The sequence below is a fragment of the Nonomuraea sp. NPDC026600 genome, assembly GCF_040638335.1.
Classification (GTDB): Bacteria; Actinomycetota; Actinomycetes; order Streptosporangiales; family Streptosporangiaceae; genus Nonomuraea.
In genome coordinates this window covers 57172-156637 of record NZ_JBEZYD010000030.1, presented here as the reverse complement: position 1 = coordinate 156637, position 99466 = coordinate 57172, and the positions used below count along the sequence as shown (strand labels likewise).

Below are 99466 nucleotides of genomic sequence, written 5' to 3'. Positions count from 1 at the left end.
CCGACCGACCGCTCACTGACCCGTAACTCCCGCGCGATGTCCCGGGTGGACTCCCCGTCCTCGAACCGCTCGGCTGTCTGCAGCCGTAACCGCTCCCGGCGCTCCTGCTCGGCGGGGGTGTACCCGCCCCTCTGCCCGTACCTCACGACTCCGGCATACACCAGAGACAGCAGGCAGTCACGACTCTACGACTCTACGAATTCATTCTGTGTACCCGGGCTGAGCGCGGCGGCGATCAGCTCCAACTGGTCAAGCTGCGTGTCGATGGTGGGGGCGGCGATACGGCAGACGACATGCCGCGCGCCCGCCTCCGCGTAGCGGGCGAGCGTCTCGGCCACCTGTCCGGCCGGTCCCGCGACCATCGCCTGGATCGTCCGTACGGTCTCGGACGGCAGCCCGTACGTAGCCCGGCAGTAGGCATCGAGCTCCCGCTCCCCCTGTTCCGCGTCGCCGCTGATCAGCACGGTGACGAACAGCGCCGGAGTGATCGCCTCGGCGAGCCGGCCCGCGGACTCCGCGGCCCGGCTCACGGCCTTGAGGCCCGCCCGGTAGCCGGCGACGTCCGGCGGGTAAGGCAGCCACCCGTCGTAGAGCCAGCCGGTGCGCTCGAGCGCCGACGAACTCCCTCCCGCGAGCCAGATCGGCGGGCCGCCCGGCCGGTAGGACGGCGTGGACTCCGGCAGGTCGTCGTGGCGCAACACCTCGCCATGGAACGCCCGCTCCCCCGCCCACAGCGCCCGCCACAGCGAGACCGTGTCGTCCAGCCGCCGGAACCGGCGCTCCCACGGCACCTCCGACACCGCGTACTCGATCTCGGACCGGCCGGGGAATCCCGCGCCCACGGCCACGACGAGCCGTCCGGCTGACAGGTGGTCGATGGAGGCCAGCTCCTGCGCGGCCGTGACCGGGCGGCGGAAGGCGGGCAGCAGTGCCGCGGTGCCGAGCGTGAGGCGTTCGGTGGCGGGAGCGAGGGCGGCGAGCATGGCCAGCGGCTCGATCCGCGCGCCGAGAAGGGTGTCGTTGGCCCAGACGGAGTCGTACCCGAGCCGCTCGGCCCGGACGGCGAAGTCGACCAGTTTCCGGGCGTCGTTCCATTGGGTGTGGTTGGTGGGGAGCAGGACTCCCAGTCGTGTGCTCATCTCAGACGCTGCTTCTCCTTGGTACGACATCGTCGTTGAGAAGCTTGGGAGCAGGGCCGCGACCCGGCAATTCCCCGGACGGTATGCCGGGGTTCGTGGTGATCGTCTTTCGCGAACCACTTGCCGGGATTTCTTGTGCTATGTACGGTCCTTTTATTGATACTTAACAACTTGTTCAGTGCGGCTGATCGAGAGGTTCGATGACAGAGTCGGAGACCGCTGACCTGGGTGTACGAATCCGGGCCTACCGGACCATGCGCCAGATGACCTTGCGTGGTCTCGCCGCTCAGGCCCAGGCGAGCGCCAGCTTCATCAGCCAGTTGGAGCGGGGACAGACCAGCGCGAGCATCGGGATGCTCCGGCGGATCGCCGAGGCTCTCGGGATCACGGTGGCCGACCTGTTCAGCGAACAGGACGAGGTCGGACACCGAGTGGTACGCCGCGCCGAACGTCCGGAACTGCCGACAAAACCCGGCACCCGCAAGTACCTGATCTCCCAACGCCCCCTGCAGAACCTGGAGATGTACGCCGGGGCGTTAGACCCGGGCGCGTCCACCGGGGACGAGCCGTACAGCCACGGCGACTCCCAGGAGATCTTCCTCATCCTGCGCGGCCAGGTCACGCTCTGGCTCGGGCCCGCCGATTCGGCCGCCTCGCATGTCCTCGGGCCGGGCGACAGCGTGGAATACCGCACGTCGATGCCCCACCGCGTCGTCAACGACGGCGACGAGACGGCCGAGGTGCTCTGGACGATCAGCCCGCCCACGCCCGCTTGACTTACCCCCACCCTTGTCAAAGAGGTTCAACTCCAGCCGCAAGCTGGAGCTGAGACTGCCGGACGGCTCGCCCGCGCTGGTCCGCGAACAGGCGGGCAGCCTCAGCGATGCCCGTCGCGGCGACGAGGTTACGCTTACCTGGCGCGTGGCCGACTCCGTACTCCTTGCTGATGAAAGTGATGTGGAGGCAGAGCTCACATGAAAGGCATCCCACTGACCGGAGACTTCGCCAACGGCGGCGTCTCGTTCTGGTACCGGCAGATCGGCGAGCCGGACCGCCGGACCGCGCTGCCCGGGAATCGCTCGTACGACGTGGTGATCGTTGGCGGTGGATACACGGGCCTGTGGACCGCGTACTACCTCAAGAAGGCGCAGCCGGATCTGCGGATCGCGATCCTGGAGCGGGAGTTCGCCGGGTTCGGCGCCTCCGGGCGCAACGGCGGGTGGCTGTCGGCCGAGTTCGCGGGGTCGCGGAAGCGGTACGCGGCGGCGCGGGGGCGTGAGGCGATGATCTCCCTGCAGCATGCCATGTTCCGGTCCGTCGACGAGGTCATCGGCGTGACCCGCGAGGAGGGCATCGAGGCCGACGTCCACAAGGGTGGCCTGATCCACGTCGCGACCAACCCCGCCCAGCGCCGCCGCCTGCGCGAGGAGCTGTCCGAGCTGCGTACCTGGGGGTACGGCGAGGACGACCTCAGGCTGATGTCCCGAGACGAGCAGCGGGAACGCGTGCAGGTGGCGGGGACCTTGGAGGCCACGTACTCGCCGCACTGCGCGCGCATTCAGCCCGCGAAACTGGCCGTCGGGCTCGCGTCAGTGGTCGCCTCGCTGGACGTGGACATCTTCGAGAACACCACCGTGACCGAGATCCGCCCCCGCTCGGGTGGCTCCGATGGCAAGGCCTCGGCGGTCACCTCGCGCGGCGTCGTCTCGGCCGAGTACGTCATCCGCGCCACCGAGGGCTTCACCGCCAGCCTCGCCGGGCAGCACCGGCAGTGGCTGCCGATGAACAGCTCCATGATCGTCACCGAGCCGCTGCCCGCCGAGGTGTGGAAGCACATCGGCTGGTCGGGCAACGAACTGCTCGGCGACGAGGCGCACGCCTACATCTACGCCCAGCGCACCGCGGACGACCGGATCGCGATCGGCGGACGCGGTGTGCCGTACCGGTACGGCTCGCGGACCGACGACCGGGGCGCCACACAGGCGCAGACTGTGGCGCTGCTCTGGCGGATGCTGGTCAAGCTGTTCCCCGCAGCGGCCGACTCCCATGTCCAGCACTCGTGGTGCGGAGTGCTCGGCGTGCCGCGCGACTGGTGCTCGACCGTGCACCTCGATCACACGACCGGGCTCGGCTGGGCGGGGGGTTACGTGGGCAGCGGCGTCACCACCACGAACCTGGCCGGCCGCACACTGCGCGACCTGGTGCTGCGCCGCGACACCGAGCTGACGGCGCTGCCCTGGGTGGGCCGCCAGGTGAGGCAGTGGGAGCCGGAGCCGCTGCGGTGGACCGGGGTGCAGCTCATCTACGCGCTCTTCAGGGCCGCCGACCGGCACGAGAACGACCGGGGCACCACCACCTCGGCCTACGCCCGCCTCGCCAACCTCATCTCAGGCCGCTGAATCTCGTTTACTCCCGTTGCTCCCGTTACTCCCGTTACTCCCGTTAGGACGACTCTTGATCTACCTTTCCCACCTGGCGCACGCCCCGTCCGTTTCCCTGCCCGCCGCCGAGCCCAAGCCGACCAGCCTGACCGGACAGTCGGAGTCCACGCTGGAGGTGTGGGCCGACTCTCTCGCGGAGGCCGGTATCTGGGAGTGCGGGCCCGGCTCGTTCACGGCGGTCAGGGACGGCTTTCACGAGATCTGCCAGATTCTGGCGGGGCGGGCGACGTTGACGGGTGAGGACGGGCAGACCGTTGAGCTGGCGCCGGGCTCGACGGTCGTGCTGCCGGACGGCTGGCGGGGGACCTGGGACGTGCACGAGACGATCCGCAAGACGTACGTGAGCGTCCGCACCAGTCAATAGCGTTGCACCGATATACGAAATGCCCTCCGGGATAATCTCTTGATTCCCACTATGGGCGCATTTCTTTAGACATGATCGGAATATGAACGCAGCGGCGCGGGCGGCGCTTGTCGGGGCGGTGGTAGGACTGGCCCAGTTCGTCATCCTCTACTGGCGGGGAGACGACATAGGGTCACTCGACGCCTTGGCGCTGATCGCCCTGCCGTACGGGCTGGGGTTCTTCCTGTCCTGGTGGGGCAGGTTACCGCGCTGGTGGGGGGTGGCCACTGCGGGTCCAGCCGTCACCGCGGCGTTTCTCCTCGCCAACATCTTCGTCCTGCGCATACCCGAGATCAGGGATTTGGGCGACTGGCAAACGGCCCTGTGCCTCATGGCCCTGGGTGCGACCGCCTACCTGGCCGCAGGCGGCATATTCATGCCGGTGCACCGAGGACTTCGCGGCCTGCTGATCGCGGGCGTCGCCGTGGCGTACGTGGCCGTGTGGTCGGCACCGGACGTCATCGCCGACGCGGCGCGGGCCAACCGGCTGGCCCGCGCCGAGGTTTCGCTCATCACACCCACCCTGCCGGATCACCGGCTCGGGTACCTGGAGTACGTGCATGGGTGGCTCGAGCTCTCGTACGAGGGCCTGAATGATCACTCGCGCATCGACGTCGCCGTCGGGCCAGGGAGCACGGCAACCCCCAAGGCCGCCTGCGCGAATCCCGTTCCGTGGGACGACATCCAGGAGCACGCGAAGTGCCGGCAGGTGTCACCGGGCATATGGCTCCGTAGCGGTGAATCCCAGAAGCTCATCTTCGCAACGCATGGCGACGCCTTGGTGCGGGTCGAGAGCCCGACGATGTCCGAGAAAGAGCTGATCGCCGTGCTGGGCACATTCCACCCCGTCGAAGCCGAGGAACTGGCAAGACTCTACGAGGAGTGACCGCACGACGCTCCGCTCAGGATGACCCGTCCTTCCGAGGGATCTCCGATCAAAGCCGCTCGCGTAAACGCAGGTACTTGCGGCCGGCCTCGGTAATCGCACCGCGAAGGGCGGCAAGTTCCTCATCCCGCGATGCAACAGTTCGCCACGCAAGTCCATCTGGGAGGTGACACGGACGACGAAAGGCGAAGGCTGTTGGAAGCAGATCCCCGGTTCGCCGGGTTCGCCGCCGAACGTGGCGACGCGCTGTTGCGTTACGGCTACGTCCTGGCTGGGAACCCGCACGACGCGGCCGACCTGGTGCAGGAGGCACCTCTGAAGTTACGCGCCTCCTGGCCGAGACTGCGCGCCAAGGACAATCCGGAAAGTTATGTGCGTACCACCATGGCCAGGCTGCACACGGCGGCCTGGCGGTTGCGGCGGCGCGAACTGCTCGCCTGGGACCCACCAGAGCACGGCTACCACGACGCACTGCCCAGCGAAGACGAGCAGGCGATGTGGGAGGCGCTGGCCGGGTTGCCCCGCAAGCAGCGGGTGGTACTGGTGTTGCGCTACTACGAGGGGCTGAGCGACGAGGAGATCGCGGTGACCCTGGGGATCTCTCGTGGAACCGTGCGGAGTCAGGCGTCACGGGCGCTCGGCAAGCTCCGTTCCGCCGTGGGCGAGCACATCGAGTCAGGCGTCGGGTCGGATCGCGGGGAGCGGCGATGAGCGATATCGAAGAGCGGTTGAGCAGGACTCTGGGACACGCGGCCGAACGGGCGCCGCGGCTGGCCGCCCCGGCGGCGGAACGGCTGGAGACGGGCTACCGACGGCGCAGGCAGAGGTCCCAGGCGCTGCTCGCGGCGGCGTCTGTGGTGGTGCTCGCCGGTGGGGTCGTCGTGGGCCTGCAGGCGGTCGGCGACGGAAAGGCGCTGCCCGCGGCCGACCCGTCGGAAGTACCCTCCGCGATGATCAGCGCTGCCACCACCGCGGAACCCATCGAGAAGCTGTGGCCGCAGGCTGTGTGGAAGATGCCCGTCAAGGACTCTCAGGGCAGGGAACTACGCCCCGTCGCACTGACCGACGACGGGACACTGCTGGTCAAGGCATGGCACAAGGTCGAGGAGCCCGAGGCGCTCTACCTCTACGACCTGGCCGGAGGGGATCTGCGAAAGATCGCGGACATACCCGCGTCGAAAAAGACCGGGATCGCCGCGAACTTCAGCATGGGTGAGGGCGTGGTGGCGTGGTGGACCTCGACGAAGACCTCCGTACGCCTCTGGGCCGCACCGCTGACCGGCGGCGAGGCCAGACAGGTGGCCGAGCACAAGACCAGAGACGACATGATCGACAGCCTCGCCGTGGCGAAGGGCGCGATCGTGTTCTCCGTGATGAAGGGCGGGGTGTTCAGCGTTCCTGTGGAGGGGGGTCAGGTGACGCCGATCGACCGCGGGACCAGTTTGCACCTGCTGTCCTGGCCATGGGCGGGCTCACCGGGCACGTGGAGCCCCAAGGACGGAGCCCCGTTCACGCACCTGGTCAACCTGGAGACCGGGCAGACCAGCGACGCGGCCCCTGCCCGCCAGGGAGAGAAGTTGCTCGCCTGCGGTGTGCGGTCTTGTCTCTCGACGATGGGCAACGGCGGCAGGGCGTTCACCCGGGCGCGTGATGGCTCGGAAGAGCAGGAGGTGCCGACCGGCTACCAGATCCCGGAGCCGCCCAGCCAGAGTCGCTTCTACGTGCGCAACCTCAGAAGCGACGCCCCGGGTCTAGGGCTCTACGACCTGAAGACCGGGACGTTGGCGGACCTGGGCATCAGGAATGAAGCCAGTCAGGGCGAGGTGCCGGTCGCCGACCGGGCCGGACGGATGATGACGTACCGGATCGAAAGCGGCAGGTACGTGATCGACCTGTCCAGGATTCCCTGACAGGGGCGGGCGCGCCCGACGGCGCCAGGGGTCATTTCAGTAGTTCCCGGGCCAGCGTCTCGGCCCACCACTGCTCAACCTGACCGGGCGACCAGCCTCGTTCGTCGGTGAGCGTGCGGTACACGTCGACGCTGCACAGGCCCGCATAGACGTCGACGGCCGTGGGCACGTCCAATCCCTCGCGCAACACACCGGCCGGCCACGAGGAGAACACCGTGACGCGGGTCTGGTCGGCCCTGCCGCGGCCGTCGCGGTAGACCGCCGCCAGCTCGGGCTCGGCCCGTCCGGCCTCACGCAGCAGCGTGATGACGTCTCCGGCGCGCTCATACAGGCGCCGGTCGAAACCGGCCATCGCGCCCAGTTGCCGCTGGGGGTCGCCCTTGGCGGCCTCCAGCTCCGCGAGCTGCTGGGCCGGGTCGGCCGACAGGTCGGCGGCATCGGCCAGCGCCTGGGTCAGCCCGGCCTTGTTGCCGTACACGGCATAGACCGTCGGCACCGAGACCCCGGCCTCCCGCGCCACGTCGCGCACGGTGGTGGCGGCCCAGCCACGTCTGACGAAGAGCCGGCGCGCGGCGTCGGCAATCTCGGCCCGCGTCTCCAGCGCTTGTGCCGTACGGCGTATCGAATCGTAACGACGTCGCTCCACCTGTACTCCCATCCTGTGCACCATAGCCGCATCGCCGCCATCGCCTTCGCCATCTTGTTGATCATGACAGCGCCCGATATGTGGCTGACTCCGGCCCACCTTCATGGCGCTGGAGGCGGCGGGGCCCACCTACTTTCCGGCGCGGCTTCCCACGTCGTCGCCGGTCTCGGATCCCGCGCTCGCCCCCGCGCGGCCTCCATCGTCCCCCGCCGGCAAGTTTTCGGTTTACGCTACTTATAATGAATAGTATGTGCGTCATGACGTTCAGCCCAAAAGGCTCGTGAAAGGCAGGCATGTGAAGCTCGTGATCTTCGGGGCCAATGGCCCGACAGGGCGGCTCGCCACCGCCCAGGCACTCGCCGAGAGCCACACCGTCACCGCAGTCACCCGGCGTCCGGAGGCGTTCCCTTTCAGCGATCCCGCGCTGGACGTCGTTAAGGCGGACGCCCTGGACCCCGAGGCGGTAAATCGGGCGGTGGCCGGGCACAACGCCGTCATCTCGACGCTCGGCGTCCCCTACGGTTCCGAGGCGCCCACCACGTTCTCCGAGTCCGCCAAGAACATCGTCGCGGCCATGGCCGCGCATGACATCCGGCGTCTGGTGTGCGTGACCTCGACTGGCGTGCCGATGACACCCCCTCCCGGGGAGACGCTCGTCTACCGCAAGGTGGTCGTGCCGTTGCTTCTCAGGATGGGGCGTCCGCTGTACGAGGATGCCGGCCGCATGGAGGAGATCGTGGCCGGCAGCGACCTGGACTGGACCATCATCCGCCCCTCGGGACTGTTCGACGGCGGCAGGGTCACCCATTACACCGTCGGCCCGCCGCAGATGGTGGGCCGGTTCACCTCCCGGCACGATCTGGCGGACGCGCTCGTCCGGGAAGCCGTCGAGGGCCGCCACGTCCGCTCCATCGTGGAGGTCATCACCACCGAGGGCACGCCGAGTGTCTACCGCGTGTTCCTGAAGGAAGCGCTCCGCATCGGCAACGGCAGCGCATGAGAAGGCGCGGCCGGGTCCCCTCGGGGACCAGCCGCTCGCCGAGTCACCGATCCTGAATCCTGTGCCGGACGACGGCAGGACACCCTGACTCTTGGGCTTAGCGTTCCGCGCTGCAGCACCACGGGACGAACCCCTGCCACGTCCGCGGTCACCAGTCCGTCGTGCCGAACCGATGACACAGCACCAGCACGTTTCGGCCGCTCAATGAAGGTGAACCAGGCCCGCCGACAAATCCACCACTATCTGGCGAGGAGCGAGTCTCTGATCGCCTGTGCACCGGACGCGCCTGCCTCCGCCAGTTCGTGCGCGGCATGTCGGAGCTCGGCCACGGCGTAGGCGTTGACCGCCGCAGCATCCGAAGCCACGTTCAAGGCGATGGCGGTTGCGGCTTCGGCATCGCCCTGCATGATGTGGGCTCGCGCCAGGCAGGCCCCGAACCATGCTCGATCGCGCCGGTAAGACTCGGGCAGGGTCGACAGCCCTCGTTCGATGTAGTCGGTGGCGCGGCGGCCGTCGCCGAGTTCCAGTTCGGCCATGCCTCGCTGCATGAGGAACCAGCCCTCGCCGTAGAAGTACATCCAGGGCGGCTCGTCGGCGGGGTGTTCGGCCGCGGTTCTGATGAGTTCTTCGGCTTCCCCAAGTCTGGTACGTGCCTGGTTGGCCTCGCCCATCTGGGCGTGCCCCCGGCCGGCCATCTGGGCGGCCATGCCTCGCACGCCGTGTGTTGTCCGGCCGTCCTGCCAGCGGGAGGCCTCGGCGAGGCGTACGCATCGGTGTGCGTCGCCGAGGCTCCATGCCTGGTGGGCGCGCATGTTCAGGGTGGTTGAAGCGAGGCAGGCGTCTCCGGCTTCGAGGGCCCAGGCGTGGGAGCGGTCGTACCAGGCCAGCGCGGCCGGATGGTCATGGGAGTCCTGGCACATCCATGCGATGAACTGGGCGTACTGGGCGAGGACGGCGATCGCGCGGTCAGCCAGCGGCCCCGTGGCACCCCTTGCGAGATCTGCCACGGTGGACAGTTGAGCATGGACGAGTGGCAGCAATGGACGGCTACCGATGGTGTCTTCGACGCGGCGGTGCTCGGCCAGGCAATGTTCCAGCCATTGCACGGTTTCCAGATCGACCCGGGGCGGGTTCTTGATGGCGCGGGTGATGCGCTCGTACAGGTCAGGGTCGGGCGCCAGCGACGGAAGGGCGAGGGCGGGGACCGGCTTGATGACGGTGCCGAACAACTGATCTTCTGTGGCGCCGAACGCAGCGCAGTAGAGCTTGGTGTAGAAGGCGTCCGGCCGGTGCTCGCCGGTTTCGTGGCCGCGTATGCGCCGGATCAGGTTCGCCGGCTCAGGGAGCGGCTTGGCAGAGGCTTTGATCAGCTGCTGGGCCAACTCGCGCTGCGACCAACCTCGGGTGGTACGGGCGGCCAGCAGCCGGGTGGCCCAGACAGGAACCGCTGGGACGTGGTCGGTCATCCAGCGCACCTCCAGAGACGGGCGGACATGAAGGCGGACATCCGGCTGCGCCTCCTAGTGTCCTCTTCTGACGTGCTGCCGCGCACGGCTCTGATGTATTCATGCACCGCGACACCGATGCCTTCTTCTCGTGGGCGGCCACCGACTGCTCCGGCCGGGGAGCGTGCGGCATCACCGCTGAGCCGTTTCGGGCTGCCGCACTCCTGACCGAAGCGCTCGGCTTGTTGGCTCCTGGTGCCACCGGGACGGTCCGGCTGGTGCGTCTCGACCGCAACCCTCCTACATCTACGGGAGGACCCTGCTGCGTCTGCGCCGCATCAAGGCCAACTCACCGACCGTGATCGTCACCGGCGATTAGGGCGGGACGGAGCCAGATCGCGATGTCCGAATGGGTACCGCACAGTCCCTACGGCCCTCTGCGGGGTCCAGCCCGCCAGGGGTCGGTTCGGCGCGGCGCTGGAAGCAAGAACCGGAGTCTCGGTGGTTGGAGAGGCAACCGACTCAGCAAACTTCGTGGGCCGCCCCAATGGACTGCCCGCTCTCGCGAAGCGCCAGTCGTGGGGGTTGCGCGCCTAAGGCGCGCCTGAGGAAGGCAGTCCGAGCGAAGCGAGGTCCTACAGGGGTCGAGCCGTTGGCTCGGCTGGAAGAAGCGTCTGAGCCCCGAAAGCGCGAAGCGTACCCCTACGAAGCCCTTTGTGGCAGAGCATGCGAAAAGGCCCTCCAGGATGATCCTGGAGGGCCTTTTCGGCTTGGTAGCGGGGGCAGGATTTGAACCTGCGACCTCTGGGTTATGAGCCCAGCGAGCTACCGAACTGCTCCACCCCGCGTCGGTGTGTGTCTAAAGACTATAGGTGGCGCGGGGTGGACGCAAATCGAGGAACTACGGGCTGGCCGTCGGTGTCGCCGTCGGGGTGCCGGACGCCGACGGCGACACCGAGGGTGACGACGACGGTGCCGACGACGGAGAGGCCGTTGGTGACGGCGTCGGAGTGGTGGTGGTGCTCGGCAGAGCGCCCAGCCCTTCCAGAGCCTTCAGTGCCGCTTCCAGCTGCTTCTGAGCCTTGCCGTAGGCCTCCCAGTTGGGCGGGTTGGCCTGCAGGGCCTTCTGGGCCTCGCTGTAGGCGTTCTGGGCGTTGTCGATCGCCGCCTTCAGAGCCGTGGTGTTCTGGTTGGGTTTCACCTGCTCGTTGTTGGGTGGCGTCTGCTGCTGTTGTCCGTCGCCGAAGACCTGTTTCAGAGCTTCAGGAAGGGTCCGGGCGACGCCGATCTTGCTGCCGAACGACACCAGGACGCGCTGCAGGATCGGGTACGGCTCCTGCCCGCCACCTGCGGCGACCTGGATGTACACCGGCTCGATGTACACCAGCCCGCCCGCATAGGGCAGAGTCAGCAGATTTCCGTAGCGGACCGAGGAGGCGCCGACGCCCAGCAGGTTCAGTTCGCCGGCGAATCGGCTCTGGAAGGCGTTCTGTGCCTGGCCGGGGCCCGGGATGGGGGTGTTGGACGGCATTCGCAGGATGCGTAGCTTGCCGTAGTCGGGACCGGCCACCGAGTTGACCGCCATGAAGGCCGCCAGGTTGGGTCCCTGTTTCGGGACGAACGTCGTCGTCAGCGAGAACGTCGGCGCCTGGTTCTGAACGGGCATCGTGGTCGTCACGTAGTAGGGCGGCTGCTTGGTGTTCTCGCCCTGTGACGGGTCGCTCGGGATGTTCCAGAAGTCCTGGCCGCTGTAGAAGGCGGCGGGGTTGGTGATGTGGTAGCGCGACAGGGTGTAGCGCTGCACCTTGAACAGGTCTTCCGGGTAACGCACGTGCGCCTGGAGGTCGGCGCTCATCTTCGACTTCGGCTGGATGATGCCGGGGAAGGCCTTGGTCCACGTCTTGAGCACCGGGTCGTTCTCGTCCCAGCCGTACAGGGTGACCGTGCCGTCGTAGGCGTCGACGGTGGCCTTTACCGAGTTGCGGATGTAGTTGATCTTGTCTTGCGGCTGCTGGGCGACCACGCGGCGGTTGGTCGTCGTGTCGCTGGTCATGTCGCCCAGGCTCTCGCTCTGCGCGTACGGGTATTCGTTGGAGGTCGTGTAACCGTCGATGATCCAGGTGATCCGCCCGTCGACGATCGACGGGTAGGGGTTGCCGTCGAGGGTCAGGAACGGTGCGACCTTCTCGACCCGTTCGCGCGGGTTGCGCACGTACAGGATCTTGGAGTTGTCGTTGATGTCACCCGAGAGCAGGATGTTCTTCTCGCCGTACTTGGCCGCGTAGACGAGCCGGTTGAGGAACGAGCCGACCGGGACGCCGCCCTTGCCGGTGTATGTGGTGTTCTTCTGGCCGGTGCCGCCCGTTTCCGGGTAGTCGAGCTCCTGCGGGTTGTTCGGGTTGCCGCCGGCGATGACGTATTCGGAGGACGCCGGGCTCTCGCCGAAGTAGACCCGCGACTCCTTCAGCTTGGTCGTGTTGACCAGCGGGCCCATGACCGGCATGTCCTTGGCGTCGTAGTCGGGCAGGCCGCCCGGGTCGACCTCGTTGCCGGGCGCCGCCACGATGCCGTAACCGTGGGTGTAGACGAGGGCGTTGTTGATCCAGTTGTTCTGGCCCTCGGGCACCCCGAGCAGCTCGCGTACGCCGACGACGTGGTCGACCTGCTTGCCGTTGGCGTCGGGGTAGCGGTCGACGTCGAGCTGGTCGGAGAAGCCGTAGAAGCCGCGGATGCGCTGGGTCTGCTCGTACGTCGCGGAGACCAGCGCCGGGTCGAGCAGCCGGACGCCGGACACCGAGGCGTCGCCGTTGCTCTCGACCTTGGTCGGGTCGGCCTCCGCGGTGTAGGGCAGTATCTCCGTCTGGTCGACGTTGTACGAGGCTCGTGTCGCGTCGATGTTGCGCTGGATGTAGGCCGTCTCCTTGAGCTGCTGGTTCGGCTTGACCTGGAACTGCTCGACCAGCGCCGGGTAGACGCCGCCGATCAGGATGGCCGAGAGCACGAGCAGGCCGAAGGACACGCCGGGCAGCATGCCGCCGGGCCGTATGACACCCGCGAAGAACAGCGCGGCGCAGATCAGCGCGATGATCGCCAGGATGGTCTTCGCCGGGAGCACCGCGTTGACGTCCGTGTAGGAGGCGCCGTGCACGAAGCCGCGGTCCGAGAAGACCAGCCCGAACCGGTCGATCCAGTAGGCGATGGCCTTGAGCAGCACGAACACGCCGAGCAGCACCGACAGGTGGGCACGCGCCGCGCGCGAGGCGTGCACGCCCGGTGACTGCAGCCGGAAGCCGCCGTAGAGGTAGTGCGTGATCCCCGCCAGGATGATCGAAATGATCACAGCGGTGAACAGGAAGTTCAGGACCATCCGAATGAACGGGTAGTCGAACATGAAGAACGAGATGTCCATCCCGAACAGGGGCTCCGTCTTACCGAAGGGCACCCCGTTGATGAACTCCATCCAGGTCTTCCACTGCCCGGCGAACGACGAGCCCGCGAAGAGCGCGAGCAGGCCCATGCCGACGATGAAGATCAGCTTACGGTGGGGGTCGAGCGCCATCCGGTAACGGTCCGCGCCGCTGCCGCCGCCGAACATCGCGGGGCCGAACATCGGCCGCATCCGGAAGGCCAGCAGCATGTTGCCGCCGGCGATGCCGACCATCAGCACCGCTCCGACCAGGAACAGCACGATCTCGGTCAGCAGGACGCCCGAAAAGACGGACGTGTAGTCGATGGAAAGATCGACCGTGTCGAACCACAAAAAATCGGTATAAATACCGGAAAATAGGAAAAATAGCGCCACAATCGCCACGAGTGCGATCGCGACCGGAAGAAGCAGTCGCGGTCGGCGGGGCAAACGCATTGCCCTGCCGCCGGCTCCTGGGGTCCGGAAGCTCAAGGCCAACCCCTCGTCGTGATGAACAAACGGTCCGTGTCTGGCAACCTACACCGCTGTGCCAGCCCTACGGCTAACGCATGGCGATCGCCAGAAGTTTCATCCGGCAGCGCAAGCGGGCACATCGCCTTTACCCGTGCGCAACGCGTCGAGCGCGCTGACCGCCGCGTGCAACGTCTCGGCCTTGACCAGGCGGAGCCCGTCGGGGATGGCCTTCATGGCCTCGGCGCAGTTGCCGGCCGGGGTCAGGAACACGGTCGCGCCGGACTTGCGGGCGCCGACCATCTTCTGGGCGATGCCGCCGATGGGCCCGACCTCGCCCGATGCCTGGATCGTGCCGGTGCCGGCGATGTCCTTGCCGCCGGTGATCTCGCCGGGGGTCAGCTTGTCGAGGATGCCGAGCGAGAACATCAGCCCGGCGCTCGGCCCGCCGACGTCACCCACGTTGATGTCGACCTTGAACGGGAACTTGTAGCTCTCCTGCATGTCCACGCCCACGAGGGCCTGGCCCGAGGGACCCACCACGGTCGACAGGCTGATGTCGGTCTTGTCCTTGCCCCTGATGACGGTGAAGGCAACGCTGTCGCCAGGTTTGTGCGCCTTGACCGTGTCGCTGATGGTCTTGACGTCCGCGACCGGTTTGCCGTCGACGGCGCTGATCTCGTCGCCCTTGCGCAGCTTGCCGTCGGCCGGCTTGCCCTTCACCGTGGACGCGACCGTGACGATCATGCCGAAGGGGATCTTGAGCTCGGTCAGCGCGGCCGCGGTGGCGAAGTCCTGGGAGTTGGTCATCTCGACCGTGTTCTCCTCCTCGACCTCTTTGGGCGAGCGGGACTTGGGGAAGATGGTCTCCTCGGGGACGACCGCGACCGTCGGATCGACCCAGCCGCGCAACGCGGTCAGCAGATCGATCCGGCTGCTCGGCCCGCCCTGGTAAGCCACCGTGACCAGCCTCAGCGCACCGGTCGTCGGATAGGTCTGGTGCCCGCTGATCGTGATCACGGGTTTCTTCTCGACCTCGCCGATGGTGTTCTCGGTCGGTCCAGGACTCAGTACGACGTACGGGACGGGCAGGAAAGCCCCTGCGACACCGAGCGCCAGCACGAGGAAGCCCGCAACCAGGAGGGTCAAGGCGCGTCGCGACATGAGGACGAGCTTATTGGCAGGCACCGACCCACTCGGCCGACCCGTCGGCGAAGATCTGGTGTTTCCAGATCGGGACCTGCGACTTGAGGTCGTCGATCAGCCTGCGTGACGCCTCGAAAGCCTCGCCCCGGTGGGGGCAGGCGACTGCGACGATCACGGCGATGTCGCCGAGCTCCAGATCGCCGATCCTGTGGACGGCGGCGAGCGCGGTGACCGGGAAGTCGGCGGCCACCTTCTCCGCCACCTGGCGCAGCGCGTCGAGGGCCGAGGGGTGCGCCGAGTAGGAGAGCCTGGTCACGGGCTTGCCGTGGTCCTGCTCTCGCACGGTACCGACGAAGAGCGTGGTGCCTCCTGCCGCGTGGTCCCCCACGGCGGCCAGCACCTCGTCGACGGAGAGCGAGGTCTCGCGAATCCCGAGCAACCGGATGACATCCACGAAAAGAGCCTACATATTCACAGCCGGCGCTTCTTGCGTACCTGGCGGACGATGGCGGCGGTGCCGATGACCGCGACCGTGGCGCCGGCGGCCGTGAGCGTGGCCTCCTTGACCGGCAGCCGCCTGCCGACCACGGTGGTCCTGTTCTCGCGCAGCTCAAGGAGCTGCTCGAACGCGGCCTCGTTGGTCCAGACGGGCTTCCAGCCCGCCTCACGCAGCGCCGTGCAGTCGACGACCCACGGGTAGACGACATAGTGCAGGTCCGTCGCGGGGGCCGGGGTGATGCCCAGCCGGTGCAGGCGCTGCGCCGTACCGAAGGTGAGGCCCGCGGGCAGCTCGAAGCGTCGCAGTCCGGACAGCTCCTCGACCTGCTCCTGCTCCAGCCAGCCGTCGGAGCCGACGGCGGCCACGCCGGTCACCACACCGCGCGCGGCCAGTTCGAGCGCCGAGACCAGGTCGTCGACGTGGCAGAACTGCCAGCGCGGCGAGCAGCCCTTGACCGTGAGCAGCCTGGGCGACTCGAAATGGCGGGTGATGACCGTGTCGATGCCGGGACCGACCACGGCCGCGGGCCTCAGCACGGTCACCTCCAGGCCGGGGTGGCTCCGCGACGACCTGCGTACGAGCGCCTCGATCTCCAGATAGTCGCCCACGACCCCCGTGTCGGGCTCGGCCGCGACCGGGGACACCTCGGGCAGGGGCACGTCGTTGTCGGGCGCTGCGCCGTACACCATCGCGCTCGTGACGAGCACGACGCGCCGGACGCGTGCGGCGGCGCTCGCGGTGAGCACCGTTTGCGCAGCTCGCAGATTGTACGCGCGCCGCTCGGCGGGGTTCGCGTCGACGGCGTAGTCACCGGCCAGGTGGACCAGGACGTCGATGTCGGAGATGCGGTTCGCCAAGAGCGGATCCCGCACGTCGATCACTCTCCAGGTGGCCTCCTGGACGTCACCGCGCTCCTCGTCAATGGCCACCACCCTGCGGAAATCCGCGGAGGACACGAGCTTTGCGAGCAGCTCCCGGCCTATGCCTGAAGCGGCCCCGGTGACGGCGACGACGGGGTGGCGCGGGCGTTTCGAGGTAGGCACCAGGTCCTCACTTTGCACTGATCCGCCGTAGGACGACTAACGTGGCGGATGTGGACTCCTCCATCCTGCACGAGGTAGAGCGGTGACTGACCTGCCAGGTCGCGAAAACGACCCCAACGAGAACCCGTTCGCCATGTTCGGCAACCCTGAGCAGATGGCTCAGGCGATGCGCCAGTTCGCCGACATGCTGTCGGCGCCCCAGGGCTCCGGCCCTGTCAACTGGGACATGGCCAAGAACATCGCCCGCCACGCCGTGGTCGCCGAGAGTGATCCGAGCGTCATGGAAGGCGAGCGCCGCCAGATCGTGGAGGCGCTGCGCCTGGCCGACCTGTGGCTGAACGAGGCGACGACCCTCCCCAGCGGCGTGTCCAACCCGCAGGCGTGGAGCCGGTCCGAGTGGATCGAGAACACCGTGCCCGTGTGGCGCACGCTCTGCGAGCCGATCGCCGCACGCATGGTCGAGACCATGGGCGGCGCGCTCGGCGGCGGGGGCCTGCCTCTGGAGGCCCAGCAGATGGCCGGGCCGCTGATGGGCATGCTCAAGCAGATGGGCGGCATGATGGTCGGCCAGCAGATCGGCCAGGCTCTCGGCTCGCTCGCCCGCGAGGTGATCGGCACCACCGACATCGGCCTGCCGCTGTCCGACACCGCCGCGCTGCTGCCCGGTGGCATCGCGTCGTTCAGCGAGGGCCTGGAGCACCCCGCCGACGAGATCAGGCTCTATCTGGCGCTGCGCGAGGCCGCGCACCACCGGTTGTTCCAGCACGTGCCGTGGCTGCGCGCCAACCTGCTCGGCGCCGTCGAGGAGTACGCCAGGGGCATCACGGTCGACACCTCGGCGCTCGAAGAGCAGATCCGCGGGCTCGACATCAACAACCCCGAGGCCATCCAGGAGGCGTTGAGCGGCGGCGCGCTGCTCAAGCCCGAGGAGACCGAACGGCAGAAGGCCGCGCTGGCCCGCCTGGAGACCATGCTCGCCCTGGTCGAGGGCTGGGTGGCCACCGTGGTGGACGACGCCGCGGACGGCAAGCTGCCCTCGGCCGTCGCCCTGGCCGAGACCGTACGACGGCGCCGCGCGACCGGAGGCCCGGCCGAGTTGACCTTCGGTACGCTCGTCGGGCTGGAGCTGCGGCCCAGGCGGCTGCGCGAGGCGGCGACGCTGTGGCGGGCGCTGAAGGAGGCGCGCGGCATCGACGGGCGCGACGCGCTGTGGGGCCACCCCGACCTGCTGCCGCACGCCGACGACCTCGACGACCCCGACGCGTTCGTCCGCGGCGAGGCCGCCTGGGACATCTCCCAGTTGGACGTCAAGCCCAACGAGGACGACCAGAGTTGAGCCTGCGCCACAACGCGGTGGCCGTGCTCTCCGGCTGGGCCGCGCCCACGCCCGGCGAGGAGTCACTGCGCGCCGAGTTCCTCGATCACCTGCGCACGCACGACGACGCGATGCTGCGCGAGTGCGTGCCGGGGCATCTCACCGCTACGACCGCGGTGCTGTCGCACGACGGCGCGCGGGTACTGCTGACACTCCACCCCAAGGCAGGCATGTGGCTGCCGATGGGCGGTCACTGTGAAATTTCCGACACCTCCCTTGCGGCTGCCGCGTTGCGCGAGGCGGTGGAGGAGTCGGGCATTTCCGGCCTGGAGCTGCTGCCCGGCCCGCTGGCCGTCGACAAGCACCAGGTCTGGTGCCACCCCCCGCACAGCTGGCATCTCGACGTGGAGTACGCGGCCGTGGCGCCCGCGGACGCCGAGGCGGTGATCAGCGAGGAGTCCCTCGACCTGCGCTGGTTCCCGCTCGACGAGATCCCGGAGCTCTCCGATGAGGCGACCCGCCGGCTGGCGGCACGTGGCCGCGTGGCGCTTACCGCAAATACACGCGCGCTCGGTTAGAGTCCGCCTGGGCTTGTACCGTTCCAAGGGGGCAATGTGCACACCTCAGCCGAAAACTCGGTCGGCGGTACGATCGTTACGCCCCCTCGGAAACGGCGCAAATTCCCCGGCACCACGCTGACCTGGCTGGCCGTGACTCCGTTCGCTGCCTGGGCGGCGACCAGGGTGGCGGGGCTCGAACGCGGCTCGCTGGCCACCCAGCTCATGACCGCGACGCCGTACGCCGCGGCGGGCTCGGTGGTCCCCCTGATGATCGCCGCGCTCACCCGCAAGCGCGCCGCGGCCGCGGTGGCGCTGCTCACGACGACCGCTCTCGGCTTCGCGGTCCTCCCCCGGGCCCTGGGTACGGCGGACGCCACGGCGGGCCGGCCGTTCCGGGTGCTCACCATCAACATGCTCTTCGGCAGGGCCGACCCGGAGACGATCATCGGCCTGGTGCGCCGGTTCGACCCGGACGTGCTGAGCACTCAGGAGCTCACGCCCCCAGGCGTCGAGGCGCTCGACGCGGCCGGGCTGTCCGCTCTGATGCCGCACCGGGTGCTCCAGGATGAATGGTCCGCGAGCGGCAGCGGGCTCTACTCCAAGCATCCGCTCAAGCCGATCTACCACCTGATACCGCCGGTCGGGCACAACATGCCCGCGGCGATGGTCTCGCTGCCCGGTGGCAAGCCGATCGAGTTCGTGGACGTGCATCCCTTTCCGCCGCTCGGTCCCCAGGTGACGAACTGGGTCGAAGCCCTGGACGACCTCCCCGCCGCTTCGAGTGACACGGTGCGGATCCTGGCGGGCGACTTCAACGCCACGCTCGACCACACGCCCATGCGCCGGCTGCTGTCGCGCGGCTACAAGGACGCCGCCGATCAGGTCGGGGCCGGGCTCATCCCGACCTGGCCGGCCAACAAGCGGGTGCCACCGATCATCACGATCGACCATGTGCTGGTGGACCAGCGGGTGGGCGTGAAGCAGGTCAGCGTGCACACCGTGCCCGACACCGACCATCGGGCGGTGTTCGCGGAGCTCAGCGTGCCTTGAGCAGTGCCCTGAGGTTGTCCCAGCCCTCCAGCCCGGGGTCGAGGCGGGTGACGTCTTCGGGGGTGCGCAGGCGGTGCCAGCCGGGGCCGGTGGCCACCATGCGACGGCCGGGCGCCTGGGCGCGCAGAGTCGTCACCGGGTCGGGGTCGTCGAGATCGGGATCGGCCCATCCGGGCATGGGCAGACCGCAGGCCAGGGCCACGGCTCCGCCGTCCTCGGCTGGACAGAGCGTGATCTGGGCCCGGCCGAGCTCGCGGAAGAGCTTGCCGACCAGCAGGGGCGGCAGGTCGGGCGCGTCGGCGCCGATCACCACGGCCTGGTCGCCGGCGAACCGGCCCATGATGACCTTGAGCGGCTCGTCCTCGTCGATCATGATCACTTCGGTGCCGGGCCAGACGATCGCGTCGAGGCCGGGGACGCTGGTGACCAGGACCGGCGTGACGAGTTCGAGGCCGGCGACCATCTCGTAGGTGTCCTCGGCCATGGCCTCCAGGAACTCGTCCGGGTCCATGCCCTCGGGGGCCGCCCGCGCCATGCTCTGCCGTACGAGAACCGCGGCGATGCGCGTCAACACTCCTCCGGTGCCGTATGGGCGGCGGCGGAGAATCCTTCGAGGAACCCGCGCGCCCGTTCTGCTTTGGGATACTGTTCGACCAGCGCCCAGAACCTGGCGCCGTGGCTGGGAACGAGCAGATGTACGAGCTCGTGGATGATCACGTAGTTGATGACCCACTCAGGGAGACCCTTGAGGCGGGTCGAGATCCGGATCGTGCCGTTCTCCGGGGTGCATGATCCCCATCGATGCTGCTGATTGTCCACCCAGCGCACGCTGTCCGGCATGGCCCTGCCGTTGAGATACTTCGCCGACAGCTCCTTGGCCCGCTCCAGGAGGGCTTCGTCGGTCGGTCTTCGCCGGCTCTCCTTGGCCGCGAGCCGATCGAGCATCCGGCTCACCCATTCATCAGCGTCTTCGCCGCTCAGCCAGGCAGGCAGGAGCACGATCGTCTTGTCGCCGTCGCGGTAGGCGGAGACCGTACGCCGGCGACGAGAACTGCGACGGACCTCGACTGTCTCGGGGGGCACATATGCACGGTAGCCGAGACTGGCGAAATTCCACAGAGGGGGAGTCGTTGTTTCTGCTGGTCAGATGATTAAGACCCGGTGAATTTGGGCATGCGCCTTTCCCGATGCGCGACCAGTCCCTCGATCATGTCGGCGGATGCCATGGTCACCGGCTGGGCGAGGGACTCCCAGCGCAGCGCGGCTTCCAGGTGTGGATGGTCCTGGTTCAGGGCGACCTTGGTGAGTCTTGTGGCAATCGGGGCGTTCTGCGCGATGGCCTGGGCGAGGGCCTCTACTTCCGCCATAAGGTCATTTCCCGGGAAAGATTGATTTACCAGACCTTTAACTGCGGCTTCCTGTCCCGTGACCGTGCGGCCAGTCAGCAGCATCTCCCTGCCGAGGGCGCCCGCCCTCTTCGGCAGCAGGTACGTGGCCGCCATCCCGGGATGCAGACCGAGCTTCGTGAACGGGACCAGCAGCTTGGCGTCGTCGGCGGCGTACACGAGATCGCAGGCCAGCGCCACGCACAGGCCCGCCCCCACCGCCGGGCCGTTGACGGCGGCGATGGTCGGCACCTCCAATCCGGTGATGGCCAGCCAGGTGCGGTAGAAGGCGAGCATCCGGTCGCGCAGCTTCGGCACGGTCTCCGTGCCGCGTTCGCCCAGCCAGGACAGGTCGCCGCCGGAGGAGAACGCGGTGCCGGCGCCCGTGACGATCACGCAGCGGACGCCGGTGTCGGTGGCCAGTGCGGCCATGGTCTCGCGCCACTCGCCGGTCATGCCGTCCGTCATGGCGTTGCGTATGTCGGGGCGGTTGAGGGTGATCAGTACGGTCCCGTCGTCTCTGCGGTCCACCAGGAGTTCGCTCATGGGGGGAGCGTAACGGCGGAGGGTTATCCACAGGCGGCTCGTAAGGCACTCGGGATCTTGGATCGAGGTGGCAGTCTTGCGCGCCATGAGGCCACGTGTGAAACCCGCGCTCCGGCGGATCGTCCGTGACGAGCAGACCTTGCAGTTGGGGGCACACCCCCTGCGTTCCGTCCTGGTGACGGGCTCGGAGCACCAATGGGTGGCGGGGCTCGACGGCACCCGCGACCTGGGGCAGGTTCTGCGTGACGGCGCCGCCGCGGGACTGGGCGAGGCGGACTGCCGGGCGCTGCTGGATCGGCTCGCCGCGCAGGGGGTGCTGGATGACGCGGCGATCCCGCCCCTTCGGCTTTCTCTCGGTGAGCGTGATCGTCTGGCTCCCGATCTGGATGTCCTCGATCTGGCCGGTGACGGGGCGGCGGTGTTCGCGCGGCGGCGGCGGGCACGGGTGCGGGTCTACGGGGCCGGGCGGGTGGGGGCGCAGGTGGTGGGGCTGCTGGCGGCGTGCGGGATCGGGGCGGTCCGGGTCTTCGACGAAGGTCCGGTACGACCGTGTGACCTCGCGCCTGGCGGGCTGACGTGGTCGGAGCTGGGGATGAGCCGCCAGGACGGGGCGGTGGCACTCGCCCGGCGCCTCACCTCCGGCGGCCCGGAAGTGATGGCTCCGGCCGGCGACTCCGCGATTCCCGGGACGCCCTCGATGCCGGCGACGAACGCGCAGGCCGGTGGCCCCTACCTGGGCGACGGCTACGACCGTCCCGATCTGGTGGTCCTGGCACCGGTCGCCCCGCTGGACGGCGTGCTGGTCAACGAGTTGACCGCTCTCGGCATCCCCCACCTGCTCGTGTCCGCCTTCGAGGGCCACGGGTCCGTGGGGCCGCTCGTCCTTCCGGGCGAGACGGCCTGCCTGCACTGCCTCGACCTGGCCCGGCGCGATGCCGACCCCGCGTGGCCCATCGTCACCGCGCGACTGGGCGGCTATCCGCCCGGCGAGATCGCCTGCGACACGACCATGGCGACGCTGGTGGCGGCCTCTGCCACGGGCCACGCGCTCGCTCACATCGACGGGCGCGACCCCGTTGTGACCAACGGCACATTGGACATCATGCCTGATTGGCGATGGAAAACCAGGTCATGGACACAGCAACCGCAATGTCGTTGTATGCGAAACCATCCCTATCGCCCAGAATGGTCATGTCAGTCACCAGCGATGGGCTGACGATGGGTCCGGGGAACCTCGAAGGGGGGAAGCGGTGTCTCAGCCAGGATGCCGCGCATCAGTGTGAGCGATCTGCCGCGCCGCGCCGTTACGCGTTCCGCCAAGCTTGCCACCCTTCCACTCGGCTTCGCCGGCCGTGCCGCTCTGGGGCTCGGCAAGCGGATCGGCGGCAAGTCCGCCGAGATCGTCGCCCAGGAGATCCAGCAGCGCACCGCCGAACAGATCTTCAAGGTTCTCGGCGAGCTCAAGGGCGGCGCGATGAAGGTCGGGCAGGCGCTGTCCATCTTCGAGGCGGCCCTTCCTCAGGAGATCGTCGGGCCCTATCGCGCCACGCTCACCAAGCTGCAGGAATCGGCCCCGCCGCTGCCGGTCGCCACGGTCCACAAGGTGCTCACCGAGCAGCTCGGTGACGGCTGGCGGGACTACTTCGAGTCGTTCGACGACCGGCCGACTGCCGCCGCCTCGATTGGACAGGTGCACCGGGCGGTCTGGCACGACGGCCGCGACGTGGCGGTGAAGATCCAATACCCGGGTGCGGGCAAGGCCCTGCTCGGTGACTTCACCCAGTTGGCGCGGCTGGGCAAGCTCTTCGGCGTGGTGCTGCCCGGCCTCGACATCAAGGCGGTGCTGGCCGAGCTCCGTGAGCGCATCGCCGAGGAGCTCGACTACCTGCGCGAGGCCGAGGCCCAGCACGCCTTCGCGCTCGGTTTCAAGGACGACCCCGACTTCCACGTCCCCGACGTGGTCGCCGCCAACGAGATGGTGCTGGTCACGGAGTGGATGGACGGCACTCCCCTGTCCCGCGTCATCACCGACGGCACCAAGGAGCAGCGCGACCACGCGGGCCTGCTCTTCGTCCGCTTCCTGTTCTGCTCACCGGCCCGGGTCGGCATGTTGCACGCCGACCCGCACCCCGGCAACTTCCGCCTGCTCGACAACGGCAAGCTGGGCGTCCTCGACTTCGGCGCCGTCAACCGCCTGCCTGACGGCTATCCCAGGTCCTTCGGCCAGCTGACCCGCATCTTCAACCAAGGCGACATGGACAACGTGGTCGCGGGCCTGCGCGCCGAGGGCTTCATCCGCCCCGACATCGAGGTGGACGGCGACGCCCTGCGCTCGTTCCTCTCCCCCTACGTCGAGCCGACGGCGGTCGAGGAGTTCACCTTCAGCCGCGAATGGTTCCAGGCCCAGGCGGCCAGCGTCACCGACCTTCGCCCCACGAACGTGATCCGCCAGCTCAACCTGCCGGTCTCATACGTGCTCATCCACCGCGTACACGCGGCGGGGGTCGGCGTCCTCTGCCAGTTGGGCACCACGGCCCGCTTCCGCGACGAGGCGATCCGCTGGGTTCCGGGCTTCGCCGACGACCCCGAGGACGAGGCACTGCCGGTCAGCTGAGCTGAGAGCGGGACCCGCCGTCGTGATCCACGTCCACGACGGCGGTCGACACCGCCCTGATGGAATCGGTCTACGACCTGCGCCTCCTGCTGGAGCCGGAGGCGCTCTCGCGTACGGTCCAGCACGGAACGGATCTCACCCCCGCCGCCAAGGCGTTGCGCCGCGCCGACGAGGCCGCCGACCGGGCCGATCGCAGCCTGGCCAACCGCGATTTCCACCGCGCGTTGTACGCGGGCTGCGGCAACCCCCTGCTCGTCAGCACCCTGGACGCCCTCCGCGACCAGACCGCCCTGATCTCCGCGGCGGCCTGGGTCCGGGTGCCGACCTGGGAGTCGGAGGCCGAGGAACACCGTCAGATCCTCCAGGCCGCCCAGTCCGACTCCGCCCCTGAAGCCGCCGCCCTGCTGCGCAACCACATGAGCTGCTTCGTCGACCGCGTCAAGGACAGCGGCGGCCTGGAGGCATAGGAGGCTTGTCCAGCAGAGACCGGTCAGAACCTCCCAGGCGTCGGGTCGGGTCCATCACGATCGGCCGGGCACGGGCACTCCCGCTCAGCCGATCACGACCGGTCAGGCACAGGCGCTCCTGCGGAGGCCGATCACGTCCGATCGGACAGCGGCAGATCCCCGTCCGGTTGGCGCATCCCTCTGAGGAGAGTGCTCACCCCGTCGGCGAGCACGCGGCCGCCCTCCTCCCGCGAGTCGACGAACCAACCGGGCAGCGGGCTACGCCCCGAGCAGGTGAGCTCGATGCTGACGAGGCCGTGGATCGTGGTCCACACCAGATAGGCCATCCGCGTGGGATCCTCCGATCCCGTCGCCCCGATGGCCTCCGTCAGCAGGCTGAACGTCCGCCCGAGCGCGTCCTGCCGCAGCTCGGGCGAGGGATCGAAGTCGGGCAGCGGCCGCTCGAACATCAACGCGTAGAGCGCCGGATCGGCCAGCGCGAACTCCCGGTATCCGCAGGCCACCGCCATGATCCGATCACGCGGCTCCGCGTGACCGTCGAGCGAGCCCAGCAGCATCTCTTGCAGCACGTCGAACCCGTACCGATATACCGCCTCCAGCAGCCCCGCCCGGCCGCCGAAGCACGTGTAGATGCCCATCGTGGACGTCCGCGCCTGCTCGGCGACGCGCCGGAGCGTCAGGTGCGGCGCCCCTTGCTCGCGGAGGACGCGAACAGCCGCCTCCAGCAGGTCGCCACGCAGCTCGCCGACTTCTTTCGAGGTGCTTACGTCTCTCGGCACCCTCTCACCCTAACGGCCCATAACGCGCATGATAACGAGCGTTATCACCTTCGAGAAGGGGACTCCGATATGCGTCCATCGGCTCTCTACCGGGCCAGCGCCACGGCCGGGTTCGCCTCCGCCGTGCTGCTGGTGATCAACGTCTTCCGCCGCGCGGGCCTGTTGCCGGAAACCACGCTCACCCACGCCATCGCCCCCTTCGGGGCGTTGACCGGTTTACTCGCGATCACCGGCCTCTACCTGCTCATTCGCGGTACGGCCGGCACCCTCGGCCTGATCGGCTACCTGCTCAACGCCGCCGGGCTGGCCGGGGCCTACGCGATCGAGTACATCCTGCACTACGTCTTCCCGCTCCTGGACGGCGCCAAGGTGACCGAGCTGCTGGCCGGAGGCACCGGGCGGGCGTTCCTCGTCACCTCGGTCGTGCTGCTGGCGGGGGTTGTGACCTTCAGCGCGGCGGCCCTGCGTGCGGGCACCCTGCCGCCCCTTGGAGTCATCCTCTACGCGGTCGGCATGATCCCCGGCGCGCTGCGGAACATGGTCCCGCTCCCCGTCTACCTGATCGGCCTGGCAGTGGCGGCGGCGGGGATCGCCTGGATGTCGGCCCGCCTCTGGTCGGCCCAGGAGGAAGCCGCGCCCCTCCCCTCCCAACGGCGAGTGACCGCTTAGCTCGCCAGTACCGGCTTCACTGTCGACGCGATTCCCGAGGCGCCGTTCGGGCACCTCGGGAGCTTCGCGGTGTACGGCCGCCGCGGAATAGGAACGCGCCGGACCGGCCCTGCCGTAGGCCGGAGATCGATCAGGCTCTCCCGTTTCACCACGAACCTGTCTGGAACCAGTCACTTGACGGCCGGTGGCTCGCAGACGGTCCCCTTTGCCGGCAGGCGGAGGAACATGAGGTACCGGTTGGCGTATGAGATGGCGCACTGGTTGCCGGTGAGGTAGAGGCCGTGTCCAGATCCGTTGTAACGGACCGTGGACGAGCCGGGCACTCGGCTCACGGTGTCGGCGACGTCCGCGTGGTCGGTCCAGGTGCCGGCCCCGAGGAATGGCGGTAGCCGGTCGGCGGGCAGCGGCTTGGCGGGATTGGTGACCGGGGCCGGCCAGCCCACGCAGCCGAGCGGATGCCAGAGCTCGTTTCCGGCGAAGTTCGGTGAGAGCTGCTGATCGAGCGCCTTCACCTGCTGGAACTCCTCGTAACTGGCGAAGCCCAGTCCATCCGTGCAGTGAGTCGCGTCCATACTCCTGAACGAGGGGACCTTCTTGCTCTTCGTGGCCTGCTCAACGTAGTCGGCGAAGCCCGAGGCGTCTCCCTTCACGGCTTGGTCGACGACCCTGGCGAACCGTTGCCAGTTGGGGAAGTCGGGCGCGGGGCCGGGGGTGATCACGTCGGGAGCGGCGGCGACCTTGAAGTCGAACCCGCTGTAGGCGACCTGTGTCCCCTCCACCGGCACAGGCGAACGGTCCGCGGCCGCGGTGAGGCCACGCCAGACGGCGCCTACGTCACGCCCCCGCAGAGCGCAGGCATCGCTGGACTCGCACCAGGCGCTGAGCCGGGTGAACTGGCCCTCGATCGCCGCGTACCTCATCCACAGGTCCGTGGCATGGTCGGCGAGGTGGTCGACGCCGCCGTCGACGTAAAGCGCGCGGACGGCGCCGGGGAACAGCCGAGCATAGGTCGTGGCGACGACCCCGCCATAGGAGGTGGCCAAGAAGCTCAGTTTCGCTTCGCCCAGCGCCACCCGGATCGCCTCGATGTCTCTGGCGACGGAGCCCGAGTCGAGGTTGTCGAAGTATTCAGGGTCGGCCTTGCGGCACTGCTCAGCGTATTTCCGGTTCTTCGCGGCAAGCCTGTCGTATTCGGCACGATTGTCGGGCACGGTGATCCAGGCACCGGTGGCGAGGCAGTCGAACGGGATGACGCCCAGGTCGGTGGTATTGCGAGGCTCGAGGGTGACCACGTCGAAACGGTCACGCAGCTGGGTGAAGTTGCCGCCTTTCTTCTTCAAGTCCTCGATGCCCGAACCGCCGGGCCCGCCGGGGACGGCGAACACCGCGCCGATCCTGCGGTGCGTCCCGGTGACCGGCAGGCGGGCGATCCGGATGGAGATCTTCCGGCCCGACGGTTTCGACCAGTTCACCGGAACCTGGACCGAGGCGCACTCCAGGTCGCCGCCACACGCTGTCCATGACAGCGCGGACGCCGCGGCGCTGGACGGAATCGCCGTCACCGCGGCCAGCAGGGCGGCCAGCAGCCCGCCCACGACCAGCGGCCGGATTCCGCGCCCTCGGACGGCGATCGCTACCGCCCCTGCGGTGAGCGCCACGACCGGGTAGGCGAGTAGCAGGGCGAAGGCCGCGAGCGGAGGGAGGATGCCCGGTCCGTCCCCGGCGACGATCTGATTCGGCAGGTTCTCCACCATGAAGGAGCCGATCCGCGACCTCCACGGCGACGGCAGCGTCTGCGCCACCACCGGCAGCACGAAAAGGATCATGATCAGCGCGACCAGCGAACCCGCCGTGGAGCGGATCACCGCGCCCAGGCCGAGCCCGACCATGGCGACCAGCGGCATGACCGCCCCGGCTATCAGCAGCTCGGCCGCCACTCCCGGATCCGTCAGGGAGACGCCCAGCGTCCGGCCGTCGAGCAGGACCTGCCCCGCGCGATCTCCCAGCACGGCCTGCGCGGCCACGTGCATGGCGAACACCAGCACCTCGCCCGCGACCAGCGTGACGGCCGCCAGCGCCGGGATCTTGGCGAACAGGAACAGCTGCCGCCTCGGCACAGCCACCAGACTCGTGCGGATCAGGCCGGTGGCATGCTCGGAAGTGATCGACAGGGCGCCGAGCGCGGCCATCACGAAGTAGGCGACCGGCAGCCCGGTGCCCACCCCCGCGCCGATGCTGGTGAAGACCAGCCTGTCGTCGCCTGCCTGATTGTCGAAGCTACGGGAGACTATGAACGCCACCCCGGCGCAGAGCAGCACGGACAACACTGAGAAGGCCAGCAGGTACAGATTGGATCTCAGCGAGCGCAACTTCAGCCACTCGGAGACGACGGTGTCGAGCATCAGGCGTCCCTCCCCGCGCCGAACTGCACGCTTTCCTCGGTCAGCTCCATGAACGCCTCCTCCAGCGAGGCGCTGCGCGGGGTCAGCTCGCTCAGCGCGATCCCACGCGACAGGGCCAGCTCGCCGATCCGCGTGGCGGAAAGGCCGCTCACCGACAGCCCACCGTCCTCCTCGTACACGCTCGCGCCGTCCGCCCGCAGCACACCGGCCAGTGTCCGCTGGGCGGCCGCGCGGACCAGCACGCCGCGCTGGAACCGTTCGAGCATCTCGGACATGGTGGTGTCGGCGATCAACCGGCCGCGTCCGATGACCACGACGTGGTCGGCGGTGAGCGCCATCTCGCCCATCAGGTGGCTGGAGACCAAGACGGTGCGGCCCTCGCCCGCCAGCAGGCGCATCAGCTCGCGGATCCAGCGGATGCCCTCGGGATCCAGCCCGTTGACCGGCTCGTCGAACATCAGCACCCCGGGATCGCCCAGCAGCGCGGCGGCGATGCCGAGCCGCTGGCGCATGCCCAGCGAGAACCCGGCGATCCGCCGTCCGGCGACCTCGGCCAGCCCCACCTGCTCCAGCACCTCACCGACCCGGCTGCGGCCGATGCCGTTACTGCGGGCCAGACACCACAGGTGCGCGGCGGCGGTCCGCCCGCCGTGCACCGCGCCCGCATCCAGCAACGCGCCCACCTCCCGCATCGGCTCCTTCAACGAGCCATACGGCCGGCCGCCCACGAGCGCGGTCCCGCTGTCGGGCGCCTCCAGCCCGAGGATCACCCGCATCGTGGTGGACTTGCCCGCGCCGTTGACTCCGAGAAAGCCGGTCACCAAGCCCGGTTTCACCGCGAAGGTCAGGTCATCGACCGCCGGCGCTTCGCCGTACCGCATCGTCAGGCCAGTTACTTCGATCATGAGATTCCCCTCGTCGTCGGGTGCCGGCATCCAGCTTCGAGGCGCGGCGTGCACTCCTCCATCGGCCTGCGCCCACCCTCGAAGGTGGGATTTCACCCCCGCCGTGGTAGGGCTGGACCTACCGTCCTCGCGCCGCCGAACAGGCAGAATGCTGGCGTGACCAGGCTTCGCCACCTCCTCCAACCAGCCGCCGGGCTGCTGCTGAACGCCGCCACGGGCGTGGCGGCCTGGCTGCTGCTCGCCCTGCTGGCAGGCTGTGCGGCGCTGATCCCAGTGGGCGGCCTCGGTTTTCCTCTGCTGACCCGGGCGCTGACCCCGGTCCAGGCCATGACCCGCTATCAGCGCGCCTGGGCGGCGCGCGTGCTCGGCCACGAGATCCCCGAACCGCACCGGCGCGGCCGGACCGGGCGCGACCTGATCTGGCTGGCCGTCCACGCCCTCGTCGGGCCGTCCTGCGTGATCACCATCGGGACGTTGCTGTCCTTCGTCGGCGTGATCCTCAATCTGCGCCCGCTGGAGAACAGCCCGTGGCAGACGATCACTCTCTCGCTGGCGATCCTGACCTTCTTGGCGATCGCGGTGGCGGCGATCCCGCTGCTGCACACGCTGCAGGCCCGCCTGGCAGCGCTCCTGCTACGACCGGCACCCTCCCTGGCCCGGCGGGTCAAGGAGCTGACCGAGTCCAGGGCGGCGGCCATCGACGCGCAGGCCGCCGAGATACGCCGGATCGAGCGTGACCTGCACGACGGCGCGCAGGCCAGGCTGATCGCGGTACGGATCAACCTCGGGCTGGCCAAGAGCGCAAGCGACCCCGATCAAGTCCGCGAGCTGGTGGGAGAGGCGTGGGAATCCGTCGGGCAAGCCCTCATCGACCTGCGCGACCTGGTGCGCGGCATCCACCCGCCAGTCCTCGCCGACCGAGGGCTCGCCGGCGCGATCCAGGCCGCCGCACTGCTCTGCCCGATCCCGGTGCAGATCGACATCGACCTGGTCGCCCGCCCGCAAGCCCCCGTCGAGTCCGCGGTCTACTTCGCGGCCGCCGAAGCCCTGACCAACGTGGCCAAGCACAGCCGCGCCACCAGGGCGTGGGTACGGCTATGCCACCAAGCAGGCGTCCTGCGGCTGACCGTGGGCGATGATGGACGCGGCGGCGCCCACCCAGCGGCCGGCACCGGCCTCGACGGCATCCGGCGCCGCTTGTCAGCCTTCGACGGAACACTCGCCATATCCAGTCCCCCCGGCGGCCCGAGCCAACTCATCATGGAGTTACCGTGCGTGTTGTCATCGCCGGAGATCTCGTACTCCTGAGAGACGGCTTGGTCCGCTTGCTGTCGGCACACGGCTTCGAGGTGGTCGAGGCCGTCGACAACGCGCCGATGCTGCTCGACGCGCTGATCCGGCACCAGCCGGACGTGGCGGTGATCGACGTACGGCTGCCGCCGACGCTGACGGACGAGGGGCTGCGGGTCGCTCTTGAGGCTCGCAAGAGACTGCCGGGATTGCCGGTTCTGATCCTTTCGCAGTACGTCGAGCAGCTCTACGCCCGTGAGCTGCTGTCCGACCACTCCGGCGGGGTGGGCTACCTGCTGAAGGACCGGATCGGCGACGTGGAGCAGTTCGTCGAGTCGGTGCGCCGGGTGGCGGCCGGCGGCACCGCGATGGACGCTGAGGTGATCTCTCAGCTCCTCGTCCGCCGGGAGCGGGACGAGCCGCTCGGCGAGCTGACCCCGAAAGAGCGCGAAGTGCTCGCGATGATGGCCGAGGGCATGTCCAACGCCGCGATCGCGGCCCGCCTGTTCGTCACCGACAAGGCGATCGGCAAACACACCAACAACATCTTCGCCAAGCTGGGGCTGCCCCCTTCCGACGACCACAACCGCCGGGTGATGGCGGTCCTGGCCTACCTCGAAGCCGAGCCCGGCTAGAGACCGTGTTTTGAAAGATCGCCACCCTTCGTGATGATCTTCGCGTGGGGCGGGGAGATCTGTCAGATGATCAATAGGCCGTGCTGGAGCCGCTTCTGCCGGCCGCAGCGACGACGGGCAGGCTGTCCAGGTCGAAGCGGATGCTGATCGACGGAATCCGATGGCGAGCGCGAACCGGGGCTCCGTGGCGGGACCTCCCGCCCTGCTATAGGCCCTGGCAGACGGTCAACGGACTGTTCCGCCGCTGGCAGCGCCTGGGAGTGTGGGCAGGGCTGCTCACCAAGCTCCAGGCGCGAGCCAACGCGCGCGGTCGCATCGGGTGGACGGTGAACGTCGACTCCACGATCTGCCGGACTCACCAGCACGCCGCCGGGGCACACCGGGACGGCCAGGCCCACAAGGAACCGCCTTGGCTCAGGGGATTACGCGAGCCGCGATGAGTTCTGCGGCGTCCTGCGGTCGTACTGTCGAACCCGTCACCGAGGAGGACTTCTGATGCGCAGCGTGACCTATTCGATGAGCGTCTCACTTGACGGCTACATCGTCGGGCCGGACGGCGGCTTCGACTGGACGGCGCCCGACGAGGAGGTCTTTCGCTTCGCCATCGACGAGATACGAGAGGTCGGCGTCCACCTGTTGGGACGACGGCTGTACGAGACGATGCTGTACTGGGAGACCGCCGACCAGGATCCATCGCTCGACGACTCCATGCTCGAGTGGACCGCGCTCTGGAAGCCGCTCCCCAAGGTGGTGTTCTCCACCACGCTGTCAGCTGTGCAGGGCCATGCCCGCCTGGCCTCCGGCGGCCTGGCGGAGGAGATCGAGCGGTTGCGCGCCGAACCGGGAGAGGGTGACATCGCGATCGGCGGCGCGACTCTCGCCGCCGAGGCGGCCGCGTTGGGCCTGATCGACGAGTACCGGGCCAGGGTCTACCCGGTGCTGGTCGGCGGTGGCATTCCGTTCTTTCCCCAGCGCGAGCGCCGGGTGGATCTCGAACTCGTCGAGACCCGCACCTTCAGCTCGAGAGTCGTCTACCTCCGCTACCGCGTGGCGCGCCAGGCCGTGTCTTAGAACGCTGCCGCCTCAGCTTGTTGGGCTGGGCGGCTCCGACCCTGGAGCCACGAGACGATCTCGTGCGCGATGTCGCTGATTTCGTCGCCGGTGGTGACATCGCGCTCGCGGCTACGGGTGTCACGGCGGACTACTTCGTAGCCCTCGCCTGGTGTTGAGGACGGCCACTGAGACCTACCAAGCGGGGTCGTTCTCGTCGGGCTGGATGACGACGAACGTGTTGTCGCTGTCGTTCAGGCCGTCGATCAGCATGTAGATGGCGGCATCGGACGGGTCGTCGATGTGGTCACCGTTCTCGCTGTCGGCGCGGTGGTAGGTGGCGGCGCGGTGGTAGGTGGCGGCCGCGAAACCTCCGAGGGACACGGATTGCTGTCGCGGGACAGGACGGCATGCCGGGGCGACAGGACGGCGGCCCCTCACAGCCACTCGCCGATTCGCGGCGACGAGCACGGTCGTCTGGAATCGGACGGCGAGCTTGTCGAAGCGGCAGGCGAAGGCATCCGCTTCGACCTTGACTCGACCTGGACGGCCTGCCCGTCGTCGCTGCGGCGGGCAGAAGCAGTTCCAGCACGGCCCATCGCGGACTACCTCCGTCTTGAGCACCAAAAGAGCGGCCGGGCGCTGGATGCGCCCGGCCGCTCACTTACTCAGACCGTAACTCACGCGGTGCGAATCAACGGGAGATCCTGCGCCGGCGGCAGGATCTTCCGTCTCAGACCTCCTGGCTCAGAGCCCGGATGAGGCGCTCATTCGCCCGCTCGACGCTGCGGCGCGCACGCTGCACACGACGGATGCGCGCGACGAGACGTTGCTCCTCGGCCTCGCGGTGGAGCGTTTGTATTCGGTCGTTTACCAGTTCATGGGAAAGATACGGCACTTTAAGACTCCCTGCGGAGAACGGATTCATCTGTCTGTCTGCTTTCTGCTCGTAGCGGTTGGGGGGGTTGGGGGGATTAGGGGTCAGGCAGCGACCGGGTGCTTCCGCGGACGACCGCGGGGCCGCTTGCGGGGAACGACGGTCCCCCGGAGGATCAGTTCGCCGCCCCAGACGCCCCATGGCTCCTCGCGCTCGAGCGCGCGAGCCAAGCAGGCCCTCTGGATCGGGCAGCCGCCGCAGAGCGCCTTCGCGAACTCCACGTCCTCCGGCGACTCTGCGAACCACAGGTCAGGGTCGGTACGACAGGGGATCTTGGCTTCGTCGATCAGGTCCATGATCGTCTTCGCCCCCATCACGTTCTCCTTTTGGTCGATCTTTTTGATCTTGGTCGGGCACCTCGTGGGTGGTTGGGGGATCACGGACAAACAAAGAGGCCGCGGATCCTGTTTGCGGATCCGCGGCCTGGAGGTTATGTACCGGTCAGGTTGTGACCGGTATATCCCTCCAGGGATGCGGACCGCGCAGTCCACCCTTGGGGTTCTGCTGGGTCGGCAATTCACTGCCTGCGACGTAGACGGGAGCGCTCGGGGCGGCCACGCCATAGTGGGCGTGCGTGAACGCGGCGGGCTCCTGGCGACGGGCAGACTTCTGGTGCCGTAGCTTGGCCGGCTCATCAACGAGCCTCACCAGGTCACGGCATGCGAAGGCGAGCCACTGCGTGGCCGACATCTTGATGCTGATCACTGGGACTCACCTCCACTCATGAGATCGTCGGACAGGACCTGTCCGACTCGCTTGACCATGACCCTAAACCGGGAACCGGAGAACCGGCAACATATTTTCTACCTGCGATGTTGTTACTTTTTCACACGGATCATGGCCTCCTGAACGACCGACACGACGAGGTCACCGGACGCAGTGAACATCTCACCCCGCGCGAGCCCCCTCGCTCCTCCAGACCAGGGTGACTCATGTGCATAGAGCAACCAGTCGTCCGCCCTGAACGGCCGGTGGAACCACATCGCGTGATCCAGCGAGGCTCCCACGACATCGGACGCGCCCCACGCCATGCCGTGCGCGAGCAGGATCGTGTCGACCAGCGTGAAGTCGGACGCGTAGGCGGCCAGCACCACGTGCAGCAGCGGATCGTCGCCGAGCTCCGCGTCGTACCGGAACCACACGTTGGTCTCGGCGCTGCGCAGCTCGGGGTTCTGGAACGCCTCCCACGTCAGGGGCGAGGCATAACGCGCGTCGATCGGCCGCGGCCGGCTCAGCCACTCCTTGTACTCGGCGTTGACACCGGCGATCTCCGTCATCCGCTCCTGAAAGGTCGGAAGCGTCTCGGGATCGGGTACGGCCGGCTTCACGGACGCCTGGTGCTCGACGCCCTCCTCGAAGATGTGGAACGACGCGGACATGGTGAAAATGGCCTTGCCATGCTGGATCGCCTGGACCCTGCGCGTGGTGAACGACCGCCCGTCACGCAGCCGCTCGACGTTGTAGACGATCGGGATGGACGGGTCGCCGGGGCGGATGAAGTAGGCGTGCAGCGAGTGCACGTGCCGGTCGGACGGCACGGTACGGCCGGCGGCGACGAGCGCCTGCGCGGCCACCTGACCACCGAAGACACGCTGGATACGCTCCTCCGGGCTACGCCCGCGAAAGATGTCGAGCTCGATCTGCTCCAGGTCCAGCAGGTCGAGCAGCTCCTTCAACGCCTCGTTCACAGTCCCCCCAAACAACAACCATTGGCCCCAAGTCTGGCGTGCCCCCCAACCTCCCACCAACCCGGCACCTCACCACCGCTCCGGCTCCCTGGGGAGAGGCACGCCGGGACAGCGGACCTCCCCGGGGGCCGGGGTCCGCATCTGACGGGAAGGGGCAACCGGCTGAGGGGACGAAGCGACCGGGCAGAGAACCCACGGACATGGCCCATCGACGCGACGTGACGGCGGCCGGCCGGGGAAGCTGGTAACCGTATCCCTGGAAGGCCCTCGGCCACGCACGGCGGTTGGCGCCCTCCCGTGCCTGCCGTACAAGAAAGAGCGGAGACCGGCACCGGGTCGAGCAGCCGGACACCGGACACCGACGCGTCGCCGTTGGTCTCGACCTTGGTCAGGTCGGCCTCCACGGTGCAGGACGGTATCTCCATATCTCCATCTGGTCGACGTTGTACGAGGCCCAGGTGGCGTCGATGTCGCGCTGGATGAAGGGTTTCAGGAGCGGCACAGCGCGAGGACGGCATCCCCATAGCGGTCGAGTTTGACGCGGCCGATTCCCGTAATGGACAGGAGGTCCTGCTCGGTGACCGGCGCGCGCTCGGCGATGGCCTGCAGTGTCACGTCGGTGAACACCACGTACGACGGCAACTTCGCCTCCTTGGCCGTCGCGGCGCGCCACGCCTTGAGCCGCTCCAGCAGCCCCTCGTCATAGTCGGCCGGACAGGTGGCGCACCGCCCCAGCTTCTGTTCCGTGGCCGCCACCAGCGTCTTGGCGCAGACCCGGCAACTGACCGGAACGGCGACCGGGCGACGCTCCCGTGAAGGAGAGCCGGAAACAGTGCCGGAAACAGTGCCGGAGACGGCGCCGGCCCGCGCGGGACGGCCGGTGAGGCCGTCGAGGAAGCGCGACGGGCGGCGCCCCTTGCGTCCGCCTGGCGCGCGCGCCAGGGCCCACGAGATCGACAGGTGCTCGCGCGCCCGCGTCACCCCCACATAGAGCAGCCGCCGTTCCTCCTCGATCTGTTCCGGCGTCTCCGCGTACACGATGGGCAGCATCCCGTCCGTGACCCCGACGAGGAAGACCGCGTCCCACTCCAGCCCCTTGGCGGCGTGCAGGGAGGCCAGGGTCACGCCTTCGACGGGCGGGGCGTGCTGCTCGGAGGCGCGCCGCTCCAGCTCCGCGACGTAGGCGGCGAGGTCGGCGCCGTCGGCGGCCATGTCCTCGGCGAGGTCGGCCAGCGCCTTGAGGGACTCCCACTTCTCGCGTGCCTTGCCGCCGCCCGGCACCGTGGGCGTCAGGCCGATGCCCGCCAGGATGTGGTGGACCTCCGTGGCCAGGGGCTCTTCGGAGGCGGACCTGGCCGCGCCGCGCATCAGCACGACCGCGTGCCGTACTTCGGGACGTTCGAAGAAGCGCTCGGCGCCGCGCAGGACGTAAGGGATCTCGGCCTTGGACAGGGCCTCCTCGTAGGCCGCCGACTGGGAGTTGACGCGGAACAGCACGGCGATCTCGCGGGACTGGACGCCCTGGTCGAGCAGCTTCCTGATCGCCCTGGCGACGCCGGCGGCCTCGGCGGGCTCGTCGTCGTAGTCGACGAAGGCCGGTCGGGGGCCGTCGGGCCGCTGGGCGACGAGGTCGAGGCGGTGCGCGGAGCGGCCTTTGGCGATGACCAGGTTCGCCAGGTTGACCACCTGAGGAGTGGAACGGTAGTCGCGGACCAGCTTGATGACGGCGGCCTTGGGGTGTTCGACGGCGAAGCCCGTGAGGTAGCGCGGCGAGGCGCCGGTGAAGGAGTAGATGGTCTGGTTGGGGTCGCCGACCACGCACAGGTCGTCGCGTCCGCCGAGCCAGGTGTCGAGCAGGAGCTTCTGCAGCGGGTTGACGTCCTGGTATTCGTCGACGACGAAGTAGCGGTATTGCTGGCGGATCTGCGCGGCGACCTCCTGGTGCTCGGTCATCACCGCGGCCGTCAGCTCCAGGATCGTCTCGAAGTCGACCAGGTGCCGCTCGCGCCTGATCCGCTCGTAGGCCTCATAGAGCCGGGACACCTCCTCGGCGGGCACCGGGGGCGTCCTAGAGAACTTGGCGGCGGCCGCGGCGTAGTCCTCGGGACCGACCTGGGTGACCTTGGCCCACTCGACCTCCGCCGCGATGTCCCGCAACTCGGACCGATCCGGATTTTTCCGGATCTGGCGGCAGGCTTCGATCAGGATCGGCAGCTTGGATTCGATCACCGAGGGCGCCTCGCCGCCGATGACCCGCGGCCAGAAGTAGGTGAGCTGCCGCAACGCCGCGGCGTGGAACGTACGCGCCTGCACCCCCGGCGCCCCCAGCGCCCGCAGCCGCTGCCTGAGCTCCCCCGCCGCCCGTGTGGTGAACGTCACCGCCAGCACGCTCGGCGCGTCGACGACCCCGCTGCGTACGGCGTGGGCGATCCGGTGGGTGATCGCCCGGGTCTTACCCGTGCCCGCACCTGCGAGAACGCACACGGGGCCACGTACGGCCTCGGCCACCTCGCGCTGCTCCGGGTCGAGGCCGGACAGGACATCGTCCACGTTGGTCACCTGTCAATCCTCCCAGCCAGTGGCGGTGAAGGGCTCCATTCTGGCAACATGCCGCCCGTCGTCCGAATCGTGGCCGAGATGCGAAGAACGGGTCTCTTCCCCCACAATGGGGCCCGACCAACTGCATGGGGGAAAGGGCAGGCCGTGCGAACAGCGGTTTTCGTGAGCGTTTGCGCGCTCGCTGCCGTCGCGTTGACGCCGATGACGGCGCAGGCGACGAAGGACCCCACCCCGGGCCCCGTGGCGACCACATCTCCCGACCCGTACGGGCTGAGCGGTTTGTCAACCGAGACCATCTCGTACGGCGCGCGCCGCCGCCAGGACATGGACATCTGGTGGACCTCGGACGGCACCAAGCGCCCCGGCGTGTTCCTGATCCACGGCGGCTGGTGGTCCAGCGGCGACAAGAAGCAGATGACCGAGATCGCCCGGAGTTATGCCGACCTCGGCTACACGGTCTTCAACATCAACTACCGGCTCTCCGGCGAGGCGGCGTGGCCCGCGCAGCGGATCGACGCGATGGCCTCGATCGCTCTGGCGCGCAAGCACGCCGAGCGCTGGTCGTTCGACCCGAACAAGTACGTCGTGGTGGGCTTCTCGGCGGGCGGGCACATCGCGGCGTCGATCGGCACGTACGGCGACGGGCAGCGGGGGCTCAAGGGAGTGGTCGGGCTCTCGCCGATCATCTCGCCGCTGCGCGCCTACGCCGACGGCGCCAACTCCCCGGACCCGTACAAGCGCAAACTCCGTAACTCGGCGATCCAGCTCGCCGGCGGCTGTCTGCCCAGGGGCAGGTGTTCGCGCGTCTGGGCCAGCATGGAGGTGGCCTGGCACGCCAGCCACAATGACGCGCCGGTGCTGACCGTGCACTCCACGGACGAGTTCGTGCCGCCGTCGCAGAGCCAGCTGCTCAAGGAGATGCTGGGCCAGGTGGGGGTGCCGGTGACGATCTTCACCTCGCCGGGCGTCGCGCACAGCGCGCCCCTCTATCGCGAGATGGGCGTCGCCGAGCGTGTGCAGCAGTGGATCGCCGAGCGCATCGGGTAGGGATTACCGGAGCCTTCCAGGTTGTTGCACCGACCGCCTGCTTTTGCCTCGAAGGGATGTCCACATGGCGCTCACGGTCTACAGCACCACCTGGTGCGGTCCCTGTAAGCGACTCAAGTCGCAGCTCACCCGCGAAGGGATCAGCTTCGACGAGATAGACATCGAGCGGAATCCCGATGCCGCCGAGTTCGTGATGAGCGTCAACAACGGCAACCAGGTGGTGCCCACCGTGGTGATCGAGACGCCCGCGGGGCGGGTTGTCCGCACCAATCCGTCGGCCCGCGAGGTGAAGGCGCTCCTCCAGGCGGCCTGAGGTCTTTTAACGCGCTCGGGTCCCAGCGAGAGAATGGGGCCCGAGGAGCGTGGCCACGCCGGCCTGGGCGGTTGGGGCGCCCAGGTCTCCTAGTTCAGGTGGCTGTCGAGCTTGTGCTCCAGGCGCTTGATGTCGATCTTCAGTTGAAGCACCGCGCTGAGGATGGCGCCGCTCACCGCATCGACGATGCGCCCTTCGGACGCTTTGGCCTTGTCATCCATCCACATCTCCGTAGCGGCGATCTGGGTGGCGAGCTTCCGGCGTTCGAGGTCCAGGATCTGCTGGACTTCTGTCTCTTCCATGGCCGGGAGCATAGCCAGGCATTACCGAAGGCGTCTTCGCCTTTACGTTAAGTGATCTACCAGTCTCCGGAAAGCGGGCCGCCGTACCAGGTCTCGATGAGGCGGCGGGCGATCGAGACCGGTGGGGGGAGGCGGAGCTCGCCTGATTGCAGGGCCTCCACCAGTTGCTCGCGGGAGAACCAGTGGGCCTCGGCGATCTCTTCGGTGTCGGGGGTGAGGGTGGTCGTGGTGGCGCGGGCGAAGAAGCCGAGCATCAGGCTGCGCGGGAAAGGCCACGGTTGGCTGCCGAGGTAGCGCGGTTCGACGACGGTGACGCCCACCTCCTCGGCCACCTCGCGGATGACGGCGTGCTCCAGCGACTCCCCCGGCTCCACGAACCCGGCCAGGATCGACAGCCGGCCCTCCGGCCACTGCGGGCCGCGGGCCAGCAGGCAGCGGTCGTCCTCGTCGCGGATGAGCATGATCACCGCTGGGTCGACGCGCGGGAAGTGCTGGCTGGCGTCGCGTGGGCAGACCCGGATGTGGCCGCCCGCCTGCACGTCCGTACGGCTGCCGCAGCGCGGGCAGAACTCGTGTGTCGAGTGCCAGGCCTCCAGCGCCACCGCGTAGACCAGCAGGCCCGCGTCGCGGTCGCCCAGCAGGCCGCCCACCTGGCGCAGGCCCGCGACGACCAGTTCGCCCTCGCCCGCGTCGCGCAGGCTCATCGGCATCGTGACGCGGCCGTTGGCGTCGCCGGCCCGCGAACCGGGCAGCGGCGCGGCGACCGCGAAGTAGGCGACGTCGTCCTCGACTCCCAGCAGGTACCGTTCGCCCGGTGGCGCCTCAGCCGTGCCGTAAAGGACCGCGTGCACCTCGTCGCCGGCGCGCCTGACCAGAGTCTGGCCGTCGTCGATCACCAGCACCCTGGTCGCCGGATCGGTCCAAGCGCGCTCCAGCCAACCGGCGTTCGCCCGCAGCGCGGACGATCTGTCGATGGTGCCGCGTGCGAGGAGCAGCGGTCCGATGAGTTGCTCTTCCGCTCGCGTCTCCACGGGCCCCACCCTTCCCAAATCCCATGTCATCCTATGACCGCCACCGAATGCGGGGTCTGGTATCCGGGATGATCGCCCACGGGCTAGGATCGGCGGGTTAGGTTAGCCTTACCTGATTCTCGGGGGTGCCTTCGCGTTGCGGCTCTACCTGACCGCGCTCAAACCGACCGATTCGGTGACCGACGGGTTCCTGCCCGCTGCCGAGGCGCTCGGCTGTCGTGTGACGATTCTCACTGACCGGCCGGAGCGGCATCCGGGCGCCGTCGCGTGCGACGTACGCGATCCGCGGGCGGTGATCGACGCGATCGAGCAGCTCGGCCGGCCGGACGCGATCTTCTCCAACTCCGACCACTTACAGGTGGAGACCGCGCTGGCGGCGGCCTACTTCGGGCTGCCCGGCAAGGACTGGCGGGCCTGCCTGGCGGCCAAGAACAAGTTCCTGATGCGCCGCCGGCTCGCCGAGGCCGGGGTCGAACGGGTCTCGTCGGTACGCCTGGCGCCCGGCGACCCCGTGCCCGGCGGCCTGCCGTACCCGCTGGTCGTCAAGCCGCGCGAGGGGGTCGCGAGCGAGGACGTGCTGCTGGTCGAGCGGGACCTGGCCGGTGCGGTGGCGACGGTCAGGAAGCGGCGGCCCGGCGAGGCGCTGGTCGTGGAGGAGTACCTAGAGGGACCGCTGCGCACGCTGGAGACGCTCGGGGACGCCGACGGGGTGCGGGTGCTCGGCGGGTTCGGGACGACGCTCGGGCCGTTGCCGTACTTCGTCGAGGAACGGCTGGACTGGGCGCCGGACGGGCCTCGTGAGCATGTTCTGGCCGCGTTGGCGGCGCTCGGGGTGGGGTTCGGCGCGTGCCACACCGAGTACGTCGTCACCCCGGCCGGGCCGCGCATCGTCGAGGTGAACTATCGGGTGATCGGCGACCACTGCGACTTCCTGCTGGCCGATGTGCTCGGGGTGCCGGTGTTCGAGTGGATCCTGCGGGTGCACCTGGGTGAGACGGTGCCTGCCGTGCCGGATACGTCCAGGTTCGGCAGTGCGGTCAGCCTGGTCGCCGACCGGTCGGGGACCATCACGTCGGCGCCCGGCGCGGAGGAGCTGGTCTCCCAAGGCGTCAGGCTGTGGCACCGGCCGCTGCGGGCGATCGGTGACGTCGTCGAACAGACCCATACGAACCGCGACTACCTCGGCGTCATCAGGGCCGTCGGCCCGGACCGGGCGCGGGTGGACGCGGCCATCGAGGGCTTCCGGGCGGCCAGGCCGTGGGTCGTGGGATGAGCTCGCGGGAGGCGTACCTGGCCTCGCGGGTGCTGGACGCGCTGCTGCGCGAGGACTACGGCGGGCTGTCCGCGCGGGTGGCCAGGAGCCGTGACGGCGTGGACCTGGAGCTGGCCGGCGGGCGACGGGTGCGGCTGGTGCCGGGGCTGCTGTTCCAGGACTTCGTGGTCGGTCCCGGCGAGCGGCTGGGGCTGGCCGAGGTGCTCGGCACGCTGGCCGAGGTGGCCGATCCGGCCGACGCGCAGGGGGTGGCGGCGTTCGCCGAGGAGTGCGCGCAGGCGCTGGCCGCGCTGGAGCTGCACGACGCGCACAGAGCCGAGGTACTCGGCAGGGGGCCGTCCTACGAGTCGCTGGCGGCTTTCGTCGACCATCCGGTCTATCCGACCTCCCGGGCGCGGCTGGGTGTGCCCTCTTCCGCGCTGCCCGCGTACGCGCCCGAGTTCGCGCCGTCGTTCGAGCTGCGCTGGGCGGCGGTGCCGCACCGGCTGCTGGCGCCGGGCTCCGCGGTGCGGCCATGGAGCGAAGCGCCGTTCCCGGTCCATCCGCACGCGGTCCATGAGGTGGCGGCCGGCGAGGCGCTGTTCCCGGTCCATCCGCTCGCCGTCGGCGAGGTGCGGAAGATCGACGGGGTACGGCTGTTCGACGAGCCGTGGCTGACCGTACGGCCCACGCTGTCGATGCGGACCGTGGAGCTCGACGCCCGCACCCACCTCAAGCTGCCGCTGCCCGCCAGCACGCTGGGGGCGCGGAACCGACGCTCGATCAAGCCCGGCACCCTCCACGACGGCGCCCTGGCCGAGCTGCTGCTGCGCCGCCTGGCCGATCCCGAGGTGCTGGTCGCCGACGAGCAGACCCACGCGCACGCCGGGTACGAGTATCTCGCCTGGATGGTCAGGAGGCTGCCGGAGGGGCGGATGGTGCCCGTCGCCGCGCTCAACGCTCCCGGGGTGCTCCAGGAGGTGGGCGACGTGCTGCCCGGCTATCTGCGCCTGCTGCTGCGCTGGAACGTACGGCTCTTCGTACGGTACGGCGTCGCGCTGGAGGCCCATCAGCAGAACCTGTCACTGGTGTTCCGGGACGGGCGGATGAAGCTGCTGGTCAAGGACAACGACGGGCTGCTGGCCTCTCCCGCGAGGCTGGCCGCGGCGGGCATCGAGGTGCCCGCGTTCCACGACGAGCGGATGCTCACCGACGATCCGCATGCCCTGGCCGACGTGTTCGTGACCATCACGCTGCACCTGGCGGCGGCCGCGATCGTGTTCGGGGCCCTGCCGCCCGCCCAGGCGTCCGCGCTGCTGCGCGACACGCTGGCCGAGGCGCTCGACGAGTACGGCGACGACCCCATGGCCAGGCTGCTGCGGGCCAGGACGCTCGACGCGGCCCGGCTCACCGGCAAGTCGATGATCACCGCGGGGACTCTCGTGGCCAAGGAACGTTCCGGGGCGCGGGACATCAACAAGTTCTACGGCACCAGCGGGCCCAACTATCTGAGGAGAGCTTGAATGCACGGTCTGGTCCTCGACTCACCGGTCTCGCCGGTCTCACCGGTGTCACTGGCCGAGGAGGCGACGCTGGGCGCCCTGCTGCGGTGCTGCGTGCGGGAGGTGGCCGGGCCGCGCGGCCTGGTCTGGCCCGCGCCGCCGTACCTGCTGCTGCGGGTCGGAGGCACGCTGCTGCGGGTCCGTACGCACGGCGGGGCCGCGCTGCGGTTCGCCGGGCCGCCCGAGCGTCTGGACGGCGGCACCTGGCATCCTCTCGCGACCGACGAGCTGATAGGCCTGGCCGAGGCCGACCTGACCGGGCAGGCGGCACCCGAGTCCAATGGCGAGTTCGCCGGGCAGGTGGCCGCGAGCAGGGACGCGGTCGCCGCGATCCTGGCGGCCCGGGCCGAGGCCGTGGCGCCCGCCGACCCGTGGCTGGCCTCCGAGCAGGCGCTGGTTTACGGGCATCCGTTCCACCCGAGCCCCAAGTCGCGCGGCGGCGCCGATTGGCTGCGGTACGCGCCCGAGGCGCACGCCGAGTTCCCCGTCCGGCTGCTCGGCGTCCGCGCGGACGTGGTCGCGGAGGAAGGCGACGCGTCGGCCCTCGACCTGCTGGGCGAGGCGCCGACCGGCTACCGGCTGCTGCCCGCCCATCCGTGGCAGCTCGACCTGCTGCGCCCGGCCTTCGGCGAGGAGCTGATCGATCTGGGTCCCGGCCCGGTGGCCGTGCCCACCTCGTCGGTGCGGACCGTCTACGCGCCCGCGGCGGAGTCGTGCCTGAAGTTCAGCCTCGATGTCCGCATCACCAACTGCGTGCGCAAGAACGCCTGGTACGAGCTGGCCGGCGCGGTGGAGCTGACCTCACGCCTGGCGCCGGTGTTCGACGCGGTCTCGGCCGCGCATCCGGGCACCCGCTGGCTGCCCGAGCCGGGCTACCGCTCCGCCGCGCTCGGCACCCGCCTGCTCGAAGGGCTCGGCGTGATCGTCCGGGCCAGCCCATGGGCCGTGTGCTCCCCCGGCGTCACTCCGGTCCTGTCCGGCGCCCTCGCGCTCGAGGCGCCCGCGGGCGATCCGCTCGCCTGGTGGACCGCCTACGTATCGGTGGTGGCGCCACCGGTGCTGGAGCTGTACTTCACGCACGGCGTGATACTCGAACCGCACCTGCAGAACGTCCTCGTCGGCCTGGACGCCTCGGGGCTGCCCGTGGAAGCCGTCTTCCGCGACCTGGAAGGCACCAAGCTCGTCTCCGGCCGCCACTCGCTCGACGGTGTGCCCGCGAAGGTGGCGCAGGCCCTGAGCTACGACGCGGAGCGCGGCTGGGCCCGCGTCGTCTACTGCCTGCTGGTCAACCACCTCACCGAGATCGCCGCCACGCTGGCGGGCGACGACGACGAACTGCTGCGCGAGCTGTGGCGGATCGCCCGGGACGTGCTCTCCCGCCACGCCGGGGCGCTCGGCTGGCCGCTCCCGCTGTCCGATCTGCTGGCCGGCGCGCCGCTCCCGGCCAAGGCGAACCTGACCGTCCGCTGGGCCAGGGCCGCCGACCGGACCGCCGGATACGTCCCGATCGCGAACCCGCTCGCGTGATCACCCCAAGAGATCGCCAACCCGCTCGCGCGATCACGCCGAGAGATCGCCAACCCGCTCGCGCGATCTCCCCGAGAATCCGCGAGGCCGCCCTGCGGCTCGGTGACGTGCCCGCCTACGTCTACGACCTGCCCGCGCTGCACGAGCACGTCTCAGGGGTACGTCAGGCGCTGCCCGGCATCGAGCTGTACTACGCCGTCAAGGCCAATCCGGCCGCCGAGCTGCTCCAGACGCTGGCGGGGCACGTGGACGGCTTCGAGGTGTCGTCGGGCGGCGAGCACGCACACGTGTCGGCCCTCTTCCCGGGCAAGCCGCTGGCCCTCGGCGGCCCCGGCAAGACCGACGCCGAGCTGCTCCTGCCCTGCCACCGCCTGCACGTCGAGTCGCCCAACGAGCTGCGCCGCCTGCTCGCCACCGGCCGCGAGGCCGACGTCCTGCTCCGGCTCAACCCGGACCTGCCGGTCGAGGGCGCGGCGCTGACGATGAGCGGGCCGTTCGGCATGGACGACGCGGACGTACGCGAGTGCCTGCCGCTCTTCACCGATCGCGTACGGCTGCGCGGCCTGCACAGCCACCTGGCCAGCGGCCTGGACGCGCCGCGACTGCTGCGGCTGGCCGGGACGCTGCTGGACACCGAGCACGACGAGGTCAACCTGGGCGGCGGCATGGCCGTCTCCTACGCCGCGCCGGAGTCCCGGTTCGACTGGCGGGCCTACGGCGCCGGTCTGGCGGCGCTGCGCCGGGCCGGGCAGCGGGTGCGGGTCGAGCCGGGCCGGGCGCTGACCGCGTACTGCGGCTACTACGTCACGAAGGTCGTGGACGTGAAGCGGGTACGCGGCGAGGCGTACGCGATCGTGCTGGGCGGCACGCATCACCTGCGCACTCCTGTCACCAAGGGCCACGACCAGCCCTTCACCGTACTGCCCACCGGCGACGGCCCCGCCTTGACGGACGAGCCGGTGACCGTGGTCGGCCAACTGTGCACCCCGAAAGACGTTTTCGCCCGAAAAATCGTGACTTCGGTGCGGGTGGGGGACGTGGTGGTTTTCGAGATGGCCGGGGCCTATGCCTGGAACATCTCCCACCACGACTTCCTGATGCACCCCAAGCCCGGCTTCCACTATCTGCGGGGCTAGGAGGAGACGGGCACGGCCTCGATGAGCGCGACCAGGCCGTCGGCGTCGAGCAGGTCCACCGGGCGTACGGTCTGGTTCGCCCGGACATAGTGGAAGGCCGCCCCCACCCGCTCCAGCGGCACCGCCGCCAGATGCGACCAGGCCAGCCGGTAGGCGGCCAGCTGCACCGAGGCGGCGCGGGCGGCCTTGCCACTCGGTGGCGCGCCGGTCTTCCAGTCGACGACCTCGTAGCGCCCGTCGGGCAGCTCGAAGACGGCGTCCATCCGGCCGCGCACCAGCCGGTCGGCGATCATGGTCTCGAACGGCACCTCCAGGTCGAGCGGCCGGCGTCCGGCCCATTCGCTCTCCTCGAAGCGTTCCTGCAGCTCCGCCAGCCGTACATCGGCCTCTTCCAGCTCGTCCACCAGGTCGAGGTCGAAGTCGTCGAGCAGGCGCTGCTGGTCCCAGCGCGTCTCCAGCCACTTGTGGAACGACGTGCCGCGGCGGGCCAGCGGCGCGGGTTTGACCGGGACGGGACGGCGGATCCTGCGGGCCAGCTCGCGGGCGTCGGCCGCCAGCGTGACCAGTGACGACACGGTCAGCTTCGAGGGCAGCTCGACGGTGGTGGAGCCGCGTCTGCGGTGCAGCTCGCGTTCGCGGAGCAGCAGGTCGGTGTCGCGTTCCCAGGCGCGGACGCGTTCCTCCTCGAAGGCGCGCAGCGTCTCGTCCTCGGCGGGGGCGAGCGTGCCCGCCAGCGCGTCCTCGACCAGGCGCGCGCCGTCCAGCACCGACTCGTAGCGCAGGCCCTCCGGCGTGACCGGCCACACGGCCTCGGCGGGCTCGGCCAGCAGCGGGTTGGTCACCCCTGCCGCGAGCTCCGGCGCCCAGAACGCGACCCGGTCGCTGGTGTCGCGGATCTCCAGCAGGAAGTCCGACGGCTCCAGCGGCTTGGAGGCGGTCCCCCAGCGGTAACCGGAGGCGATCAGGTGGTAGTGGGCCCGGGTGACGGCCACATAGGCCAGCCGCCGCTCCTCCATCAGGTCGCGGTCGCGGCAGCTCTCGTCGAACGCGGCCAGCTCCTCCTTGGTGAGCCCGGTCAGGCGCGGCAGGTCGGCGGCGTCGCCGCGGAGCGGGTAGGGGAGCTTGCGCGGGTTGTCGGTCCAGCGGCTGTTCATGACCGGCGTCGCGGGGAACATGCTGCCGGTCGCGATCGTCCCCTTCGAGCTGACCAGCTGCGACAGTCCGGGCACGACCACGATCGGCCACTCCAGGCCCTTGGAGGCGTGCACGGTCATCAGCTTGACGCTGTTGCTCTCGCCGACCCGCCCGGCCTCCAACCCGAACTCCTCACTCTCGGCCGCCTGTAGGTAGGCCAGGAACGCGCCGAGCGTCGGATCCTCCGCGTCACCGGCGAACCGGGCGGCCGCGTCCTGGAACGCGTCGAGGTCGGCCCGGGCGGCGAAGGCGCTGACCGTGCCGCCCCGGGCCGCCACCTCGATGTCGAGGCCCAGCCGCCGTTCGACCTCGGTGATCAGGTCGGGGAGCGGCTGGGCGGTGTGCGCTCTGAGCTGCCGCAGCTCGTACGCCAGCGCGACGAGCCTGGTCCTGGCCAGCGGCGAGAACGACTCCAGCCACGCCTCCCGGTCGGGCAGCTCGTCGAGCGCGTCGATCAGGCTGCCGCGCTCCTCCGCCAGGTCGGCGACCACCTGGTCGAGCGGGTCCCGCTCGCGGCGCGTCTCGCGGGCCTCGCGGGTCAGCTCCCTGGCGTACTCGCCCAGCACCCGCAGGTCGGCGGGCCCGATCCGCCAGCGCGGCCCGGCCAGCAGCCGGGCCAGGGCGTCACCGGCGGTCGGGTCGTAGAGGGCCCGGAGCGTGGCGACGATGTCGTTGACCTCGGGCACGGTCAGCAGCCCGCCGAGACCGACCACTTCGACCGGGATGTCGCGCTCTTCGAGCGCTCTGCGCAGCGCGGGGAACTGCGACCGCTTACGCGCGAGAATCGCCACATCCTGGGGTTGTACGGCGAGCGTCTTCTTGCGTTCCTTCTCGCCCCAGGGCAGCCCGTCGGGTGCGACCTCCTGGCCGAGGATCTTGTGGATGCCGTCGGCGATCCACTTCGCCTCGTCCTCCGCGGTCTCGTGGAAGGCGCAGGTGACGCGGCCCCGGTCGACGCGGTTGGCACCGGGGACGAGGACCGGCACCTCGCGGGCCTCCATGCGGAGGGGCAACTGGACGCGGGCGGCGACGTCGAGGATCCGGTCGCCGTTGCGGAAGCTGACGCCGAGCTGGCGTACCGGGGCCAGGTCGCCGGAGCTGGTCCGGAAATCCTGGGCGAACCGCCGCAGGTTGCCCGCCGAGGCGCCGCGCCAGCCGTAGATGGACTGACAGGGATCGCCCACGGCGGTGACCGGGTGGCCGCCCGCGTACAGGGATCTGAGCAGTACGAGCTGGGCGTGGCTGGTGTCCTGGTACTCGTCGAGCAGCACCACGGAGAAGCGGGACCGCTCGATCTCGCCGACCTCCTTGTGGCGGGCGGCGATCCTGGCGGCCAGCGACATCTGGTCGCCGTAGTCGATGACCTCCCGGGCGCGCTTGAGCCGCTCGTACGCCTCGACCAGGGGCAGGAGCTGCCTCCTCGCGGCCTGGACGGTGATCGGCTTGCGCTGGGCCACCGTCGTGCGGCCGCTCAGCCCGGCGTACCTGTCATCGAGCCACTCGCCCACCCGCCGCACGTCGGAGGCGGTGCGCAGGTGCTCCGACAGCTCGCCCGCGAGCTCCAGGACGGCGGCCGTGACCGACGGCGGGCCGAGCTCGATCTTGTCCATCGGCCCGTCGTACATCGCCACCACCCTGGACGCGAGCTGCCACGAGACGGCGGGCGTGACCAGGCGCATGGTGGGTTCGAGGGCCTCGCGCAGGGCGTGGTCGGTGACCAGGCGCGCGGCGTAGGCGTGGTAGGTGGAGACGGTCGGCTCGTTGTCGAGCAGCCCGGGTTCGACCAGGCCCGCCTCGGCCAGGCCGTTGAGCCGTTCGCGGACCCGGGTGGCCAGCTCGGCGGCGGCCTTGCGGGTGAACGTCAGGCCGAGCACGTTCTCGGGCCTGACCAGGCCGTTGGCCACCAGCCAGACCACCCGGCCGGCCATGGTCTCGCTCTTGCCCGAGCCCGCTCCGGCCATGACGACCATGGGTTCGAGCGGGGCCTCTATGACGCGGGACTGTTCGGGGGTGGGGGGCAGGATGCCGAGCTTCTCGGCCAGCTCGACCGGGTTCAGCACACCTGTCCCCCGTTGTCGTTGACGGGGCAACTGGATCTGGCCGCGCAGGTGCGACAGCCGTCGTTCACCTTGGCCTGGAAGAACGGGCCCGACATGCCGATCGCCACGGTGTCGACCAGGTCCTTGGCCCAGCCGGGGTTCTTGTCGTCGGCCAGCGCGCCCTGTGCCTGCTCCAGCGCGTCGTGCTTGCCCGCCGCCTTGCCGACCTGGACCAGCGCGGCGCCGCCCGGCTCCGTCATGCCGTGCCTGGCGAACGCGCCGAGCAGCGCGGCGAGCTGGTAGACGCCGAGTTGCGGGTGGCGGTCGAGCTCACCCGCCTTGGGCTTCGCGCTGCCGGTCTTGAGGTCGATGATCACCGCGCGGTTCTCCGAGTCGCGCTCGACGCGGTCCACCCGGCCCTTGATCTGCACGCCGTCGGAGACGGTGGCGATGAACGCGTCTTCGAGCGCGACGAGCTCGCGTGGGTTCTCCTGGTGCCAGCGCCAGAACTTGGTGATCATCTGTTCGGCCACCTGGCGCTGCTTGCGGTTGAACCAGACGCCGCCGAAGTCGAGCTCGTTCCAGATCTCGTCCAGGCGCTTGCCGAGCAGGTCCTCGCTGGGCAGGTCGGTGGCGGCGAGCACGGCCAGCGCGTGGATGACGGTGCCGAGGCCCTGGGCCGAACTGGTGCCCGCGGCGCCGACGGCCGTCTCCAGCAGCCATCTCAGGCCGCACTTGGTGAAGCTCTCGACCGCCGAGGGCGAGATCCTGACGATGTCGTCGGGCCAGCTCAGGGGGCGGTCGTCGGTCATGGGGGTGAGGGCGTACCAGTCGTTGGGGTGGGCGCCCTGGACTCCGGCCGCGGCCAGGCGGGCGAGGTGGTGGGCGGCCTTGCTCCTGATTTTTGCCGATCTAGTGGGATCGGTCACTGCGCTGCGGAGGTCCGCCACGAGCGCGGACATGTTCAGCCACCGCGCCCGGTCGTCCACCGTGGCGGCCTCGACGGCACCCGGCATGAGCTCGCTGAGGAACCTGGACGGCCGCTCGTCGGTGTCCTCCCCGCCGACGGCCGTGACGACCAGCCGGCGGCGGGCCCGGGTGGCGGCCACGTAGAACAGCCGCCGCTCCTCGGCCAGCAGCTTGGAGGCCAGCGACGCCGCGTTCGGCTGCCCGCCCTCGACCAGCTCGACGAGGTCCTCCACGCCCAGCATCGAGCCGCGCAACCGCAGATCGGGCCACACGCCCTCCTGCACGCCCGCGACCACCACCACGTCCCACTCCAGGCCCTTGGACCGGTGGGCGGTCAGCACCCGGACGGCGTCGCCGTCGGGCGCCCGCTCGGCCAGCGTGTCACCGGGGATCTCCTGCGCGGCAAGGTCGTCCAGGAACACCTCAGGCCCCGCCTTGGGCATCCGGTCCACGAACCTGGCGGCGTGGTCGAACAGGGCGACCACGGCGTCGAGGTCCCGATCGGCCTGCGCTCCTCTGGCCCCGCCCGACAGGCTGAGCTCGGTCCACTTCTCGGCCAGGCCACTTTCGTGCCAGACGGCCCACAGGACCTCCTCGGCACCGGTCTGGTCGCGTACGGCCTGGCGGGCCGCGACGAGCAGCTTGGCGACGCGTTCGGCGGGGAGGGCGACGTGGGGTTCTATCCGGGTCAGCTCCCGTGTGTCCTTCAGGGCCGCGACCAGCAGCTCTCCGGACGTGCGCGCTTGGAGGGAAGGGTACGGCGGCGGCGGTGCGGCTTCGTCGTCCGTCGTCTCCGTGTGCTCGGCCGTCGTCTCGTCTCCCAGCGCGGCCATCGCCTCGTTCTCGGCGATCTTCAGTGCCCGCCGCAGGCGTCGTACGCCGATCATGTCGGTGCCGCCGAGGGGGCCGGTCAGCAGTTCCTCGGCCACTCCCTCGTCGAGTTCGGCCGCGTCGATGGCGATCCTGAGCATCGTCAGCAGCGGGCGTACCCCGGGCTCCTGCGCGATCGGCACCTCGTCACCGGCCACCATCGTCGGCACGCCCGCGCTGACCAGGGCGCGCCGCAGCAACGGCACCTGACGGGCCGCCGACCGGACGAGCACCGCCATCCGATGCCACGGCACGCCGTCGATCAGGTGGGCGCGGCGCAGCGTGTCGGCGACGACGGCCGCCTCCTGGCTGGTGCCGTCGGCCAGCAGCACCCGCACCTCGCCGGCCTCCATCTCGGGCAGCGACAGCAACTCCCGATGCCCGTGCGAGCGCCGCTGCCCGGCCCCGACGGCGTCGGACGTCGGTGCTGCGGGCAGCCGGTCGGCCACCCGTCTGGATGCCGTCAGGAGATCGGCGCCGCTCCGGCGGCACACCCGCAGCGCCACCACCGGCGCGTCCCGCCCGTCACGGGTCGGAAACCGCTGCGGGAACCCCAGGATCCCCCGCACATCGGCCCCCCGGAACCCGTAGATCGACTGGTCCGGGTCGCCCACCGCGATCAGGTCGCGCCCGTCACCGGCCAGCTGCCGCAGCAGGAACTCCTGCGCCGGATCGGTGTCCTGGTATTCGTCCACGAAGACCACGTCGTGCGCCGCGCGTTCCCTCCGGCGCACCTCCGGGTCGGCGAGCACGCCCGCCGCCGCCCTGATCAACTCGGCGTAGTCGAGCGCCGGCTCGGGATCGAGGTCGAACCGCACCTCGTACCGCTCCAGGAACCGGCCGACCGCCACCCAGTCCGCCTTGCCGTACTGCCTGCCGAGCTCCTGCAGCCGTTCGCCGCTCAGCCCGCGCTCGCCCGCGCGTGACAGAAAGTCGCGCAGTTCCTCGGCGAACCCGCGCGTCTTGAGCGGCTCGCGCAACGCGACCGGCCACTCCCGGGCACCGTCCTCCAGCTCGCCGTGCAGCAGCCGCCGGATCTCCAGGAGCTGCTCGGGCCCGGTGAGCAGCCGCGGCGGCGCCTCACCGGCCAGCACCGCCTCCCGCCGCAGCAGCGCGTAGGCGTAACTGTGGAAGGTGAGTGCCAGCGGAGTCCTGGTCGTGCGGCGCAACCGCCCGGTGACCCGTTCGCGCAGCTCACCGGCCGCCTTGCGGCTGTATGTCAGGATGAGCACGCGTTCGGGATCCATCCCGCGTCGCTCGATCCGGTCGACCACGCTCTCGACGATCGTGGTGGTCTTCCCGGTGCCGGGACCGGCCAGGACGAGCAGCGGTCCGCGTCGGTGCTGAACCACGGCACGCTGGTGCTCATCGAGCACAGGGGCCGCTACGGGTCCCCCGCGCCCACGCCGCACCAACCGCCAGGTCTGAGCACTCACAACACTAGATTCCACCAGACCACAGGGGTAGATCGTGCCGAGTTGACCTCTCTACCACGCGATCGGCCAACGCTATCGGCGGAAAAGTCGCGGCACCCACCGACACGCCGCAGCCTCGGCGTCAATCTCGCGACATATCTTGACTGACGGCTAATGCGATATATCGTGACTTGTAGCGCAACAACATCCCAGCACCCTGGAGGGGTCATGACTCGAACCGACAAGGGCTACAAGGGCATCGGCATGGAAGGAACGGTCGCCCGCTGGTACGCGAGCAACACCGGCAAGGACCGGTCGAGGTTCGCGGAGCAGACCCGATCCGTGGTGGAACGCGCCCCGGCCGGTGCCGACATCCTGGAGGTGGCCCCCGGCCCCGGCTACTCGTCCATCGAACTGGCCAGAACCGGCGACTACACGGTCACAGGCCTCGACATCAGCGCCTCGTTCGTCCAGATCGCCCGGCAGCAGGCCGCCGAGGCAGGTGTCCAGGTCGACTTCCGTCACGGAAACGTCTCGGCCATGCCGTTCGAAGACGCGAGCTTCGACTTCATCGTCTGCTGCGCCGCCTTCAAGAACTTCTCCGACCCGGTCGGCGCCTTACGGGAAATGCACCGCGTCCTCCGGCCCGGCGGCCGCGCCTACATCAACGACCTGCGCCGCGACCTGTCCAAGGAGGCGGTCGACGCGGACGTCGCCCGCATGCGCCTCGGCCCGGTGAACCGCGCGATCACCCGGTACATCCTGCGCTCGGTCCTGCCCAGGCGGGCGTACGACAAGAGGCAGTTCACGGCCATCATCTCCCACACGGACTTCAGAACGTTCGACATCCAGGAGACACCCCTCTCACTGGACATCGAGCTGAACAAGTAACCCCGCAGATCACCGCCGACCAGCTCGGCCAGATCGCGCCCTACCTGCGCGCCCACATCAGTCGCTTCGGCGCCTACGCCACCGACGACCTGCACCGCCGACCCGACCCGTTCGACCCACTGCTGAAGGAGGTCGACTTCACCGACGTCGACCTGGCCGCCTGAGCGCCCGGCCGGCTCACGATCCCACAGGTGCCGGCCGAGTCGGCCGCACTCAAATGCCACTGGGCGGAGTGATGATCGTCCGCAGCGACGTCGCCGAACCCGAGGCTGCTCCCGTGAAGCGGCAGGTTGGCGCTAACGCGTGGGATTCCATCACTATGGGGCCTTGAATGTCGAAAGACGTCGATCCCACCCCGTTGGCTGGAACCGGCGGCCGCCGGGCGGCAGCCTGTCACCCGTGATTACTCGTGACATCGACCGGATCGACCACTCCGTCCTCTACACCACCGACATGGACGCCACCGCGGCGGCCTACGAGGCGCTGGGCTTCACGCTCAGCCCGCTGTCCATGCACATGGGCTCCGACCGCCCCGGCGGCGAGCGCCGGCCGATGGGTGCCGGCAACCGGTGCGCCCTGTTCGGCCGCACCTACCTGGAACTGCTCGGCCTGTACGGGGACGGCTCGGTCGACCCCTGGAACATCCGCCCGCTCATCGCCCAGTACGAGGGCATGCACGGCTACTCCTTCGGCTGCACCGACATCGAATCCGCCGAAAAGCGCCTGCGCGCGACCGGCTTGTCCTCCTCCGGCGTGCTGCCGCTGCAGCGGGACGTGGACACCCCTGACGGTGTGGAGAGCGCCCGCTTTCAGGCGGTCCACCTCGACCGCGCACTCACACCCGAAGGCCTGATCCACGCCGCGTACCACCTGACCCCTGAACTGATCCACCAGCCGCGCTACCTGGAGCACGCCAACGGCGCCACCGGCCTGTACAGCGTGCTGCTCGTGGTGGACGAGGCCGACTTGGAGCCCACCGTCGCCCGCTACGCCCTCATCCTGGACACCGAGCCGGTGATCGAGGGGCCGGTGCACGTGCTGCCGCTGCCGCTGGGCCGGGTGCAGGTCGTCGCGGTGTCCGCCTTCCGCGCGATGATGCCCGGCGAGCCGGTGCCCGCCCTGCCGTACATGGCCGGGCAAGCCGTGTCGGTACGTGACGTGCGGGCGGCCCGCGACCTGGTGGAGGGTAACGGGTTCACCACGGGCGACATGCCCGGCGGGTTCTTCGTCGGGGCCGCCCAGGCCCGCGGCGCCGCGCTGGCCTTCCTGGAGGTGTGACCGGTGACCGTCCTGATTCACACACCCGCGGGGACGCTGCGCGGCGTCCCCGCGGGCGGCGCGGTCACCGCCTTCCTCGGCATCCCCTATGCTCGCGCCGAGCGGTTCGCCGCGCCGCGGCCGACGCGGTGGGACGGCGTGCTGAATGCCGTCCGACCGGGCCTGGCAGCCCCGCAGCCGCGCACGTCCCGGCTCGAACGCGCCCTCGGCCCCGGCAGCGATCTTGGCCAGGGCGAGGACTGCCTGTCACTCAATGTGTGGACACCGGGCGGCAGCGAGCTGCCGGTCCTGGTGTGGCTGCACGGTGGCGGCTTCATGACCGGTTCCGGCGCCCAAGCCTGGTACGACGGCGCGCTGCTGGCCGAACGCGGCCGGATGGTGGTCGTCACCGTCAACTACCGGCTGGGCGCCCTGGGCTACCTGTACCTGACGTCACAGTTCGCCCCGGCCAACCTCGGGCTGCTCGACCAGATCGCCGCCTTGGACTGGGTCAGGGAGAACATTTCGGCTTTCGGCGGTGATCCGGATCGCATCACGCTGGCCGGCCAGTCCGCCGGAGCGCTGTCCGCGCTGGCCATGCCCGGTCATTCCACGGGCCGTGACCTGTTCCGGCAGGTCATCCTGCAGAGCACACCGGCCGGGGTAAGACCGTACAGCATCCGCGAGGCCGCGGAGATCGGCCAGATCTTCCTGGACGTCCTCGGTCTGCGCCCGAGTGACGCCGAACGGCTGCGCACCCTACCGCTTGCCGACCTGCTCGCCGCCCAGGAGCAGGTCGCCCACCGCACCGCGCAGCCCATGGGAGCGACGCCGCCCTTCCAGCTGGTCGCCGCCGACGCCGTGCCGGCCGACCTGACCACCGGCACCCGGGAGGAGATGCCCATGCTGATCGGCACCACCCGGGACGAGGCGCGGGCGTTCTTCCCTCAGGCTGGGGCCGAGCTCACTGCGCGGCTGTTCCGCGACGGCAGCATGCGCCTGGCCGAGCAGACCCGCTCGGCCCACGTCTACCAGTTCGACTGGTCACCGCCGGGCAGCCCGTTCGGCGCCTGCCACTGCATCGAACTGCCGTTCGTCTTCGGCAACCTGCACGCCTGGCATGCCTCAGCGATGCTGGCCGGCGCCGAACCTGCGCAGCTTGAGCAGCTCGTGAGGCAGGTGCAGGACGCCTGGACGGCCTTCGTCCACGACGGCTCGCCCGGCTGGCCCACCTTCCCTCACGTCGAGCACATCACGCTGGCCTGACCGCTGCTGGAGGTGTCCGACCAGACAGTGGCACGCCGCTACCACAAGCTCCGCTCCGCAGGGCTGCTGAAGGTGATCGGTCAGGTCCAGGCGCGACGGCTGGGCTGGGCGCAGTGGTTCGTCCGGATCCAGGTCGTGCCCATCGCCGAGGCACTGGCTCGCCGAGCGGACACCTCCTGGGTCAGCCTCACCGGCGGTACCCAGATCGTCTGCGTGGTGCGGGCACGCAGCTTCCGCGAGCGCGATGCGCTGCTGCTGGGCCAGTTGCCCCGCACACCGCAGGTGGTCGGGGTGACGGCGCACTGCCTGCTGCGAATCTTCGCCGGCGGCCCACCGGCCGGCACCCCCTTAAGGAGGGCGCCCAGGTCCAGAAGTTCGACTCCCTCTCCAGCATCATGGTCGCCCGCGTCCGTGACGGGCTGATCACCTGGCCCCGCAGCTACTCCAACCCACTCGACGGCGCGATCGCGTTCGACGGGGTCGAGGACCTGCTCGCCGGTCTTGCCACGGTGTGAAGTGGCCCCTGGCTTTCCCTCAAAAGTGGCCGTAACACAGCAGACCACTTGCCCCTAGCCTGTGGCGTGCCACGACCGGTCATCCCAGGAGGAGCAACATGATCAGCATCCGCAAGCTCCTCCCGTCTGACCGGATCGCCTGGGAGGGCCTGTTCCGGGCCTATATCGACTTCTACCAGCGCGTCGAGCCGGACGAGATGTACGAGAGTGCCTGGCAGGAGTTCCAGGCCGACACGCGTCTACACGCCCTTGGCGCGACGCTGGACGGACGGCTCGTGGGCATCACGCATTTCTTCCCCCACCCCAGCACGTCGGCGCCCGACACCGACGTCTGTTACCTGCAGGACCTGTTCACCGCTGAGGACGTTCGGGGCAAAGGCGTGGCGCGCGCGTTGATCGCGGCCGTGGCCGACTGGGCAAAGGACCATGGGTGCGGCCGGGTGTACTGGAACACCCACGAGTCGAACACCACCGCCCGCCGCCTGTACGACAAGGTGGCCGAGAACCGTGGCTTCATCAAGTACCAGATCGACCTGCCGCGATAAGAGTTGCTCAGCCCGGTCGATCTGAGGTTCTCAACGCTGAAGCGGGAGAGCCGTGAGTTCCGCGTTTACCATCCGGGTGAAGGACAGTCGGTCACGCTTTGCGGCGGGTGCCACCGCGCCCTCGGAGTCAGCGAAACGACCCTCTCCTGCCCACCCGCCGCCCTCTCGTAGTTCGCCAAGGAGGCGGCGAAGCATCCGGAAGGGCGCCCGAGCGGAGCGAGGACCATCGCGGGGTCGGCGCCGACTGGGAATGCGTCTGAGCCCGGCGCGCGAAGCGCCCCCTACGAAGCCCTTTGGCGGCCGGGGCCGGGAGGCGGCAACGCCAGAGGCCCCAGGGCCAAGCGCCCTTGGGGCCTCAGGAGAAGAGCTACGAGCCTCAGGAGAACAGGCGGTCCACGACTCGGGCTGTGGCCTTGCCGTCGTCCCTGGGGGCGAAGGTGGCGCGGAAGGCGTCGTAGCGGTCCGTGTGGGCCGCTGCCACCGAGTCGATCGAGCGTAGTGCGTCGATCACCTCAGCCGACGTCGACAGCACCGGTCCCGGCGCCTGCTCCGGGAGGTCGACGTACAGGCCCCGCTTCGACGAGTATTTCGCCAGGTCGTACCCATAGAAGACCATCGGCCGGCCGGTGGCCGCGAAGTCGAACATGACCGAGGAGTAGTCCGTGACCAGCACGTCCGCGACGAGCAGCAAATCCGCTATGTCGGGATAAGTCGTGACGTCGTGGGCGATGTCGGGGACGGCGGGCATGGCTTGCATGGGGTGGGCTCTGACCAAAAGCTCGTGGTCCGCGCCCAGCGCCTCGCGGGCCTTGGCCAGGTCGAATTTGACCATGGCGTTCTTGCGGTCGTAGTCGCGCCACGTCGGTGCGTACAGCACCACGCGCTTGCCCTCGACCAGGCCCAGCCGCGCCCGCACCGCGGCCGCCAGCGAGTCTCTGTCCGGCGAGCAGAGCACGTCGTTGCGCGGCAGCCCGCTCTCCAGGATCTCGCCCTGGTAGCCGAACGCCCGCCGCAGCACCGGCGTGGCCCACGGCGACTGCGACAGCAGCACGTCCCAGCCGCGTACCTCGGCCGCCTGCCGGTGCCAGATCGGCGGCCGGGGATCGCGGGTCATGTGAGGCTGGTCGTTGCCGATGCGCTTGACCGGGGTGCCGTTCCAGGTCTGGAGGACGACCTGGTCCTCGCGGGAGCGGAACCAGACTGGCAAAAACGCATTTGTCACGATAAATCGAGACCGGGCGAGCGCAGCGTGGTGCTCACGGCTGCCGGCCCGCACCGACGTCGTGTCCGGAGGCGGGGTGAACGCGCCGTCCTTGACGATCCAGATGTGCTCGCGGTCGTCGCCCCGCCGCACCCGCTCCTCGTAGATGGCCCGGACGCTGTCGGCGTAGAGGCGCCCGTCGTTGACCACGTAGACGGTCGCGTCGGTCAGCGGCTCGGTGCGTTGCGCCGGGTAGAAGACCCGCCGCAGTACGTGGGTGCCCGCGACGCCCTTCTCGTCGGCCGGCCGTTCCTCTTCGACGGCCACCACCGGCACGTCGAAGCGCGTCGAGAGCATCCGGAAGGACCGCCCCTCGAACACGCGCGGCTCCTCGTCGAGGCCGGGCAGCGCCGCGTGGTCCATGCGGAGGGGGACGATCTCCCCCGACGGGTGCCGGACCGACATGTTCCAGGTGCCGGACGACAGCGGCACGACCTCGCCGAAGCGATCCATCGAGGCGGGCTCGAGACGTACGGAGAACTGCTCGCCCGTGCGGTCCATCGGCACGTGGTAGGACAGCCCCGACCGGTGGCGCAGCGTCAGCACGCGCGACCCGGCCGCGTCGGGGTAGTCGCCGCGCAGCACCAGCGCGGGCCCCTCCCACACCGCCGAGGTGATCACCGGGCGGATGCGGTGGGCGGAGACGAGCACGCGGTCGCGCCGGTCGCCCAGCACGGTGATCTCGCGGTCTCCAGAGGGCGCCCTGGTCTCGACCAGGTCGCCGAGCATGACGGACGCGGCAGGGTCGCCCTTCGGCTCGACCCAGAGCCGCCGCCCGTCCTTCTCCTGCAAGAGCGCGGGTACGGCCTGGCTGACCAGCACCTCGGTGCCGTCGGCCACCGGCGTGAACTCGGCGGCCATGCGGTGGCCGCCCAGCCGGGCATGGCCCTTGGTCACCGTACGGCCGGCCAGGAAGATCTTCAGCTCCAGGCGCTCGCCCTCGATGGAGACCCCGGCGAGCTCGGCGCGGTTGGGCTGGAGGACGACCTGGAGCGCCCGGTCGGAGGTCCACACAGGTCTGACCCACAGGCCCGGTTGGAGCTTGAGGCCGGCGGGACGCTCGGTGCGGCCGGGGGACGCGCCGCGCAGCAGGCCGGTGGCCCGCGCGCCACGGCTGTAGAAGACGATCTCGGCCCGCCACGTCGTGGTGTCGTGCACGGCGGGCCGGTGGCGCAGCCGCCTGCGTACGGCGTGCACGATGTCGCGCACGGCTCCACGCCAGCGCAGGGACCACGGGCTGAGCTCGGCGGTGAACCCGGACCAGTCGTAGTTGCAGCCCGGCTCGCGCGCGCCGTGTGTGGCCTCGGGGGCCAGCACCCGGCGGGTGCGCATGCGCACAGGAGGCAGCCAGCGCGGCCCGCGCAGCACCACGGTCGCCCAGTTGAACCGGCGGCTGCGCACGGACAGGCCCGCCAGGTAGGCGAAGCCGGTGACGCGCAGCTTGCCGTTGACCCACACGATGTCGTCGATGTGGGTCACGGGCACCATGTCGGCGCGCCGCAGCCGGTAGAGGCCGGCCGGGAGCTCGTCACGGAAGGGCAGGTCGGCGTACCAGCGCAGGCCCGCGCGGATCCGCTTGGACGGCTCGTTCGCCGCCGCCACGACCTTGGTGAGCGTGTCGCCGTCGACCAGCTCGTCGTCCGGGCGGTGCTCGATGAGGTGACAGATCAGGCGCCGGGCGACGGGCAGGTCACGCTTGACCCCCGCGTCCACGGCCGCCAGGTAGGGGCGCAGTAGAGTGACGAGCTCGCGCCTGCGGGCCGCGCCACGCTTGACCGCCAGATCCATCCGGGCGCCCAGCGGTCCGCTGAGCACCTCGGCGTCGAACGCCGAGTCTTGGCCGCCCGATCCGACGGCCCGCATGACCGCGTCGAGCGGCTCACCCCGGTCACAGAGATCCTGGACAGCCTTCAGGCGTTCGGCGATCTGATCGCCGCCCTGACTCAGGGCTGTGACGCCGGTTGCCATCGGTAAGGCACCGCCTTTCGAACCGCCATCACTGGTTCATGCCATCGTAAGGGGACTAACGTGCAACGGATTCGCCTAACGAGCGAATCCGCAGGTCAAACTCGTTTCTTAGAATCGGCTGAACGCCCGTCCCAGCGGGCCTGCCGCATGTCGACCCGCTCGCCGCGCAACGGTGTGCCCTCGTCGCGCCAGTGCTCCAGGCAGCGTCGCACGTGGTCAGGGGCCGCGCCGGTGCCGTCGGAGTGCACCACGCGCCACCACGGCACGCCGCCGCCCCAGGTCGACATGACCTGCCCGACCTGACGCGGGCCGCCCTCACCGAGGTATTCGGCGATGTCGCCGTAGGACATCACCATGCCCGGCGGGATGGACTCCACCACCTCGAGGACCCGTTCGGCGAACGGGTTCACGGACTCCATGCGTTGGGCCCCGCCTCGATGATCTCGTGGTATTTGCCGATTTCGACTACCGTACCGCCGGCCACCAGTTCCACGATGCCGTCGCGCACGGTGTAGTTCTCGCCGTCTTCGCCGACGAGCCTGGCGCCGAGCACGGCCGCCAGCCGGATGAGCTGCGCCACTTGCCAGTCGGAGCCCGGCTCGCCGATCACCTGATCGCGCCAGTGCCCTACGACGTGCGTGTCACCCGCGTGTCCGGCGACGATTTCGTCCGGCCTGCGCAGCCCGAAACCGGCCGGCGCGATCGCCTTCGCGAGCTCGGCGAACGCCAGGGGCGCCTCACGAACTACGCGCAGCTCGTATCCCATGACGCGCGACCATAGCGGATCTTTACTCTCTACGCTGATTGAGCACTACGATGGCTCCGCAGAACATGATCAACGCTACCAGGACGCCCCCTCCGTAGAGCCACAGCCGCCACGGATCGGGCCCCGGCCGCGACGGCACGGGTGAGTCCTCGCCGACGCCGAAGTGCCGGTCCTCGGGCACGACGACGTCGCGCTGCTCCCCCGCCAGCCGTTCTGCCGCGTTGAGCGCGGCACCGGCGTCGACCACGCCGAACCCGGTCTTGTCGTCGTATCCGGCGGCGGGCCGGCCCCTGGCGCTCGCGGCCAGGGCCTGCGCGACCTGTTCGGGCGCCATGGCGGGATAGCGCGACTTGACCAGCGCGGCCACCCCGGCCACGAGCGCGCTCGCCGCGCTGGTGCCCTCCGACAGCTCGTAGCCGCCCTTGCGCTTGGCGATGGGCACGCCCACGCCCGGCGCGGAGACGAGGACGGACAGGTTGTCGCTGCTGAACGTCGCGCCCTTGCCCTGCTTGTCGACGGCCGCCACACCGATGACCCCCGAGTAGCCCGCGGGGAAGCTCCAGAACGAGGTGCCGTTGTCCTTGGCGTACTGGGTCTGCCCGTCGTTGCCGACGGCGGCGACCAGCACGGCGCCCTTGTCGAGCGCGTAGGAGACGGCCTCGCGCTCGGACTTGAGCGGCCCGTACGTGCCGATCGACATGCTGATGACCTTGGCGCCGTGGTTGGCGGCGTAGCGGATGGCACGGGCCAGCGGGCTCTCCAGCGAGGTCCGCTCCTGCTGCTGGGGGTCGATGACGTCGCCGGTGGGGTCGTCGTCGAGGGCCAGGGCCAGGGAGAGGATGCCCGACTCGGGCGCCACGCCGACCAGCCCGCCGTCGGCCCCGGACCCGGCGATGAGCGCGGCCATCGCGGTGCCGTGCTTGCCGGGCTTGGCCACGCGTTCGACGGTGCCCGCGGCCATGTCGGGACCGGCGATCACGCGGCCGCGCAGCTCCTTGAGCGTGCCGTCGACGCCGCTGTCGACCACGGCCACGGTGACGCCCTTGCCTTTGCTGACCGTCCACGCCTGCTCGACGTTGAGCGCGTCGAGTACCCACTGTTGCTGGTCCCTGACCGGCGGGGCCGCCGGAGCGTGCAGCATGACCAGGGCGGCGGTCAGCGCGCGTACAACGGTCAGCACACGTTCCCCTGGGTGCAGGGCGGGACCTTCGGGGGGTCCGCCAGGAAGTAGGCGATCTGGTTGCCGATCGACTTGGCCGCCGGCCACAGCTCGCTGTGCAGGATCTCCTCCGGCGGGATGGCCGCCCGGGTCCTGCCGTCCGCGTAGCCCGCGGTCGAGAACACGATGTACGGCCCGGCGCCCACCCAGCCGGTGCGCTGGCGCTGATCCACCCCGAACCGCTCGGTCACCGTGCCGGGGAAGGCCACGGGCAGCACGCCGACCCGGTCGTCCTGGGTGAGCTGCTCGGTCGCCGAGAGCCTGGACTCCTCGTCCTTCAGTACGGCCACGCCGACCGTGAAGACGAACGTGGCCGTCTGGTCGACGTAGGTGGCACGGAGCATGGTCACGCATCCGTGGTCGTCGAGGATGCCCGCCACGGAGGGGTCTACGGCCTTGCCGCACTCGGTCTGGGGTGCGATGCCGACGCGCCGGGCGTACTGCTGGGCCTTGTCGAGCCCGACGTACTTCACCTCTTCGGGGAAGACGCCGGTCGCGGGCCACGCCTGCCAGCGCCTGGCGATCTCCTCCTGTTTGTACTGGTTCTGCTCTGCCGCGGTCAGCGGGCGCGACCTGGTCTCCTCAAGTAGCCCGATCGTGCCGAGGAGCACGAGGACGGCCGACATGACCACGACGATGCCGACGAGCACCACGAACAGGCGGCGAAAACGTACCCCCTGCTGGAGCATGGCCTGCTCCATGCGCTCCTTGGACGCCGCCCTGTCGCGGCCCTTGGCCGCCGGCCACGCGCGCACGCGAGATCGGCGGCCGGCTGGAGCACCGAGCGGGTTCTTCCGTCCCGATGTGGCTCCCCCGGCGCGCGGCAACCCTGAGGTGGACCTACGTGCCTTCACCACCGCCTCGTTCCCAGGCTCGGTTTGTGTCTATTTCGTCCCCCTTAGCGGACGGATCATGCGTCTTGGCCGCTCTGACCGCGGCGCACGCGCCTGACCAGGGTGAATATCGCCCACATGGAGGAGAGCGCGCCGAGGGCGGCCGCCAAGGCGATCGTGCCATAGACCTTGACCCGCGCTTGGTCCCTGCTGACGACCTCGATCCGGCCCGCCGATCCGCCGCCGAGCGGCCGGGCCGGGTTCTGTGCCTGCGCCCCCGCGGCCGTCTCGGTGTACTTGGCGAGCCGGCCCGCCTCGGCCAGCGCCTTGGCGGCGTTGACCACGCCGAAGCCGGTGCCGGTGTCGTAGCCGCCCGGGGGCCGGTCGGTCGCGCTCGCGGTCATGGCCTGCGCGACCAGCGGCGGCGACATTTCCGGATATTTGGCTTTAATGAGGGCGGCCACTCCGGAGACCAGCGCGGTGGCCTGTGAGGTGCCCCTGCCGACCCAGTACTCGTCGCCGGGACCCGCGCCCATGATGTCGACGCCGGGCGCGGCCACCAGCACCGAGGAGTTCCAGTTGGAGAACGTCGCCCGGCGCAGCCGCCGGTCCGTCGCGCCCACGGACACGACGCCGGGGAAGGCGGCCGGGTACGAATAGGGGGCGAATCCCGTCTCGTCGGGCTCGCCCGCGCCGTCATTGCCCGCGGCGGCCACCAGCACCACGCCCTTGGAGATCGCGTAGCGTACGGCCGCCCGCTCCTCCTGGGTCGCCAGCTCCTTGGAGATCGACATGTTGATCACGCGCGCCCCCCGATCGACCGCGTAGCGGATGCCCCTGGCCACCACGTTCTCGAAGCGCGCGGCGGTATTGAACTCCCGGAACCCCGGCTCCTCGTCCTCCAGTATCACCCGGACCGACAGCAGCCGCGCTTTGGGAGCCACGCCGATCACGCCGAGCTTGTTCTGGCGTCCGTGGCCGTGCCCGGCGATCAGCGAGGCCATGTACGTGCCGTGCAGGCGACGCGGCGGTACCCCCGGCGGGTTTGCGCCTTCGGTGAAGTCCCGGCCCACGGTCACGGAGCCGGCCAGGTCGCGGTGGCGAGGATCGACGCCCGAGTCGAGCACGGCCACGGTGACGCCCGCGCCCTTGCTGACCCGCCACGCCTTGTTCAGCTCCAGCGTGCTGATCACCGGCTGCTGACCGCCGCGCACGTCGTCGGCCAGGGCCGGCTCGGCACTCAGGAGGCCCGGCGCGGACCCGGCGCCCAAGACGCCCAGCGCTGGCCCAGCGCTGAAAAGCACCACCGCCGCGATGAGCACGGCCGCGCGACTAAGCACCGCACGGGTCAGCGCCGCACGGCTCAGCACCGCACGGGTCAGCACCGCCACTCCTGGGAGGCGCAGTCGGGCATCCGGGGCGTGCTCAGGTCGGCCAGGACCCGCTCGGAGATCTCACTGGCGAACGCGAAGATGGCCGGCCGCTGCTCGCCGACGGATCGCGCCGGCCGGCCGTCGACCTGGCCCGCCGTGGTCAGCACGAGGTACGGGCCGGCCTGGCGAACGGAGCCGGCCTGGCGTACGGAAGGGGTGAAACGGTTGGAGACCGTGCCTTTGAAGGCCAGCGGCCGCAGTCCGGGCACGGGAGCGCCGGCGGCGGAGAAGGCGGCCTTGGCGTGCGCGGCCTCGAACTCGTCGGGCAGGGCCACGACGCCGATCGTGACGAGCACGCCCTGCAGCGCGTCGATGTAGGTGGCGCGCAGCACCCCTCGGCAACCCGCCTTGCGCAGGGCTTTGGCGGCTTTCGAGTCGACGGAGCCGGCGCAGGCGAAACCGGGCGAGATGCCGACCCGGCTGGCCCGCTCCTGGCCGCCCTGCTCGGCGGAGTAGGGCAGGCTGGCCGGGAAGATGCGCCCGGTCGCCCAGGTGCGCCAGCGTTCGGCGACCTCTCGCTTGGCCGCCGCGTGCAGCTCGGCGGTGCTCGGGCCGCGTGACAGCTCCGAGCCCGCCGCACTGGCCGAGACCCCGGCGGCCACCGCGCAGACCATCGTCAGCACGGAGGCCACCACGAGAGCGGGCCAGGGGCGAGCGTCGTCCACGCCATCGACCTTAATGCGGGCGACCGGGCGCCATCCGCAGAAACCGGACCCTCAGGGAAAGGACCTCCGGGACCGGACTCAGTAGGAGGGCAGGCTGGGGTCCACGGTCTTGACCCAGCTCAGCACCCCGCCGCCGAGGTGCACCGCGTCGGAGAAACCGGCGTTCTTGACGATCGCCAGCGCCTCCGCCGAGCGCGCGCCCGACTTGCAGTGGAGCACGATCCGCTTGTCCTGCGGCAGCTTCTCCAGGGCCGAGCCGTTGAGGAACTCGCCCTTGGGGATCAACGTGGCGCCGGGGATGGAGACGATCTCGTACTCGTTGATCTCGCGGACGTCGACGAGGAAGATGTCGTCGCCGTTGTCCTGCATCGCCTTGAGCTCGCGGGCGGTGATCGTCGAGCCCGAAGCGGCCTCGGCGGCCTCGTCGGAGATCGCGCCGCAGAACGCCTCGTAGTCGTCGAGGAGCTGGGTGACCGTCGGGTTCTTGCCGCAGAGCACGCACTCGGGATCCTTGCGGACCTTGACGTCGCGGTACTTCATCTCCAGGGCGTCGTAGATCATCAGCCGGCCGACCAGCGGGTCGCCGATGCCGGTGAGCAGCTTGATCGCCTCGTTGACCTGGATGGAGCCGATCGAGGCGCACAGCACGCCCAGGACGCCGCCCTCGGCGCACGACGGCACCATGCCGGGAGGCGGGGGCTCGGGGTAGAGGCAGCGGTAGCAGGGGCCGTGCTCGGCCCAGAACACGCTCGCCTGGCCGTCGAAGCGGTAGATCGAGCCCCAGACGTACGGCTTGCCGAGCAGCACCGCGGCGTCGTTCACCATGTAGCGCGTGGCGAAGTTGTCGGTGCCGTCGACGATGAGGTCGTAGCCGGAGAAGATCTCCATCACGTTGTCGTTGGTCAGCGCCATGTTGTGGATGACGACGTCGACCAGCGGGTTGATCTCGCGGACCGTGGCCGCGGCGCTCTCGGCCTTCGGCCTGCCCACGTCGGACTGGCCGTGGATGATCTGGCGCTGCAGGTTGGACTCGTCGACGACGTCGAAGTCGATGACGCCCAGCGTGCCCACGCCCGCCGCGGCGAGGTACATCAGCGCGGGCGAACCCAGGCCACCGGCGCCCACACAGAGCACCTTGGCGTTCTTCAGCCGCTTCTGCCCGGCCATCCCCACGTCGGGAATGATCAGGTGACGTGAGTAGCGGCGCACTTCGTCGACGGTCAGCTCTGCGGCCGGCTCGACCAGTGGTGGCAACGACACTTTCTACGCTCCCGTTCCAGGGGGACCTATCCCCCTGTGAAACCTAGTTGGCGAGTCGGGCATTCCCCAACCGCGTCTCACCGATCAGACGGCGGGCCTCCGCGGCCACCACACGGGGCGTCTCCATCATCGCCACGTGCCCGGCGCGCGCCAGCAGCACCAGTCTGACCTGCCGGAACGTACGGGCTGCCTTGGCGGCCATGGCGGGCCGCACCAGCCGGTCGTGCCTGCCGTGGACGATCAGGGTGGGCGCCTCGATGAGGGCGGCCTGACGCCACAGGTTCTCCTCGCCGCGGCGGAAGTACTCGGCCACGATGCCCCGGGCCGAGCCGATCATGGCGGCGGCGGCGTAGGCCAGCGCGTCGCGCCTGCGCTGCTCCTCGACCGCGTCGCGGAGGCGTACCGGATGGACCGCGGCGACGTCCGCCCAGACCATGGCGAAGGAGGCCTTGATCCGCTGCTCGGCGGGGATCAGCCGGAGCTTGCCGGCCACCCACTCGCCCAGCCTGGGCAGCGCCGCGGCGGCGATGCGTACCGGGCCGTACCTGGGCAGCAGGTCGGGCAGTGCCGGCGAGATGAGGGTGAGCGAGCGGACCAGGTCGGGGCGGGTGGCGGCCACTCTGACGGCGACCGCGCCGCCCATCGAGTTGCCGAACAGATGCGCGGGACCGGTCTCCTGCAGCAGGCCGATCACCGCGCGGGCGTGCGCGGCGATGGTGTAGTCGCCGTCGTCGGGCTCGGGCGAGAACCCCGCTCCGGGCAGGTCGATGGCGTAGCCGGTGACGAGGTCTTTCAGCTCGTCCATCAGGTCGGTCCAGTTGGTGGCCGCACCGGCCAGGCCGTGGACGAAGACCGCCTTCTCGGGGGCGCCTTCCGGGGTCGCTCGTACGTGCACCGACCCGAACATGCGTCCTGGCCAGTGCGGGATCGGTGCTACTGCCATGCGCCCTCCTCGCTCACTCAACGATAGCCGCCCTCGCCTTCCAGTCTACATTTACGACAAATGCTCCTTTATTAGCATTTATGAGCACGCGATTCACGCATAACCGTGCGGAGCCGCCGCCCTTCAAAACGGACAAATCATTTCATTTCACTTCATAAATGCTTAATGAGAGCAATGAGAGAGTTAGCGTATAGCAAAACAGAACAAGGCCCGTTTATTCGCTGGCCCGCCGGAAATAAATCCGCACGGATGACGCATTAGTCGACATCCAAGATATTTACCGTTCAGTCCGGTAAATATCTGGAACGGGGCAACCGATCCTTTAGGGGGGAATTCAATGCCCAAGTTCAAGAGTGTCCTCGCAGGGCTTGCACTCAGCACGGCAGCGGCCGGCAGCATCATCGGCCTGGGCGCAGTGACCACCGCAACGTCCGCCAGCGCCACCGCCTCCGCCACCAACGCCGGCGTCGTCGCCGGCGGCTGGGGCTGCCACCGCCGCTGTGGCGGCGGCGGCTGGGGCGGCTGGGGTGGCTGGGGTCACCGCAGGCACAACCGCGGCGGCCGGGTGAAGGTCCACATCCACCTGCACAACAACAACACCAACAGCGTCCGCGGCGACAATGACGCGGACGCGGACGCCCGCAACTTCAACCGCAACGACGCTGACGCGGACGCCCGCCAGCTCCAGGCCCAGGCCCAGTTCGAGCACGAGCGTGAGCTGGCGCGCCAGCTCGCCCAGCGCGGGGTTGAGTAACAACGCGGAGACGACCCGTCCGGGGACGCTCCAATAAGGGTCGCCGGATACGGTCCGAGGAGATAGTCATGCAACCGGTTCTCCGGTTTGGGTGAGTTCCGGACGCGTACTGAGTGCCTGTGTTCTCATAAAGGAATACAGGCACTCAGAAAAGTCGCCACGCCAACGCGTACGGACTCGGCGGGAATTCGTTCCCCATGGCATTGAGGGGAGCGGCCGATAAAGTCGCTTCCCTCCTGAATGCGTGAACATAAAGGCGCCTTCGGCAGGCAAGCCGAAGGCGCCTTGCCTTTGCCGGGCGCACCGCCCGATCAGGCGGATTTGCGTGCCTTGCGCTTGGGGGCGGCCTTCTCCCCCGCCTCCCCCGCCTCCTTGGCGGTCTTCTTGGGCTTGGCGGCCGCGCCGGACCGCTCGCGCTTGGCCGCGTCGACGCTCGCCCGCAACGCGGCCATGAGGTCGACGGCGGGACCCGCCTCCTCCTCGCCGACCGGCGGCGCGACGACCTCCTTGCCCTCCACCTTCGCCTCGATCACCTGCTGCAGTGCCTCGCGGTAGGCGTCGTGGTACTCGGTCGCGTCGAAGTCCGCCTCCATCGTGGTGATGAGCGACTCGGCCATCTTGAGCTCCTGGGCCCGCACTTCGATGTCCTCCTCGAGGAACCCGAAGTCGGGCACGCGGATCTCGTCCGGCCAGTACATGGTCTCCAGCACGAACACCCCGTCACGCACCCTGAGCGTGGCCAGCGACTCCCGCTGCCGCAGTGCCACCTTGACCACCGCGACCTGCCCCGAGCTCTCCAGGGCGTTGCGCAACAGCACGTACGGCTTGGCGCCCTGCGCGTCCGGTTCGAGGTAGTACGACTTGGCGAAGTAGATCGGGTCGATCTGTTCGGCCGGCGCGAACTGGAGCACGTCGATCCTGCGTGACGTGCTGAGCGGCAGGTCCTCGAAGTCCTCGTCCGTCAGCACGACTATCTCGCCGGTGGCCAGCTCATAACCCTTGGCGATGTCGGAGTAGGGGACCTCCTCGCCGTCGAGCGTGCACACGCGCTTGTAGCGGATCCTGCCGCCGTCCTCGCGGTGTACCTGGTGGAAGGTGACGTCCTTCTGGTCGGTCGCCGAATAGAGCTTGACGGGAATCGTGACGAGGCCGAAGGAGATCGCCCCTTTCCAGATGCTGCGCATGGGCACTCCTCGGCTCTAGCGGGCTCGCCATATGGGCACATACCCCCCATGGGGCAACCAATGCCATACCCAATCGAACCAATGCTCGCTGTACCTGGGCAGCTACCTCAGGATCGCGAGCGGTATGGCCTGGAGGTCAAATGGGACGGCATCCGCGCCATCCTCCACCGGAACGGCGCCCTGAAGGTGACGGGAAGGCACGGAGTCGACTACACCCGCCGGTATCCCGAAATTTCGGAGTTCGGAGTGAAGAATGCGGTGATCGACGGTGAGGTCGTCGCGCTCGACCCGCGCGGCCGCCCCAGCTTCGTACGACTGCAGCACCGCATGCATCTCACCGACCCGGAAGAGACGATGCTGAAGTTGTACCCGGTCACGTACCTGCCCTTCGACCTGCTTCACCTCGACGGCATCACCCTGCTGGACCTGCCGTACCGCGACCGGCGCAGCCTCCTCGACGAGCTGGACGTCGGCGCCCCGCCGTACTTCCCTGGAGAGTCCGACCTGCTCACCGCCACCAAGGAGCAGGGGCTCGAAGGCGTGGTCGCCAAACGGCTCGACTCGCCCTACCGGCCGGGCACGCGCTCGCCATGGTGGATCAAGGTGAAGCACCTCAGCACGCGGGAGGTCGTGATCGGCGGCTGGAAACCCGGCAAGGGCCGCAGGTCGGGCGGGGTCGGCTCGCTGATCATGGGCGTGTTCGCGGAGCGGGGCCTGACCTACGTCGGGCACGTCGGCACCGGCTTCACCGAGGACGTGCTCGACCAGCTCGACGCGTTCCTGCGCCCGCTGGAGATCCCGCACAGTCCCTTCCGGAACGTCGTCCCGTGGCGCAACCGATGGGTTAGACCCGATCTCGTCGGGGAGGTGGCCTACACCATGTGGACCGACGATCTGCGACTGCGCCACCCCGTGTGGCGCGGGCTGCGCCCGGACAAACTCCCTTCGGAGGTGACGTTGTGAGTCCCCAGAAGGTGCCGGTGAAGGTCGGCGGGCGGCAGCTGACGCTGAGCAACCTGGACAAGGTGCTCTATCCCGAGACCGGCTTCGCCAAGGCCGAGGTGATCGACTACTACAGCCGCGTCGCCCCCGCGCTCCTGCCGCACCTCGAAGGCCGGCCGCTCACCGTCAAGCGCTACCCGAACGGCGTGACCGGCCAGTCCTTCTTCGAGAAGAACGCGCCCGAGCACACCCCGGACTGGATCAGGAGGGTCACACTGCCGGTGCCGGGCAGCACCAAGAACCGCGAGACCATCGACTTCGCCGTCATCGAGGACCTGCCCTCGCTCGTCTACTACGCCAACCTGGCGGCCCTGGAGCTGCACGTGCCCCAGTGGCGGGTGTCCGCCGGCGGCGAGGCGCTGCCGCCCGACACGCTCGTGTTCGACCTCGACCCGGGCGCTCCGGCGACCATCGTGGAGTGCTGCCGGGTGGCCCTCATGCTGCGCGAGGTGCTGCGCGCCGACGGCCTCACCGCCCGGCCGAAGACCAGCGGCAACAAGGGCATGCAGCTGTACGCGGACTGGGACGGCCGCGAGGAGCCCTCGGCGTACGCCAGGAGGCTGGCCCAGGTGCTGGAGAAGGCGCACCGCGAGCAGGTGGTCAGCGTGATGGCCAGGAAGGCCCGCCCCGGCAAGGTGTTCATCGACTGGAGCCAGAACAACCCGGCCAAGACCACCGTGGCCCCCTACTCACTGCGGGCCGGGGAGCGGCCCACGGTCTCGACACCGCTGCTGTGGAAGGAGGTCGAGGGCTGCGAGCACCCGGAGGACCTGGTGTTCGCGACACACGACGTGCTGGCCAGAGTCGAGGAACACGGCGACCTTTTCGGTCAGGCGTAGTCTGGTTCCGTCCGCACCTAGAAGGGGACTGCAATGTCGGAGATGGACGTACGTGGGGACGACCGCCCCTTCGACGAGTTGGACGAACTCCCGATCGGGGCCCCCGAGGCCGACGCCGCCGAACAGCACCTCCTGATTCGCGGCGCCGGGGGCGGGATGCTCCGGGAGACCCCGCTGGAGGTCGATCCCGCCGACGCCGCCGAGCAGGCCCGCGAGGTGGACCTCGATGATGACGACTATCGCTGATCAGCCGCTGAGCCGCACGTAGGATGTCCGAACAGCCGACTCAGAGACCCATGGAGACCAGCGTGACCGCAACCCCGGACGCCAAGCCCCGGGGCACCCGGCTGCCCCGACTGGCCCGCCGCAGGCAGCTGCTCAGCGCCGCGCAGGAAGTGTTCGTGGAGAACGGCTATCACGCGGCCGCCATGGACGAGATCGCCGATCGGGCAGGGGTCAGCAAACCCGTCCTCTACCAGCACTTTCCCGGCAAGCTGGAGCTCTACCTCGCGCTACTCGACCTGCACGTCGACGACATGGTCAACCGCTGCCGCGAGGCGCTGGCGTCCACGCACGAGAACAAACTCCGCGTGCAGGCCACGTTCAGCGCGTTCTACTCCTTCGTCTCCACCCAGGGCGAGGCGTTCCGGCTCGTCTTCGAGTCGGACCTGCGCAACGTGGCTCCGGTGCGCCAGCGTGTGGAGCGCTCGCTGCAGGAGTGCGCGGAAATGGTCAGCGCGGTGATCCAGGAGGACACCGGCTGCACCAGCGACGAGGCGCACCTGCTCGGTGTCGGACTGGTCGGCATGGCCGAGGTGAGCGCCCGCTACTGGGTGACCACGCAGGGCTCCATTCCGAAGGACGCCGCCGAGCAGCTCATGGCCCGGCTGGCCTGGCGCGGCATCAGCGGTTTTCCGCGTACGGCTTAAACCCGTTCGCTGGGCGCGATCATCCACTCTTCGGGGCCGATCAGCGGCCACGATGGGATGAGCCAGTCCCGTCGAAAGGGAGCATGATGGAAGTCAAGATCGGCGTACGCTCCGTACACCGCGAACTCGTCGTCGAGACCGAACTATCCTCCGACCAGGTCGAAGAGGAGATCAGAAACGCGCTCGCCGCCGATCGTGGCGTGTTCTCCATCACTGACGCGAAGGGGCGGCGCGTGATCGTGCCGGTCGCGTCGATCGGCTTCATCGAGATCGGCGAGGACGAGTCGAGGCCCGTCGGCTTCGGAGGCACCCTGTAGCGGCTCGAGCGGGGTGCGGCGGCAAGCGCCGTACCCTCGCTCGAGCGGAGCGGTCCTGACGTTCAGATGCCCAGGGCGGCCATCCTCTTGCCGTGTTCCTCGGTCAGCTTGGCGAACAACCGGGAGATCTGCGCCTGGTCGTCGGACGCCGGCTCGACCAGCAGCAGCGCCAGCTCCGGCCGGGCCGCCGCGACCTGCTGCCCCTGGCTGAGCGCCTCGCCGACCAGCCGTCGCGCCCACAGCGCCAGCCGGCCGCTCGCCGTCGGGTCGGCCACGAGCCCGGCCCTGACCCGCTCCACCACGAACTCCGAGCGGCCCTCGTCCACGAGCACCTCATCGACCAGCTTCGCGATCGACGGGTCGAGGTGCCTGGCCGCCTCCCGGTAGAAGTCGAGTGCGATGCCCACGCCCACGTACGCTTTGACCAGTGCCTGCAGCCAGTCGGCCGGGGCCGTCTGGGTGTGCCAGGCCTCCAGCGCGTCGACGAACGGGGACATCGCCTGTTCGGGATCGGCGCCGAGCTCGGTCAGCCGGTCGTGCAAGAGGCGGAAGTGGGCGTATTCGGCCACGGCCAGTTCGCTGAGCGCGACCTGATCGGCCAAGGAAGGGGCGAGGGACGCCGCGTCCTCGGTCATCCGCGCGAAGGCGCTGAGCTCGGCATAAGCCAGCACACCGAGCAGATCGACGACTCCTGGAGACTCGTTCATGGAAGGCAGCGTACTTCGGGAACATTCTGAAACTCGGCCAACGTTGTGGTATCGAGTACACTGCTCTGTGAAAGTGCGACCGCACTGTGTTAATTCGGGGGAATTCCCCGTTAACCCCCCACTCCCGGGTCTGCGGTCGCGATGACGCGAGAGGGCTGGCTCTACCGCGAGGACCCAGGCACGGGATTTGTTTTCTGCCCGTCGGTCCCGGCAGGCCCGCCTTCATTTGAGACTGAGGCAGGCCACGCTGACGACTTTCCGAGACCTCGGAGTCACACCTGAGATCGCTGACGCCCTCGAGACTGAGGGCATCACCACACCGTTCCCCATCCAAGAGATGGCACTCCCGCTCGCGCTGAGCGGCCAGGACCTGATCGGTCAGGCACGCACAGGCACGGGAAAGACCTACGCGTTCGGCATCGCGATGCTCCAGGGCATCGGCAAACCGCGTAAGAACCGTAAGAAGCCACGCGGGCTGGTCGTCGTGCCCACTCGCGAGCTGGCCGTACAGGTCAGCGAAGACCTGGTCACCGCCGCCGGCAAGCTCGGCTCGCGGGTCCTGACCGTCTACGGCGGCCGGGCGTACGAGCCGCAGGTCGAAGCGCTCAAGGCGGGCGTCGACGTCATCGTCGGCACCCCTGGGCGCCTGCTCGACCTGGTCAAGCAGAAGCACCTCGACCTCAGCCAGATCACCTCGCTGGTGCTCGACGAGGCCGACCGCATGCTCGACCTGGGGTTCCTGCCCGACATCGAGCGGATCTTCAAGCTGATCCCCGAGGAGCGGCAGACCATGCTGTTCTCGGCGACCATGCCCGGCGAGATCGTCGCGCTGTCGCGCAAGTACCTCAACCGGCCCACGCACGTACGGGCCGAGCATGAGAACGGCGAGGGCGGCGAGGGCATCCCGCATCCGCAGGTTCGCCAGATCGTCTGGCGCGCCCACCGGATGGACAAGATCGAGATCGTCGCCCGGCTGCTCCAGGCCGAGGGCCGCGGGCTCACCATGGTCTTCTGTGAGACCAAGCGGGCCTGCGACATGGTCGCGGAGCAGTTGGAGACCCGCGGCTTCGCGGTCGCGGCCGTCCACGGCGACCTCGGCCAGGGCCAGCGCGAGCAGGCCCTGCGCGCGTTCCGCAGCGGCAAGATCGACGTGCTGGTCGCCACCGACGTGGCGGCCCGCGGCATCGACATCGACGACGTCACCCACGTGGTCAACTACGACTGCCCCACCGACGACAAGACCTACGTGCACCGCACCGGCCGCACCGGCCGGGCCGGGCGCACGGGCATCGCGGTCACGTTCGTGGAGTGGGAGGAGATGACCCGCTGGAAGATGATCAACCAGATGCTCGGGCTCGACTTCGCCGAACCCGAGGAGACCTACTCCACCTCGCCGCACGTCTTCACCGAGCTCAACATCCCTCAGGGCACCAAGGGCGTCCTGCCGCATGCCAGCCGTTCGCGGGCGGGCCTGTCGGCGGAGCGCATCGAGGATCTCGGGGAGACCGGCAGGACGCGCACCCGCAACGGCGGCCGCCGCCGTGAGGAGCGCGAGGAGCGTCCGCCGCGCACGCCGCGCCAGCGCCGCCGCACCCGCGGCGGAATGCCCGCAGAAGAGGGCACCGCACCCGTCGAGACGCCGGAGGTCGAGCCCGTGCCCAGTCGCTCCAGCAAGGCGGCCGCCAGAAAGACGGAGGAGACACCAGCCATCATTTCAGCTGACGAGATCGAGGCGGCCACCGAGCCGCGGCGCGGTCGCACTCGCAGGGGGGCCGCCTCGGCCGCCATCGAGAACGCCCTCGCCGACGCCCCGGAGGCCCCGCTCACCGACCGCGAGCCGGTCGTCGAGCAGAAGGCCGAGCAGAAGCCTGTGGCTGAGCAGCAGCCCGTGGCCGAGCGGAAGCCCGTCAGGGAGCGCAAGCCCGCCGCCGAGCGCAGGCAGGTCGTCGAGCAGGCTCCCGCAGGGGAGCGGATCATGGAGGAGCAGGTCGTGGAAGAGCGGGTCATGGAACGGGCACCGATCGCCGAGACGAGCTTCTCCACGCCGCCGCCCCCGGTGCGCCAGGAGGCGGACCGCATCGTCCCCGCGAGCCCGTTCATGGTGATCTTCCAGTCACCCGACCTGGCCACGGACGACGACGACATCGCCCCGTCGGCGGCCACCGAGCGCAAGCAGGCGCGCCGCCAGCCGCGTGGCGGCGGTGGTGGCAACAACAACGGCGGTGGCAACCGCCGCCGCGTCGGCTAGACACCTGGCAGACGCAGGGACCAAAGGCTGACAAAAGCAGGCGCGCACCGCATCCCGCGGTGCGCGCCTGCGTCGTTTCCACCCCATACCTGAACAACTTTCCGCGAACTCGCACCAGCGTACCGAGTATGCCGGTGTCGAGGCCCTGACCTCTGGGTATTGTTGCCTCACGTGAGTACGCCGCGATTCCTCGACCTGCCTCCTGGCGTTGCCCCACACAAGATCGAAACGCCCCAGGGCATATTTGCCGCACTTGAGGCGCTTCCGGTCAGCGGTGTGGTGGAGCGCTGGCCCGCACTCCTGGTCCCCGGGCTGACCGGCAGCAAGGAAGACTTCATCGCGGTCCTGCAGACCCTGGCCCACTCGGGCCGCCGGGTGCTGGCCATCGACCTGCGCGGGCAGTATGAGACGCCGGGCCCCGACGACCCCGGCGCCTACACGTGCGCCGCGCTCGGCGCCGACGTCGACCTGCTGGCCCAGACGCTCAGCGGCGGCGAGCCGATGCACCTGGTCGGACACTCCTTCGGCGGGCTCGTCGCGCGCGAGGCGGCCATCGACGGCCGGACGAAGTTCGCCTCGTTCACGCTGATGAGTTCAGGGCCGTCCGGCATCGTGGGCCAGCGGGCGCGCAACGGCAAGACCTTCCTGGAGGAAGTTCCCGTCCTGGGGCTCGAGCACGTCTGGTCCACCAAGATGGAGCCCGAGGCGCTGGCCAACGGCGTGCCCGACGAGATCATCGCCTTTCTGCACAAGCGCCTGCTCGCCAACTCGCCGACCGCCCTGTCGCGGATGGCCGAGCAGACGCTGAACGCGCCCGACCGCACCGACGAGCTCAGGCAGATCGAGGTGCCCACGCTCGTCCTGTACGGCGAGCACGACGACGGCTGGCCGGCCGAGCTGCAGTCGGAGATGGCGGCCAGGCTGGAGGCCGAGTGCGTGGTCCTGCCCGGCGCGGCCCACTCGCCCGCCGTGGAGGCTCCGGAGACCACGGCCGCGGCGCTGATCCGGTTCTGGAACGCCGCCGAGAGCCCGCACTTGGACACCTGGTCCAATGCCGTGTAATTATCTACTTACTATGACGGGCATCGAAGACATCGTCGTCCAGCCGCCGCACAGCGCGACCTGGCTGGTGCACCTCGACCGCGCCATGTGGGTCGGCGGCGTACGCGGCCTGATGCTCCAGGCCCTGCATCCCATCGCGATGCGCGGTGTCTGGCAGAACTCCAATTTCCAGCAGGACCCGTTCGGCCGGCTGCGCCGTACCGCCGACTTCGTGGGCCGCACGACGTTCGGCAGTCCGGCCGAGGCCGACGAGATCGGCCGGCGGGTGCGCGGCATCCACAAGAGCCTGCGCGTCAGCGACCCCGACACCGGCAGGACGCACCGGGTCGACGACCCCGAGCTGCTGCTCTGGGTGCACTGCGCGGAGGTCTCGTCCTACCTGGAGGTGGCCAGGCGCGGCGGGCTGGGGCTCACCGAGCGCCAGGCCGACTCCTACCTGCGCGAGCAGCGCAGGAGCGCCTCCTACGTGGGCCTGCACCCCGAGGACGTGCCCGGCTCGTGCGCGGAGATGGACGCCTACTTCAAGCAGGTACGGCCCGCCCTGCGCGTCACCGAGGAGGCCGCCTCGGCCGTGCGGTTCCTGCTCTGGCCGAGGCTGCCGCAGGAGCTGCGGGCACTCACGCCGGGCAAACCGGCCTACTTCCCGTTCGGCGCGCTGTGCTACTACACGCTGCCGGATTGGGCCAGGCGGATGTACGGCGTGCTGCCGGAGGTGCCGCGGGCCACGGTGACGGCCGGGCTGAAGGCGTTCAGGCTCGCCATGAACTCCCTGCCCGAGCCGCTGCACGACCACGCGTTCATGCCGTCGACCAGGGAGATGCTGCGGGCCGCCCGCGAGCGGCTCGGTGCCGCCGGCTACGACACCGGCAAGGGGCTCAGGGGGCTGACCGATCCGCGCCGCCGGCCGAAGGCGCTGGCCGCCTGAAGGTCCACGTGCCGCCGCCGGCCAGCTCGTCGAGGAGATGGTGGTCGGGTGACAGCCCGCAGGCCGGGTCGGTGCGGCCGGCGTCGCCGGTGAGCGCGTACGCCTGGCAGCGGCAGCCACCGAAGTCGAGCTCCTTGCGAGGGCAGCTCGCGCAGGGCTCGCGCATCCAGCCGGTGCCCCGGTAGGCGTTGAACGCGGGTGAGTGCTCCCAGATCCAGCCGATCGAGTGGTCACGGGCGTTCGGCGGCTCCAGTGGCAGGTCGTAGGCCGCCGGACAGGGCAGCACCCGGCCGTCGGGCGCGACGGTGATCGAGATCGCGCCCCAGCCGCCCATGCAGGGCTTCGGCACACCGTCGAAGTAATCGGGGATCACCCAGATCAGCTCGACATCCGTTTTTTCCCGATATTTCCTGACTGTGGCCTCGGCGCGGGCGAGTTGCTCCCTGGTGGGCAGCAGCGCGGTCCTGTTGAGCAGCCCCCACCCGTAGAACTGGGTGTTGGCCAGCTCGATGCGCTCCACGCCCCACGACAGTCCCAGCTCGATGATCTCGCCGACGGCGTCGAGGTTCTCCCGGTGCAGCACCACATTGAGCCCGAACGGCAGCCCGCTCGCCGCCACGACGGCGGCGGCCCGCTCCTTCCACGCGAACGAGGCGACTCCGGCGATCCGGTCCGACTCGGTGCCGGTCGCCGACTGGACCGAGAGCTGCACGCTCCGAAGCCCCGCCCCGGCGAGTTCGCCGAGCCGTCGCTCGGTGAGCCCGACGCCGCTGGTGACGAGCTGGGTGTAGACGCCCTCCCCCTCGGCCGCCGCCACGATCGGCGCCAGATCCGGCCTGAGCAGCGGCTCGCCGCCGGACAGGTGGGCGTGCACCACGCCGAGCGCCGCCGACTCGGCGAGTATCCGCTGCCACTCGCCGGTGCTCAGCTCGCTCGACCTGGCCGCCAGTTCGACCGGGTTGGAGCAGTACGGGCAGCGCAGCGGGCACGCGTGCGTGAGCTCGGCCAGCATGGCCCAGGGCGCGCTCACCGCAGCCACCCCTCCGCGCGCACCCGGTCGAGGAACTCCACCACATCCGCCTCCGCGCCCTCGGGGAGCTCCGCGACGATGTCGGCCACCGTCCGTTCGCCGTCGCAGAGGCCGACGATGGCCGCCGCCTCCTCGTTCAGCACGACGATGCGCTCGGGCACGATCAGCAGGTCGGCCTGCCGTACCGGATCGTGGCGGAGCATGGCCGCGCGGGACAGTGCCGGGCGCCAGGTCATCAGTAGGCCCCGTCCACGGCGTCGAGCAGCGCCCACAGCACGTCGCACTTGTAGCCGAGGGCCGTGATGGCCCTCTCCTGGTCGGTACGGGTCCGTGCCCACTCCTGGACTAGGGCCAGGGCTTCGCCGCTGTCCTGGCGGCCCTGAGAGACGCGTACGCGGAAGTAACGCAGCCCCTCGGGGTCGATCCACGGGTAGTGCCGCTCGAAGGCGGCGATCCTTGTGCGCATCAGGTCCGGTGCGAACAATTCCGTCAGCGAAGCGGCGACGGCTTCGAGCGCGGAGCCGTTGCGGCACAGGTTCACGTAGCCGTCGACGGCCAGCCGTACACCCGGCAGCACGCCTTCGCCCGACAGCAGCAGGGCCCGCTCCAGCCCGGCCGCCTCGCCGAGGCGCAGCCACCGCTCGATGCCGCCCTCGCCCGGCGCGGTGCCGTCATGGTCCTGGATCCGGCGCAGCCACGTCCTGCGCAGCTCGGGCGTCTCCAGCTTGCCGAGGATGAACGCGTCCTTGATCGGGATGTGCCGCTGGTAGTGGAAGCGGTTGAGTATCCAGCCCCGCAGCTCGTCACGGGTCAGCTCGCCCGCGTGCATGCGCTGGTTGAAGGGGTGCAGGTGGTGGTAGCGCTTCTCCGGTACGGCACGCAGCTCGGCCTCGAAGCCGTTCACAGGTCGATCACCATCCCGTCGGCGGCCACCTCGATCCCCAGCTCGGCGAGCACCTTGTGCTGCTCGGCCGCCGGGTCCACGAGGGGGTTGGTGTTGTTGAGGTGGGTGTACAGGCGGCGGCCCGGCAGCCGGGAGAGGCGCTCCATGGTCGCCTCGATCGGCAGGTGGCCCATCTGGGTGGCGGTCTTCGCCGAGATTCCGGTACGGCGGGGCTCCTCGTCGTCCCAGAACGTGCCGTCGATGATGGCGCATTCGGCCTCGTCCAGCTCGGCGGGCCACACGCCCATGGCGGGCGCGTAGACCACCGCTCCCCCCATGAGGCGCAGGGCGGACACCCAGTCCGGGGCCTCCGGGGAGCCGGCGTACCGGGGGCGCTTGGCCGATATCGGGATGAGGTCGGCGTCGGCCCAGGAGAGCCGCAGGTAGGGGCGGAGGATGTCGGCGAAGGGCCGCAGCGCCTGCCGTACCACCGGGGTGCAGCGGACCTCCAGCTCGTCCGCCTCCCGGAGCCTGAGCAGGCCGATCGTGTGGTCGAGCTCGGCGTCGGTGAGGATGACGCCCTTCAGCGGCGACTCGCGCGGCCCCGGTCCCGGCCGCAGCCACGCGCACGCCTCGATCTGGTCGGCGATGTCGGGCGTGGCGTTGACGACGTAACACCCGTCGTCCAGTTGTACGGCCAGGCTGGCGTGGCTCCTGCGGCGGCCCGGATGAGCGCGTGCCCCGGAGCAGCCAGGACACGCGCAGTTCCACTGGGGCACGCCGCCACCGGCCGCGGTGCCGAGCACCTGCAGTCGCATGGCGGTGTCCGGTTACCTGGTGGCCAGGAAGTACGCGGTCATCTCCATCGATGCCTCGACGACCTGGTAGTCGGGCTTGTGCCAGGTCGTCTCCTCGCCGCGGGCCCTGACCTTCTTCGCGTGGATCCTGGGTGGTTGCTTGCCCTGTTCCTTCGGCTGGGACATGCGCACCTGCCTTTCAGTAGGGGGTTACACCCGATATGACAGCTCATGGCGCTCGCCGTCAATGGCTTAGGTCGGAGCTATGCCGGGGAATTTCGCCTCATAGCCGGTTTTAATGGTTTTGGCGAGATTCTTCATCCGATGTCTCGACGGGGATGACAAATCCGGCGAGCAGGATGAGCGTCGAGGCCGTGACCATGACCCAGCCGCTGGGGCCCATGCCCGCGGGGTCGAACAGCACGCCGGTGATCGAGGCGGCCGTGGCGGCTCCGATGTACCGCGACGCCTGGAAGAGGCCCACGGCCATGCCGGTCTCGTTCCGGTCGGCGTGTACGAACACCAGCGAGTTCAGGCCGAACTGGCTGAACGCGGACGCCAGGCCGATCAGCGACGTGGTCACCAGCACCAACCCGATGGGCCCGGCCCAGAACATCACGCACGACCCGGCCAGCAGCAGCGCCGCGCTCGCCAGCAGCACGGCCCGCAGCCCCGCCCGCGAGGCCAGCGCCACCGCCACGGGCGTCATGACGACCGCCGCCACGGCCATGGGCAGCACCAGCAGGCCCGCGAGATGCGGCGGCAGCCCGCCCGAGCGCTGCGCCCACAGCGGCACCATGAGGAACGCCAGATAGAACACCACATTGACCAGCGCGAACAGCCCGTAGGTGGCCAGCAGCGCCGGCCGCGGCCTGGGCAACCACGCCCGCCGCCGCCGGACGGGAGCCACCTTGGGCAGCCAGCGCAACGCCGGAATGAGCGCCACCGCCGCGAGCGGGACGTTGACCAGGAAGACGGCCCGCCACCCCCACAGGCTGACCAGGAACCCCGCCAGCACCGGCCCCGCGGCCGCGCTGGCCGTCAGCACCATCGAGATCATCGCGATGACGCGGGGAGGCGGCCGCCCCTGCTCCGCCGTCGCCGTGATGATCGCCATCCCGGCCGGGAGCGTCGCGCAGCTCCCGAACGCCTGCAGCAGCCGGGCCGCCACCAGGACGGGATAGGAGGGGGCCACGGCGGCGAGGGCGCCGGTCAGTCCCACCATGACCAGCCCGGCGCAGAACACCCGCCGGGGACCGAACCTGTCGGCCAGCGCGCCCATGACCGGCGGCACGGCGACGGCTGTCAGGTAGAAGCCCGCGGCCAGCCAGGTGACGGCGACGACGCCGACGTGGAACTCGGTCTCGATGCGCGCCAGGGCTATGGCGATCATGGATGAGTTCAGCGGGTTGAACAACGCGCCGAGCGCCACTGCCACCGGCAAGCGCCCCACCCGACCCACAACCCGACCATAACCGGATATGTCCAACCATGGTCACGGCCGGGTTGCCGTCGTCATTCGGCCAGGGCGTCCCAGGGGCGGCGCTCGGGGGCGGCGGCCATGCCTTCGGGGCAGTGGCGCCGGAAGTCGCACCAGCCGCAGATCGGGCCGGGGTTGGGGGCGAACACCGCGTCCAGCTCGGACGAGATGGCCGGCGGCCCGACTTGCGGGCGCTCCCCGCCAGAGCCGGCGGTCGTACCAGGTCCGCCGCTTCCGGTCGTACCGAGGCCTCCACTTCCGGCCGTGCCGGAGCCCGGGTCAGACGTCGCCCTGGATGCCCGGACGCTCGCCGCGCCGGAGGAGCGGGCGCGTACGGGGCCCGGCGCGCCCATCACCTCGCGGTAGCGTTCGTCGGCGGTGGCGGCCTCGACCCCGACCTCCTCCGCGCGTCCCAGGTGGCGCGCGAGGGACTCCTCGGTGTGGCGCCACTCGATGATCTCGCCGGTCGGCAGGTGGTGCAGCTCGACCGAGTGGCACGGTGTGCGCATCATCCTGGAGGCCGCGATCGCGTAGATGGCCAGCGCGAGCGAGGACCGCGCGTCGTCCTGGGTGAGAGGCCGCCGCCCGGTCTTGTAGTCGACCACCACCAGCTCGTCACCCCGCCGGTCGAGCCGGTCGATGCGGCCGGACACAGCGATGATCTTGGTGCGCGTGGCCACCGTACGCTCGACGCCGACCGGATCATCCGACGGATCCAGTGTGCCGACATATCCGGACACGAGGTCGCGGGCCCGCCCGAGCCACTGCGCCGACTGGTCCGCGTCCCTGAACCCCTCGGTGATCCACCCGTTGGTCAGCAGGATGGCCGCCGTCAGCGGCGTCCGCCGCTCGTACGGCTCACGCCACCAAGCCGCCAGCGCGTTGTGCACGCTGGCCCCGACACTGTTGTGCGCCCACCCCGGCCCCTTGGACGGCTGCGGCCGATCCAGGTAGGTGAACCGGTAGCGGCGGCGGCAGTCGAGCCAGGCGTTCAGCCGCGACGGCGTACACGAATAGAGCCGTCGCGGCATCCCTTCCAGCGGCAGCTGGTCATACACTCCGGCCGTCACCCGGATCGAGCCTGATCCCGGCGGCCTTGGTGCCGTCGGTGAGCGGGCCCTCTTCCTTGTCGGTGGACTCGCTGTGCTGCCAGTCGCCGAAGTGCGGCTCCAGGTCGCCGACCGTCACCTCGTCGCCGTGGGCGGCCAGCACCCGCGTCTCGGCGGGCAGCGTGAACAGCCGCGCGCCGATCGCGTTGAGCTGGAAGTTGAGGTCGGGGTATTCGCCACCGATCTTGCCGGGCCCGTCGGCCTGCAGCGTCTCGCCGGTGAACACCACCCCGAGGCCCTCGCAGTAGAGCGAGACCCCGCCGGGCGTGACCCCGGGCGTCTCCATGACGTCGAGCCGCACGTCGGCCACGGCGAAGATGCCGTCGTCCTCCATGTCGATGTCGGGCCAGGTCTCGGTCCAGGTCTCCCGCCAGAGCGGCTTGTCCTTGGGGTGGAGGGCGATCACCGCCTCGTCCCTGCTGGCCACCTCGATGGCGGCGCCGACATGGTCGGGCAGACCGTGGGTGCAGATCACGGCGAGCACCTCTCGCTCGCCGACCTTCTCCAGGATCTTGTCGGCGTCACGCGCCGGGTCGATCACAATCACCTCATCGTCGTCGCCGACGATCCAGATGTTGTTCTCGACCTTGTGCTCGGTGCCGTCGACGTCGACGACACCCTCGCTCACCACTCGCTCGATACGCGCTGTCACGTCTCCAAACTCTAGTCCGTCTGAGTGACGACGCGAATCGCGCCGGCGGTGACCCCTCCGGCGCCGAGCTCGTACCTAGTGCCCCAGCCTCGGCGAGAAGGCGCCGAAAGGCAGGTCGAGCTCAAGGTCGCGCAGGTCGTGGAGGCTCAGTTCGGAGAACGCGATGATGCATCCGGCCTCGGCGGGCCAGGCGATCGTCCACAGCCAGTTGCCCCTCGCCTCGCCGGCGTAGACGGCCCGGTCGGCCGCCGCGCTCACGCACCACAGCGCCGTCGGGTGCCCGAGCACCTCGATCTTCGCGTTCGGCGGCCCGGCGTCGAACCCCTCTCCGGGATCGGGGCCGCCCAGTCCGGCGAACGCGGCGCCCAGCCCGACGCCGGGTTCCTCAGCGATGACCAGCAGGTCGGCTGGCCCCTGGGTCAGCGAGGGCCCGCAGAGCGCGACCACGCTGGCCCGGCCCCCGGTACGCTCGTCGCCCGCTTCCCCGAAGCCGGTGACGAGCCAGCCCGGCGGCAACGGCCAGGGCAGCCACACGGGCACCATCGAACTCTTCCGCATCACCTCGACCGCCCTGCCGGACGGCGGCCAAGGCGGCTGGTAGGGCACCACATCGCCGTGCGCATCGCATCGCCACGCACTCGACCAGGCACTCGGCCCGTGAAGCGGACCAAAACACCGTGGGCAGGTTGGAACCGCTCTCACAGCTACTCACGCTGCGTCCTCGGGTACCACCGCGTCAAGGCCGCATCCAGTGTCTGGTCGTAATCTTGACCGTGTGCGCGTAAATTGCGTGGGCGCCATCATCGTCGACGCCTCGGACCGGCTCCTGCTGATCAAGCGCGGTCACCCGCCGGGCGCGGGCCTGTGGTCGATCCCGGGCGGCCGGGTGGAGCCCGCCGAGACCGATGCCGAAGCCCTGCGACGCGAAGTCCTGGAGGAGACCGGCCTGCTCGTCACGATCGGCCCCCTCGTGGGCACCGTGGACCGCCCCGGGCCGGACGACGTGACGTACGAGATCCGCGACTACCGCGCCACCGTCACGGACGGCACGCTCACCGCGGGCGACGACGCCGCCGACGCCCGCTGGTGTTCCCGGGACGACCTGGTACGCCTCGTACTCACGGACGGCCTGCTGGAGGCGCTGACAGCCTGGGACGCCCTACCGGCATGACGCCCGCCTCAGGCGCGCAGGTCCGCAACGGTGGTCGCCTTCAACGGCCGCTTAATACGGTTGCGATCAGGACGTTCAGGGCGGCAACCTGCCTGGATGATCGAATTGCAGGAGCTGTCGGCTGATGACTGGGCCCTTTGGCGAGAGCTTCGGCTCGTCGCGCTGGAGGAGGCGCCGTACGCGTTCGGAGTCTCGCTCGCGGACTGGCAGGGCGACGGCGACCGTGAGGAGCGCTGGCGAGCCCGCCTGAGCATCCCCGGCTCACGGAACCTGATCGCCCTTCTCGACGGGAAGCCCGCCGGGATGGCCAGCGGCATCCCGGGCGAGCGGGAAGGCGTGACCGAACTGATCTCGATGTGGGTCGGCCCGGCGGCGCGGGGGCACGGAGTCGGCGACCGGCTGATCCGAGCCGTGGAGTCGTGGGCCGTGGAGGTGGGCGCCGAGGTCCTGGAACTGGCGGTCGCGCCGTTCAACGAGAAGGCGATCGCGCTGTATCGGCGGAACGGGTTCGAGGACACGGACCAGATCGGCGACGAGCTGCCGAACGGACTGCGGGAGCTGGTGATGGCGAAGAAGCCGGCCCCTTAGAGGTCGCTCTGCGATCGGGATCACTGTGGGTCAGGTGCTGGCGGCCTGGGACGCGCTGCCGGGACAGGCGTCCAGAGCCGATCCACCGGCATGACGTAGAGCCGGTCGTCGTGGCGGAAGGACTGTTGTCCAAGGTTGACCAGCACACCTGCGACGAAGCTCGACCCGAGCCGTTCCCTGAGCAGCCGCAGCCCCTGGAAGTCCTTCTCCTCGATCGACGACTTGGCCTTGACCTCCACGCCGACGACCGATCCCTCATGCGACTCGATGACAAGATCGACCTCCCGCTGATCCCTGGTGCGGAAGTGGCTGAACTCGACCATCTCCTCCGACCAACCCGCCTGCTTCATCAGTTCGTTCACCACGAAGGTCTCCACGACCCGGCCGAACTCGGTGAGGGTGGCGGGGTCACGCCGGTCCAGTTTCCTGCGTGTGATGCCCAGAACGTGGGCCGCCAGTCCGCTGTCGATCAGATGGATCTTCGGCGACCTGGCGACCTTGCTGCCGAGCGTCCGGCCGAACGCCTCAAGCCTGTGGGTGAGGAAGACCGCTTCGAGCAGAGCCGCATAGTCAGCCACGAGACGTTGATCGAGCCCGACCACGGTTGCGATGTCTGCCATGCTCACGGTGCTGGAGGTGCGGGCGGCCAGATGGCGCAGGATGACGGGCAGCACTTGACGCTGCCGCACCTTGCGGATCTCCAGCGCGTCCCGCTCGATCACCATCGAGACGAAGTCGCGGAACCAGGCCCCGCGTTCGCTTTCCGGCAAGCTCAGGGCGATCGGGAACCCACCGGCGAGCATCGCGGCCTCGTACTGGGGGCGCGATGTGCGCGACGGGACGGAGGTCAGGAGGCTCTCCGGATCGGTGAGCACGGCGTCCAGGAAGGTCTCCCGACGACCGCTCAGCTCGCCTTGGGACAGAGGCCAAATGGTCATGACGTGCGCACGGCCCGTCAACGCCTGTCCGAGGCGCGGTAGCGCTCCATATCGGGTGGAGCCGGTGAGGAGGAACCTGCCCGGCCGTAGATCGCGGTTGAGCTCGGCCTTGATCGCGGACAGGATCTCCGGCACGTGCTGGAACTCGTCGATGCACACCGGTTCGAGCGGCGTGGTCGCGAAATGGGCCGGGTCAGCGTCCACGGAACGCCTGATCGAGACATCGTCGAGGTCGATGACCGGGACATCGCGCAGGCGTGCGCAGGCGCTCAGCAGTGTGCTCTTCCCCACTGTGCGCGGACCCGTCAGCACAACGACCGGCCGGCTGGCGAGACGACGGCAGATCACCGATTTGAGGTGCCTGTCCACGAGGGCGTCTGGATCCATCGAGCCCCCTCTGACCTGGCACAACAACCTCTAATGCACTAACCGTCCGTGCTTTTATATCAGAATCGTCCCTGGGTTCATGCGGGAATTGTCCATGATCAACTGTAGTTTTCGTCCGCGGCGAGCGAGTGGCTGTACCGCGCCGAGTGCCGGAGCCGCAGCCCGTCGGCACTCGGCGCGGTGAATCTAACTGTTAGAGCAGGTCCGGGGTCATGGCGCGAAACCGGATGGTCTGTTCCTCAGTGCTCCACCGCTGGAAACCGGCCTTCTCCAGCACTCGGATCGAGGGCGGGTTCGACAGTTCCACGTTGGCGGACACCGTGTGCACGCCTGGCGCGGTGAGGGCGAACGCCGTCATGGCCCGGGTGGCCTCGGGGGCGTAGCCGCGGCCTCGCCGGGAGGCCACGATGCCGTACCCGATCTCGAGGGTGCCGTCGCTGGGCGGCCAGAACAGGCCGATTGAGCCGACCACCAGGCCGCTTTCGCGCTCGATGACCTGACGGTGGCCATGGTCGCCCAGCCACGCGGGGTGCTCGGCGAAGAGGCCGGCGATGACGAGATCGCCTTCGGCGGGGAAGTCCGCGGCCCAGTGCGCCGGGCGGGTGCCGTCCAGGACGGCGGCGACCTCACCGTCGGTCCACGTCCGCAGGATGAGGCGGGCCGTGGTCAGGTCGGTGTGGGTCGGTGAAGGGGAAGATGACACGTGTGGCTCCTGGTCGTTCGGTACGACCCGGACCGCGCTAGCTTCGCGCGGGCCGGACAAGGGCATGCTGATGACGGCTGCTGGCAGCCATATTCATCAACCTCCCTCGTCACACGGCGATCACGCGCTCCTCGCGCTGGCGCGACGTTAGCAACATGCGGACAGTTCGGGCAAACCGTTTTGGCCCGGGGGACGGAGGTGAGCGGAAGGCCGAAGTTCCGCCAAATTCGTCCGCCGAGGATGTCGAAACGAGCCGCTCGGCTGCTACGTCACTTACGAATGCCAGCAAACGTGCACTACTCATCCTCATAGGCGTCACGATCATGGACGTCGCGAAGGGAGTCTTCGATGCCTGAACTGCGTACCTGGCTCACCGATCTCGGGCTGCTCGAGTCGCCACGTTGGCACGATGGCCGCCTCTACTTCTCCGACTGGACCGCGCAGGAGGTGATCGCGCTCGACCTCGACGGCAAGCACGAAGTCGTGGCCCGGGTGGACTCGATACCTCTCTGCACGGCTTGGCAGCCCGATGGGCGGATGGTGCTCGTCGACTCCGCGCGGGGACTGCTGCTGCGCCTGGAACCCGACGGATCGCTGGCGACCCACGCCGACCTGACCGTCATCGGGACCGGCTGGAACGACATCGTCATCGACGGCCGCGGCAACACCTATGTCGACCGGGCCGGTTTCGACATGCTCAGCGGCGGGGCGTTCGCTCCCGGGGCCGTCACACACGTCGGCCCCGACGGTTCGGCGCGTGACGTGGCCGACGGCATCTCCTTTCCCAACGGGATGGCCGTGACGCCGGACAACTCAACGCTGATCGTGGCCGACTCGTACGGCAAAAGGCTCATGGGGTACGACATCGGCGCCGACGGCGGTCTCTCGAACGGCCGGGTATGGGCCGACCTCGGGGACGGCGTCCCTGACGGGATCTGCGTCGATGCCGAGAACGCCGTCTGGTACGCCGACGTGCCCAACCGGCAGTGCGTGCGCGTTCGCGAAGGCGGCGAGAAGGTGCGGACCATCGACCTCGACCGCGGCGCCTTCGCCTGCGAACTCGGCGGCGAGGACCGGACGACGCTCTTCATCGTGGCGGCGGAGTGGCGTGGCATGCCCGAGATGGTGCCACCCGGCACCGGCCAGGTGCTCTCGGCCGAGGTCGAGGTGCCCGGCGCCGGCTGGCCGTAGAGGTGTCCGCGGGCATCGGACGCGGGCATCGAGTTCGCGCAGATCATCGCCGCGCACGTCGAGCGATCACGACTCGGTGAGCGATCACGACTCGGTGAGCGATCACGACTCGGTGAGCGATCACGACTCGGTGAGCGATCACGACTCGGTGAGCGCGGCCGAAGAGGTCCCCGGGCGCCGGAACAACGCCGCCAGCAGGAAGGGAACGCCGAAGACCGGCGCGTCGGGCGACTGCTCCTTCATGGGCCGCGACTCGACCTCGGTGAAGTCCGAGAAGATCCAGCGCAGCGCCTCAGGCGTATAGGCAAGCCCACCGTGCAGGCGACCCTGGCGATAGAACTCCTCGTCGGACAGCTCGGACCCCATGGCCCCGGCGGCGAAGCAGGTGAGGCCGAGCTGACCGCCGGGGACGAGGAGACGGTCCAGCAGGCCCAGGTAACTCACCCGTCGATGCGGCGGCAGATGGTGGAGGCAGCCGGAGTCATAGACCAGGTCGTACTGGCCGGGCGGCAGTTCGACGGAGAAGATGTCGCCGCGGTGGAAGCGGACATCGACGCCGGCCTCATGAGCCCGCTCCTCGCCCCAGGTGACGGCGGCCGGGGACAGATCGACGGCGTCCACCTCGAAGCCGAGTGAGGCGAGATGGATGGCATTGCGCCCTGGCCCGCAGCCGAGGTCCAGGGCCCGCCCCGGGGAGAGCAGGCCGCGCTCGAGGTAGGACACCAGGCTCTCGTCCGGCTTGGCCACGAAGAAGGGGATCTGTGTGGAGCGGTCGGAGTAGAACGCGTCCCACCACGTGGCGGCGTTCGGTGTCCATCGGTCGGCATCCGCGGCGAAAAGCCGGTCCAGCATGCTGAGAACGTCGTCCGCCGTACGGATATCGCGGTTCACGCATAGCCTCCTCAGACCACAGCCGCCCACGCGGCCAGACCCTTGGATTTTACCGGCTTTACGTCACGTTTGCCCACGTCAGAGGCGGTTTCCGGCAGTGCTCGAAGGGGCTGCAGAGCGGCCTGAAGACTCCGCGGGAGGGGCCCCTCCAGGCAGGCGGCCGCCGCTCGGCAGCGCCTCCGTCAGGGGCGCCTACGGGGCTTCCTGGGAGCACGGCGAGGCCCCTTTTGCGACCCCAGGCGAAATTTTTCTGGGGTCAGCGGTCGGAGGAAAGGGACGACGTCCAAAGAATCATGTGGTCGGCGTTGTAGGTCGTAGAACGTCCCAAGGCCACCACCTCCGACCCCATCACCGTCACCGCCGCCAGCCACTGCATCCCCTGCCCCGCCAGCCGTCCCTTCGTCAGATCCACCCGGTTCCACGTCAGGCCGTCCTCAGACAGCCAGACCGCGCTGTCCCCTTCCCCCGGCGTGCCGTGCCAGCCGACCGCCACCAGCCCCTGGTCCGCCGCCGCGAGGTCGTAGACGGCCGCCGCCTGGTCCGCCGGCAGCCACGCCGTACGCCAGCTCGTTCCGTCGTCTTCCGAGACCGCGGCGAAGGCGCGGCGCGAGCCTGGCGTCTGGGCTGTCCCGATAGCGATGATCTTGTCCTGGTACGACACTACCTGCCGCAATCCGGCGGAACTCGCCTCCGGGGGCGAGACGCGGTCGCGGGGCTTCCAGTTGACGCCGTCCTCCGAGAACCAGACCACGGCACTCTCCTGGTCGCCACCGCCCGAGCCGCCGATGGCGACATATCCGGACGGCGTGGCGGCCACGTCGTACACGCGCACGCCGGAGCCGCCCTGCGGCAGCTTCTTCGACCGGGTGAACTTGCGCAGGTCAGGCGTGAACCAGAGCGCGGCGCCCGGCGTGCCCGCCGCGTTCCTGTCCTCGCCGGCCAGCACGTAGCCCGCCTCGCCCGCGGCTACGACGTGCAGGCCCAGGTACGGATGGTCCTGGCTTCGTGCCAGGTCGCCGGAGGCGGCCACCTTCTTCCAGGTGCGGCCGTCCTCGGAGGACACCAGGAGCGGGTCGGTGACCGACGTGTCCGATTGGGTGCTGCCGACGGCCAGCCAGCCGCGGCGGCCGTACGCGACATCGTCGAGTACCTGCTGGTTCGTCCCGCCGAGGCTCATGGAGGTCCACGACTGCCAGTTCAGGCTGGTCCAGATGCCCGCGTCGCCGGAGGCCGAGCCGACGGCGACGTACCGGCCGTCGTGACCGGCCAGGCGGGTGGTCTGGCGGGCGATCCTCGACAGGCCGTCGACGCCGGCGAGCCGGATGCGCGTCGCGTCGCCGCGCGGGGGCGCGGTCATGAGGACGAGCTGGTTCTCGACGTCCGCCGTCGCCTGGTCGCCGCCCGCGAACAGGGTGCCCGAGTCGGAGATCGTGAAGCCGCGCAGCGTGGCGCCCGGCAGGTTGCCGAGGTCGGTCCGCTTGGCCCAGCCGCGCCCGTCGGAGCTGGTCAGGATGGAGTACTTGCCGAGGTTCGCCTGGCTGACCGCGGCGATGCCGGACGGGTAGGTGATCAGCGAATCGATGCCGGGGCTCGTACCGCTCAAGCCGCGGATCGAGCCGCACTGCGCCCACTGCGCGCCGGTCGGCGAGCAGTAGACGCGCACGTCGCCGGTGATCGTACGCTGCCTGGTGGGCACGAGGACGAACTGCTTGGGCAGGACGGCCACGGACGATCCGGTCGTGGCCTCGGGCAGCTGGAACGCGGTGGCCTGGTAGGTGGCGCCGCCGTCGCTCGACCTGACGACCCGCGAGCCGTCGCCCTGGCCGGACTCGGCGATGGCCACGACGGTGTCGCCCTTGGCCACGACCGCCCTGAGCTCGCGTACGCCCAGACCGCTCGTGTCCACCCGCTCCCATGCGCGCCCGTCCGGCGACTGCCAGGCCGCGGGTCCGCTTCCGCCGTTTCCGAGCGTCGTACGGCCGACCGCGACGAACCCCGACGACGTCCTGGCGATGCCGGAGATCAGGTCACCGTTCCTGAACGCCGACAGGCCGCTCTGCTCCACGGCCGACCAGCTGAACCCGTCGGTGCTCGTCCACAGGCCGCGCTCGCCGCCCACCCCGTCGCCGCCGCTCGCCAGCCAGCGCCCGGCGCCGCCCACGACCCGCTGGACCGTCGGGGTGCTCGATCCGCTGACCTGGCCGAGCTGCCAGGTCTTGCCGCTGTCCGGCGAGAACAGGAACAGCGGCCGCGGCGTCGGGTTCGTCGTGTCGCTGCCGACGGCCACCACGGCGCGGCCCACGGAGGTCATGTCGTTGAGCTTCTGGTCGGAGCCGTCACCCGCCGAGGGCACCGTGAACAGCTCGTCACCCGAGCGTTCCGTGCCGTCGGACAGCGCCAGTCCCGGCTGGTCCGACGAGCGCCACTGCCACACGAGCACGCCCCCGGCCACGAGCAGGACCAGCGCCAGGAGTACGGCCGTCGGCGCGGCCAGGCTGCGCCGACGTACCGGGCTCGCCCTGCGGATCGCCGACGGAGCGGGGCCACGATGGTGCCTGCCGCTGGAGCCGCCGGGCCGCGGCGGGCCCGACGCGACGAGCAGGTCCGGCCTCGTGGGCCGGCCGGCGGGCGGGCGGCCCACGCGCCGCACCTCGCCCTCCTCCGGAGGCGCCTCGGGCTCCGGCTCGTCAAGGTCTTCGGGGTCCGGCATGGTGTACGGGGCCTCGCGCTGGGGCGGGTCCTCCGTCTCGAACCAGGATCGGGGTACGTCCTCGTCCTGGGGCTCGGCCTCGGGGCGGGGCGGGCCGCTGGCCACCAGCTTGTCGGGATGGTTCACGACCCGGCGGGGGCGTGCCTCCGTCTCGGGTTCCGCCGTCGGGGAGCTGTACGGCCGGCGCCCCTTGGGCGGGTCCGGAGGCTCGTCCTCGGGGACGGGGGAGGAGAAGGGCGGCATACCCCAGGGGGAGGACACGGGTAAGCCCCGAGTCCGGTCATCGCTGGGACCCGGCGGGGAGTGCCGGATCCGGGGCTCGCTCGCGGTCCGCGGGTCGGTGGCTTGATCAGGCCGGGGGTCGTCGTCACCCGGCGGTCGCCGTGGCGGGTCGCTGGGGCCGGAGGCCACTCGTCGCACCTCCTAGTACGTACTGATCGAACTGAGCGAACGAGCCCGGTAGAGGTATGCCGGATCGTTCCAGGGCAGCCCCGCCGAGATGATCACCTCCAGAATCCTCGCCCACTCACAGGATCCAGAGCAACACGACTGAGCCCGAATGGCGAGACCTCTCTAGCGAGATTCCTGGCACCAGCTATCCATTTATCCCGAAACAGTGCCAACTGACCGCTTTTTAGCTAGGTACATCACCCCAACCGCGAACGCGCTCAACTGCACCACGGTCCCCGCCAGCGCCTGCCAGGGCACCTCCCCCTGCTGCAGCGCCTTGTCCAGCTGCCCCGCGGCCGCGCTGAGCCCGAACGCGAGAATGTTGTTGGTCACGTGCAGCGCGATCGGCGCCTCCAGCCCTCCGGTCCGCACCGCCAGCCACCCCATGAGGGCTCCGAAGCTGAACACGTCGATGAGCCCCTCCCAGGAGTACCCGTGCAGGGCCGCGAACAGCGCCGAACCCAGCAGGATCCCCCAGATCGGGTTCCGCAGATGGGCCCCGAACGCCTGCAGGATCCAGCCGCGGAAGATGTACTCCTCGGCGGCGGCCTGGAACGGCACGAGCAACGCGATCGCGATCAGCGACGGCAGGAACGCGCTCCACCCGGCCCAGCCGAACATGTCCGTGACCTGTTTCCCTTCCCCGGTCACCATCATCGCGACGGCCTGGGCGGCCTGCCCGAGCGCCAGGGCGATGACCGCCAGCGCCAGGCAGCGCAGCAGCCACGGCCACCGCAACCGCCCGGCGACCGAGGAGAGCGACCCGGGCCGCCGCCGCTGAACGATCGCGACCGTACCGAACACCGAGGGAAGCACGGCCGCGATCGAGAGCAACACCACGACCAGCCCGAACACCGGATCGCTGAACAACTGATCGGGCCTCAGCGGCGCGGGGATGCCGAAGATCGTCGCCAGCACCGCGCCGACGAACAGCACCAGCGCTCCGATGACGACGAACGCGATGGCCACCACGATCGTCCCGACGATCTCCCGCCATGGGCCGCGGTCACTCACTCTGGCCAGGTGGTCGTACCGCGCGCCCTCGGGCGTCGGCAGGAACCAGGGCTCCCGAGCGGGCACGGGCGGCGGCTGGTAGGGGTAAGCCGGTGGGCTCGGCGGCTGCGTTCCGTACGGAAGCTGGGGTCCAGGATTTTCCTGCATCTCTACATTCTGTCCGGGAGATGAGCATTAGTTCACAGACGATCCGTTAGTTTGAGCGGATGCTCGGTGGAGTAAGCATTTCGACCCTGGGAGCAGTTCATGTCAAGGCTGGGACCTGTCATCACCCTGATAGCGGGCGGCTCGCTCGCTGTCGGGCTGGGTGTCGCCAGCATCACCGCGACACCGGCGGCGACCAACACGGCCGCCGCCACCTCCAACGAACCCCCCGCAACCGAGACCGCCGCCGCGGCTGAGCCTTCCGCTGAACCTACAGCGGAACCCACCGCTGCCGCCGCTACCCCCGAACCCACCGAAACCGCCGCGAAGACCATCGACAAGGCGGACTACGGAGGCTACGTACGGGGCAACGGCGGCCTGATCGCCATCTCCACCCGCGACGGCAAGACCATCGGATATTTCTGTGACGGCAAGACCGAGGCCTGGTTCAAGGGCAACGAGAAAGACGGAAAGATCACCCTGAAGGGCTTCGGCGCCGCGGCTGTCGGCGGCAGCCTGGGCGGCGGCAAGGCCACCGGCTGGATGAAGGTCGGCGGCAAGAAGTGGACCTTCACCGCGGTCAAGGTGGTCAAGCCCTCGGGCCTCTACCGGGCGACCGCGCAGGTGAGAGGCGCCAAGATCCGTGCCGGCTGGATCGTACTGAAGCAACCGCAGGGCGGCTTCAGGCAGGTCGGCGCCGCGTTCGCCGACGAGACGCAGTTGCAGATCCCCGAGCTGAACGCCTACCAGCCGACCGCCCCGGTGCCGCTCGATGACGACACCACCCTCTACCCGAAGGACGTCGACGGCTTCATTCAGGAGATGCAATGACCGCCACGTCGAGCAGGCCGACCAGCATCACTCCCCTGTTGATCCCGCTGCTGGTCGGCGGCCTGGTGGCGATCGCCCTCGGCGTCTTCGGGCGCACGCACACCCCCACCGGCTTCGCGGTCGGCCCCGCCGGCTTCTCCGCGGCGCTGCCGATGAAGGTGTGGCTGACGACGGGCGCGTTCGTGCTCGCCGCCGTCCAGGTCATCTCCGCCATGTCCATGTGGGGCAGGCTCGGGGTCTCCATCCCGCCGGCCGTACATCGCTGGTCGGGCCGGCTGGCCTTCCTGCTGACCATCCCCGTCGCCTTCCACTGCCTGTACGCTCTGGGGCTCCAGTACGACGTGCCCAGGGTGCTCGCCCACTCACTACTCGGTTGCTTCTTCTACGGAGTGTTCACAGCCAAGATGCTGGCCCTGCCCAGGCGGGACACGCCCGGCTGGACGCTGCCCGTGATCGGCGGGCTCGCGTTCACCGCGCTGGTCGGACTCTGGCTGACGTCGTCGTTCTGGTTCTTCGCCACGATCGGCTTCAAGGTCTGACGGCTTTGAATGCCTCTGACGGCTTAAAGGCCTCTGACGGCTTGAAGGCCCTAGCTCTCCGGGCTGAACGTCTTCGTACGGCTCAGCCCGGCAGCTCGCCCCTTGGCCGCCACGACGAGTGCCATCTTGCGCGAGGCCTCGTCGATCATCTCGTCCCCCAGCATGACCGCGCCGCGCTTCTCCACCGTCGTGTAATAGTCGTACGCCTCCAGGATGAGCTCGGCGTGGTCATAGTCCTGCTGCGACGGCGAGAACACCTCATTGGCCGCCTCCACCTGTGCCGGGTGGAGCACCCACTTCCCGTCGAACCCGAGCGCCGCGGCCCGCCTGGCCACCCGCTTGAAGCCCTCGACGTCCCTGATCTGCAGGTACGGCCCGTCGATCACCTGCAGATCATGCATCCGCGCGGCCATGAGCAGGCGCATCAGGATGTAGTGGTACGCGTCGCCCTCGGTGTAGCCCGGCGGCTGCTCCCCCACGACCATCGTGCGCATGTTCACCGACGCCATGAAGTCGGCCGGCCCGAACACCAGCGCCTCCAGCCGCCTCGACGCCCCCGCTATGGCGTCCACGTTGACCAGCCCGCGCGCGTTCTCGATCTGCGCCTCGATCCCGATCCGCCCCACCCGCAGCCCCATCGTCTTCTCGATCTGGGTGAGCAGCGTGTCGAGCCAGACGACCTCGGTCGAGTCCTGCACCTTGGGCAGGATCAGGCAGTCGAGCTTGTCCCCCGCACCCTCCACCACCTCGATCACGTCACGGTAGGTCCACTGCGTCGACAGATCATTCACGCGTACGACCCGCGTCTTCCCCGTCCAGTCACCCTCACGCAACGCGGTCACGACGTTCTTGCGAGCCTCATCCTTGGCCAGCGGCGCGACGGAATCCTCCAGATCGAGGAACACCTCGTCGACGGCCAAGGTCTGAGCCTTCTCCAGGAACCTCGGGCTACTACCTGGGACAGAGAGAACAGATCGACGTGAGCGCATGCGCACACGCTAATGCCCTGCCCGTGGCTCGTCGCACCCACCCGCCTACCACCCACCCGTTACCCATTTACCGGCTTGACCATCTGACGCCCGCCCCACACCCAGGCCTTCGCCCTTGGAGCGCTTCGCGCACTGGGCTCAGACGCTTCTCCCAGTCGGGCCAAGCCCCGACCCCTGCAGGCCCTCGCTCCGCTCGGACGCCCTATTGGCGCGGGCTCCGCCCGCGCACCCTTCCGGAGTCGGCCCCCTGCTTCGAAAGCCCATTGCGGCAGGAGGCGTAGCGACGTCGGGCCCCACGATGTCGGGTCAGGGGTTCCATGGCTCTGTGCTGGCAGGCTGGAAGCGCGAGCTCCAATGCGCCAGCCTGAGCATTCACGATTGGGTTGCGGTGCCGAGCATCCACAGAGATGCCATGGGCAGCGCTTTCAGCTTCTCACCGAAAGGCAAGGCCTGTTCGCCGGTGTACAGGACGAATCCTGCGCGAAACCTTGCTCCGAGCCGGTCGGCCAAATGGCGCAGTCCGCGGAAGTCGTCACCACGGACGGTTTCCGCAGCTTTGATCTCCAGGCCGATCACTTCGCCGGAAGCGTGTTCCAGGACGATGTCCACCTCGATTTGGTCGCGGTCCCGGTAGTGGAACAGCTGGACGGATTCGTTGGCCCAGGTGAGCTGACGTGCTATCTCGCCGATCGCGAAGTTCTCGAGCAGTGGGCCGATGGGTGCCGTGACATCCCTGGCGCGATCAGGTGACATGCCGATGAGCCGACCGCCGAGTCCACTGTCTGTGATGATCAGTTTGGGGGTGGAGATGGCGCGGCGGGTGAGGTTCGACGACCAGGCCGGTACGCGCTTGATGACGAAGATCAGCTCCAGGAGATCCAGGTAACGCGAGAGTGTCATCCTGGGGAGTCCTACGTCTCCGGCGATCGATTGGACTACGGCCAGGCCGCCCATCCGGGCCGCGATGACGCTGAGCAGCCTGCGCATCTCCGCTGGACGTTCGATGTCGGAGATCTGGCGCACATCACGGGTGATCAGGTCGGTGATGTAGGAGTCGAAGAACCTGTTGCGCCTGCGTCCGGGATCCCGCCGGATCGCCTCCGGGTAGCCGCCGCGCAGCGCCCGGTCCACGTAGTCACGCTTACGGAGCGGGCAGGGACGCATGGTGACATCAGCGCCATGCGTGAAAACGTGGTCCACGAATCCGTCCGGAGCGCTGTCGATCTCTCCTTGGGACAGTGGCCACAACTCGATGGTTTCCGTCCTCCCAGGCAGAGCGTCTGGGAGATCGCGTAGGCCCAGTAGGCGCGCGGAACCTGTGAGGAGGAAACGGCCCGCACGTGGATGCCGATCGACCTCGTGTTTGATCGGCAGGAGTAGCTGTGGGGCGCGCTGGATCTCGTCGATCATCAGAAGTCCGTCGTGCTGAATGAAGGCGACGGGATCCTCCTCGGCTGCGGCCAGGATCGCTGGGTCGTCCAGGAAGAGCTGGCGGGCGTTGTCCGCCCGTGCGGCGATCAAGCTCGCCAGCGTGCTCTTTCCCACTTGCCGCGCGCCGTTCACGACGACGACCCGCGTGTCCGCCAGCGCTTCGAGTGCCATTGCCTCAGCACGCCGCGAGAATAGAGATGGCTCCGTCACACGGTGGACACTACCGCAGGTCAGTGGGGTTACGTGGGCGTTCTGCCGGAACGTGTGTGGGCGTTCTGCCGGACAGTACGTGGGCGTTCTGCCGGAACATGTGTGGGCGTTTCGCCGGACGATGCGTCAGCGATAGTCACCCAACGGATCTGTACCGCACTCCAGGACGAGGGCTGTAACTGCTGGTGATGGCTTCACGCTGCTGCCAGTTGTTGCCTACGCGGTCGTACTGGATGACTACCTAAGTGACGACGCCCACGGACGAGCCTGGCCAGCGGCACACCCCGCATCGAGGCGCGGGATTCCCTCAACATGGGCACCGGAGTCCCGGACACGCTGGCAAGGTCGGCCAGGCACCGCTGACTCAAGCCCCGACGCTTCCGGACGCTGCGAATGCGTTCACCTATCGTGGCCACGAATCCATGCTAAAGACGGCCCACCGAGCGGTCGCGTGATCGCGAAAGCCGGTGGCCTTGCACATGGTCATGCAGACGACGCCCTCTTGATGTCAAACGTCTCAGCCGTGGAACGGATCGGAGTCGTCACGAGGATCGCGTTCAGCGATGATCCCCTGCCGAACGGCTTGGAGTGTTGCGCCTGCGACGTAATAGCGCCCTCTGTTGGAACCGCGAGGTTCCAACAGACCGAGGGATGCCAGCTGGCTGAGATCGCGGCTAGCGGTAGCAAAGGAGATCTCCTCATCGCCACCGCGTTTGAGCCAGGCTCGGTAAGTGGCATTGCGCACCCGTTGCCCAACGGCTGCGTCGAACAGTGCAGTCAGTGCGCGCTCCGGCAAAGCCTGCATTTTGGTTAGGCGTTCGAGTTCAACCCACAATCTGCCCGATTCGCGTACGCGGACGAGTACCGTGCGCGCTTGCCGCAGGTGGGCGGTGAGCGTGAACCGCAACCACGGCCGAGCGTCGCCATCGGGCCTGTAGCGACCCTGCCCGACCTCACCGAGCACCTTGTAGTAGGCCGGCGTATTACGCCCTAGATATTCTTCGATGTTCATGAAGATCGGACTGAGCACGCCTTCCCTCGCAATGATCAGCGATTGCAGGCAGCGGGCCATCCGACCGTTGCCATCCCGAAACGGGTGGATCATGACTAGGTTCAGGTGCGCCATAGCGGCCCGCACGATGGGCGGCCCGCCGCGATCAGTGGCGGTAAACCCGTTCTCCGCTGCGAGTAGCGCCGTCAACTCGTTCATGAGCGCGGGCACCTCGTCGACAGGTGGGCCCTCGTAAACGATATCTCCGCTGGCATCATCGCGAACGTAGATATCACCTGCGCGCCACTTCCCGGGCCGGGCGTCAAGATCATACGAAGTCATCATGAAGTGCAGGACTTTGATCAGTTGGGGACTGTATTCAAAGTCTTCCTCCCGAGCGACTTGCAGAACATACGTCATCGCCTCGCTATAGCCCCTGATCGCCTGTTTCGTGTCATCCGCGGCGTCGATCGGCTCAGCCCCATCAGCGATGGCTGCCGCATCGTCGAGCTTGGCGTCATAACCTTCGATCGAGTTGGACCCCTGCACGGCGCGGGCGAAGCTCTGACGACGCAACAGGCCGATCCAGCGGCGTGGCTCATGGAGCTGGCTGCGGAGGCGCTCCCTGAGCTTGTCGATCTCGCTGAGCACGCTCAGCTCCTGGTCGTCCAGTTGCGGGGTGGCGTAGAGCATGCTTCATATTACAATTCAATCCAACATCATAAGAGATTGAATCCAACATCATGAGCGATAGAATAAGACAACACCGCAAGATAAATTATGACAATGACCCCAAACCGTCACAATGCGGACCGTCATAGTTCGCATGCGCAGCGTCATCGCTAGACCGCCGGATGGCGCTCGCTCCCGAGCTGCCCCTTGCCCTCATCGCCCGCCCATCTGATCAAGGCTCTAGATACCGACCTGCGATCCCACTCCACCGAATCACAGCGACGCGGGAACAAGATCACAGGTGCTGAGCCCGCCAGTCACGGTCGTTTCAAGATCGAATGATGATGCGTGAGCGACAGGCATCCACAGATCTGTACCGCGCTCCAGGGCCAGGGCAGTAAATGCAATGCCTCGGTTGCATCTATTCGGGTTCTGGTTACATTCTGGATCGGGCGACGGCTGGTTCTACCCGTTGACGTCGTGCACCGGCTGGACGCCGTTGCGCCACTCCCACGTGCGGCGTTCGCTCCCGAGCCTGGCTCGCCAGAAGAAGTGCTGCGCGATGATGCACGGTCCGAGCAGGGTCATCACCGGCACGCCGCCGTGCGTCCAGCCGAGGCTCACCCCGGTGATCACGACCGCCACGACCGCCAGGCCGATGGCCGCGCCGGCCCACCCGGCGGCCCTGCCGTACGCCTTGGTTGTCACCAGCGGCCACAACGCGAGGATCAGGCAGTCCCCGAGCCCGGCCGCGATCGGGGAGTCGCCGGTGCTGACGGCGAGCATGGGCGTGAAGGGCGCGTCCGCCAGGTGCCGCAGCAGGTCGGCCGTGACCGAGGTCAGCCCGGTCGCCACCAGATCATAGGGGGCCAGGACCGCGGCCAGGGCGGTGACCTGGGCGGCGGTCATCCCCGTCTGCGCCCACATGTTGGT

96 protein-coding genes and 1 tRNA gene (1 of these 97 cut by a window edge) are annotated in these 99466 nt (G+C 69.3%); 43 read left to right on the top strand and 54 right to left on the bottom strand.

All coding sequences use genetic code 11. The features are described from left to right. Both AB0F17_RS46730 and AB0F17_RS46725 read right to left on the bottom strand, forming a co-directional pair. A partial coding sequence (locus AB0F17_RS46730; protein ID WP_358029852.1) for a helix-turn-helix domain-containing protein occupies positions 1-146 on the bottom strand: 146 nt, incomplete at its 3' end. A gap of 39 nt (positions 147-185) precedes the next feature. After that, positions 186-1139 carry an LLM class flavin-dependent oxidoreductase gene (locus AB0F17_RS46725; RefSeq protein ID WP_358037081.1) on the bottom strand — a complete coding sequence of 318 codons (954 nt, stop codon included), beginning with the start codon at positions 1137-1139 and terminating at the stop codon, positions 186-188. A gap of 200 nt (positions 1140-1339) precedes the next feature. On the opposite strand from AB0F17_RS46725, the gene AB0F17_RS46720 reads away from it, so the two are divergent. The 6 genes from AB0F17_RS46720 to AB0F17_RS46695 all read left to right on the top strand — a co-directional run bounded on the left by AB0F17_RS46720 (position 1340) and on the right by AB0F17_RS46695 (position 6779). After that, complete coding sequence (locus AB0F17_RS46720) at positions 1340-1915, top strand: cupin domain-containing protein (RefSeq protein WP_358037077.1); 576 nt, start codon at positions 1340-1342, stop codon at positions 1913-1915. Positions 1916-2113: 198 nt separating this feature from the next. Next, a complete protein-coding gene (locus AB0F17_RS46715; protein ID WP_358037074.1) occupies positions 2114-3538 on the top strand; it encodes an FAD-dependent oxidoreductase in 1425 nt (474 codons plus the stop codon). Between the two features lie 55 nt (positions 3539-3593). Beyond that, positions 3594-3944 (top strand): cupin domain-containing protein, encoded by a 351-nt coding sequence (locus AB0F17_RS46710; RefSeq protein ID WP_358037071.1) that lies wholly within the window; start codon positions 3594-3596, stop codon positions 3942-3944. 82 nt (positions 3945-4026) lie between these two features. Beyond that, entirely contained in the window at positions 4027-4869 is an 843-nt protein-coding gene (locus tag AB0F17_RS46705; RefSeq protein WP_358037068.1) for a hypothetical protein, read from the top strand. Between the two features lie 195 nt (positions 4870-5064). Beyond that, the gene (locus tag AB0F17_RS46700; protein WP_358037065.1) at positions 5065-5580 is read left to right on the top strand and encodes a SigE family RNA polymerase sigma factor; all 516 of its coding nucleotides are present in this window, start codon (positions 5065-5067) and stop codon (positions 5578-5580) included. Beyond that, positions 5577-6779: a hypothetical protein gene (locus AB0F17_RS46695; protein ID WP_358037062.1), complete on the top strand. Its 1203-nt coding sequence runs from the start codon at positions 5577-5579 to the stop codon at positions 6777-6779. Before AB0F17_RS46700 ends, AB0F17_RS46695 begins: the two co-directional genes overlap by 4 nt. A 31-nt stretch (positions 6780-6810) precedes the next feature. Here AB0F17_RS46695 and AB0F17_RS46690 read toward each other — a convergent pair whose 3' ends face one another. Continuing rightward, positions 6811-7437 carry a helix-turn-helix domain-containing protein gene (locus AB0F17_RS46690; protein ID WP_358037059.1) on the bottom strand — a complete coding sequence of 209 codons (627 nt, stop codon included), beginning with the start codon at positions 7435-7437 and terminating at the stop codon, positions 6811-6813. A gap of 283 nt (positions 7438-7720) precedes the next feature. Between AB0F17_RS46690 and AB0F17_RS46685 the strand changes: the two genes are divergently transcribed. Further along, on the top strand, positions 7721-8425 hold the full coding sequence (locus AB0F17_RS46685) for an SDR family oxidoreductase (RefSeq protein WP_358037057.1): 705 nt from the start codon (positions 7721-7723) through the stop codon (positions 8423-8425). Between the two features lie 239 nt (positions 8426-8664). Here AB0F17_RS46685 and AB0F17_RS46680 read toward each other — a convergent pair whose 3' ends face one another. The 6 genes from AB0F17_RS46680 to AB0F17_RS46655 form a co-directional block, all read right to left on the bottom strand. Beyond that, the gene (locus tag AB0F17_RS46680) at positions 8665-9891 is read right to left on the bottom strand and encodes a helix-turn-helix transcriptional regulator (RefSeq protein ID WP_358037054.1); all 1227 of its coding nucleotides are present in this window, start codon (positions 9889-9891) and stop codon (positions 8665-8667) included. Between the two features lie 750 nt (positions 9892-10641). Continuing rightward, a tRNA-Met gene (locus AB0F17_RS46675) sits at positions 10642-10718 on the bottom strand. A gap of 53 nt (positions 10719-10771) precedes the next feature. Next, on the bottom strand, positions 10772-13732 hold the full coding sequence (locus tag AB0F17_RS46670) for a UPF0182 family protein (protein ID WP_358037051.1): 2961 nt from the start codon (positions 13730-13732) through the stop codon (positions 10772-10774). A 132-nt stretch (positions 13733-13864) separates the two neighbouring features. Further along, positions 13865-14911: a PDZ domain-containing protein gene (locus tag AB0F17_RS46665; protein ID WP_358037048.1), complete on the bottom strand. Its 1047-nt coding sequence runs from the start codon at positions 14909-14911 to the stop codon at positions 13865-13867. A 10-nt stretch (positions 14912-14921) separates the two neighbouring features. Continuing rightward, positions 14922-15347: a molybdenum cofactor biosynthesis protein MoaE gene (locus tag AB0F17_RS46660; protein WP_358037045.1), complete on the bottom strand. Its 426-nt coding sequence runs from the start codon at positions 15345-15347 to the stop codon at positions 14922-14924. A gap of 17 nt (positions 15348-15364) precedes the next feature. Then, positions 15365-16438 carry an NAD-dependent epimerase/dehydratase family protein gene (locus AB0F17_RS46655; RefSeq protein ID WP_358037099.1) on the bottom strand — a complete coding sequence of 358 codons (1074 nt, stop codon included), beginning with the start codon at positions 16436-16438 and terminating at the stop codon, positions 15365-15367. Positions 16439-16568: 130 nt separating this feature from the next. Between AB0F17_RS46655 and AB0F17_RS46650 the strand changes: the two genes are divergently transcribed. The 3 genes from AB0F17_RS46650 to AB0F17_RS46640 are packed head-to-tail and all read left to right on the top strand — an operon-like array spanning position 16569 to position 19360. Further along, on the top strand, positions 16569-17771 hold the full coding sequence (locus tag AB0F17_RS46650; RefSeq protein ID WP_358037096.1) for a zinc-dependent metalloprotease: 1203 nt from the start codon (positions 16569-16571) through the stop codon (positions 17769-17771). Then, on the top strand, positions 17768-18328 hold the full coding sequence (locus AB0F17_RS46645; RefSeq protein WP_358037042.1) for an NUDIX domain-containing protein: 561 nt from the start codon (positions 17768-17770) through the stop codon (positions 18326-18328). The genes AB0F17_RS46650 and AB0F17_RS46645 overlap by 4 nt, the downstream gene beginning before the upstream one ends. 36 nt (positions 18329-18364) lie before the next feature. Then, positions 18365-19360, top strand: a complete 996-nt coding sequence (locus AB0F17_RS46640; RefSeq protein WP_358037039.1) for an endonuclease/exonuclease/phosphatase family protein — start codon at positions 18365-18367, stop codon at positions 19358-19360. Here AB0F17_RS46640 and AB0F17_RS46635 read toward each other — a convergent pair. The 3 genes from AB0F17_RS46635 to AB0F17_RS46625 all read right to left on the bottom strand — a co-directional run bounded on the left by AB0F17_RS46635 (position 19347) and on the right by AB0F17_RS46625 (position 21291). Then, complete coding sequence (locus AB0F17_RS46635; protein ID WP_358037036.1) at positions 19347-19931, bottom strand: DUF2064 domain-containing protein; 585 nt, start codon at positions 19929-19931, stop codon at positions 19347-19349. The two genes, AB0F17_RS46640 and AB0F17_RS46635, sit on opposite strands and share 14 nt — an antisense overlap. Further along, a complete protein-coding gene (locus AB0F17_RS46630) occupies positions 19928-20443 on the bottom strand; it encodes a M48 family metallopeptidase (protein ID WP_214639830.1) in 516 nt (171 codons plus the stop codon). Before AB0F17_RS46630 ends, AB0F17_RS46635 begins: the two co-directional genes overlap by 4 nt. A gap of 68 nt (positions 20444-20511) precedes the next feature. After that, positions 20512-21291, bottom strand: coding sequence for an enoyl-CoA hydratase-related protein (locus tag AB0F17_RS46625; protein ID WP_358037033.1), 780 nt, complete (start codon positions 21289-21291; stop codon positions 20512-20514). Positions 21292-21376: 85 nt separating this feature from the next. Between AB0F17_RS46625 and AB0F17_RS46620 the strand changes: the two genes are divergently transcribed. Genes AB0F17_RS46620 through AB0F17_RS46610 form a run of 3 tightly spaced genes read left to right on the top strand, consistent with a single transcriptional unit; the run spans position 21377 to position 24372 of the window. Further along, the gene (locus AB0F17_RS46620; RefSeq protein ID WP_358037030.1) at positions 21377-22507 is read left to right on the top strand and encodes a ThiF family adenylyltransferase; all 1131 of its coding nucleotides are present in this window, start codon (positions 21377-21379) and stop codon (positions 22505-22507) included. Positions 22508-22555: 48 nt separating this feature from the next. Then, positions 22556-23905 carry an AarF/UbiB family protein gene (locus AB0F17_RS46615; protein ID WP_358037027.1) on the top strand — a complete coding sequence of 450 codons (1350 nt, stop codon included), beginning with the start codon at positions 22556-22558 and terminating at the stop codon, positions 23903-23905. 59 nt (positions 23906-23964) lie between these two features. Continuing rightward, positions 23965-24372, top strand: a complete 408-nt coding sequence (locus AB0F17_RS46610; protein ID WP_358037024.1) for an FCD domain-containing protein — start codon at positions 23965-23967, stop codon at positions 24370-24372. A 131-nt stretch (positions 24373-24503) separates the two neighbouring features. Here AB0F17_RS46610 and AB0F17_RS46605 read toward each other — a convergent pair whose 3' ends face one another. Further along, positions 24504-25151, bottom strand: coding sequence for a TetR/AcrR family transcriptional regulator (locus AB0F17_RS46605; RefSeq protein WP_358037021.1), 648 nt, complete (start codon positions 25149-25151; stop codon positions 24504-24506). Between the two features lie 69 nt (positions 25152-25220). Here AB0F17_RS46605 and AB0F17_RS46600 point away from each other — a divergent pair, with 69 nt between their 5' ends. Next, complete coding sequence (locus AB0F17_RS46600) at positions 25221-25820, top strand: hypothetical protein (RefSeq protein WP_358037019.1); 600 nt, start codon at positions 25221-25223, stop codon at positions 25818-25820. 170 nt (positions 25821-25990) lie between these two features. On the opposite strand, the gene AB0F17_RS46595 is transcribed toward AB0F17_RS46600, so the two are convergent. Then, entirely contained in the window at positions 25991-28222 is a 2232-nt protein-coding gene (locus tag AB0F17_RS46595; RefSeq protein ID WP_358037016.1) for an alpha/beta fold hydrolase, read from the bottom strand. Then, complete coding sequence (locus tag AB0F17_RS46590) at positions 28222-29127, bottom strand: ATP-binding cassette domain-containing protein (RefSeq protein ID WP_358037013.1); 906 nt, start codon at positions 29125-29127, stop codon at positions 28222-28224. Before AB0F17_RS46590 ends, AB0F17_RS46595 begins: the two co-directional genes overlap by 1 nt. 156 nt (positions 29128-29283) lie before the next feature. Between AB0F17_RS46590 and AB0F17_RS46585 the strand changes: the two genes are divergently transcribed. From AB0F17_RS46585 to AB0F17_RS46570, 4 genes are all read left to right on the top strand, one after another. Then, positions 29284-30435, top strand: coding sequence for a histidine kinase (locus AB0F17_RS46585; protein ID WP_358037010.1), 1152 nt, complete (start codon positions 29284-29286; stop codon positions 30433-30435). Beyond that, positions 30399-31052 (top strand): response regulator transcription factor, encoded by a 654-nt coding sequence (locus AB0F17_RS46580; RefSeq protein ID WP_358037007.1) that lies wholly within the window; start codon positions 30399-30401, stop codon positions 31050-31052. Before AB0F17_RS46585 ends, AB0F17_RS46580 begins: the two co-directional genes overlap by 37 nt. An 80-nt stretch (positions 31053-31132) precedes the next feature. Continuing rightward, positions 31133-31492, top strand: coding sequence for a transposase (locus AB0F17_RS46575; protein ID WP_358037004.1), 360 nt, complete (start codon positions 31133-31135; stop codon positions 31490-31492). A gap of 55 nt (positions 31493-31547) precedes the next feature. Further along, positions 31548-32123: a dihydrofolate reductase family protein gene (locus AB0F17_RS46570; RefSeq protein ID WP_358037001.1), complete on the top strand. Its 576-nt coding sequence runs from the start codon at positions 31548-31550 to the stop codon at positions 32121-32123. A 174-nt stretch (positions 32124-32297) separates the two neighbouring features. On the opposite strand, the gene AB0F17_RS46565 is transcribed toward AB0F17_RS46570, so the two are convergent. The 6 genes from AB0F17_RS46565 to AB0F17_RS46540 form a co-directional block, all read right to left on the bottom strand. Next, positions 32298-32486, bottom strand: coding sequence for a hypothetical protein (locus AB0F17_RS46565; RefSeq protein ID WP_358036998.1), 189 nt, complete (start codon positions 32484-32486; stop codon positions 32298-32300). 349 nt (positions 32487-32835) lie between these two features. Continuing rightward, positions 32836-33030 (bottom strand): hypothetical protein, encoded by a 195-nt coding sequence (locus AB0F17_RS46560; protein ID WP_358036995.1) that lies wholly within the window; start codon positions 33028-33030, stop codon positions 32836-32838. A gap of 53 nt (positions 33031-33083) precedes the next feature. Further along, a complete protein-coding gene (locus AB0F17_RS46555; protein ID WP_357652055.1) occupies positions 33084-33353 on the bottom strand; it encodes a WhiB family transcriptional regulator in 270 nt (89 codons plus the stop codon). A 127-nt stretch (positions 33354-33480) separates the two neighbouring features. Continuing rightward, a complete protein-coding gene (locus AB0F17_RS46550) occupies positions 33481-33744 on the bottom strand; it encodes a hypothetical protein (protein ID WP_358036993.1) in 264 nt (87 codons plus the stop codon). 113 nt (positions 33745-33857) lie between these two features. Beyond that, the gene (gene tesB, locus AB0F17_RS46545) at positions 33858-34727 is read right to left on the bottom strand and encodes an acyl-CoA thioesterase II (RefSeq protein ID WP_358036990.1); all 870 of its coding nucleotides are present in this window, start codon (positions 34725-34727) and stop codon (positions 33858-33860) included. A gap of 489 nt (positions 34728-35216) precedes the next feature. Then, a complete protein-coding gene (locus AB0F17_RS46540; protein ID WP_358037093.1) occupies positions 35217-37277 on the bottom strand; it encodes an ATP-dependent DNA helicase UvrD2 in 2061 nt (686 codons plus the stop codon). A gap of 171 nt (positions 37278-37448) precedes the next feature. Between AB0F17_RS46540 and AB0F17_RS46535 the strand changes: the two genes are divergently transcribed. Both AB0F17_RS46535 and AB0F17_RS46530 read left to right on the top strand, forming a co-directional pair. After that, the gene (locus AB0F17_RS46535; RefSeq protein ID WP_358036987.1) at positions 37449-38333 is read left to right on the top strand and encodes an alpha/beta hydrolase; all 885 of its coding nucleotides are present in this window, start codon (positions 37449-37451) and stop codon (positions 38331-38333) included. Between the two features lie 64 nt (positions 38334-38397). Next, positions 38398-38646 carry a mycoredoxin gene (locus AB0F17_RS46530; protein WP_219539322.1) on the top strand — a complete coding sequence of 83 codons (249 nt, stop codon included), beginning with the start codon at positions 38398-38400 and terminating at the stop codon, positions 38644-38646. Between the two features lie 89 nt (positions 38647-38735). Here AB0F17_RS46530 and AB0F17_RS46525 read toward each other — a convergent pair whose 3' ends face one another. Next, positions 38736-38948: a hypothetical protein gene (locus tag AB0F17_RS46525; RefSeq protein WP_358036984.1), complete on the bottom strand. Its 213-nt coding sequence runs from the start codon at positions 38946-38948 to the stop codon at positions 38736-38738. 56 nt (positions 38949-39004) lie between these two features. Further along, a complete protein-coding gene (gene nudC / locus AB0F17_RS46520) occupies positions 39005-39979 on the bottom strand; it encodes an NAD(+) diphosphatase (protein WP_358036981.1) in 975 nt (324 codons plus the stop codon). A gap of 136 nt (positions 39980-40115) precedes the next feature. On the opposite strand from nudC, the gene AB0F17_RS46515 reads away from it, so the two are divergent. The 4 genes from AB0F17_RS46515 to AB0F17_RS46500 are packed head-to-tail and all read left to right on the top strand — an operon-like array spanning position 40116 to position 45456. Beyond that, complete coding sequence (locus tag AB0F17_RS46515; protein ID WP_358036978.1) at positions 40116-41252, top strand: siderophore biosynthesis protein; 1137 nt, start codon at positions 40116-40118, stop codon at positions 41250-41252. Next, positions 41249-42754, top strand: coding sequence for an IucA/IucC family protein (locus tag AB0F17_RS46510; protein ID WP_358036975.1), 1506 nt, complete (start codon positions 41249-41251; stop codon positions 42752-42754). The genes AB0F17_RS46515 and AB0F17_RS46510 overlap by 4 nt, the downstream gene beginning before the upstream one ends. After that, positions 42755-44320, top strand: coding sequence for an IucA/IucC family protein (locus AB0F17_RS46505; protein ID WP_358036972.1), 1566 nt, complete (start codon positions 42755-42757; stop codon positions 44318-44320). Continuing rightward, a complete protein-coding gene (locus AB0F17_RS46500) occupies positions 44317-45456 on the top strand; it encodes a type III PLP-dependent enzyme (RefSeq protein ID WP_358036969.1) in 1140 nt (379 codons plus the stop codon). Before AB0F17_RS46505 ends, AB0F17_RS46500 begins: the two co-directional genes overlap by 4 nt. Here the strand turns inward: AB0F17_RS46500 and AB0F17_RS46495 are convergent. Both AB0F17_RS46495 and AB0F17_RS46490 read right to left on the bottom strand, forming a co-directional pair. Continuing rightward, positions 45453-48710: an ATP-dependent DNA helicase gene (locus tag AB0F17_RS46495; RefSeq protein ID WP_358036966.1), complete on the bottom strand. Its 3258-nt coding sequence runs from the start codon at positions 48708-48710 to the stop codon at positions 45453-45455. The two genes, AB0F17_RS46500 and AB0F17_RS46495, sit on opposite strands and share 4 nt — an antisense overlap. Further along, positions 48704-51904 (bottom strand): ATP-dependent DNA helicase, encoded by a 3201-nt coding sequence (locus AB0F17_RS46490; RefSeq protein ID WP_358036963.1) that lies wholly within the window; start codon positions 51902-51904, stop codon positions 48704-48706. Before AB0F17_RS46490 ends, AB0F17_RS46495 begins: the two co-directional genes overlap by 7 nt. Before the next feature lie 267 nt (positions 51905-52171). Here AB0F17_RS46490 and AB0F17_RS46485 point away from each other — a divergent pair, with 267 nt between their 5' ends. The 5 genes from AB0F17_RS46485 (at position 52172) to AB0F17_RS46465 (ending at position 56417) form a co-directional block, all read left to right on the top strand. Continuing rightward, positions 52172-52834, top strand: coding sequence for a class I SAM-dependent methyltransferase (locus AB0F17_RS46485; RefSeq protein ID WP_358036960.1), 663 nt, complete (start codon positions 52172-52174; stop codon positions 52832-52834). 399 nt (positions 52835-53233) lie between these two features. Further along, the gene (locus AB0F17_RS46480; protein WP_358036957.1) at positions 53234-54112 is read left to right on the top strand and encodes a VOC family protein; all 879 of its coding nucleotides are present in this window, start codon (positions 53234-53236) and stop codon (positions 54110-54112) included. Positions 54113-54115: 3 nt separating this feature from the next. After that, positions 54116-55357, top strand: coding sequence for a carboxylesterase family protein (locus tag AB0F17_RS46475; RefSeq protein ID WP_358036954.1), 1242 nt, complete (start codon positions 54116-54118; stop codon positions 55355-55357). Between the two features lie 12 nt (positions 55358-55369). Continuing rightward, positions 55370-55780: a hypothetical protein gene (locus AB0F17_RS46470; RefSeq protein WP_358036951.1), complete on the top strand. Its 411-nt coding sequence runs from the start codon at positions 55370-55372 to the stop codon at positions 55778-55780. A 190-nt stretch (positions 55781-55970) separates the two neighbouring features. Continuing rightward, entirely contained in the window at positions 55971-56417 is a 447-nt protein-coding gene (locus AB0F17_RS46465) for a GNAT family N-acetyltransferase (protein WP_358036948.1), read from the top strand. Positions 56418-56793: 376 nt separating this feature from the next. Here AB0F17_RS46465 and AB0F17_RS46460 read toward each other — a convergent pair whose 3' ends face one another. The 9 genes from AB0F17_RS46460 to AB0F17_RS46420 form a co-directional block, all read right to left on the bottom strand. After that, positions 56794-59646: a CDP-glycerol glycerophosphotransferase family protein gene (locus AB0F17_RS46460; protein WP_358036945.1), complete on the bottom strand. Its 2853-nt coding sequence runs from the start codon at positions 59644-59646 to the stop codon at positions 56794-56796. 95 nt (positions 59647-59741) lie between these two features. Further along, positions 59742-60065 carry an MGMT family protein gene (locus tag AB0F17_RS46455; RefSeq protein WP_214639802.1) on the bottom strand — a complete coding sequence of 108 codons (324 nt, stop codon included), beginning with the start codon at positions 60063-60065 and terminating at the stop codon, positions 59742-59744. Continuing rightward, positions 60053-60412, bottom strand: coding sequence for a hypothetical protein (locus AB0F17_RS46450; protein WP_358036942.1), 360 nt, complete (start codon positions 60410-60412; stop codon positions 60053-60055). The genes AB0F17_RS46455 and AB0F17_RS46450 overlap by 13 nt, the downstream gene beginning before the upstream one ends. Before the next feature lie 22 nt (positions 60413-60434). Then, the gene (locus AB0F17_RS46445) at positions 60435-61592 is read right to left on the bottom strand and encodes a S8 family serine peptidase (protein WP_358036939.1); all 1158 of its coding nucleotides are present in this window, start codon (positions 61590-61592) and stop codon (positions 60435-60437) included. Continuing rightward, a complete protein-coding gene (locus AB0F17_RS46440; protein WP_358036936.1) occupies positions 61586-62386 on the bottom strand; it encodes a hypothetical protein in 801 nt (266 codons plus the stop codon). The genes AB0F17_RS46445 and AB0F17_RS46440 overlap by 7 nt, the downstream gene beginning before the upstream one ends. Positions 62387-62541: 155 nt before the next feature. Next, complete coding sequence (locus tag AB0F17_RS46435; RefSeq protein WP_358036933.1) at positions 62542-63849, bottom strand: S8 family serine peptidase; 1308 nt, start codon at positions 63847-63849, stop codon at positions 62542-62544. After that, positions 63843-64562 carry a hypothetical protein gene (locus AB0F17_RS46430; protein WP_358036931.1) on the bottom strand — a complete coding sequence of 240 codons (720 nt, stop codon included), beginning with the start codon at positions 64560-64562 and terminating at the stop codon, positions 63843-63845. The genes AB0F17_RS46435 and AB0F17_RS46430 overlap by 7 nt, the downstream gene beginning before the upstream one ends. A 78-nt stretch (positions 64563-64640) precedes the next feature. Continuing rightward, positions 64641-65822: an adenylyltransferase/sulfurtransferase MoeZ gene (gene moeZ / locus AB0F17_RS46425; RefSeq protein WP_358036928.1), complete on the bottom strand. Its 1182-nt coding sequence runs from the start codon at positions 65820-65822 to the stop codon at positions 64641-64643. 43 nt (positions 65823-65865) lie between these two features. Further along, a complete protein-coding gene (locus AB0F17_RS46420) occupies positions 65866-66765 on the bottom strand; it encodes an alpha/beta hydrolase (RefSeq protein ID WP_358036925.1) in 900 nt (299 codons plus the stop codon). Positions 66766-67102: 337 nt separating this feature from the next. Here AB0F17_RS46420 and AB0F17_RS46415 point away from each other — a divergent pair, with 337 nt between their 5' ends. After that, the gene (locus tag AB0F17_RS46415) at positions 67103-67519 is read left to right on the top strand and encodes a hypothetical protein (protein WP_358036921.1); all 417 of its coding nucleotides are present in this window, start codon (positions 67103-67105) and stop codon (positions 67517-67519) included. A gap of 311 nt (positions 67520-67830) precedes the next feature. Here the strand turns inward: AB0F17_RS46415 and AB0F17_RS46410 are convergent, their stop codons facing one another. Next, a complete protein-coding gene (locus AB0F17_RS46410) occupies positions 67831-68703 on the bottom strand; it encodes a Ku protein (protein WP_358036918.1) in 873 nt (290 codons plus the stop codon). Between the two features lie 81 nt (positions 68704-68784). Between AB0F17_RS46410 and ligD (AB0F17_RS46405) the strand changes: the two genes are divergently transcribed. The 5 genes from ligD (AB0F17_RS46405) (at position 68785) to AB0F17_RS46385 (ending at position 71790) form a co-directional block, all read left to right on the top strand. Next, a complete protein-coding gene (gene ligD, locus AB0F17_RS46405; RefSeq protein WP_358036916.1) occupies positions 68785-69666 on the top strand; it encodes a non-homologous end-joining DNA ligase in 882 nt (293 codons plus the stop codon). Beyond that, positions 69663-70544, top strand: coding sequence for a non-homologous end-joining DNA ligase (gene ligD / locus AB0F17_RS46400; protein ID WP_358036913.1), 882 nt, complete (start codon positions 69663-69665; stop codon positions 70542-70544). Before ligD (AB0F17_RS46405) ends, ligD (AB0F17_RS46400) begins: the two co-directional genes overlap by 4 nt. A 33-nt stretch (positions 70545-70577) precedes the next feature. After that, positions 70578-70790: a hypothetical protein gene (locus AB0F17_RS46395; RefSeq protein WP_358036910.1), complete on the top strand. Its 213-nt coding sequence runs from the start codon at positions 70578-70580 to the stop codon at positions 70788-70790. Positions 70791-70852: 62 nt separating this feature from the next. Beyond that, positions 70853-71473: a TetR/AcrR family transcriptional regulator gene (locus AB0F17_RS46390; protein WP_358036907.1), complete on the top strand. Its 621-nt coding sequence runs from the start codon at positions 70853-70855 to the stop codon at positions 71471-71473. 86 nt (positions 71474-71559) lie between these two features. After that, on the top strand, positions 71560-71790 hold the full coding sequence (locus AB0F17_RS46385; RefSeq protein ID WP_358036904.1) for a DUF3107 domain-containing protein: 231 nt from the start codon (positions 71560-71562) through the stop codon (positions 71788-71790). 62 nt (positions 71791-71852) lie between these two features. Here AB0F17_RS46385 and AB0F17_RS46380 read toward each other — a convergent pair whose 3' ends face one another. Continuing rightward, entirely contained in the window at positions 71853-72497 is a 645-nt protein-coding gene (locus AB0F17_RS46380) for a ferritin-like fold-containing protein (protein ID WP_358036901.1), read from the bottom strand. Between the two features lie 337 nt (positions 72498-72834). Here AB0F17_RS46380 and AB0F17_RS46375 point away from each other — a divergent pair, with 337 nt between their 5' ends. The 3 genes from AB0F17_RS46375 (at position 72835) to AB0F17_RS46365 (ending at position 76732) form a co-directional block, all read left to right on the top strand. After that, positions 72835-74745, top strand: coding sequence for a DEAD/DEAH box helicase (locus AB0F17_RS46375; protein WP_358036898.1), 1911 nt, complete (start codon positions 72835-72837; stop codon positions 74743-74745). 171 nt (positions 74746-74916) lie between these two features. Then, positions 74917-75807, top strand: coding sequence for an alpha/beta hydrolase (locus tag AB0F17_RS46370; RefSeq protein WP_358036895.1), 891 nt, complete (start codon positions 74917-74919; stop codon positions 75805-75807). 13 nt (positions 75808-75820) lie between these two features. Next, positions 75821-76732: an oxygenase MpaB family protein gene (locus tag AB0F17_RS46365; RefSeq protein WP_358036892.1), complete on the top strand. Its 912-nt coding sequence runs from the start codon at positions 75821-75823 to the stop codon at positions 76730-76732. On the opposite strand, the gene pqqE is transcribed toward AB0F17_RS46365, so the two are convergent. From pqqE to AB0F17_RS46320, 9 genes are all read right to left on the bottom strand, one after another. Further along, positions 76683-77762, bottom strand: coding sequence for a pyrroloquinoline quinone biosynthesis protein PqqE (pqqE, locus tag AB0F17_RS46360; protein ID WP_358036890.1), 1080 nt, complete (start codon positions 77760-77762; stop codon positions 76683-76685). The two genes, AB0F17_RS46365 and pqqE, sit on opposite strands and share 50 nt — an antisense overlap. Beyond that, complete coding sequence (pqqD, locus tag AB0F17_RS46355) at positions 77759-77998, bottom strand: pyrroloquinoline quinone biosynthesis peptide chaperone PqqD (protein ID WP_358036887.1); 240 nt, start codon at positions 77996-77998, stop codon at positions 77759-77761. The genes pqqE and pqqD overlap by 4 nt, the downstream gene beginning before the upstream one ends. Continuing rightward, entirely contained in the window at positions 77998-78666 is a 669-nt protein-coding gene (gene pqqC / locus AB0F17_RS46350; RefSeq protein ID WP_358036884.1) for a pyrroloquinoline-quinone synthase PqqC, read from the bottom strand. Before pqqC ends, pqqD begins: the two co-directional genes overlap by 1 nt. After that, positions 78663-79463, bottom strand: a complete 801-nt coding sequence (locus tag AB0F17_RS46345) for an MBL fold metallo-hydrolase (RefSeq protein ID WP_358036881.1) — start codon at positions 79461-79463, stop codon at positions 78663-78665. Before AB0F17_RS46345 ends, pqqC begins: the two co-directional genes overlap by 4 nt. Before the next feature lie 12 nt (positions 79464-79475). After that, positions 79476-79628, bottom strand: a complete 153-nt coding sequence (gene pqqA, locus AB0F17_RS46340; RefSeq protein ID WP_214639785.1) for a pyrroloquinoline quinone precursor peptide PqqA — start codon at positions 79626-79628, stop codon at positions 79476-79478. A 109-nt stretch (positions 79629-79737) separates the two neighbouring features. Next, positions 79738-80880 carry an MFS transporter gene (locus AB0F17_RS46335; protein ID WP_358037090.1) on the bottom strand — a complete coding sequence of 381 codons (1143 nt, stop codon included), beginning with the start codon at positions 80878-80880 and terminating at the stop codon, positions 79738-79740. A gap of 77 nt (positions 80881-80957) precedes the next feature. Beyond that, complete coding sequence (locus AB0F17_RS46330; RefSeq protein WP_358037087.1) at positions 80958-81953, bottom strand: PD-(D/E)XK nuclease family protein; 996 nt, start codon at positions 81951-81953, stop codon at positions 80958-80960. Between the two features lie 19 nt (positions 81954-81972). After that, positions 81973-82683, bottom strand: a complete 711-nt coding sequence (locus AB0F17_RS46325) for an MBL fold metallo-hydrolase (RefSeq protein WP_358036877.1) — start codon at positions 82681-82683, stop codon at positions 81973-81975. Positions 82684-82758: 75 nt separating this feature from the next. Continuing rightward, a complete protein-coding gene (locus AB0F17_RS46320; protein ID WP_358036874.1) occupies positions 82759-83385 on the bottom strand; it encodes a DUF6758 family protein in 627 nt (208 codons plus the stop codon). A 73-nt stretch (positions 83386-83458) separates the two neighbouring features. Between AB0F17_RS46320 and AB0F17_RS46315 the strand changes: the two genes are divergently transcribed. Then, positions 83459-83854 (top strand): NUDIX domain-containing protein, encoded by a 396-nt coding sequence (locus AB0F17_RS46315; RefSeq protein ID WP_358036871.1) that lies wholly within the window; start codon positions 83459-83461, stop codon positions 83852-83854. Between the two features lie 96 nt (positions 83855-83950). Further along, on the top strand, positions 83951-84442 hold the full coding sequence (locus tag AB0F17_RS46310; protein ID WP_358036868.1) for a GNAT family N-acetyltransferase: 492 nt from the start codon (positions 83951-83953) through the stop codon (positions 84440-84442). A 20-nt stretch (positions 84443-84462) separates the two neighbouring features. On the opposite strand, the gene AB0F17_RS46305 is transcribed toward AB0F17_RS46310, so the two are convergent. Beyond that, entirely contained in the window at positions 84463-85767 is a 1305-nt protein-coding gene (locus AB0F17_RS46305) for an ATP-binding protein (RefSeq protein WP_358036865.1), read from the bottom strand. Positions 85768-85960: 193 nt separating this feature from the next. Beyond that, the gene (locus tag AB0F17_RS46300) at positions 85961-86470 is read right to left on the bottom strand and encodes a GNAT family N-acetyltransferase (protein ID WP_358036862.1); all 510 of its coding nucleotides are present in this window, start codon (positions 86468-86470) and stop codon (positions 85961-85963) included. A 348-nt stretch (positions 86471-86818) separates the two neighbouring features. On the opposite strand from AB0F17_RS46300, the gene AB0F17_RS46295 reads away from it, so the two are divergent. Continuing rightward, positions 86819-87661, top strand: a complete 843-nt coding sequence (locus AB0F17_RS46295; RefSeq protein ID WP_358036859.1) for an SMP-30/gluconolactonase/LRE family protein — start codon at positions 86819-86821, stop codon at positions 87659-87661. A 138-nt stretch (positions 87662-87799) separates the two neighbouring features. Here the strand turns inward: AB0F17_RS46295 and AB0F17_RS46290 are convergent, their stop codons facing one another. From AB0F17_RS46290 to AB0F17_RS46280, 3 genes are all read right to left on the bottom strand, one after another. Next, complete coding sequence (locus AB0F17_RS46290) at positions 87800-88552, bottom strand: class I SAM-dependent methyltransferase (RefSeq protein ID WP_358036856.1); 753 nt, start codon at positions 88550-88552, stop codon at positions 87800-87802. Positions 88553-88808: 256 nt separating this feature from the next. After that, positions 88809-91523: a hypothetical protein gene (locus AB0F17_RS46285; RefSeq protein WP_358036853.1), complete on the bottom strand. Its 2715-nt coding sequence runs from the start codon at positions 91521-91523 to the stop codon at positions 88809-88811. A gap of 342 nt (positions 91524-91865) precedes the next feature. Next, entirely contained in the window at positions 91866-92873 is a 1008-nt protein-coding gene (locus AB0F17_RS46280; protein ID WP_358036851.1) for a CPBP family intramembrane glutamic endopeptidase, read from the bottom strand. 99 nt (positions 92874-92972) lie between these two features. Between AB0F17_RS46280 and AB0F17_RS46275 the strand changes: the two genes are divergently transcribed. Together AB0F17_RS46275 and AB0F17_RS46270 are read left to right on the top strand one after the other, a co-directional pair. Then, positions 92973-93701 carry a hypothetical protein gene (locus AB0F17_RS46275; RefSeq protein WP_358036848.1) on the top strand — a complete coding sequence of 243 codons (729 nt, stop codon included), beginning with the start codon at positions 92973-92975 and terminating at the stop codon, positions 93699-93701. Next, positions 93698-94240 carry a DUF6529 family protein gene (locus AB0F17_RS46270; protein WP_358036845.1) on the top strand — a complete coding sequence of 181 codons (543 nt, stop codon included), beginning with the start codon at positions 93698-93700 and terminating at the stop codon, positions 94238-94240. The genes AB0F17_RS46275 and AB0F17_RS46270 overlap by 4 nt, the downstream gene beginning before the upstream one ends. Positions 94241-94290: 50 nt before the next feature. Here the strand turns inward: AB0F17_RS46270 and AB0F17_RS46265 are convergent, their stop codons facing one another. The 4 genes from AB0F17_RS46265 to AB0F17_RS46250 form a co-directional block, all read right to left on the bottom strand. After that, positions 94291-95229 carry a CoA ester lyase gene (locus AB0F17_RS46265; protein WP_358036842.1) on the bottom strand — a complete coding sequence of 313 codons (939 nt, stop codon included), beginning with the start codon at positions 95227-95229 and terminating at the stop codon, positions 94291-94293. Positions 95230-95601: 372 nt separating this feature from the next. Then, a complete protein-coding gene (locus AB0F17_RS46260) occupies positions 95602-96831 on the bottom strand; it encodes an ATP-binding protein (RefSeq protein WP_358036840.1) in 1230 nt (409 codons plus the stop codon). Positions 96832-97387: 556 nt separating this feature from the next. After that, positions 97388-98554: a Fic family protein gene (locus AB0F17_RS46255; protein ID WP_358036837.1), complete on the bottom strand. Its 1167-nt coding sequence runs from the start codon at positions 98552-98554 to the stop codon at positions 97388-97390. 444 nt (positions 98555-98998) lie between these two features. Next, positions 98999-99466, bottom strand: the 3' portion of a protein-coding gene (locus tag AB0F17_RS46250; protein ID WP_358036834.1) for a hypothetical protein. Its footprint extends 360 nt past the window's final position; only the last 468 of its 828 coding nucleotides appear in the window; its start codon lies off the right edge, out of view; its stop codon occupies positions 98999-99001.

Bases quoted from the DNA above. Each gene is read 5' to 3' on its own strand.
- AB0F17_RS46670 (WP_358037051.1), bottom strand. From the start codon at position 13,732: ATGCGTTTGCCCCGCCGACCGCGACTGCTTCTTCCGGTCGCGATCGCA.
- pqqD (WP_358036887.1), bottom strand. From the start codon at position 77,998: ATGACCTGGCGCCCGGCACTGTCCCGCGCGGCCATGCTCCGCCACGAT.
- AB0F17_RS46395 (WP_358036910.1), top strand. From the start codon at position 70,578: ATGTCGGAGATGGACGTACGTGGGGACGACCGCCCCTTCGACGAGTTG.
- AB0F17_RS46460 (WP_358036945.1), bottom strand. From the start codon at position 59,646: ATGGCAACCGGCGTCACAGCCCTGAGTCAGGGCGGCGATCAGATCGCC.
- AB0F17_RS46260 (WP_358036840.1), bottom strand. From the start codon at position 96,831: ATGGCACTCGAAGCGCTGGCGGACACGCGGGTCGTCGTCGTGAACGGC.
- AB0F17_RS46450 (WP_358036942.1), bottom strand. From the start codon at position 60,412: ATGGGATACGAGCTGCGCGTAGTTCGTGAGGCGCCCCTGGCGTTCGCC.
- AB0F17_RS46680 (WP_358037054.1), bottom strand. From the start codon at position 9,891: ATGACCGACCACGTCCCAGCGGTTCCTGTCTGGGCCACCCGGCTGCTG.
- AB0F17_RS46650 (WP_358037096.1), top strand. From the start codon at position 16,569: ATGTTCGGCAACCCTGAGCAGATGGCTCAGGCGATGCGCCAGTTCGCC.
- AB0F17_RS46505 (WP_358036972.1), top strand. From the start codon at position 42,755: ATGCACGGTCTGGTCCTCGACTCACCGGTCTCGCCGGTCTCACCGGTG.
- AB0F17_RS46455 (WP_214639802.1), bottom strand. From the start codon at position 60,065: ATGGAGTCCGTGAACCCGTTCGCCGAACGGGTCCTCGAGGTGGTGGAG.
- AB0F17_RS46610 (WP_358037024.1), top strand. From the start codon at position 23,965: ATGGAATCGGTCTACGACCTGCGCCTCCTGCTGGAGCCGGAGGCGCTC.
- AB0F17_RS46275 (WP_358036848.1), top strand. From the start codon at position 92,973: ATGTCAAGGCTGGGACCTGTCATCACCCTGATAGCGGGCGGCTCGCTC.
- AB0F17_RS46595 (WP_358037016.1), bottom strand. From the start codon at position 28,222: ATGCTCGACACCGTCGTCTCCGAGTGGCTGAAGTTGCGCTCGCTGAGA.
- AB0F17_RS46375 (WP_358036898.1), top strand. From the start codon at position 72,835: ATGGCACTCCCGCTCGCGCTGAGCGGCCAGGACCTGATCGGTCAGGCA.
- AB0F17_RS46625 (WP_358037033.1), bottom strand. From the start codon at position 21,291: ATGAGCGAACTCCTGGTGGACCGCAGAGACGACGGGACCGTACTGATC.
- AB0F17_RS46570 (WP_358037001.1), top strand. From the start codon at position 31,548: ATGCGCAGCGTGACCTATTCGATGAGCGTCTCACTTGACGGCTACATC.
- AB0F17_RS46415 (WP_358036921.1), top strand. From the start codon at position 67,103: ATGCCCAAGTTCAAGAGTGTCCTCGCAGGGCTTGCACTCAGCACGGCA.
- AB0F17_RS46330 (WP_358037087.1), bottom strand. From the start codon at position 81,953: ATGCCGCGACGGCTCTATTCGTGTACGCCGTCGCGGCTGAACGCCTGG.
- AB0F17_RS46510 (WP_358036975.1), top strand. From the start codon at position 41,249: ATGAGCTCGCGGGAGGCGTACCTGGCCTCGCGGGTGCTGGACGCGCTG.
- AB0F17_RS46715 (WP_358037074.1), top strand. From the start codon at position 2,114: ATGAAAGGCATCCCACTGACCGGAGACTTCGCCAACGGCGGCGTCTCG.
- AB0F17_RS46690 (WP_358037059.1), bottom strand. From the start codon at position 7,437: ATGGGAGTACAGGTGGAGCGACGTCGTTACGATTCGATACGCCGTACG.
- AB0F17_RS46600 (WP_358037019.1), top strand. From the start codon at position 25,221: ATGCGTCCATCGGCTCTCTACCGGGCCAGCGCCACGGCCGGGTTCGCC.
- AB0F17_RS46345 (WP_358036881.1), bottom strand. From the start codon at position 79,463: ATGCGACTGCAGGTGCTCGGCACCGCGGCCGGTGGCGGCGTGCCCCAG.
- AB0F17_RS46255 (WP_358036837.1), bottom strand. From the start codon at position 98,554: ATGCTCTACGCCACCCCGCAACTGGACGACCAGGAGCTGAGCGTGCTC.
- AB0F17_RS46365 (WP_358036892.1), top strand. From the start codon at position 75,821: ATGACGGGCATCGAAGACATCGTCGTCCAGCCGCCGCACAGCGCGACC.
- AB0F17_RS46485 (WP_358036960.1), top strand. From the start codon at position 52,172: ATGACTCGAACCGACAAGGGCTACAAGGGCATCGGCATGGAAGGAACG.
- AB0F17_RS46380 (WP_358036901.1), bottom strand. From the start codon at position 72,497: ATGAACGAGTCTCCAGGAGTCGTCGATCTGCTCGGTGTGCTGGCTTAT.
- AB0F17_RS46295 (WP_358036859.1), top strand. From the start codon at position 86,819: ATGCCTGAACTGCGTACCTGGCTCACCGATCTCGGGCTGCTCGAGTCG.
- AB0F17_RS46385 (WP_358036904.1), top strand. From the start codon at position 71,560: ATGGAAGTCAAGATCGGCGTACGCTCCGTACACCGCGAACTCGTCGTC.
- AB0F17_RS46725 (WP_358037081.1), bottom strand. From the start codon at position 1,139: ATGAGCACACGACTGGGAGTCCTGCTCCCCACCAACCACACCCAATGG.
- pqqA (WP_214639785.1), bottom strand. From the start codon at position 79,628: ATGTCCCAGCCGAAGGAACAGGGCAAGCAACCACCCAGGATCCACGCG.
- AB0F17_RS46720 (WP_358037077.1), top strand. From the start codon at position 1,340: ATGACAGAGTCGGAGACCGCTGACCTGGGTGTACGAATCCGGGCCTAC.
- AB0F17_RS46530 (WP_219539322.1), top strand. From the start codon at position 38,398: ATGGCGCTCACGGTCTACAGCACCACCTGGTGCGGTCCCTGTAAGCGA.
- AB0F17_RS46615 (WP_358037027.1), top strand. From the start codon at position 22,556: ATGCCGCGCATCAGTGTGAGCGATCTGCCGCGCCGCGCCGTTACGCGT.
- AB0F17_RS46305 (WP_358036865.1), bottom strand. From the start codon at position 85,767: ATGGATCCAGACGCCCTCGTGGACAGGCACCTCAAATCGGTGATCTGC.
- AB0F17_RS46465 (WP_358036948.1), top strand. From the start codon at position 55,971: ATGATCAGCATCCGCAAGCTCCTCCCGTCTGACCGGATCGCCTGGGAG.
- AB0F17_RS46665 (WP_358037048.1), bottom strand. From the start codon at position 14,911: ATGTCGCGACGCGCCTTGACCCTCCTGGTTGCGGGCTTCCTCGTGCTG.
- AB0F17_RS46695 (WP_358037062.1), top strand. From the start codon at position 5,577: ATGAGCGATATCGAAGAGCGGTTGAGCAGGACTCTGGGACACGCGGCC.
- AB0F17_RS46265 (WP_358036842.1), bottom strand. From the start codon at position 95,229: ATGCGCTCACGTCGATCTGTTCTCTCTGTCCCAGGTAGTAGCCCGAGG.
- AB0F17_RS46555 (WP_357652055.1), bottom strand. From the start codon at position 33,353: ATGGGGGCGAAGACGATCATGGACCTGATCGACGAAGCCAAGATCCCC.
- AB0F17_RS46270 (WP_358036845.1), top strand. From the start codon at position 93,698: ATGACCGCCACGTCGAGCAGGCCGACCAGCATCACTCCCCTGTTGATC.
- AB0F17_RS46420 (WP_358036925.1), bottom strand. From the start codon at position 66,765: ATGGCAGTAGCACCGATCCCGCACTGGCCAGGACGCATGTTCGGGTCG.
- AB0F17_RS46705 (WP_358037068.1), top strand. From the start codon at position 4,027: ATGAACGCAGCGGCGCGGGCGGCGCTTGTCGGGGCGGTGGTAGGACTG.
- AB0F17_RS46310 (WP_358036868.1), top strand. From the start codon at position 83,951: ATGATCGAATTGCAGGAGCTGTCGGCTGATGACTGGGCCCTTTGGCGA.
- ligD (WP_358036916.1), top strand. From the start codon at position 68,785: ATGCTCGCTGTACCTGGGCAGCTACCTCAGGATCGCGAGCGGTATGGC.
- AB0F17_RS46560 (WP_358036995.1), bottom strand. From the start codon at position 33,030: ATGAATCCGTTCTCCGCAGGGAGTCTTAAAGTGCCGTATCTTTCCCAT.
- AB0F17_RS46410 (WP_358036918.1), bottom strand. From the start codon at position 68,703: ATGCGCAGCATCTGGAAAGGGGCGATCTCCTTCGGCCTCGTCACGATT.
- AB0F17_RS46620 (WP_358037030.1), top strand. From the start codon at position 21,377: ATGAGGCCACGTGTGAAACCCGCGCTCCGGCGGATCGTCCGTGACGAG.
- AB0F17_RS46590 (WP_358037013.1), bottom strand. From the start codon at position 29,127: ATGATCGAAGTAACTGGCCTGACGATGCGGTACGGCGAAGCGCCGGCG.
- AB0F17_RS46280 (WP_358036851.1), bottom strand. From the start codon at position 92,873: ATGCAGGAAAATCCTGGACCCCAGCTTCCGTACGGAACGCAGCCGCCG.
- AB0F17_RS46525 (WP_358036984.1), bottom strand. From the start codon at position 38,948: ATGGAAGAGACAGAAGTCCAGCAGATCCTGGACCTCGAACGCCGGAAG.